Source organism: Sorangium sp. So ce321, from assembly GCF_051530195.1.
Lineage (GTDB): Bacteria > Myxococcota_A > Polyangia > Polyangiales > Polyangiaceae > Sorangium.
The window spans coordinates 11,930,349-12,044,860 of record NZ_CP150329.1 but is presented as its reverse complement, the minus strand read 5'-3'; the positions used below and the strand labels follow the sequence as shown (position 1 = coordinate 12,044,860).

Here is a 114,512-nt window from a genome sequence, read left to right as displayed (position 1 = left end):
GATGCGAGGAGCCAGGCCGTATCCCCAGTGTCGATCTTCATGGCACGGGGGTAACGTGCCCAAAGTTTCAACGAGGTTTCGCGCCCGCAGCAGGACGCATTTGACCGCGGGTAAGGAAATTTCCATTACATATCAGGAAGCTCCCGAGCGTCGGTGGAGCGCTCGGGCGCCGCGCGGCGCCGCGTCAGCCTTCGGGCTGCGGGCCGCGGATCGTCAGGACCGGGACCTTCGCCGAGCGCACCACCCGCTGCGCCACGCTGCCGACCAGCGCTCGCGCGACCGCCCCGCGCGCGTGCGTCCCGATCACGATCATGTCGGCGCCGATCTCCTCCGCGAGACGGCAGATCTCCTCGTCGGGGACGCCGGAGCGCAGCACGCCCGACATCTCGACGTCGGCCGAGGCGCGCCGGCGCTCGAGCACCTGATCGAGGCTGCGCTGCGCCGCCTCGGCGAGGCGCGCGGCGTCCTCGGCCGAGGGGATCAGCGCCGAGCCTTCCGGGAAGGTGTAGAGAGGCACGCTGTACACGTGCGTCACGACGATCTTCGCGGAGAGCTTGCGGGCGAGCTCGAGCGCCGTGTCGAGGGCGAGCTCGGACGTCTCGTCAAAGTCATGGGCCAGGAGGAGGGTCTTCATCTTGCTCCGCGGTGCTGGTGGGGTCGGGCGGCGCGGCGCCCGGCTTCTTGTTCAGCTTTCGTAGCTCCGGCGCCGGCTCCCGGGTAGTGGGCTCTTCGCCCTTGTCCGGCGGTGGCGGCGGCTCCTTCGCCGCCGGCTTCACGCGCTTGAACAGCGCCATCTTCTTCAGCCGGTCGACCTCCATGAGCTCGCCGCGCTTCACCGCCGCGTTGTGGCGCTCCAGGTCCTTGCCCTTGAGCTCCGCCTCGTCGAGCAGCACGTACTGGGCGAGCGCGGCGCGGTCCCCCGGGTAGAAATAGGCTTCCTTCCGGTTCGACACGTGCGGCCCCATCTTGCTCGTCGCGCCCACGATCGCGCCGGGCGGGATCGCCTCGACCTGCTTCGTCACCCACGCGTAGGTCGCCTCCTGGTCCGGCGTGAGCTTGCGCGCGACGCGGGAGAAGCCGCCCCTGAACGAGGCGTTCTCGATGAAGCCGCCGAACTTCCACGACACGAGCGCGCTCGCCACGAGCATCGCCGCGAGCAGCGCGCGCGACAGGCGCCGCCCGTCGAGCCCGAGGTAGGCGGCCGGCGCCGAGTCCGCGGCGCCCCTGAGCGCGATCGGCGTCAGCGCGAAGGCGATGGGGAAGAGGATCGACGAGTACTGGAAGTGGATCGAGAAGACAGCGTCGCGCGAGGCGAGCAGGCAGAACAGGAGCCCGTAGGCGAGCATCCAGCGCCCGGGCCGGGCGAAGAAGGGCAGGAAGCAGAGGGGGACGAAGAGCTGGAGCAGGAAGAGGATCTTCGGCTCCTCCAGCATGACCTTGAGGGCGAAGACGGGGTTCGTGAGGAGCGAGATGACGAGGCCGCCGAGACCGCTCCGGTTCGGCATGAGCTCCTCGTAGTAGTAGGCGAACGAGTACGCGTCCTTGCCCGACATGATGATGCCGGCCGACGTCATGAAGAACAGCTTCACGATGACGAAGTAGACGAGGCTCGTCGCGATGGTCACCCAGCCGAGGCGCGTCCTGCCCGCGCGCCGGTCGAAGATGGCGTAGAGCCCGATGAAGCACATCAGCAGGGAGACGTCCTCGCGGCAGAGCAGCAGCGCGGCGAGGGTGGTCCAGTACAGCCTGTCCCTGCCTGTCTCGTAGAAGTAGAGGAGCCAGACGACGAGCGGCGAGATCAGCGCGAGGGAGTGGAACTCGTACATGTTCGCGCCGTGCAGGGCCGGGTAAAGGGCCCAGACGGCGGCGAGCAGGAGCGCCTTGCCGCGGTGCTCGAGCTTGTCGCGCGCGAGCAGGTAGACGGGGACGACGCCGGCGCCGAGCCACACGGACTGGAGCACGAGGAGGAACTCCGCCCTCGGGTAGATGAGGTAGAGCGGCGAGAGCAGGACGAGGATCGGGTCGAAGTGCGCCGAGCCGTGGTAGCCGGCCCTGAGCCAGGAGCAGCCGAGCGGACGGCCGTGGATCGACTGGTAGAAGATGTTGTCGTAGTACCCGAGGTCCGGCGTCCGCGTGTGGAGCGCGTGGTGGTTGGTGATCGCGAGCCGGGAGAAGAAGATGCCGTAGCCCGCCCACAGGGCGGCCAGGGCGAGCGGCGCGAGCCACCGCCCGGCCCTCGCCAGCGCGGCGGAGCGATCGTCCTCGGCGCGCGCGGGGGCGTCGTCGAGCTCGCGCGCGGCGTGGGGGATCGCGCTGAGGCCCCAGGCGTAGACGCCCGCGCCCACCAGCGCGGCGGCGACGGCGGCGAAGAAGATCGCGGTCTTCGGGCTGTCCTTCTCGATGTTCGGGAGCTTGAGCGCGGCGACGAACGGGAGCGCGAGCAGGGGGACCAGGGCGCGGTTGAGGCGGCCCACGGTGTTCACGAAGGCCCACGAGCGGGTCAGGGACCGCCGCGCCAGCATCACGGCGAAGTAGGCGAGCCCGACCCCGACGATGGCGGCGCCGGCGCCGCCGGCCATCCAGCGGCGCTCCAGCTCGTTCAGCTTGTTCGTGTCAAGCGGGGCGAGGCGGCTCGGGTGGGTGAACACCCAGGCCGTCACGGCGATGCTCATGCCGTAGAGGATCGGCCACGGCGCCAGGGTCAAGGCGGCGCGCGCGAGCCGCTCGATGGCGCCGTCGAGCTTCGCGAGCGCGCTGCTCAGCCTGGTGCGGGGGGTCTCTAGCATGGGAGAGGCGGGTCCTCGGCTACTTGACCCTACCCCCCGCTGTCAAGGAACGGCGCCCCGGGCGCGGGAAGGGCAGGGCGCCGCGCGCGTGGCGCGGTAGAATGGCCCCATGTCGCACTACCGGGATCATCTCGATGCGGCTCGCGCGCGCATCGAAACCCTCGAAGCCAAGGTGAAGGAGCGGGACGCGGCGCTGGCCGCCCGGGACGCGGAGATCGCAGAGATCCGGGCCGAGGTCGAGCGGCTGCGCGGCGGATCGGGCGACGACGGCCCGTTCGATGGGCCTCACGGCCGGGGCGGCGGGCAGCGCGCCCTCCTGGTGGCGCTCGCGGTGTGCGGCTTCGCCTCCGCGACCGGCTACGCGATGGTGCGCCCCTCGCACTGCCCGCAGCGGAGCGCGGCGTATCCCGCCTCGGTCGAGGTGTCGCCGCTCGGCTACGACGGGCTCGATCCCGGGGCGAGCAGGGGCATCTCGGAGCACCTCCGCCTGGCCACGGACGCGGCCGCGGCGCTCGAGCGCGGGAGCCACCGCGCGCAGCGCTGCTGGCAGCCGGACGGCCCGAGCGGGGACGGGACCGTGACCGTGACCTTCCTGCGGAGCGGCCGCGCCGAGGTGTCGCTGGACGGCACGCCGTACGAGGGGACCGAGGTCGGCGAGTGCGTGACCGAGGCGTTCCGCGCCGCCGCCACGCGGGTGCGGCCCTTCGAGCCCATGACGATGAAGACGCTGTTCTCGATGAGCGCCGCGCGGTGACGCGCGGCCCCGGCGCCCGGGGCTGGTGGACGGTGCCGGCCGGCGCGGCCTAGGGCTGGGCGGTGCCCGCCGGCGCGGCCTCGGGGGCGCTCGGCGGGGGGGCGACCTGCCAGCTCACGAAGCCGAGCGCCACGACGACGAGGTAGATGACGGCGAAGACGAGGAGGCCGAAGCTCACGCCGTGCTCGGCGCTGAAGCCGAGCGAGGGGAACACGAGCGAGAAGAAGAGCTCCCGGACGCCGACGCCCGCGATCGAGATCGGCAGGAGGCCGAGCAGGTTTGCGATGGCGAGCAGGCAGGTGACGTCGAACAGCGACAGCGGGATGCCGAGCGCCCTCGCGATCAGGTAGCCCTGCACGAAGTTGACGACGAACGTCGCCACGGTGACCGGCAGCGTGAAGAGGAGCCCGCGCCCGACGTGGGCCCGCAGCGCCACGAGGAAGCGGCTCGCCGCGCCGGGCTCCGCGCTCTGCGCTGGCTCCTTCACGAGCCGGCGCGACACAGCGAGCAGCACCCGCTCGGCGAGCCCCGGGATGAGCACCGCGAGCGGCGCGAGGACCGTGAGCGCGATGCCGCCCCACGTCAGCCACGCGAGGCGGCCGGCGATGACCGCGCTGTAGCGGGCGACGCCGACGGCGACGAACGCGGCGAGCACGTACAGATCGCACAGCCTGTCCATCACGACGGTGGCCAGCCCCTCCGCGTAGGGCACGCCGAGGTCGTGGCGCAGGTAGCGGATCCGGAGCACGTCGCCGACCCGCCCCGGCGTCAGCATGCCGACGTAGAGCGACGTCAGGTACGCGCTCCAGGCGCGGCGGAGGGGGTAATGGATGTCGCGGGCGCGGAGCAGCGCGTCCCAGCGGACGACCTTGAGGTGGATGTTGAGGACGTTCAGCGCCGCAGCGAGCGCGAGCGGGGCGGCCGAGGCCGAGGCGACCGCGCCGAGCACCGCGTCCCGGTCGTCCATGCGCACGACGACGAGGACGAGCAGCAGCGGCCCGACCAGGCGGATGAGCGCGCGCAGGACGGTGCGGCGCATGAAGGCAGGGCCCCGCGGCGCGCTCAGCGCGGCGCGGCGGCGCAGAGGACCTGGTGGGAGAGGCGCCCGAGCGCGGGGACGTCGGGCCGAGCGGCGCAGGGCGCGGGGCTCACTCGACCTCCTCGCGGATGGGCAGCTCCTCCGCCTGGTGTCGCTGCTGCATCTGGAAGGTGAGGAACTCGCCGATGAACCCCATCGAGAAGAACTGGATGCCGAGGAGGATCATCAGCACGCCGAGGAGGAGCAGCGGGCGATCGCCGATCTTGTGGCCGAGGAACCAGAGCAAGGTCAGGTAGGCGTTGATGGTCACCCCGACCGCCGCGAACACGAGGCCGATGAGGCCGAAGAGGTGCATCGGCTTCTTCGAGTAGCGGGTCAGGAACATGACGCTGAGCAGGTCGAAGAAGCCGCGCAGGATGCGCTCCAGGCCGTAGCGGGAGCTGCCGTACTTGCGGGCGTGGTGGCGCACCGGGATCTCCGCGACGCGGAAGCCCTGCCACGCGGCGAGCGCCGGGATGAACCGGAAGAGATCGCCGTAGATCGGGATGGTGCGCAGCACCTCGCTCCGGTAGGCCTTGAAGCCGCAGTTCATGTCGTGGAGCTTCACGCCCGTGACCGAGCGGACCGTCCCGTTGAAGATGCGGGACAGGACGAGGCGGTTCTTGGGATCGAGCCGGTTGACCTTCCAGCCGACCACCACGTCGAGCCCCTCCTCGACCTTGGCGATGAAGCTCGGCAGATCGGCCGGATCGTCCTGGAGGTCGGCGTCCATGGTGACGACCACGGCGCCCTTCGCCTTGCGGAAGCCGGCCGTCAGCGCCGTCGCCTTGCCGAAGTTCTTCCGCAGCCGGATGCCCTTCACCACCGGGTTCTCCGCGCGGATCCGGGAGATGACGGCCCATGTGTCGTCGGTGCTGCCGTCGTCGACGAAGATGAGCTCGTAGGTGAAGCGCCCCCGGAGGGCCTGATCCACGCGCTGCGCGAGCTCGGCCAGGCTATCGGCCTCGTTCAGCCCCGGGACGACGACGGAGACCTGCGGCGCCGGCTGGGCGGCCGGCGCGATGGAGGGCGCCATCAGGCTCGGGCGAGGCTCGAAGGCGGAGAGCCCGAACGTGACCCGGTCCTCCGGAGCCTCGTGGGGGGCAGGTGTGGGGGGCTGGTCCACAATCACGGCGGCGGAGGATAGCAGATCGTTCCGGGAACGCGCGGTTCCCTGCCGCCCTCCGGGAGACGATAGGCGCAGGCGGGAGGTGAGGCCGGATACGCAGCCGCCAGGTCTCGCGATCCTGGCGGGGTGGCGACGCCAGCTCGCCGCGGGCGCCGGTCCTGCGCGTGGCCGCAGGAGGTGCTCGAGTCGACGAGAGCTCGCGCCGGGGCGGGCGCGGATGCGCGGCGTGCTACCCCGGAGCGACGGAAAGGGCGGCTGCCATCGAGGGCACCACCGGCGAGCATCGAGGGCACGTGGCAGACAGACGACAGGAAGCGACGGCGGGCGAGGGGGCGAGCGAGCGCGCGCCGCGCGGCGGTCACCCCGACGATGGGCAGCTGTTCGGTCCCGAGGCGGTGATCAGGCTGCGCGTCGCGCTCGAGGAGGTGACGTGGCTCCTCGGCCGCGGCTACCCGCTGCGCACCGCGATCCGGACCGTGGGCGACCATCACCAGCTGGTCGCCCGCCAGCGCCTCGCGCTGCAGCGGTCGGCCTGCTCGGAGGCGCAGCGGGCGTCGCGCCTCGCGCGCCGCGCGCCCGCGTCGTCGCTCCGGGGCGCGGAGGCGAACATCGACGGCTTCAACCTGATCATCACCCTGGAGGTGGCCCTCTCGGGCGGCCTGCTCCTGCGCGGTCCCGAGGGGGTGCTCCGCGACCTCGCGGGGCTGCGCGGCAGCTACGCGCCCATCGCGGAGACCGACGCCGCCATCGATCTGCTCGGCGGCGCGCTGTCCGCTGCCGGCGCGGCGGGCGCGCGCGTCCTCCTCGACGCCGCCGTCTCGAGCTCGGGCAAGCTGCGCGCGCGGCTCCTCGAGCGGCTCGGCGGCGCGCCGTTGTCGAGCAGCGCGCCCTTGTCGATCGAGGCGACGCTCGTCCCCGACCCCGACCGGCTCCTCGTGGGCGCGGCGGGCGTCGTCTCGTCCGACAGCGTCGTCCTCGATCGCTGCGAGCGCTGGATCAACCTCGCGGACGAGATCGTGGCCGCGCATGTCCCCGCGGCGCGCATCGTCGATCTCGCCCCCCGCGCCGAGGGCCCCGGCGCCTGAGCGCACGGCGCTCCCGCTACCGGGAGGGCGCGAGCCTCCTCTTCTGCCAGGCCACCTGGGCAGCGAGCCCCTCGCGCAGCGGGACCCGGGGCACGTACCGGAGCGCCGCCTGCGCCGCCGCTGTATCGGCCCATGTGTGCCTGACGTCCCCGGCCTGCGGCTCGCCCCGCTCCACGCGCGCGGGCCCCGCGATCTCCCCGAGCATCCCGAGCGCGTCGTTGAGGCTCACCCGCGAGCCGCCGCCGATGTTGAACACGCCGACCGCGGCGCCCTCCATGGCGGCGACGTTGGCCTGCACCGCGTCGCTCACGTAGGTGAAATCGCGCGTCTGCTCGCCGTCGCCGTGCATGCGGACCGTCTCGCCCCGCAGGATGGCCGAGATGAACCGGTGAAACGCCATGTCCGGGCGCTGCCTCGGGCCGTACACAGTGAAGTACCGGAGCGAGACCGTGGGCAGCCCGAAGTTGCGCCGGTAGAGCTCGCAGAGGTGCTCGCCGGCCAGCTTGGTCACCCCGTAGGGCGAGTGCGGCGCGGTCCGGCTGGATTCGTGCATCGGGACCTCCTCTGTGTCGCCGTACACGGAGGACGACGAGGCGTAGACGAGCTTGCGCACCTGGCCGTGCGTCCTCGCCGCCTCCAGCAGCCGCTGCGTTGCGAGCACGTTGTCGTGCAGGTAGCCCTCGAAGCTCAACCCCCAGCTCGGACGCACGCCGGCCTGCGCCGCCTGGTGGAAGATGACCTCGCGGTCCGAGAGCAGCCGACGGAGGTCGGCGGTCGCGAGATCGACGGTCGCCAGCGAAAAACGCGGCTCGCCGCGCAGCCGGTCCAGGTTCCCCTCCTTGATGTCGCGGGCGTAGTAGTCGGCGAAGCGGTCCACCCCGAGCACCTCATGCCCGAGCTCGATCAGACGCTCCGCGAGGTGTGAACCGATGAAGCCGGCCACCCCAGTCACCAGACAACGCATCCGTCTCCCGTCCTGGTCCCGCCGTGCCGCGGCCCCGCGTCCTCGTCCAACCGCCCTGAGGCCTCCCGTCCCGGTCCCGCCGCGTCGCTGCGCGGCGCGGCGATGCTAGCACCTGGAGCCTGCCCATTGGACGAACGCAGCCCGGCGCGCGAGGAGAGCGCGGCTTGCTGAGCCCGCCGCAGGACGAGCAAGAAGCGCCAGGAACGCGCTTCTTGCGAATATTGCAAATAGACCCACCGTTCCGATGCATATTTCTGAATCTGGTTGCGCCTACCCGCCCGGCAGGCGAGTCTGGTGCGCGCTCGAGCGTCCTGGATTTTCTGTCCCAGGCGACCGAGACGGGCAGAAGGCCAGCTGTCGCTTATGGGAATCGTTGTCCAGCAGCTCACGAAGCGGTTCGGTCCGAACAAGGTAGTCGACGACGTCTCGTTCGAGATCGAGAGCGGCGCCCTGGTAGCGCTGCTCGGGCCGAGCGGGGGCGGCAAGAGCACCGTCCTCCGCATCATCGCCGGGCTCGAGAGCCCCGACGCTGGCGAGGTGATCCTGAACGGCAAGAACGCGACGAACACGCGCGTACAGGACCGGAACATCGGCTTCGTGTTCCAGAGCTACGCCCTGTTCCGGCACATGACCGTGCGCCAGAACATCGGCTTCGGCCTCACCATCCGGAAGCGGCCCCGGAAGGAGGTCGACGCCACCGTCGACGAGCTCCTCAGCCTCGTGCAGCTCGGAGGGCTCGGGAGCCGGTTCCCGCACGAGCTGTCCGGCGGCCAGCGGCAGCGCGTCGCGCTGGCGCGCGCGCTCGCGCCAGGCTCGTCGCTGCTGCTGCTCGACGAGCCGTTCGGGGCGCTCGACGCCAAGGTGCGCCTCGAGCTGCGCGAGTGGATCCGCCGGCTCCACAAGGAGCGGGGGATCACGAGCGTCTTCGTGACCCACGACCAGGAAGAGGCGATGGACCTCGCCGACCGGGTCATCGTGCTGCACAAGGGCCGGGTCGAGCAGATCGGCACGCCCGAGGAGATCTACGATCGACCGGCGACCGAGTTCGTGGCGAGCTTCGTCGGGTCGATCAACGTGCTCGACGGCCAGGTGCGCGACGGCCAGGCGTCGCTCGGGACCCTCGCGGTGCACGCCCCCCCGGGGACGGACGATGGCGCGAACGTGCGCGCCTTCGTGCGGCCGCACGACATCGAGCTCCACTCCCGGGTCGACTCCTCGGACCCGCCCCGCTCCGACGACGCGAGCCTCGCGCGCGTCGAGCGGCTATCCCGGGTCGGCTGGATGGTGAAGGCGGAGCTCCGCCTCTCCGACGGCCAGCCGCTCGCCGTCGAGCTGACCAAGGACCGCGTCGCCGAGCTCGGGCTGTCCGAGGGAGACAGGGTTCTTGTAAATCTCCGTGACGCCAAGATCTTCGTGCAGGATTATTCCATCTAGCCACCGGGCCGGCGCTCCGTCTGGCCAGGCGGCCATCACGGAGGGCGGCCAGGTGGGTTCAATCTTCGACAACATCGCGGCGACGATCGGGCGCACGCCCCTCGTTCGCTTGAGCTCTGCGGGCAAGGGGCTGCGCGCCTCGCTCATCGGCAAGGTCGAGAGCCGGAACCCTGGCGGCAGCGTCAAGGATCGCATCGGCCTCGCGATGATCGAGGACGCCGAGCGGCGGGGCAAGCTGACGCGCGGGAGCGTCCTCGTCGAGCCGACGAGCGGCAACACGGGCCTCGCGCTGGCGATGATCGCCGCGGCCAAGGGCTACCGGCTGATCCTCACGATGCCCGAGTCGATGAGCCCCGAGCGGGTCGCGCTGCTCCGGGCGTTCGGGGTGGAGGTGCTGCAGACGCCCGGGTCGTTGATGGTGCAGGCGGTCGCGCGGGCGCGCCAGATCGTGGAGGAGACGCCCGGCGCGGTGATGCTCCAGCAGTTCGAGAACCCGGCGAACCCGGCCGCGCACCGCGCGACGACCGCGCGCGAGATCTGGGAGGACACGGACGGCGCGGTCGACGTCGTGGTCGCCGGCGTGGGGACCGGCGGGACGATCACCGGCGTGGGCGAGGTGCTCAAGGAGAAGAAGCCGGGGGTGAAGATGATCGCGGTCGAGCCCCGGAACGCCGCCGTGCTGAGCGGCGGCCGCGCGGGGGCGCACCTCATCCAGGGCATCGGCGCGGGCTTCATCCCGAAGATCCTCCGGCGCGAGCTCATCGACGAGGTGGTGCCCGTGTCCGAGGACGAGTCGTTCGACGCCGCGCGCCGGCTCGCCAAGACCGAGGGGATCCTCGTCGGCATCTCCGGCGGCGCGGCCATGGCGGCGGCGCTCTCGGTCGCGGCGCGCGACGAGATGCAGGGCAAGAACATCGTGGTGATCCTGCCCGACGGCGGGGAGCGGTACGTCACCTCGCCGCTGTTCAAGGAGCTCATCGGGCACGGCCGGGGGGCCGCGCCCCGCTAGCCGGCGGGCAGCCGCGCGCGGCGAGGTCGTCCTCGAGCGCCGCGAGCCGCTGCTCGTGCGCGACGCGCGCGGCCGTCTGCTCGGCCAGCGTCCGCTCGCCCTCGGGCTCGACGCGCTCGTGGTTCGCGAGGTTGGGCCGGGCGAGGTAGCTGGAGCGTGGGTGGACGGGGGGTCGGGCTGGACGGCGCAGGGGCGCCGCGGGGCATGGATGCGAAGGTCGCCGCGGCGGCGAGATCACTCGATACGGACGCCGACGAGGACCTTCATCCACACCCCTTCGGGCGGGATCGTCTTCGTCAGATCGATCTCGCCGTGCCAGTCGACATGCACCGTGTATCCGTCGTTCTCCTCGTCCGCATAGAAGAACTTCCGGATGTCGTCGTGATAGACCCGATCGAGCGGGACGATGCGCTCCCCGGCGGGCATCGGCGCCTTCCTGGCGACCACGGTGGAGACGTCGTCGACGACGGTCTCGGCGGTGATGCTCTTGATGAACGTCAGGTCGGGCACGTTGTCGTCGCGCGCCTCGAGCCGGATGAACATGAGCTTGGCGCCGTCGACGGAATTCGGATCCTGAGAGATGGAGACCTCGCTCCACCCGGAGAAGGCCGACTGCGAGGTCGGCTTCACGAGGAACTTGGTCTCTGCCTCATGTTCGCCGGCCACCGTGGCGCAGGCGCTCGCGCCGAGCGCCAGAGCCGCGGTGAGCGCCGCGCCCGTGCGCACGGACAGGCAGAGCGAGGCAAGTGCACGGCTACAGCTTCGGACAAGCATGTTCATCCGTGAAACATAGCATGGCGATGTCGAGCGCCGAGGGATCGAGCCGTGTTTCGCCGTGCGTCCGCGGCGCCCCCGGACGTTGTCCCAGGTCCGAGGGCGACCGCGTCGAGATCGTGTCTCGCCACGAGATGGTGAGTTTACGCGGCTTACGCGGCTTACGCGGCCCGCGCGGCCTCGCGGCGCGCGGCGCGGACGCCTGCCGCTCCTCGGCGCTGCCGCGCGCCGCGGCCCGATCGACGCGCGGCGCGCGGCCGGCTATGGTCGTCGCCCGAGGGCGACCAGATGGCGGCGGAATCAGGCGCAGGTGTTGACGGAGGGCAGGGCTCGGCCCCTGCCTCCTTCGAGGCGAGGCTCGAGCTCGCGCAGCAGACGAGCGCGCGGCTGCGGGAGGCGATCGGGCAGGCCGTCGTCGGTCAGGGTGACGTCATCGAGCAGACGCTCTGGGGCATCATCGCGGGAGGGCATGTCCTGCTGGAGGGGGCGCCCGGGCTGGGCAAGACGCTCCTCGTCAGGACGATCGCCGCCTGCCTCGATCTCAGGTTCTCGCGCATCCAGTTCACCCCGGATCTCATGCCGAGCGACGTGACCGGGACCAACGTGCTCGTCTCGGCCGCGGACGGCTCGCGCCACTTCTCGCTGCACCGGGGGCCGATCTTCGGGCAGGTGATCCTGGCCGACGAGATCAACCGGGCGACGCCGAAGACGCAGAGCGCGCTGCTCGAGGCGATGCAGGAGCACGCGTGCACCATCGCCGGCACCCGGTACGCGATGGAGGAGCCGTTCTTCGTGCTGGCCACCGAGAACCCGATCGAGATGGAGGGGACCTACCCGCTGCCGGAGGCGCAGCTCGATCGGTTCCTGCTCAAGGTGCTCGTGCCGAGCCCGACCGAGGACGAGCTGACCGAGATCCTCGCCCGGACCACGGGCCACGATCGCGGGCCGCCGCCGCGGGTGCTCACCCGCGACGACGTGCTCTCGCTGCGCTCGCTCTGCCGCGACGTCGCGGTCGCCGAGCCCGTCATGCGGTACGCGTCGCGGCTCACGCGGGCGAGCGACCCGGCCGCCGAGGGGGCGCCCGAGATCGTGCGCAGGGCGCTCCGGTTCGGCGCCGGGGTGCGCGGCGCGCAGTCGCTGGTGCTGGCCGCGAAGGCCGTGGCGTTGCTCCAGGGCAGGGCGCACGTCGCCTTCGCCGACGTGCAGCGGGTCGCGAAGGCGGTGCTCCGCCACCGGATGATCCGGTCCTTCGAGGGCGAGGCGGAGGGGATCACGACGGATCAGGTGGTCGCCGCGCTGCTCGCCGCGGTCGAGGCGCGTCCCGAGCCCGTGGCGCAGGCGATCCGGCGATGAGGCGCGGCGCCGAGGCGCAGGGGAGGGCAGGCCAGGCCGCTGCCCTGGCGAAGGTCGCGGCCGGCGCGGCGTGGCTCGCGGCGCTCACGGCGGCGGGGCCGGCGCTCGGGCAGGCGCCGGCGGCGTCGAGTGCGCCGGAGCTCGTCGTCGACGCGGCGCCGGTGTTCGGGACGAGCGGCGGGATGCCCTGGGGGTGGAACCAGGTCGTCGTGCGCCTCCAAAACAACGGCGGCACGGCGGCCAAGGGCGAGGTCGAGGTCTCGTCGACGCGCTACGGCGAGCACCGCGTCTTCGTCGCGTCGGCGCCTTACACGGTCGCGGCGGGCGCCTCGATCCACGTGCGGGTGCCGGTGCAGGTGTCGCCCTTCGCCGACGTGCAGGTGCGCGCGCTCGACGAGGGCGGCGCGCAGGTGTCGTCGCACGCGCTCTCGTCGACCTCGCAGCGCGCCGTGGTGCTCTTCGACGTCAGCGAGACGTCGCTCGTCCGAGCGGGGCTCCACGAGGCGCCGGTCGCGCCGCTGTACCTGCCGAGCGGCCGCGGCCCCGGGTCGTCGCCGAGCCCTGTCCTGTGGGTCGGGCAGCCGCGCTACGACGGCGCCACCGGCGACCCGCTGCTGCCGGACCGGGCGGCCCTGTACAGCGCGGCGGACGCGGTGCTCATGCGCACCGACGCGCTCTCGCGGCTGAACGGCGCCGAGCTCGAGGCGCTCGCCGGCTACGTGCTCTCCGGCGGTACGCTGGCGCTGGCCGTCGCGCGCCCCGAGGATCTGCGGCACCCGACGCTCGCGGCGTTCGTCGGCGGCGAGGTCGCGCGGGCGGGCGTCGCGCCGCCCACGCTCGAGGAGATCGTGCCGCCCGGCGCGCCCAGCGGCTTCGGCAAGCAGGGCAACGCGCTCCTGCCCGCGCCGAGCGCGAGCCCCGCGGTGGCCGAGGCGCTCTCCGGCTGGTCGGGCGGCAACCTGCGCGGGAGCCCGTACGGCAGCTCGGCCTTCTACGGGCTCGGCGAGGTGCACCTGCTCGCGTTCGATCCCACGCGCCCGCCCGCGTCCGGCGACCCCTGGGCGAAGATCCGGGTGGCCGATCTCGCGCGCCGCGCCTACGACCGCCGCTCCACGATCGCGTTCCGGCCGGGGGAAGAGGCGATGGGGCTCGATCTGGACCCGGTGCGGCGGGAGCTCGATCCGAACGAGAGCTCGCGCTGGGCGATCGGGGTCTCCGCGCTGCTGCTCTGCCTGTACGCGGTGCTCGCCGGCCCGATCAACTTCTCGCGCGCCGCGAGGCAGGGGAGGCCGCTCCGCGCGCTCCGGCACCTGCCCGTGTACGCGGCGGTCACCTTCGCGGTGATCGTCGGCGTGGGCCTGCTCGCGAAGGGGGTGCGCGGCAGGGCGCGCCACCTCACGCTGATCGAGGCGGGGGCCGGCATGGCGAAGGGGGCGGTGCGCCGGTTCCGCGGCTTCTTCGTGCCCCGCGCGGAGGAGCTCACCGTCCGCACGACCGACGCGAGCGGCGTGATCAGCACGGCGGTGCTGGCCGAGCTCGCGGAGCGGCGCGATCGGCTGCTCGTGGAGCGCGACGGGGCCCGGCTGACGAAGGTCGCCGTGCTCCCGTGGCAGACGGTGATCGTCCGCGAGGATGGCGTCGCGCCGCTCGGGGACGGCATCGCGATCATCGCCGAGCCGAGCGGCGACGTCGTCGTGAGCAACCGGAGCGGCCGCGACCTCCGGGGCGGGGTCCTGTGGTTGCCGGCGGGGGTGGCCCGCTACTTCGCTCGCATCAGGGACGGGGAGGAGGTCTCGTCGCGCGCGGGGGTCGACCTCGGGGCGCGGAGCGACGGGCAGAGCTGGCTCTCGCATGTGAGCTTCGGGCGGCGGGTCGGCGGGATCGACGTCCACGACCTCGGCGGGGGCCTGCTGGTCCCCCTGCTCGAGAACGACGCCCCCGGGCTCGGCGCCGCGTGGCTGGCCATCGAGGAGGCGGCCGGCAGCGCGGTCGACTGGTTCCCGGCCGGCGTGCCCGTCCTGCTCGGCCAGCTCGACGGCGGCGAGGGGCGCGCCAGCGACTCGGGGCTGCGGCTCGAGAGCGACCGCGTGCTCGTGCGGATCGTCGGCTACGGAGGTCGGCCGTGAGCGCCGCGCCTCCCGGCGCTCCGCCCCCCGGGCCGCGGGTCGAGCGGCCTGCGCCGACGATCCGCGTCCGCCACCTCTCGCACCGCTTCGGCTCGCTCGACGTGCTCAGGGACGTCACCTTCGACGTCGGCCCCGGCGAGATCTTCGGCTTCATCGGGCCGAACGGCGCGGGCAAGACGACGACGATCCGCGTCATGGCGACCCTGCTCGAGCCGATGGCGGGGCGGGTCGAGATCGACGGCGTCGACGTCACGATCGACCCGGCGGCGGTCCGCCGCAGCATCGGGTACATGCCGGATCACGCCGGCGTCTACGACCGGATCACGGTGCGCGAGTACCTCGAGTTCTTCGCGGACGCCTTCCGCGTGCCGTCGCTCGACGTCGTCGACGCCGTCCTGGAGCTGACCGACCTCGGCAAGATCCAGGACCGGATCGTCGCCACCATGTCGAAGGGGATGAAGCAGCGCCTCCAGCTCGGGAGGATCCTGCTGCACGACCCCAAGGTCCTCATCCTGGACGAGCCGGCGAGCGATCTCGATCCGCGCGCGCGCATCGAGATCCGCGACCTCTTGCTCGAGCTCCGGAGCCTGGGGAAGACGATCTTCCTCTCGTCGCACATCCTCACGGAGCTCTCCGACGTGTGCACGTCGATCGGGATCCTCGAGAAGGGCCGCCTCGTGGTCGCCGGCCCGATCGGGGAGATCGCGGCGCGCCTGGAGGCGGTGCGCGCCGCGCAGGCGCACGGGCACGCGCCGCCGCGCCACGCCCCCGCGCCGGCCGGGTACGCGGCGCCCGCGCACCACCCGGCGCCGCCATACGAGCCCGGCGCGCCTGCTCCCGGCGCCGCGGCCGGTCCACTGCCGGCGGGCGCTCCGCCGCCCGGCTACGGCGCGCACCCGCCCCACGCCGCCGCGCCGGCGAGCGCGGGGCAGGCGGCGGCCTACCCCGCGCTCTCGCCGCTGCTCTCCCGGCGCAAGGTGAAGGTCCGGGTCCTCGGCGAGCCCGAGGCGGCGGCCTACCTGCTCCGGGGCGGTCCGGGGATCGCCGACGTCGAGATCGTCGCGGGCGCCGTGCACGTCGGCTACATCGGCAACGACGTGAAGATCGCCGAGATCGTCCAGCACCTCGTGCGGAGCGGGATCGGCGTGATCGGGGTCGAGCCGGAGCGCAACGAGCTCGAGCGGATCTTCCTGGAGGTCACGCAAGGAGAGGTGCAGTGAGCGAGCAGACTGCCTCATCGCCGCCCGGCGGTCCGTCGCCGCAGCGGCTCGTCGATCGGGCGCGGGACCGCGCGGGGCGCCTCCTGGGCGAGCCGAACCCGATCTGGATCCGCGAGCTCAAGCAGGCGGCGCGCCTCTCCCGCACGCCGGTCATCCTCCTGGTGTTCGCCGTGCTGATGACGCTGCTCATCGCGTCGCTCGGCGGCATCGTGTCGAGGGACGTCGCGCCCGCGAAGGCGGGGGTGATCCTGTTCCAGGTCTTCTTCTCGCTCGCGTACTTCGTGGTGGCCCTGGTCGGGCCCGCGGTCGCCGCGAACAGCATCGCCTCCGAGCGCGAGGGCCGGACCTGGGAAGCGGTGCTCCTGACGGGCATCCCGCCCGGCGAGATCGCTCGCGGCAAGTTCCTCGCCGCCTACACGGCGATCTCGATGTACGTGGTGATGCTCGCGCCGGTCGGGGCGCTGCCGTTCCTGTTCGGCGGGATCACCGCGACGGAGGTGGTGATCGCGTTCCTGTTCCTGTTCCTGATCGCGCTGCTCAGCGTCGCCTTCGGCCTCGCGATCAGCTCGAAGATGGGGAGCCTGCGCGCGGCGATCCTCGTCACGCTGCTGCTCGCGTTCCCCCTGTCGATCTGCCTGTTCACGGCGGCGGGCGCCGGGCTGTCGTACGCGGCGCACATGGCCTGGCCGGAGGTGCCCGAGGGCCCGCCGATCTGGCTCCCGGTCGCCTACCAGCGCGCCCCGTTCGGCCTCGATTACGCGCTGTTCCTGGTCCTCCTGCCGATCGCGGCGATCGTCGTCCCCGCGTGGTTTTTGTACCAGGTGACCGTCGCGAACCTCACGAGCGAGAGCGACGATCGCTCCTCCGGCCTGAAGGCGTGGTTCGCGGCCTGCACGCCGGTGGTCGCGGCCGCCGCGGCGGTGCCGGCGTTCTCGGTGGACGCGCACGAGCGCATGCCCACGATCATCGCGGGCATGAGCGCGATGTTCGCGTTCCTGACGTTCTGCGTGTTCCTCTTCGCCGGCGATCCGATCGGCCCCTCGCGCCGCGTCGAGGTGCACTGGGCCCGATGCCGCGCCAGCCGGCTGCGTCGCTTCTTCGGCCCCGGCATCGTCCGATCGGCGTACCTGCTGCTCGCGGCGGGGGTCCCCGCCGTCCTCGCGCTCTGGGCGGCCGGCCACCGGCTCGTCCTCGACGCGACCATCGCGGAGCCGGAGGTCTCGGCGCGGCAGCTCGGGTATTTCGCCATGTACGCGCTCGCCTTCTACGTGTTCCTCGTCGGGCTCGGCGCGTTCCTCCGCGCGCGGACCGCCGCGCCCATGATCGCGCGCGTGCTGCTCCTGACGCTGCTCTTCGCGATCGCGGTCGGCCCGTGGATCGTCGCGGCCATCGCCGGCCTCGTCGCGGAGCTCAGCACGAGCGAGAGCGCCCTCCTCGTCGCGGCCCCGTCGCCGTTCTACGCCTTCGCGATGATCGCCAAGGCCACCCAGGGCGACCCCGGGCCCGTCGTGATCGTCGGGTACGCGGCTGCCGTCGGCTGGCTCGTCATCGGCCTCGGCCTGCTCGCCGCGGCGCGGGCGCGCTGCGCCGCGGTCATCGCGCAGCGCGACGCAGCCTTCGCCGAGACGAGCGCGCTCCTCGCTCAGGAGGACGAGGCGGCCCTCGCGGCCGAGCAGGCGGCGCTGGCGCACGCAGCCGGGTCAGAGCGCGCCGAGCCCGGGAACGTCGCGGGCACCGCCGCTTGAGCGCGCCCTCGCCCCCGCGCTGCGCTCTGAAATCGGACGTGTGCGTCAGGTTGTGTGGAAATTTGGAATTCGATGCGGGAATGCTTCAGGATGCGCTTGCGCGCGGATCTGTCGAAATCTTGAGCGCTCCGGGAGGGCGTGTGAAAAGAGCGTCCGCGCGCTCGAGGTCCTGGATCGAGACGGGATATCGATCCTCGCGTCGCGTCGCGACAGCGGCACCACCTCGGCCCGCGGAGGATGGCCTTGCCTTCGCACGACGACGGCCGGTGGGCGGCGCCCGAGCTGAGCGATACCTTGCTGTACGGCACGCCGTACCGGCCTGTGCGGCGGCTCGGGCGAGGCGGGATGGGGGAGGTGATCGAGGCCGCGCACGTGGGGCTCGACAAGCCGGTGGTGGTGAAGCTCCTGCACCGCGATCTCAACCGCGAGCCGCGGCTCGTGGAGCGGATGCGCGTGGAGGCGCAGTCGCTGGCGCGGCTCGCCCACCCCAACCTGGTGACGGTCACCGACTTCGGGAGGACGGCCGAGGGGCGGACGTTCCTCGTGATGGAGCGGCTCTACGGCCGGACGCTGCGCGAGGAGCTGGCGGCGCGCGGCGCGCTGCCGGCGCTGGAGGCGCTCGACCTGGTGACGCAGACGCTCGCCGGCCTCGCCGCGGCGCACGGCGCGGGCATCGTCCACCGCGACGTGAAGCTCGACAACCTGTTCTTGTGCGACGCGGACGCGCAGGGGCGGCGCATGGTGAAGGTGCTCGACTTCGGCATCGCCAAGGTGGTCGCCTCGGCCGGCGATGGCCGCGCGCCGGCGCCGTCGCTCTACCAGACGGAGGAGGGGGTGCTCGTCGGCACGCCTCGTTATCTCTCGCCCGAGCAGGCCTCCGGGGTGGCCGTCGACGCCCGCACCGACGTGTATGCGGCGGGCGTCGTGCTCTACACCTTGTTGGCTGGCCGCGGCCCGTTCGAGCACGTGAGGCCGCTCCACGAGCTCCTGCGCGCTCACGCGAGCGAGATCCCCGCGCCGCCGTCCCTCTACGCGCCACGGCCGGTGCCGCCGGAGCTCGACCGCGCCATCATGAGGGCGCTGGAGAAGCGCCCGGATCTCCGCTTCCCGAGCGCCCCGGCGTTCGCGGCGGAGCTGTCGCGCATCGCTGCGGCGCTGGGCGACGGCGTGGAGACCGCGGCGCACCTGCCGCCGGGATCGTGCTGGCAGCGCACGGCGCCGCTGACGGTGCCGCCGGTCCGCGCGTTCGTCGCACCCACGTTGAGCGCGACGGTGGAGGCGTTCGGCCTCACGGCGCCGGGCGGGGCGGTGCAGCCCACCGCCCGACCTGCGCTGCCGCGTCCATCGACGGCGCGCGGGGCGGGGGCGAGGCGCGCGCGCCGGCCGCCGGGAGGCGCGGCGCCGAGCCACGCCGTCATGGCGATGCTGGTGGTGAGCGTGGTGCTGTTCGGCTTCGCCCTGGCGCTGCTGGTGAGCGTCGTGGGCTGACGGGCGGCCGCGGCGTCGCCGCTGTGGTTGCCAGGAACCTCACCCGGCGCGACGAAATCGCTACCATGCCGGCTGTGGATGGACGGGCGGTGAGGCGCGCTCAACCTGGGCGGGACGCTCAACCTGGGTGCTGGCGGCGGGGCGCCACGAGCGCAGGTGGTGGCTCAACCTGGGCGGGGCTCAACCTGGGCGGGGCTCAAACTGGGCGAGGCTCAACCTGGGCGAGGCTCAACCTGGGTGCGGGCACAGGGGGAGTGCACAAAATCGAGACCGCGGCACCAGCGAATGCACGATGGCATGGCCACGGGCAGATCCCATTATTCCAGGGAAGCGGCAGGATGGTGGCCCTGGTCAACTTCGCACCCGACCGGCCGCTGGACCGACGCCTCGACTGTGGTTGCGGGCCTCGGCGGGCGTCGACCGTGGTTGCGGGCGTCGACCGTGGTTGCGGGCCTCGGGAGGCTCCTTCACGCCCACGACGGCAGAGGCCCCCGATGCCGGTGCCTCCCTGGGCCCCGCCGGTGTATCGGTGCGGGAGAGGTCGTGATGCTTGGGTGCATGGTGGCGGCGGCCGGGTGGGGTATCTTCGGGGCTATGCCGTGGCCCTGCCCCCGAGCGAGCTCCGAGGTGTCGCGCTCCGGCCAGCGCGCGTTCGACGCTGGTCCGCGGCGCCCCCGCGCTCGCCGGAGCGCTGCCGCGGCACCCACCGCGCCGTCTGCAGGGCAGCGGTCGAGGCAGATCGCCTCGGGAGCGCGCCCATGACAGGGCGGAGCCTTGGACCGGGGGCTCGATGCGCTGCCGCCCACGCGGGGCAGCAGCGCGGCTTTTGCGCGTGGCGAGAGGGGCAGGCATGACCAACAGGAACGCGAACAAGAGCTCGCCAGGGCAGCCGGCGGGTCAGGGCTCTGCGGGCGACCCCGCGCCGCAGCCGCAGCAGCCGACGCTGCCGCAGCAGCCGCCGCGCGGGTACGACGCGCCCAACTTCCTGCCGCAGGAGCACCCGTCGCTGGCGCAGCAGCGGGCCCTCTCGCAGGATCCGCGCCGCAGGCCTGACGAAGGGGCGCTGGGCCCTGCAGCGCCGCCCGCGGAGCGGGCCATGCCGTGGGGCGAGCCCAGGCCGCGTCGCCGGCAGGATCGCGAGGCGGGGCCGAGCGACAAGCAGGTGTACGTTCCTCCGGTCACCCTGCCCCCGAACCGAGAGCACCAGGCCATGGATTTGCAGAAGATCCAGGTGGCGCCGTCGCTCTTGAAAGGCGTTGACGAACGGAACCGGCCGACGATGCGCAGGATCCCTGTGCACGGCATGCCGGGCGCTCCCGAGGGGCAGGGCGGCGCGCGCCCGGGTGGCGTGCGCACGGCCCGGGTCGGCGTGGGCAGCGGCGTCTGGCCTCCGCCGGAAGAGACGTCCCGGAAACAGCGGCCGCACGCGGCGCCCGTTCCCCAGCCCGTCGCGGCCGCCCCCCGGGCGGACGTGCCGCCGCAGGCTGCGCGGCCCGATCCCGCGGCTGCCGCGGTCGCCGCCGCGCTCGCGGTGCGTCGTCGCGGGGCTCCGCTCGGGCTGTTCGCGCTGCTCGTGTTCCTGGGGAGCGCGACCGTCGCGGGCTTCTGGGTGCTCTGGCGCGCCGCCAATCCGCCGAGCCGTCAAGACGCGACGCTGGCCGGGGACGCCCGCGGGCCAGCGCCCGAGCCCGGCATCGTGACGCCCACGCCGAGTGCGCTGCCCGAGCAGCCGCCTCCAGCGGTGCCGCCTCCGGTCGCGACCGAGCAGCCACCTCCCGTCGCGGAGCCGCCGGCTCTTGCCGCGACGGGAGCCCCGTCTGCGTCCGCTACAGTGGAGCCGAGCCCTTCGTCCGCGCACCCCGGACCGGTGGCCGCTGCCCGTCCGCCCGTAGCGCGCCCTGCGCCGCAGGGGAAGCGCCCGTCCAAGCCTCCCACGACGCCGGAAGACCCCTACGAATCGACCGCGAGCAATCCGATCCCACCACAGCCCCTGCCGTCTGCACCCGCCGCGTCGCCTTCTGCGCCTCCCGGGACGACCGCACCCCCGCGTCCATTCCCCTGAGAGTTGCCTCTCTCCGGATTGCAATCGTCCCGGCAACCATCATGCGAAAGCCATTCTCGAAGTTTTCCCCTCCGTTCCTCCTGTGCGCGGCGGTCCTCCTGGCGCCCAGCGTTGCGGGCGCGACGGGCAAGGCTCGGTTGATGCCCACCTCTCCGACCGATGGCCCTCCTGCGACCTCGATCGCTGGCGAGCGCGCCGCGCAGCTCTACCGGGAGGGGAACCAGTTCTACGACGAGGCGAGATTCGTCGAGGCCGAGGCGCGATATCAGGCGGCGTGGGATCTCCAGCAGAGCTTTGACGTCGCGGGCAATCTCGGGAACGTCGAGCTCGAGGTGGGTCAGCATCGCGACGCGGCCGAGCACCTCCAGTATGCGCTCGATACCTTCCCGCTCGGCGAGAGGGCCGAGAAGAAGAGCTTCCTGGAGAAGCGGCTCGCCGAGGCCAAGTCGCAGGTCGGTACGCTCCGGATCAGCGTGAACGTCGATGACGCCGAGGTGCTCATCGACGGCAAGCTCATCGGACGGTCGCCCCTTGATGCTCAGGTGTTCGTCGACCCAGGCAAGCGCACCATCGAGGCGCGCCGCGCCGGCGCGAGGACGTCGACGTCCCTGCTCGTGGCGAGGGGCTCGGACCAGCGCATCGCGCTCAGCCTGGACACGGGCCAGAACATCCCGCTGGTGGTGGCGGGTGGAGCGGTCGGGCTGCTCGGGGTCGCGTCGGGCGTGACCTTCGCGATCCTCTCCACGGCGAAGGGGCGGTCTGCGGCGGTGGAGCCGTCCGGCAGCGCGAGGCGCCTCGACCTGCGCGACTCGCAGACCACCCTCGCCAACGTCTCGTTCTGGAGCTTCATCGGCGGCGGCGTGGTGCTCGCCGGGACCGCCGTGTACGCGCTCACCACCTCGAGCCGCACGCCAGCCCGTAACGCCGCGTTCAGCCGCTTCCACGCCGCGCCCCTCGTGACCTCCGATGCGAAGGGCTTCCTGCTCGGCGCGAGCTTCTAGCTGGCGCCGCGCGCCAGAGATCGTGCGAGTACCACCAGCGCGTTCGCCTCCTGTGGATGTGGAGGACGAGCTCCTGCTCGCCATTGCGAGCGCGCCGGTCATCGGCGCGCATTGCGCGCGCGACCTCGCGCTACCGAGCGCAGGTCAACGTGGCTGAAAGTAACGCCCTACCTGCTCGCGGTACTCTTCGGGGACGTCGCTGTGCTCGACGCCGCCGATCTCCTGGGGACCGACGACGCCGAGCGCGCCCTCTCCTTGTACATTCGCGGTCTCTCCGTCGCGCCCCGCGGTCCGGCCCATCACGAGCCCTGGCATCGGCCTGCCCGGGTTGAGCCTCGCGCTGGCGCGCGAGCGCAGCTCACCGCCGGCGATCGCGCTGGTCTGCCCTTCGTGGCTGCCCGGCCCGCTTCCCTCCGAGTGGCCTGGCTGCGCGGGCCCCTGGCTGCCGGACGCACCCGCCGACGAGCCCTGCTGTCCGCTCTGGCCGGGCTCTCCGCCGCTCGGCCCCGAGCGGCTCGACCCTCCGGCGACCGGTGCCGGGAGAGGCGTCCCCCCGAGCTGCCCCTCGGCCTCACCCGCCCCGCGCTGCGCGTCGTCGAGCGCTCGCTGGCGCTCCGCTTCTTCGCTGCTCGGGCCCCCGTCCTGGGCCAGCCGGCGCAGCTGCTCTTCCATCTGCTGCTGGCCCTCGGCCGTCGCGAGCTGCCGCGCGAGCTCGCGCAGCTGCTCTTCCGAGGCGGCCTCCCCGCGTGCGCCTCCGGGGGGCTGCGCCCTCCGCTGCCTCAATTGGTCGGCGAGCTGCCTGCGCTCGTCGGGGCTCAGCTTCTCCAGCGCCCTTTCGAGGCTATCGGCGAGCCGCCGCGCGTCGCTGTCGCTCCCGGTCCGTCCAAGGCCCTCGAGCGCGTCGCGCCCCTCATCGCCGAGCGACTCGCCGAGCGCCTCCGCCAGCTCTCTCAGCCTGTCGGCCTGCTCGCCGCGCTGGTCCAGCAGCTTGCGCTGCTCCTCGAGCGCCTTCGCCACGCCGGGGGCGCCGGCCCTCTTCGCGGTCTCGGCGGCCTCCTCGAGTGTCTTTCGGGCTCGTTCTCGATCGTCCTTTTCGAGCCTGTTCGCGAGCCGCTCCATCTCCTCGTCGAACGCCACGAGGTCGCGATCGCCGAGCGCCTTCGCGGCCCGCTTCAGTCCGGGGTCCTCTCCGAGCTTGCCGAGCGCCGACTCCATTCCCTGACGCTGCTCGCCCTCGCCGAGCGACAGCCGCTCGGCCGTGATCGCGTCGCGTAGCCTGCCGAGATCGGCCTGTGCCTCGCGGCGCTCGACGCCGCTCCTGAGCTTTTCCCGGAGGTTTCTGGCGTCCTCGGCGAGCTTCTTGAGCCGCTCGCGCTGCTCTGCGTCCCGAGCGTCGACCTCGGCGAGCTGGATCACTCGCTCCAACCCGGCGATCTCGGCGAGGCGCACCTGCTCGGCCCCCGGCGGGGGCGCGGCTGTCGCAGGGGCGGGTGGCAGCGGGAGCCAGCTGAGATAGCCGATGGCGGCCGCTGCAAGGGGCGCCCCGGCGTGCCAGGGCCGCCAGAGCGGCGCGCGGACCTGCGGCGCGGTCGCTCGGTCGAGGGCCGCCACGGCGTGCGCGAGCACCACCTCGTGCGCTGCCGAGGTGGTGTCCCGGGGCGCGCCCTCTTCGGCGTGCTCGGATGCTGTGAGCTCCACGGCCGTCGAGATCGACTCGGAGGAGCCGAGCTTGCCATCGAGGAACAGGGCTACGTTCGGGTCAGACCACCGCCGTCGCTGCGCCGCCGCGGCGCCGGCTGCTGCGCCGAGCAGCCCGCCGGCCGCCATCCAGGGGCGCAGCGCGCCGTGCCGCGTCTGCCACGCCGCAGCGGCTCCTGCCGTGCCGAGCACCATCCCCGCGGCGGCGCCGGTGAGGATCAGCTCCAGCGCCAGCCGCCGCCGGACGCGACGGGACCAGCGAGCGAACGCGGCGCTGAACCTTCGCCGGGGAGACGCATCCACCATGCTTTCGAGGTGTACCCGTGGGCAGACGCGCCGGCCAGCGCTGCCTTGGAGGAGACCTCCAGCGTCGGCGCGGCGACCAGGCAGGGCCCTGCCCGCGGCGCGCTCGCCTCGTGCGCTGCGGGGGGACCAGCAGGGGCGGCGCTGCTTTGCCCCCGAGCGCCGGCGCGCCGGGGGGGAGCGCTCGCCGCGCACACAGCGGTCCGCCCTCTCACTGGACGAAGCACCACTTCAAGTGAAATGACGCGAGCTCGAGGTGCGCTGGGACAACGTCCTGGGCACTTTCGACCAGATTCAAATCGCAGTCTGAGAAGGAGAAATCGCATTCGTGCGGCGCCAGCCGCGCCGTCCGGAGCGTGGCCGGACAAGAGCCAGAGAAAAGATCATCGTCGACGTACATTCGCATGTTCACGACAGCAGCGTCGCCGGCTTTGCGTTTGCTGCTGAGCAGATGGAGATCGAGGTAGTAGAAGCCCCTCCTGCCCTTCGACTGGTCGACCAACTCCACATTGGTTTCCCCATTAAGGAGAGAGCAGTCAACGTCCCAGCTGTCGTCCAATCTTGGGACAGGCCGCTTGCCGTCATCACCCGTGTCAAGGACCAGCTCCTCCCCGTTCACGGTGACGACCGCCTTGCCGTAGGCCTCAGGGGTTTCCGGGCTGGTAGAGCACCCGAACGGCGAGAGCGACAGCACGAGGCCTTGGGCGAGGAGGGTTCGGTGCATGGAGGTTCTCCAGCAGCATGGCGGGCGAGAGCATCGCACGAGGGCGACAACCATGAACGCGCGTAATTTGGTTGATCCATGTGCCGTGCCAGATGTCAACCGGAAACGGAGGATCCAACGTGAGGACCTTGTTGTTGGAACCCGACCCAGGTTGCCTGAAGCTCCGACCGACGTTGGGTCTGCCTGAAGCTCCGACCGACGTTGGGTCCAAATTGGGTCCAAATCGCGGTGTGATTCGACGGTGGCCGCCGTCACGACCTGCCTTCCCTGAAAACGCCTATCCGATGAGCGGGGGATCGAGCGTACCGTGAGGGTATTGCTCGTGCGGTACCGGCGCTGCAGAGGGGACTCGCCTGGCGCTGGCGGCCGCCAGCGGAAAGTGGCGGCCGCCAGCTCGATGAGGAAGCTAACTCATCGAAATCATTCACGACCAGCCCCGGCACACACCTGGCATGGCCGGCGGGTATGAGCCAGCCTCGCGCCATCGTCGCCGGTGCCACGTATCTCCTCACGCGACGCGCGCTCCGTCGGCATCTCCTCTTTCGTCCGGATGCCGCCATTACACAATTGATCGTCTACGTGCTCGCTGTCTCGGCGAATCGTTACGGCATTCGTGTGCACGCGTTATGCGCCATGTCCACGCACCTGCACATCGTCGTCACGGACGTCGACGGCGTGCTTCCGCGATTTCTGCAGTACTTTCACCGCCTCGTCGCGCTGGGCACCAAGGCCCTCCGGGCCTGGGACGGCCCGGTATGGGGCCACGAGGCAACGAGCGTGGTGCGGCTTGTGACACGAGCCGCGGTCGTGGAGAAGATCTCCTATACGCTCGCGAATCCGGTGGGGGCGGGGCTCGTGAAACGTGCGCGGCAGTGGCCAGGAGCGAAGGTCCTCGTCGGCGAGCTCGGTCGTGGCGTGCTGCGGGCGAGGCGTCCCGACGTCTACTTCGACCCGAGCAACCCAGCATGGCCCGAGGAAGCCGCCATTGCGCTCACGCTCCCGCCCACCGTCGCGGAGCATGGCGCGGACGACTTCCGACGCGAGGTGGCTGCGGAGCTCGGACGACAGGAAGCGGAGGCCCGCTCCACGATTCATCGGAAAGGCTACCGCTTCCTTGGCCCCGAGCGAGTGTGCATGGTCTCGCCTGGCGAGCGTGCAACCAGCTTCGAGCCGTCAGGTCGCATCAATCCAACCTTCGCGGTGGGTAGAGGGAACGCAGATGCGCGGAGAGCCGCGGCTGCGGCTGTACGTGCGTTTCGCACGGCGTACCGCGACGCGCTCGAACGATGGCGTGCGGGGCTGCGTGGCGTCTTATTCCCGGTGGAAACGTGGTGGATGCGCGTGTTCCACCACGTGGACGTCAACGACGCGGCGCGCGTGCTCTAGGGCGGTCCAGCTGGCGCGCGGAGAGCCGAGCGAAGACCACCGCGGCCGGACAGCGACGCCTCGATAATCAGGCGGCGGTTCGCGGCGCAGCTCACTCCGCTCGCGAGTCTATGCTCCCGCCGAGCATTCACGGCTTGAGCACGACCTTCACGCAGCCTTCTTTCTTCGCGTTGAAGATGTCGTACCCCCGAGCTGCCTCGGCGAGCGGCAGCCGATGCGTGATGATGTCGTCGGCGCGGAGCTTGCCCTCCTTGATCCACCCGAAGAGCTTGTCCACGTGCTTGTGGACCGGAGCCTGGCCGAAGCGCACCGTCACGCCTTTGTCGAAGAGCTGCCCGAGCGGAAAGTTGTCGTACGGCATTCCGTACACGCCGACGACGCTGACGACCCCGCCGCGGCGAACTGCGCTCACCGCCAGCTTGAACGCCACGAAAGAGCCGATCTGACCGTGAACCATGTTGGAGATCTTCTCGAGCGGCGTCCGGTGCGCCTCCATCCCGACTGCATCGATGCAGATGTCGGCGCCGCGGCCGTTCGTCGCCGACCGGATGAACTCGAGCGCGACGCCTGATTCCACGTTGACGGTCTCGGCCGAGGCGACCTCACGCGCTTTTTCCAGCCTGTACTCCTCCCGGTCGACGCCGATCACGCGCGCTGCGCCGCGGAGCCAGGCGCACTTCATGGCCATGATCCCCACCGGACCGCAGCCGATGACGGCCACCGTCTCCCCGCCCTGCATGCCAGCCCAGTCAATCGCGGTGTAGCCGGTAGGAAGGATATCCGTCAAGAACAGGACCTGCTCGTCGGTCACGTCGGCGTCGACCTTGCGCGGCCCCACGTCCGCGAACGGTACGCGAACATACTCTGCCTGTCCGCCAGCGTATCCGCCGTAAAGGTCGGTATACCCGAAGAGCCCACCCCCCTTCGAGCTGATGACGTTCCCTTCCGGGCCGTAGTGTCCCGGGTTCGAGCGCTCGCAGTGTCCAGGCAGGTCCCGCTCGCAGAAAAAGCAGCTCCCGCACGCGATGGCGAAGGGCACGAACACCCGATCCCCCGGGCGGAGCTTCCTCACGTCGCTCCCCACCTCCTCGACGATGCCCATGAACTCGTGCCCGAGGACCAGCGGCTTTCCCTGCGGAACAAGCCCGTTGTAGATATGCAGATCCGAACCGCAGATGGCCGTGCTCGTCACCCGCACGATCGCGTCGGTCGCCCGAACCAGGGTCGGGCTGTCGACGGTGTCCACGCTGACATGCTTCGGGCTGTGAAATACCAGAGCCTTCATTCGCCCTCCTGACCTACGCGCCGTGGGACCGGGGCGAGATGTTTGCAACCTGTATGCCCCTATGCGGCGTCAGCCGACGCAGTGGCTGGCGGTGTGCCCGATCGCAGGTGCCCGGAGCGCACAACCAGGACGAACGCTCGCCGGCTTACAGGAGCTCGCCGTGGTCGGGGAGAGCGGAGCTCGGGACGGGCCAACCTGGTGGCTCGACGGCTGCCCGCCTGGTGCAGGCGGGCGCGCTCAGGGGAACAGCGGCGTGCAGAGCGGATAGAACGCGGAGAAGTCAGGCCGCTGCAGAAACACCGTGACGACCTCGTCGTAGCGGGTCGCCTTGGACTTGATCGACGTGGTGCTCGAGGGGGCCTCGCAGGCCGCATAACCTTCGAGCGAGACGTTCTTGCACACGCTGGTCGTCGAGCCCGAAAGGTCGCGACACGCGCCCAGGAAGCGGAGGCTGCAGTCGGTGCGGGAGGCGCACGTGCGCTCCGGCACGAAGGCGCTCTCGTTGTCAGCACACGACATCTGGAGCAAGGAGCCGCCGCACGAGTACATTCGCGAGCCGACGTCGCCGAGCTCATCACGCTTCTCGAGCGGCTGGAACACATTGCCAAAGAAGGAGATCTCCTCCTGCTGGTAGGTGCGGAGCTCCGCGCTGTCCGCAGCCAGCGCTGGATTACGGCCGCGCAGTGAGATGGCCACCTCGATGCCATACCCGTTCACATGCGCGAGCAGGCACGCCGTCACCCAGCGCTGGGATCTCTCGGTGAGCGCGCCGCGAAGCCAGTCGGGCGCGAGGCCGATCCGGCCATCGAACCGGTACGTCGTCGAGTCCACAGTGCCGACGAGGGACTGCCCCTCGGGAAGCGCGCACCCGACGGTGTAGCGAAGGAGCTCACGGCCGTCCGCGTCCAGCAGCAGGTCTGTCGTGGCCAGCTTGCGTCCGTCCACCGACAGGCGGTTCATCGAGAGGCCGTTCATGGAGAGACGGTTCATCGAGAGGCGGTTCATCGAGAGGCGGTTCGACGAGACAACCGCCTCCTCCGAGGTGCCCACGGGCTCCTCGGAGCTCGGATCCGCGCTGGAAGCACAGCCGAACAATGCAAGGCAGGGAATCGCAAGGACGGTCCGGAGCGCGTTGGATGTCATGGGTCGCCTCTCTTTTCGAGTGCCGTGGGGTTTCCCATGATTCTTGCAATCGTCGGGCCACGCCTGACTACGCCCGCCTCAGCTCAGGCCCAACCGCACCGAGGTTGAACTGGCCCAACCGCACCGAGGTTGAACTCGAGCCCGCACCGAGGTTGAGCTCGGCCGAGCTCCGCCCAAAGCCGCCCGGCCGGCCGCCGCTGCGCGCCGCACCGCCGTGGACCCTCACCCGGTACCAGGTTGAGCCTGACCCGGTACCAGGTTGAGCTCGAGCTGAGATCGAGCTCGGCCGTACACAGGTTGAGCTCGGCAGGGCTGAGGCAAAATGCTACGCCCCGACGGCCCCTCGATTCAACCCCCAGTACATTGCGTGATTCTCTCGAAAATTCTCATTCGCGAGCGTCCCATCGAGGCTCAAGCACCGCGACACGCTCTCGCCACGCTGAGGCGATTTGCACCGGGGCCCAGGTGCGCACCCCAGCGCAGTTTTCGCTACTCTCGCTGCATCTGACCGCCACCCAGCGCACCGTCGTCCGGGGGCTCGGAAGGCAGGGGCAGGAACGCCGCGAGCGCCTCGAAGCGAGGCTGCCACATGCGGCAGGCGGCCAGCACGGGCCTCGCTTTGTCGAGCACCGCCAGCGCATCCTTGTGACGCCCGGCGGAGGCGGCCAGGCGCGCGCGGAAGTAGAGCACCTCGAGCAGCTCCTCCACCGGCAGGCTGCGCTCCGCGAAGTCCGTGAGCGCTTCCCAGCTGTCCTCCTGGTCCCCCCCGTCCGAGGCGGGCCCGAGGCCCTCCGCCGCGAGCACCAGCTTCAGCATGCGGAACAGCGCGTACAACGCCGGCGCGGAGGCGTCGGGGCTGCACTCGTCGGCGACCCAGGCGACGAGGCGCGCCGCCTCCCGGAGCTCCCCGCGCGCCGCCTGGATGCGCGCGATGAGGAGCGCGTCGTCGGGCGCCGCGCGCTCGCCGAAGCGCTCGTCGAGCACGCGCGAGCGGCGCGCGAGCGCGAGCGCCTCGTCCTCGCGACCGCACCAGTGCAGCAGCTCGGCGAGGTTGTGCGTCGCCACATGCTCGGGCCCAGGGTTGCCGATCTCGCGCGCGAGCTCCACGGCGCGGCTCAGGTCCTGGAGCCCGCGCTCGGGCGCGCTCAGGGCAGCCCACAGGTAGGCGCGGTTCGCGTACGCCGAGCAGAGGTGCAGCCGATCCTTCATCTCCTTGGAGAGCGCGATCACCTCGCAGAAGCGCGCCTCCGCTTCGTCGAGCCGGCCCGCGATCACCAGCGCCATCGCCAGGAGCAACAGCGCGATGACCCGCGTCTCCTGGTCGCCCTCCGCCGCCGCCCCGGCCGAGGCGCGGTCCAGCAGCTCGATCGCCTCCGCCACCCGCTGCTGCCGCCAGCACGAGCGGCCGAGCGCCATGAGCAGGCGGTTCTCCAGCGTCCGGTCCCCGAGGCGCTCGACGATCGCTCTGGCCTCGAGCGCGCGCCTCGCCGACTCAGCGTAGTCGGTCGCGTGATCGAGCGCCGTCGCCTCCTCGAACAGGAGCTCGGCGGTGAGCCGGCCGTCGCCGAGCTCGCGCGCGAGCCCCCGCGCGAGCGCGAGATCCGCGAGGGCCTCGAGGATCCGGTGCAGGCAGTAGCGCGCCTTGCCGCGGCCGGCGAGCGCGTGGGCGCGCCGGCGCGCGTCGCCCTCGTCGAGCAGCGCGAGCGCGGCCGTGTACCGCTGATCGGCCTCGACGTTGTCGTGGCGCGCCGCCGCCCGGTCGCCCAGCGCGAGGTGGGCCGCGGCCGCCTCCGCGCGCTCGCCGCACGCGGTCGCGTGCCGCGCCAGGTGCTCGAGCCCCCGCCGGTCCGGGGCGCGAGGATCCACGCGCGCTCGCCACCACGCGAACGCGTGCGCGTGGATCTTCTGGCGCTGCGCGGGCGCGAGCGCGTCGTAGACCGCATCCCGGAACGTCGCGCTCTCGAACGCGTAGATCCCGCGCTCGCCGCGCACGAGCAGGCCCAGCCCGCACAGCGCGCCCAGGCCGACCCCGGCGTCCATCGGCGTGCTCGCGCCGCCCGTCCGCTCGATCGCGTCCTGGATCTCCTCCACCTCCTCGCGCGTGACGTCGGGCCCGAGCACGACGCAGAGCCTCACGCAGGCCGAGAGCTCGGGTGAGAGCGTGTCGAGCCGGCGCGCGGCCAGCCACTGCCACACCGGCAGCGGCGGGAGCTGGTCGAGCGCGGCGGTCGCCACGTAGAAGGTCCCGGTCGGGCGCTTCTGGACCGCGCCCGCGCGCTTCAGCGCACGGACGATCTCGGTGAGGCAGGAGGGGTTGTACCCGGACCAGCCCGCGAGCTGCCGGAGCGCGGCCTCGGGCGGGTATTCCGCCGGCAGGAGGAGCTCGGCGGCGAGCCGCATCGCGTCCTGCTCCGAGAGCCGCCCGAGCGCCGCGCGATCGTGCCGCTCGGCGCGCGCGCCCCAGCTCCGGCGCATGTCCTCGAACCTCGGGTGCGCCGCCACGAGCACCCAGAGCGGGCAGCCCGGCGCGTCGAGCGTCGCGAACTCGAGCGCGTCGAGCGCCGCGTCGTCGGCCCAGTGCGCGTCGTCGAGGATGACCGCGACCGGCGCCTCGCGCGCGCGGCGCCGGAGCGCCTCGGCGATCGCGCGCATCGTGCTCTGCCGCAGCGACCAGGGCGACGCGCCGGCCTGCTCCGGCGGCATCCACCCGAGCGCCGCGGCCACCGCCCTCCACACCTCCTCGGCGAGCTCCTCGCCGAGCCGCGCCGCGCAGAACGCCCGCGGATCGTCGGGCGGAGCGCCGCCCTCCACCTCGAGCGCGCGCGCGAGGAGCTCGCTCGACGCGCGCGCGCCCGCGAGCGGCTGCGCCGCGCGCAGCGCGATGACCTGCGCCCGCTCCTGCATGCGCAGCACGAGCAGGGCCGCCTCGTCCGCGAGGCGCGACTTGCCGAGGCCCTCCTCGCCGATCAGCGTGAACAGGCCGGGGCTCGCGCTCGACAGGCTCGCCTCCATGCTCACCGCGAGCGCGCCGAGGATCTCGTCGCGCCCGACGAGCGGCACGGCGCTCACGGGGGTCGGGGGGTGATGCGAGCGCGGCGGGAGCCGGTAAAACGCCGCGCCGGGCGCGTGCGAGAGCGCGGGATCGCGCGAGACGCCGCGGAGCTCGCTCTCCGGCAGGGCGCGCACGAGGTCCGCGGTGAGCGCGACGCCGCCCCAGTCCCCAGGGGGCATCCAGGCGTCCGGCTGCTCCACCGGCGCGCCGTAGACCGCGGGCGGCCCCTGCTCCTTGCGGCGCACGATCAGCCCGGCGACGTGCACGGCCGCGCGCCCCGCGTACCGCTCCTCGATCTCCCGGGCGACCGCGATCGCGGCGCTCACCGGGTCGTCCGCGTCGACGCCAGAGAACACGCACACGAGCCGGCCCCCGCGCTGCCTCGCCACGAAGCCCTTGCGCGCGGCCACGGCGCTCATCACGACCGCGGACGCGCTCCTCGCCTCTGCGACGAGCACGACCGCGGGCTGCCGGCCCTCGGCGAGCAGCGCGCCGCGCGCGGGCTGCGCGTCCGGCGCGCGCTGCGCGTCGAGCGGGCAAGCCCGGACGAGCGCGCCCCGCAGCGCGGCGACGTCGGGCGGGCGGCGCTCGGGCTCCTTCGCGAGGCAGGCGAGGACGAGCTTCTCCAGCTCCTCGGGCACCGCGGCGAACTCGCGGGGGCGAGGCGGGCGGAGCGCGAGGTGCCCGTGCTCGATGTCGCCCCGGTCGCCGGCGAACGGGAGCCGCAGCGTCAGGAGCTCGTAGAGGAGCACGCCGAACGCGTAGATGTCCGTGCGCTCGTCCTGGATCGGATCGCCGCGGATCTGCTCCGGGGCCATGTACTCCGGGGTGCCGACGACCGTCCCGCGGGGCGTGATGCCCTCGTCCTCCTGCGCGCGCGCGTGCTTCGTCAGGCCGAAGTCGAGGAGCGCGAGCCGCTGGCCCCCCTCCGCGACGAGGAGGTTCTCCGGCTTGAGATCGCGGTGGATCACGCTCTTCGCGTGCGCCGCCGCGAGCGCGTCGAGGATGGCGGCGCCCGTCGCCACGGCGTCGGCGGGGGCCGGCGGGGCCTCGAGCTCCGCGAGCACGTCGGCGAGCGTCCTGCCGCGGATGAGCTCCATGGCGATGAAGGGCCGCCCATCGTCGAGCGTCCCGCGCTCGTGCAGCCGGGGCACGTGCGGCGGCCCCACCTGCTCGAGCGCCTCCGCGTCGCGCCGGAACCGCTCCACCATGAGCGGGCTCGCCCACCGCCCCACCTTGAGCGCGACGGGCTCGCCGCCGCCCGCGCGCGCCGCTTCCCACACCGTCGCGAAGCCGCCCGCGCCGATCTGCCGCAAGGGCGTCAACCCGGGCAGCGATGGGGCGGGATCCAGCGTCGCGTCGGGGGGGCGGTTCGGCGGGAGCCAGGCGTCGCGAGGGCAGGGCTTCGCGCCGGCGACGCGGCGATGGCAGACCGGACAGCGGGGCAAGCTGCCTCCTTGAGCGAGAGCTTAGCCCGTCCGACGCCCCGGACGAGGACCTCATCCACCTGATCGACCGCGATGGAACGGGGTGTGCTTATTCCGCAAGGGTGTGGCAAGAGACCGTTCGCTCAGTGGTCCTGACGCAAGGCGATGCGCCTCCGCGAGCCTTGTCGGATAGGAGCGCCGCGCTCGGCACCGCGTGCGACGACACCGCCGCTGGGGAGCTCCTCTACGTGGACACGTGCGGGTCGCCCGCTTCTTCGGGTCGCCCGCAGACGCTCCCCGTGGGCAGCCGGGTGGGCGACTACGTCGTCGAGCAGAGCATCGCTCACGGGAGCTTCGGCGTCGTCTACCGCGCCGTGCACGCCGAGAGCGGCGAGCCCGCGGCGATCAAGGTGCTCCACCCGGAGCTCGTGTTCACGCGCGAGGCGGTCGTGCGCTTCGAGCGCGAGATCCAGGCGATCCGGCGGATCGACCATCCCAACGTGATCCGCATCCTCGATTTCGGCGAGAGCGACGGGGGCCGGCCGTTCTTCGCGATGGAGCTCCTCGGCGGGGTCGATCTCCAGTCGTATATCATCTCCCACGGACGGCTCTCCCCGGAGGAAGCGCTCGACATCCTGGAGCCCGTCTGCGAGGCGCTGTCGGCGGTCCACAAGAGCTCGATCGTGCACCGCGATATCAAGGCATCCAACGTGTTCATCGCCGACGGGGGCTGTCGTCCGCGCGTGGTCCTCCTCGATTTCGGCGTGGCCAAGGTCCTCGACGACGCGGGGCCGGGCATCACGACGCCCACTCACCTGCTCGGCACGCCGGCGTGCATGGCGCCCGAGCAGATCCGGGGGCAGCAGGCGGACGCGAGGACGGACGTGTATGCCCTCGGCGCGCTCGCCTATTACATGCTGACAGGCAAGCTCCCGTTCCTCGACTCGACGCTCGCGACGCTCCTGCACATGCACCTCTGGGTACACCCGCCGAGCCCGAGCCGCGAGGCGCCCGTCGGCCCCGAGCTCGACGGCGTGGTGCTCCGCGCGATGGCGAAAGATCCCGCCGCGCGGTACCAGACCGCGGGGGAGTTCATCGAGGGGCTCCGCGCCGCCGTTGCCGCGGCGCGCAGGAGCTCCGCGCCGCCGCCCGGGAGCCCGGAGGAGCGCCGGGTCGGCGCGATCCACGTCGAGGTGTACGCGGACTGCGGCGCGATGGAGGACCCTGACGACGCGCTGCTCGCCGACATGGACGAAGTCCTGCCGCTCGCGTCGCGCTTCCTGTCGGCGAGGGGCTTCGGCGCGGCGATGGAGACGGGCAATACCCTGCTCTTCTTCCGGGAGCTCGCCGCCGCGGTGCCGTCGGAGCGGGCGGCGCGACGGGAGATCGTGGAGGTCGCCCTGCTGCTCGAGCGCGAGCTCTGCCAGCGCAAGGGGCGCGACGCGCGGGTGCACGTGAACCTTTGCCTGCACGCGGGCCGGGTGCTGACGCGCTCGGCGGAGGTCGTCGGCGGAGAGCTGATGAGCGTCGAGGCGTGGGTGCCGGACGTCAAGCTGCCCGGCGTCACCGCGACGGAGGCAATGCTCGACGGCCTCGATGTCGAGGCGGATCTGCTGGAGTGCGCGCCGGCGGTCCGGCGCGTGGCGCGCCTCGCGGAGGGGGCGCGCTCGCGTTAGAGCGGGCCCGAAGGGCAGGCCGCGCCGCTATTCCGGCAGGGGCAGCGCGATATATGGCTCGGTGATCCTGCCGACGACGATATCGCGCACCTGCTTCGCGTAATAGGTCGATCCCGGTTGCGTGCTCCAGGTGTGTCCTACGAGCGAGCCGTTGATGTTTGCATAGAGGCGCATGACGCCCCTCCCGACGCCCGGGTGCCAGGTGCCGTCCGCTTTGCGCCGGGTGTCCACCACCCCGTGTCCCGTCGTGCTCGAGTCGAGGACGGGGAGATCGTACTGGATCGTCCCCGCGATGAGCGGGTAGGTCGCCGCGCGCGGCACCGCGGCGCCCGCCGCGATGGCGACGTGCCCGGTGGCCGTGCTCCCCGCCGGGTACTCGATCGCGAGGATATCGCCTGCCTCGATCTGGGGCACCGCGAGGATCTGCTCGAAGCCGACCTCCTCGATGATCCTGTCGTGGTACAGGATGGCGTTGGGGCTCATGCTGCCGAACCACGTGTTGATGTCGTACGCGGAGAGCTGATAGGCCTGCCGGAGGACGTACGTGACGAACGACGTACAGAAGCTGCGGCTACGGTAGGCCGTGGCCCCTCCGATGCCGGCCCAGTAAACATAGCTCGTGCCGCTGCCGTATTCGTTGTCCTCCGGTGCGATGTGGTTCACGAGGGTATCGGCCCAGTAGAGATGGTTGGGCTCCTCTGATGACTGAGCCTGTGCTGAGCGCGGCGCGAGCAGGCCTATCCCCGCCAGTACGACGGCCGGGAGCGCGTGAACAACGGATCGTGGGCTCATGCGCTTCATTGCATTCATGGTTTCCTCCCGTATGGATTCGATGGCTCCGCGTGGGCTGGTCACATCCAATGCCGGCGGCTCCGCGTGCGTCTCGGCGGAGCTCCGGTGAAGCGAAGTCGCGCACCAAGCTACCGAACATACGCCGGTCGCACGGCCTCTACAATGACCGACGCGAGAGCAGCACACGGTCTCGGCGCGGTCCCGACGATTCCGCTCAGCTCCGCTCAGCTCTACTCAGCTCCAGTCGGTTCCGCTCGATTCTCATCGAACATCATTCCCTGCATTTCCACAGTCTGTCTCCGCCGGGTGACCTCCGACTCACGTCTTCGTAGAGCCGCGCGCCGTCGCCCACGGGGGGCGCGCGGCGCGGCGCGGCGGCGACCGCGGCGATCACGGCCGGTGAGGCCGCGGAGCAGCTGTCCAGAGTGACGTCGTGCCCTGGCGTCGACGGGGGGTGCGTCGATGTGGTACGTTCTTGCAATGTCGGAAGAACGCGGTCGGCAAAAGCTCCAGGCGCTCGCGAAGACACTTCAGGAGAAGATCACCCCCTCGGGGGAGGCGCTCCTGAACCGCCAGGGCTTGAAGATGATCGAGCGGCTGGCGCGCGATCTCACCGGCGAGAACGCGATGCCCGGCCTCCGTGTGTGGCGCGACAGCGCCGGGAAGTTCCGCCTGCAGCGCCCGCCGCGCAACGCCGAGATCGCGGTCGAGTGGCAGCGCGACATCGGCGCGATGGTGATGACCGCGGAGAAGCACGGCCAGCCCCCCACGACCGTGCGCTACGTGTACGACCAGGCAGAGGACCACTTCCGGAGGATGGAAGGAGAGGGCGAGCTCTATGAGGACCTCGCCGAGTCCCTCGTCGAGCACCTCTACCCGGAGGGCAGGGGGTAGCGAGCGCCCGCGCCGCTGCGGCGCCCCGCCAGCGCTCCGCCGCACGGGTCGCCGATCTCCGCCGTTTTGTTGACAGATCCGCGCAATTCGATTGGATGGCCGCGTGCCCCTCGCGAAGTGCGCATCGACCGACCTCCGCCCCGTCCTGACGCTCGGCGACTCGCTGGATCACTATGCCTCCTGGCCGAGGCCCACGGTGATTGTCTCCGACGGCGCCTATGGCGTCGCCGGGTTTCCCGGCGATCCGCCGACACACGAGGGGCTCGACGCGTGGTATGCGCCCCACGTCGCCGCCTGGTCGGAGCGCGCCTTGCCGTCGGCGACCCTCTGGTTCTGGGGGACGGAGATCGGCTGGGCGACCGTGCACCCGCTCCTCGTGCAGCACGGCTGGGACTACCGGAGCTGCCATGTCTGGGACAAGGGGATCGCCCACGTCGCGGGAAACGCGAACACCCGGACGCTGCGCAAGTTCCCGGTGGTGAGCGAGGTGTGCGTGCAGTATGTGCGCAAGGTCCTGCTGCAGGCCGGCGGCGCGCGGCTGCCCCTCAAGGAATGGCTGCGGCACGAGTGGGAGCGCTCCGGGCTGCCGCTGCGCCACACGAACGAGGCGTGCGGCGTGAAGAACGCCGCCACGCGGAAGTATTTCACGCGCTGCCATCTCTGGTATTACCCGCCGGCCTCGGCGTTCGAGCAGATCGTCGCGTTCGCGAACACGCACGGCCGCCCCGAGGGGCGACCCTACTTCTCGATCGACGGCAAGCGGCCGCTGACCGGCCATGAATGGTCCTGCCTGCGGGCGAAGTTCCATTGCGAGATCGGGGTGACCAACGTGTGGCAGGAGCCTGCGGTGCGCGGCCCCGAGCGCTTCAAGGAGGCGACCCGCTCGGTCCACGGCAACCAGAAGCCGCTCAAGCTGCTCGATCGCATCATCCGGGCGTCGTCCGATCCGGGCGACGTCGTCTGGGAGCCGTTCGGCGGGCTCTGCTCGGTGGCGGTGGCGGCCTTCGCCGCGGGCAGGCGCTGCTACAGCGCCGAGATCGCGCCGGCCTACCACGCGGTCGCTTCGAGCCGCCTCGCGAAGTGCGTGCCGCGCCCGCGCGTCGAGATCTCGGCGGCGTGACGGCCGGCGTCGGCCGCGCTCGTCATGGTACCCTGCTCCACCATGGCGACGCCGAAGATCGTGACCGTGGGAGGGGGGACGGGCCATTACACGCTCCTCACGGGCCTGCGCGACCTGAGCGCCCAGATCACCGCGATCGTGACCATGATGGACTCGGGCGGGAGCTCCGGCAGGCTCCGGGACGAGTACGGGCTCTTGCCCCCGGGCGACTTCACGCGTTGCCTCGTCGCGCTGTCCGAGCACCCGGAGGCGCTGAAGGAGCTGCTCAGCCACCGCTTCCGCTCGGGGAGCCTCGGCGGGCACACGCTGCGCAACCTCATCTTCACCGCGGTGCAGGAGATCACGGGCTCGCTGCCCCTCACGGTCGAGCGCCTGCACGAGATCTTCTCGGTCAAGAACCGCGTCCTCCCGGTCACGATGGACCATGTCGATCTGGTGATGCACCTCGAGAACGACCGGACCATCCGCGGGGAAGCGTCGATTGACAACCTCTCCGACATGCTCGATGCGCCCGTGCTGTCGGTCTATCTGGACCCCGAGGCGCAGGCCTATCCGGCGGCGCTCGAGGCGATCGCGGACGCCGATCTCATCATCCTCGGGCCGGGCGATCTCTACACGAGCCTCGTGCCGAACCTCCTCGTCAAAGGGGTGCGCGAGGCCATCGCGGCGAGCCGCGCCCGCGCGCTGTACGTGTGCAACCTGATGACGAAGGCGAACGAGACGCCCGGCTACACGGTCGAGGATTTCGTGGGGACCATCGCGATGTACCTCGGGGAGGCGCGGCTCGACGCGGTGCTGTTCAACGATGTGTGGCCCTCGGCCAGCCTCCGGGAGTACGCCTCCACCGGTTCCGAGCCGGTCGTGACCTCGCCGGACAGGCCGCTCCCGTCCGACCTGCTCGTCCCTGCGGATCTGCTGTTCGGGGGCAAGCTCATCCGGCATGACCCGCACAAGCTCTCGGCCGCGATCGTCTCGCTCGCCAGGGAGCGGTCGTGGTGGTGAGACGCTGAGGGCACGCGAGCCGAGCCCTGCGACCCGCCACGGCGGCTGACGCCGCCGCGTGCAGGAGAGCGACGCGTGGGTCGGTGCCGGCGCCGCCGGTGTGCCTGCCGGAGCAGGATTGCGGCGCCGCGCCGCGCACCGTGGTTGGCGCCTGCGGCGCACCGAGGTTGAGGCGGCGGCGCCGCCGGTGTGCCTGCCGGAGCAGGATTGCGGCGCCGCGCCGCGCACCGTGGTTGGCGCCTGCGGCGCACCGAGGTTGAGGCGGCGGGGCGCACCGAGGTTGAGGCCGGCGTCGCGGCGCACCGAGGTTGGGGCTCGGGTCGGTGGTGGGCTCCACCTCACCGAGGTTGAGTCGGCGGCGTCGGCGGCTCCGCCTCACCGAGGTTGAGCCTCGACGGCGCCGCCTCGACGGCGCCGCCTCACCGAGGTTGAGCCTCGACGGCGCTGCCTCGACGGCGCCGCCTCACCGAGGTTGAGCCTGGCGCCGCCTCACCGAGGTCGAGCCTCGGCGGAGGTTCAGCCTCAGCGGCGCAGCGTTCAGCTTAAATTGACCCAAATGACTATATGAGTCATATAAGTTCCGTGGCCCACGAACCCCCTCCCCTCCGCCCCCGCGTCGCGCCGCGCGACCCGACGCGCCGCCGTCGCATCCTCGACGCCGCGAAGCGGCACTTCACCGACCGCGGCTTCAAGGGCACGCGGCTCGACGCGATCGCGGCCGAGGTCGGCTGCGCGAAGGGCGCGCTCTACCTCGAGTTCGAGAACAAGGAGATCCTCCTTCGCGAGGTCGTCGCCGAGCTCTTCGGCTCGATCCGCGCCCGCTACGAGGCCGAGATCGCCCGGATCGACTCACCCCTCGCGCGCCTCGAGGCGACGCTCCGCTTCGCCTACCGGTACATGGCGCAGGAGCCGCTCTTCGCGCGCCTCCTCCGCGACGATCCCGAGCTCCGCGCGCTCCGCCCGACCCAGGACGCCGTAGCCGAGGAGCGCGCCGCGCGCGCCGAGGTCGATCGACTCCTCGGGTGGGTCGACGAGGGCATCGCGCGCGGCGAGATCCGCGCCGACGTCGATCGCGACGCCGTGCCCTTCGTCCTCTCGGCGCTCCGCTTCGTCCCGCTGCAGCTCGGCCTCGCGACCGCGGGCATGTTCCCCGGCGAGCGCGTGCTCGACGCGGTCGTCGACGTCTTCGCCGCGGGCCTCGCCGCGCGCGGCGCCCCGGGCGCGTCCCGCCCCGAGCAGGGCGAACAACCAGCGAGCACGGCGGCTGCCCGCCAGCACCAGCAGAAGCAGTCCTGAGGAGGTCATCCATGACAGCGATCGAGGTGACAGGTCTCTCCAAGCGGTTCGGCCCCGTCGAGGCGGCCTCCGATATCCGCTTCACCGTGGAGCCCGGCGAGATCTTCGGGCTCATGGGTCACAATGGCGCCGGCAAGACCACCCTCCTGCGCATGCTCCTCGGGCTCACGCGCCCCACGGCCGGGAGCGCGCGCGTGCTCGGGCACGACGTCACGCGCGACACCCTCGCCGTGCGCCGCGCCGCGGGCTTCCTCCCCGCGAGCTACGCGCTGCCGCCGGACATGACGCCGCGCCAGCTCCTCGAGTACGTCGCCGCCATGTTCTCGCTGCCGCGCGACGTGTCGCGCGCCCGCGTCGAGGCGCTCCTCCGCAAGTTCGACCTCGCCGCCGCCGCGGATCGCAAGCTCCGGGGCTTCTCGACCGGGATGACCCAGAAGGTCGGGCTCGCGCAGGCGCTCGTGAACGACCCCCAGGTCCTCTTCCTCGACGAGCCCACCTCCGGCCTCGACCCGCTCGGCCGCCACGAGCTCCTCGAGCTGCTCCGCGGGCTCGCCCGCGAGCGCGGCGTCACGATCCTCTTCTCGTCGCACATCCTCTCCGACGTCGAGACCCTCTGCCGCCGCGTCGCCGTGCTCCACCGCGGCCGGCTCATCGCCTGCGACGCCCTCGACGCGCTCCGGCGGGCGCACGGCGCCGCCACGATGGACGAGCTCTACCTCGCGCTCGTGCGCCGGGAGGCCGCGTGATCCGCTTCGCCTTCCTCGACTACCTCGCCTCGCTTCGCGAGCGGAAGGTGTGGCTCGTCGCCGCCATGTTCGCTTACGCCGTGCTGTGCGTGCCGCTCCTGTTCGCGCGCCCGCCCGCGCACATGAGCGAGGCCATGTCGGCCTGGTTCGGCGTGGAGGACCGCTTCGCCCTGTTCCTCTACCTCTGGCTCGACCTGTCGATGAACAAGCTCATCGCGGTCGTCCCCGTCGTCCTCGCCGGCGGCATCGTCGTGCGCGAGCGCGACACCGGCGTGCTCCCCGTGCTCGCCGCCAAGCCGCTCTCGCTCCCCCGGTACTTCGTCGTCCGGGCGCTCTCGGCGTGCGCGGTGATGGCCACGCTCCACGTCGCCGCGCAGCTCCTCGGCGCCCTCTACTTCACCTGGCAGGTCGAGGGCTTCCGCCCGGGCGTGTTCCTCGCCGCCATGTCCGTCCACCTCTTCGCGGCGATCTTCGCCACGGCCCTGTCGGCCGCGATCGCCGTCTGGGTCGGCCGCCGCGGGCTCGGCGCGCTGGTCGCGCTCCTCGCGCTCTTCGTGCTGGTCGGCACGGCGCTCCTCGGCTTCTACAACCCGGCCTGGCGCCTCGCCTCCCTCGTGAACCCCATCGCCCTCGGCGCCCAGGCGCTCGCGCACCTCGACGCGCTGAGGCCCGAGCATCTCCTGCTCCCCATGCTCGCCCTGAGCGCCCTCTCGGCGCTCACGATCGCCGCCGGCTCCCTCGCGGTCCGGCGCATGGAGGTGTGATCCGTGAAAGACATCCCCCTGCCCGCAAGCCCCCTGGTGCCCACCTCGACCGCCTCGCTCCGCGACTACCGGCTCCTGGAGGCCCGACACGCGCCGCGCCGCGGCCCGCTCCTCGCCACCGCCGTCGGCGTCGCGCTCGTCGCCGGCACCCACGCGCTCCTGCCCCGGATGCCGCGCCAGGCGATCGCGCTGATGGAGCGCGCCTTCCATCTCGAGGACATGGGCGGCGTCCTCCTCGCGAATGACTACCTGGCGGTCTCGCTCATCGCCTTCCTGGCCGGCGTCTCCGGCCTGCTCGGCGCGATCGTCGGGCCGCGCGAGGAGCGCCAGCTCGCTCTCCTCCTCAGCAAGCCGGTGCCCGCGTCCGACTTCCTGGCGGCGCGCGTCTGGCCGGTCCTCCTTTCGGCCGTGGTCGCCGGCGCCGTCATGGCGATCGCCTGCGCGCTGGCCGTCGCCCCGCACGCCGGCGATGGCGCGAGCGTCACCGTCGGCGGCGCCATCGGCGCGAGCCTCGCCCTGACCGCGCTCTCGGTCGTCCAGCTCGCGCTTTTGACCCCGGTCTTCGTCCGCGTCGCCGACTCGTTCCACGCCCTGCTCATCGCCTTCGTTGTGTGGTTCGCCCCGCTCCTGCCGACGGCCGCGTTCCTCTATCGCCCCGACCTCTTCGAGGGCCGCCACGCCATGACCTCGCTCACGGTCATGACGAGCCTCATATGGCACGACCGCGCCATGACCTGGCTCGGTCCGCTCGCCCTCGTCGCCGCGCTCGCGGTCGCCGCGCTCTCCGTCCGCCTCGCCGGTGTCCTCCTCGAGCGCGCCGACAGCGCGTGAACGCTCGCGTAGTGTCATTCGTCCCGCGCCCCCAGGTGGGCCCAGCGGCGCCGCCGCGCACGACCGTCAGGCAGTCTTTGGCGTGTCGTACAGATAGAAGGGCGTGTTGACGATCACGACGCTCTTCCCGCCCCGGAACAGCAGGAGCCATTTGAGGATCGACGCCGTGTGGTTGTGGAGGAGGTAATGGTACCAGCGTGACTCGACCACCTCCGGCACGACGACCGCCACCTGCCGCTCGGGGTGCGCGCGCGCAATGGTGGTGATGAAGCGGAGCAGCGGCCTGAAGAGCCGCCGGTAGCGCGATCGCACCACCACCAGCCGAGGCGCCGGGACGCCCTTCGCCTTTGCAGGCTCCTCCACGAGATCGTGCCACTCGCCGCTCAGGTCCTCGACGCGAGGATCATCGAGGATCACCTGGAGCGCGTAGACCTCGGGCGAGAGCTGGAGCGCGAAGCGGAGCCCCTTCTGCGCCACGAGGTCCCAGCGCCGGACCGGGACCACCACGATCGGCGGCGGCGGCGGCGTCAGGTCGAGCGGCTCGTGAGCGCGCACGGCGTCGTCGAGCTGCTCGTAGTGCCTGTTCACGCCGCGGAAGACGAGGAAGGCAGCGATCACGAGCAGGGTCGAGACCCACGCGCCCTCGGTGAATTTCGAGAGGATGATGACGACGAGCGTGGCGGCCGTGGCCGTGGCGCCGGTGGCGTTGATCGCGAGATGAAGCCGGGAGCGCGGGCCGCGGACCCTGTTCCAGTGCGCGACCATCCCCGCCTGCGACATCGTGAAGGCGAGGAAGGCGCCCACCGCGAAGAGCGGGATGAGGGCGTCCGTGATGCCCTGGAAGACGATGAGCAGGAGCGCCGAGAGGCCGGCGAGGACGGCGATGCCGTAGGAGAAGGCGAGCCGCCTGCCGCGGTGAATGAAGGGCTCGGGCAGGAAGCGGTCGATCGCGAGGAGCTGACAGAGGCGCGGGAAGTCGGCGAAGCTGGTGTTCGCAGAGAGCATGAGCACCGCGACGACGGCGCTCAGGGTGACGTAATAGAACGGGCCGCGCCCCACGACCGCGCCCACCACCTGAGAGATGATGCTCTGGTAGCCGCTCTTGCCGGGCTCGGTGGCGGTGACACCGTAGGCCTGCGCGAGGATCGCGATCCCGGCGAGCAGGATGCCCAGCGAAGCGACGATGTACGAGAGCGTCCGGCGGGCCTGCAGGCTGCTCGGCTTGCGAAACGCGGGGACGCCGTTGCTCACCGCCTCGACGCCGGTCATCGCGGTGCACCCGCTCGCGAAGGCATGGCAGAGCAGCGCGATGCTCGCGGTCCCGAGCGAGGTCGGGAGCGAGGGCGGCGCGACGACGGGCGCGGGGTGCCCTCCCTGGAGGACCATCTTCCCGATGCCGATCGCGATCACCGCGAAAAGGCATCCAAGGAACGCGTACGTCGGCGCCATGAACACGAGCCCCGCGGTGCGGAGCCCGCGCAGGTTGGCCGCGGTGAGCAGGACGAGGACGCCGAGACACAGGCCCAGGGTGTGGGGCAGGAGCGCGGGCACCGCGGAGACGAGCGCGCCCACCCCCGCCGAGACCGCGACCGCGACGTTGAGCACGTAATCGAGGAGCAGCGCCGCCGCCGCGACGAGGCCCGCGTTGGTGCCGAGGTTCTCCTTCGCGACGATGTACGAGCCGCCGCCGCTCGGGTAAGCGACGATCGTCTGGCGGTACGAGACGTAGACGATTACGAGCAGCGCGATCACCAGAGCGCTGAGCGGCACGATGTAGCGGAGGCCGAGCGCGCCGAGGGGAATGAGCACCGTGAGCGCAGCCTCGGGCCCGTACGACGCAGAGGCCAGCGCGTCCAGGCCGAGGACCGGAATCCCGGAGAGCGGACCTATCTGCTCCTTCTCCTCCTCATCCGATGCCAGCCGCCGACCGAACAGGATCGTCCTCAGAGACATGCGCGTCGGGGGAGAGCAAGGCATATGCCGGGGTGAGCTCCCTCGAGCGCGCTCGCAAGACGCGCGGCGTGCATGGAGCGATCACATCTCGCGCCGAGAAATCCTGCGTCGCTGGCGTAAAGGTGGTCGGGCAAGGGCGCTGCCGCGTGCGGACGACCGGCACCAGCCGAGCCGGGACCATGCTGACGACACTGCTTCCAAGAGCTCTGCGACCCGAGGCGATCGCACCCACGGAGCGCTCGGATCCAGAGGCCCGAGCGAGCTCGAATCGAAGGCGCGCGTGGCAGCGTCTGCGACGTCTCGAGATGGTCCACCGAGGCGGGGACGATCGCCCGCGACCCTCGAGCGCGCCGCGGGCGTGCTCCCCATCGTGCTGCTCGCTGTCATGGCCCGGCTCCTCCGACCCCCACATCCCTCCTCCGCAGCAATGATCTGGTTGAAGACCGAGAGGGCGTGGGCTCGCTCACCCGGCACGGTGAGCCTGCTCCTGGTACGGCCGTGCGCTTCCCGGACATCGCGTCGTCGCGATCACCCTCGCGGACGCCGCGCTCCCCGTCCGGCCTCGCCGTACCCTCCTCGCGCGCTGCAACGGGGAGCGCGCGCTTGAGGCGTGATCATTTGCCACGCGTGGCCAAGTTGCCCCATGGGCGGCGGGGCGCCCGGGCACGCGCTCGCCCCTGCCGCTGGAGCGAGCGGCCCGGGATGAGGCCGTTGCTTCGCTCCTGCCGCTGCGGGTTCTCCAGATGGTATGTGCTTCGCATAGAGCCGGGAGCTATCGCCATCTCAGAGGCTGATCCTTTCAGGACGAGGTAGAGCGCTATGACCACCATCGGTAACGACCAGTACACTTCGGGCGGGTACAAGAACGGGATCTACGAGGGCGGCTCGCAGGAGTCCGGCTCGCAGGAGTCCGGCTCGCAGCAGGCGCAGGGCGGCGACGGCGGGATGAGCCTCGACTCGCTGCTGAAGTTCGCGAAGGACATCCAGGGCAAGGTCAAGGACGTCCCCTACATCGTCCCGATCGCGATCGGCGGAGCGGCGTTCGCGATCGGCGTGCTCGCGAGCTCGAGAATCCTGCGCCAGCTCACCCTCCTCGCCGGCGGTTACGTGGTCAAGTACGCGATCCAGAACGCCCCCAAGGAGCAGATCATCGACTTCGCGAAGAAGGTCGTGACCGACTCGTTCCGGGCGTCGTCGAAGGCCTGAGCACGGCACAGACGGCGCGCACGCAGGAGCGCTTGCCCGGAGCCGAGCCGCTCCGGGCGAGGGCAGCCTGACCCGGCCTCCGCCGCGCCGACGCCGCACGCGCCTCCGTCCTCTGGTATGCCAGAGACGGGCGCGCGCGCGCCGCCAGCATACGGGTCAGGAGGACGCCATGAACATCTCGGAGAGCATCGAAGTCCGCTGGTTCTTGCCCGCCGACGACGCTCGCGCGCAGCGGCTCACGTCGTGGTTCTCGCGCGCGTCCTCGGAGGTCCCACGCGTGGACCGCTACCTGCGCGTCCAGCGCGCCGACCTCGGGGTCAAGGAGCGCGGCGGCAGCGGGGCGACCAGCCTGGAGACCAAGTTCCGGGTCTGCGCCTTCGGCCCCGTCCACTTCTCTCCCACGATCCTGGGCGAGCTGGAGCGGTGGACGAAGCTATGTCATGGGTCCACGGACGCCGACGACGGCGGGCGCGGGTGGACGACCCTCAGAAAAGAGCGCCAGGTGAGGGTGTTCGGGCTTGTCAGCGGCCGCGTCGTCGAGGTGACGGGCGGGCGACATCCCGGGGCCGGGTGCGCCGTGGAGCTGACCCGCGTCGCTCTCGTGGACCGCAACGGGAAGGCCGCGCCGGCGGTGTGGACGCTGGGGCTCGAAGCGTTCGGTCCAGCCGAGACGCTCCTCGAGGCGCTGTACGGGGTGGGGCGGGCGGTCTTCGCGGAGCAACCCGACCTCAGGCTGGAGGCCGCCGACTCGAAGGGGTACCCGGCGTGGCTCGCCGAGCGGTCGGCGGCGCTGTGAGCGGAAGCGGCGCGCCCTGAGGCAACCGCGGAGGGCAACCACGGTGGGCGCCGCCGCGGTGGGCGCCGCCGCGGGTGCGGCTCATCCGGGCGCTCCAGCGGAGACGGGGACGGGGGAGAGCCGGCGGGCCGCCGCGCCAGCGACCCACGAGGCGGCGCCGCAGGCCGCCATGATGGCTGCCATCGGCCGCATGGAGCCGTCGTTCAGGACGCCGACGAGCGACGAGGCGCCGGCCGCGATCGCGAACTGGATCGAGCCGAGCGCCGCCGAGGCGAGCCCCGCCCGCGCGCCCTGGCCATCCATCGCGAGCGCCGTCGCGTTGGAGCCGATGAAGCCGATGCTCGCGACGAACGCGAACAGCGTCCCGATCACGGCGGCGATCCCCCCCCAGCCGCTCATCGCCACGGCGAGGAGGACCGCGCCCACCGCGGTGGTCGCCGCCGTGGCCCGCGCGAGCAGCCACGCCGGCGAGCGACGCGCGAGCAGCCGGTGGTTCACCTGGGCGCTCGCGATGAGGCCGAACGCGTTCGCGCCGAAGATCCAGCCGTAGTGCTGGGGCGAGACGTGGAACAGCTCGATGAGCACGAACGGCGAGCCCGAGATGTACGCGAACATGCCCGCCTGACCGAAGGCGCCCGTGAGCGTGTACGCGACGAAGGCGTGGTCCCGCGCGAGCTCGCGCAGGTGCGCGCCGATCACGCGGATGTCGAGCCGCTGTGTCCGCTCCACCGCTGTCTCGGGGAGCGCGGCGGCCATCAGCGCCAGGCAGCCGAGCCCCAGCGCCGCGAGCACCGCGAAGATGACCCGCCAGCCGGCGACGAGGAGCAACCAGCCGCCGAGGGTGGGCGCCAGGATGGGAGCGGCCCCCATGACGAGCATGAGCAGCGAGAGCAGCCGCGCGGCGGCGGCACCGCCGTAGAGGTCGCGGACCACGGCGCGCGTCACGACCTGCCCCGCGGCGCCGCCCACGGCCTGCAGGAAGCGGAGCGCGATGAGCGCCTGCACGTTCGGCGCGAGCGCGCACCCGATCGACGCGAGCACGTAGAGCGCGAGACCGACGTACAGGGGTCGCTTGCGGCCGAACCGGTCGGTCAGCGGGCCGTAGGCGAGCTGCCCCAGCCCGAGGCCCGCGAAGTACACCGCGAGCGTGAGCTGCACCGCGGACGCGGTGGTGCCGAGGTCCCGCTGCAACGCGGGCAGGCTCGGCAGATACATGTCGATCGAGAGGGGACCGAGCGCGGTGAGCGCGCCGAGGATCAGGGCGAGGAAGCCAGGGCTCTTGCGCGTGACGGGCGGGCTCGGCGTCATGTCAGGCGGTCCTGTGGGGCCCGCGGCGTCGCTCGACCAGTGACGCGCGGCGCTCTCGCGGCCGAGCGCCGACTACCACGTCGAGCGCGGCGGCGCCCGCTGTAGATGGCGTGCCGGGCGACGAGCCCGCTCTCGTCCACGTCGACGAAGCCGGCCAGCGCCGCGCGAGGGCCGCCGGAGTCGCCGACGCTGCGCGTGCACACGGCGCGGGCGACGGTCGCGATCGTGCCGAGCGTCTATCTGCGCAGCAGGCGCCCCTGCCGCGTCTTGCTCGTCAGCGCGCCGTCCCGCGCCACCACCTCGCCCGTGATCAGGACAGCCCGGATCCCCGAAGGCGGCGCTTCAGCCCGCCCCGGCGTCGTGTTGTCCGCCACCGTGGCCGGATCGAACACGACGAGATCCGCCCAGTGTCCAGGCACGATGCGCCCGACGTCGCGGAGCCCGATCCGCTCGGCCGGCAGCGACGTCATCCGGCGCACGGCCTCCTCGAGCCGGAACAGGCCGAGATCCCGGCTGTAATGCCCGAGCACCCGCGGGAACGTGCCGAACGACGCGGGGTTGTGCCGGCCGCGCCGGGTGAGGATCGCGTCCGTCTCGAAGGCGCAGAGCGGGTGAGACAGCACGGCCCGGAGCGGCTCGTCCTGCGCGTCGACGCCGGAGTAGGTGTTCAGGAGGATCCGCGCCTTCCCGTCGCTGGCGCGGGCGACGTGCACGTAGGCGTCGAACTCGCTCCTGCGGAGGCGCCCCGCGATCTCCCTGAAATCGAGCCCTTCGAGCGCCTCGAGCTCCGGCGCCCCGCCCCAGAGGAGCCTGATGTCGGCGTAATCGAGCCCGAGGAGCAGGCGGAACATCGCGAACTCTCGCCGGAGCCGGCGAAGCACGGATGGATCGTCGAGGCGGGCGCGGAAGTCATCGAGCACCCAGGCAGGGAAGAGGGCGTTCACCGTGGTGTTGCCGACCGTGTAGGGGAAGGCGTCGAACGCGGCGTCGACCCCGCTGTCCACGGCCTGCTCGATCGCGCGGAGCACCGAGGGAGCCGTGGGCCACGTGCGCCGGCCGATGAAGATCTGGTGCGAGAGCTGGATCCTCGCGCGGCTCTCCTCGGCGAGGCCGAGCAGCTCGCGGACGGAGCGGAGGTTGTGCGGCGGGCCGAAGAGCAGCGGCTTGTAGAAGGGCGACACCCACGTGTAGGCGCGGCCATGGACCGTGAAGACGCCGCCCTCGTCAGCCACCGTCCGCAGCAGGGTCAGGAGCTCGTCCTTGCGCGAGAAGACGCCGGGCGTATAGGCCAGTCCGGCCGAGAGCCCGAACGCTCCCTCGCGGAGCGATGCGCGCGCCAGCGAGCAGAGCTCCTGCAGCTGCCTCGGGCTCGGGGCGGCGGCGCGGTTGCCCATCACGGCCTGGCGGAGCGTGCCGTGGCCGACCAGGAGCGCCGCGTTCACGAGCAGGCCGCCGCCCTCGAGCGCGCTCAGGAGCTCGCCCATCGATCGCCACGGATAGGCGAGATCTCCGTCCTTCAGGATCTCCGCCGCGTGTTCCACCAGCGGGATGGACGCGTCGGTGACCGGGGCAGGGGAGTGCCCGCAATTGCCCGCCACGACGGTCGTGATGCCCTGGGCGACCATCGGCGCAAGGACTTCCTCGTGATCCGGCAGCGAGAGGAGCCAGTCGACGTGCGAGTGGATATCGATGAAGCCGGGCGCGACAGCGAGGCCGCCGGCGTCGAGCGTCCGCCCGCCCTCGAGCGCGCCTGGCCCGGCGATCGCCGCGATCTTGCCATTCTGGATCCCCACGTCCGCCACGTAACGAGGTTGGCCGCTGCCATCGAGGACCGTCCCCCGTGAAACGACGAGATCGAATTCCATAGGGCTCCTGAACAGGCGAGGACGGAGCCCCAGGATGGGCCCGTGCGCTCGGAGAGCGCGCCAGGAGGCGCACCGTCAATGCCCGCACCGCGACGTCATGAGCAGCCTGCTCTCGACGATCGTCGAGAAGCAAGCGCGGTACGCCATCTCGGTGCTGCCTGGCGCGCGCGCGGCGAGAGCGCTAGTCGGTCCTCGTGCGCAAGCGAATCGAGCACCTCGTCGAGGGCGGCTGGTTCGCGCTCCTCGATCCATGGCTCCCGCGCGAGGGGGCGGACGCGCTGTTCGAGGCGCTGCGGGACGGGGTCGCGTGGCGGCAGGACAAGATCAAGCTCTTCGGCAACGAGCACCTCCAGCCGCGGCTGTCGGCGTGGTACGGCGACCCCGGCGCGGTCTACACCTACTCGGGGCTGACGCTGGCGCCCGAGCCCTGGTCGCCGCCGCTCGCCGAGCTCAGGGCGCGCGTGGAGGCCGCGTGCGCGGAGCTCCCCGGGGTCGAGCCGTCGCGCGCGCCGAGCCCCACGTTCAACAGCGTCCTCTTGAACTATTACCGCAGCGGCGCCGACTCGATGGGCTTCCACGCCGACGCGGAGAAGGAGCTCGGGCCGAACCCGGTGATCGCCTCCGTGTCGCTCGGCGCGCCGCGCCGCTTCATCCTCAAGCCCGCCGGCAAGTGGAAGGACGCGCCCGCGATCGATCTGGAGCTCGGCGGCGGGAGCCTGCTCGTGATGGGCGGGACCACCCAGCACCACCACCGGCACGGCGTGCCGAAGCAGCGCGGCGTGGGGCCCCGCATCAACCTGACCTTCCGGCGCATCCACGGGCCCGGCCTGCGCGCCGGGGCGGGAGCGTAGCGCGGGCACCGCGCCGGACTGCGCGCGCAGCGCTCCCGAGGGCCGCGCCGCGCGCGCAGGCCGGCGCGTCGCTCGTCACACGAGGTCGCCCCCGCAGATCAGCGCGGCGAGCTCCCCGGCCCGCTCCGGCATCGCCAGGTCGTGGGCAGCGACCGTGATCGCGCGGATCTCCTCCGCTCTCCAGCCGCCCTGGCCGGGGGCGGCCGCGATCCGGACGCGCAGGAGCTCTCCGGACGCCACGACGGCGAGCTCCACGCCCCCGCCGCCCGGACCTCCCTCGTCGCGCGAGACGGGCACCACGACGGCGCCGCGCGCCTCGAGCGCCCGCGCGAGCCGCGCCTCCGGGGCGACGGCCGCGCCGAGCGGGCCCGGTGCCGCGCCGCCCGCGCCGCCCGCGTGGCGCGCCGAGCCGAGCGGGTGGAGCGCCGCGGCGAGCTCCACGGACGCGACCGCCTCGGCGGCGCGCGTGCCGGCGCTGCGCACGGCGCGCCGCAGCCGCTCCGCGCGCTCGCCGTCGCGGTCGAGCGCGGCGAGGTCCGCCGGGTCGAGTCGCACCACGCAGCGGACCAGCGCCACCCCGCCGCCGCTCGGGACCTGCGCTGCCTCGAGCCTGGCGCGGCGGAGCATCGCCGCGCCAGGCGCGTCGCCCGACGCCTCGAGCAGCGCCGCCGCGCCGCCCAGGACCGCATCGGGGTGCGGCCGCTCCGGCGCGTCCGACAGCGCGGCCTCCCGGTACACCTGGTTCCACCCGCGCCCGACGCCGGGCAGGCGCAGCAGCAGCGACAGGTCGGCGAGCTCGGTCTCCGGCGTGCGGACCGCGCTCGCGAACGCCTCCCTCACCGCCGCGAGGCGGGACGCGTCCCCCGTGAGCGCCGCGAACGCCGGCGCGTCCACGGCCAGCGAGAGGCGCGACGCGCTCACCGCGCGCGACCCCAGGGTCCACCGCTCGGGCGGCCCGGCCAGCGCGAGCTCGGCGCCGCCGACCAGGGCGGCGAGCCCGCGATCGCCGCGCGCCTCGAGCAGCGCCGCGGCCGCCGCCTTCAGCGCGGTCAGCGCCGGGATCACGCCCCGCCCATGCGCCCGCGCCGCGCGGTCCGCTGCTCCTCGAGCGCGGCGTCCGCCTCGAGCGCGGCCTCGGCCTCGCGCTGCGCCTCGGCGTCGACCGCGCGCTGCCCCTCCACGACGCGCGCGGGCCTCGCCTCCGTGACGGCCGCCTCGGCCATCGCCACCGCCGCGTGCCGCACGTCGTCGTACGGCTTCGCGAGGTCGAAGATCACCTTGGTGTTGCCCTGGCTCAGGTTCGCCAGCGCCTCGAAGCGCCGGAGCTCCATCGCCCCTGGCGAGCGCGCGAGGATGCTCGCCGCCTCGGCGAAGTTCTTCGCGCTCTCCACGTCGGCCTCGCTCTTGATGACCACGTAGCGCCGGTCGCGCTCGGCGATGGCCCCCTTCGCGAGCACCTCCTGCATCTGCGGCGGCAGCGCGATGTCCTGGAGCCCGATCATCTCCACGTGCAGCCCCCACGCCGCCGCCACCGCCTCGACCTGCGCGCGCACCTTGGCGGCGACCTCCTCGCGGTGCGCGAGCAGCTCGTCGAGCCGCGTCTCGCCCACCACGTCGCGCAGCACGACCTTCGCGCGGTCCTTCATCGCCGTCTCGTAGTTCTCGACGGCCAGCGTGGCCTTCTCCGGGTCGACGACGCGGTAGTAGACGACCGCATCGACCATCGTGGTCACGTTGTCGCGCGTGATCACCATCTGCTGGAGGAGATCGCGGTTCTTCATCCGCGTGTCGATGCGCCGGAGCTCCTGCAGCCCAGGGAGGAACAGCGTCACGCCGGGCGTGACGCGGCCGGTCAGCTTGCCGAGCGTGAAGCGCAGCGCGGCCTCCCACTGGTTGATCTGACGCAGCCCCGACAGGACGTAGGTGACCGCGAGCGCCGCGACGAGGACGAGGACCAGGGACATCGCGAGGGACTCTAGCAGAGCGCCCTGCGACGGCGCGCTCGTCCAGCCGCGCGCGCCCGGACGAGCGCGCCTGGACAGGCCCGCGCCCCCGCGGCTTCGCGCTGGTGTCGCTGCTCGGGCGGTGTACCCTCGGTCGGCGATGGGTGCCGAGCCGAGCCAGGCGTTGCGCGACGGGCGCTACGTGATCACGCGCGCCCTGGGCGAAGGGGCTCAGGGGCACACGCTCGAGGCGGTCGACAAGCGGCTCGGCAAGCTCGTCGCGATCAAGCGGTTCCAGGTCCGCGGCGCCGCGAGCTGGAAGGGCGTGGAGCTCGCCGAGCGCGAGGCGCGGGTGCTCGCCTCGCTCTCGCACCCCAGCCTGCCTGCCTACCTCGATCATTTCGAGGAGGACGGAGCGCTCTTCCTCGTGATGGATAAGATCGACGGCGAGAGCCTGGGCGCGATGCGTCGCCGTCGCGCGGTGCTCGGCCGGGACGAGATCCTCCGCTTCCTGCGGGACGCCTCGGGCGTGCTCGACTACCTGCACGGGCGCGCGCCGCCGGTCATCCACCGCGACATCAAGCCGAACAACGTGATCCGCCGTCCGGACGGCTCCTTCGCGATCGTCGATTTCGGAGCGGTCCGCGATCGCATGCGCCCCGAGGGCGGGAGCACCGTGGTCGGCACGTTCGGGTACATGGCGCCGGAGCAGTTCCAGGGCCGCGCGCTGCCCGCGTCGGACGTCTACGCGGTCGGCGCGACAGCGCTCTGCCTGCTGACCGGCGAGGAGCCGGAGAACCTGCCGCACCGGGGGCTCGCGATCGACGTGCCCGCGGCCCTCGGCGGCCGCGCGGATACGCGGCTCGTCCAGGCCCTGTCCGCGATGCTGGAGCCCGATCCGGACCGCCGCGCCGCGCGCATCGCGCCGCTCCTCGCGGGGCTCGACGCGCGCGGGGCGCCTCCCGAGCGGCCGCGCGCCGGCCCCGCCGCGGAGCGCGACGCGCGCAAGGCGTACAGCGACGCCCGCAAGGCGGAGCGCGACGCGCGCAAGGTGTACCGCGACGCGCGCAGGGCGGAGCGGCGTGCCCGCAAGGCGGAGAAGCGCGCGCGCAGGCAGGAGGGGCACGGGGAGCCCTGGCGCGGCCTGGACGGCCTGCCGCTGGTGGGCGCGCTGTTCGGCCTCACCGTCGCGCGGATCGCCGTCGGCCTCGCGCTCGGCGTGGTCGTTCCGACGGTGCTGACGCTGCTGTCGCTGGTGTTCGGCCGGGTGCTGCGCGAAGAGGCCGCGCCGAACGTGCGCAGGGCCGGCCGCGCGGCCCAGCTCGCGCTGCTCCGCGCGACCCGCGCCGTCCGCGGGCGCCCCGCGCCGGAAGGCGCCGCCCAGCACGGCCACGGAGCGCCGGCGCGCGTGCGCGTCGACGAGCAGGAGGCCGCCGGGCGAGCGCGCATCCACGACGACCTCGACGACGAGTTCGACGACCTCGAGGCCGACGAGGAAGCCGGGTCGGACGCCGCGTCGCGGCCGCCGCGCGCGGCGAAGCGCTGAGCGCCGCGCGCGCCTGGGCGCATCTGCGCGGTGCGCGGACGTCGCGCGCCGCTCAGATGCGCCCGAGCTCGGCGTCGATGCGCAGGCGGAAGACCTCGACGATCGCCTCGGCGAAGATCCTCCGGCTCATCTTCGAGTGGCCTGCGCGGCGGTCGACGAACACGATCGGCACCTCGACCACGCGGAGCCCTTTGCGGAGCGCCCGGTAGGTCGTCTCGATCTGGAAGGCGTAGCCGTTCGAGCGCACGCTGCCGAGGTCGAGCGAGAGGAGCGCGCGCCGGGTGAACGCCTTGTAGCCGGTCGTCAGGTCGCGGACGCCGACGCCGAGGATCGTCCGCGCGTAGAGCGAGCCGCCCTTCGAGAGCACGTGCCGCCCCAGGCCCCAGCCCTCCACGCCGCCCCCAGGCATGTTGCGCGAGCCGAGGACCACGTCGGCGCCCCGCGCGATCGCGTCGAGGAAGGCGGGCAGGTATCCCGGGTCGTGCGAGAGGTCCGCGTCCATCTCGAGCGCGACGTCGTAGCCGCCGTCGAGCGCGCGCTGGAAGCCCTCCAGGTAAGCCGTGCCGAGCCCGAGCTTGGCCGGGCGGTGGAGCACGCGGACGCGCCCGTCGCGCGCGGCGAGCTCGTCGCCGAGGGCGCCGGTCCCGTCCGGCGACGCGTCGTCGACGACGAGCACGTGCGCGTCCGGGACCGCCGCGAGGACGGAGCTCACGAACTCGGCGAGGTTGTCCCGCTCGTTGTACGTCGGCGTGATGACGAGGGTTCGGGGGGCCATGCTGGCTCGGCTCGGCGCGGGCAGACGCGGGGACGCGCGGTCGCGCGCATCGTGCGGCGTCGCGCGCCGCGCCCGCGGGCTCTGCGCTCAGCCCTCCGCTTCGTCGGCCGGCACCGGCACCGGCTTCATCGAGAGCACCGCCGGCACATAGACCGCGACCGCCTCGTCGGGCTCGCGCCCCTGGCGGCCGGTGAGGCCGTGCACCCGGTGGAGGATGTACGGCCGCGCCAGCCGCTGCTTCCTGGAGGGGAGGACCTTGCCGAGCAGGTGGCCATACAGGCTCTTCAGATCGTCGAGGCCGCGCGGCGTGATCGCGGCGAGGTGCAGCCCGCCCTCGACGCGCGCGACCGTCACGTCGCCCTCCGGCCTGGCCGCGCCGCGGACCGGGAGCACCGCCTCGTAGTCCCACCGGTCCGGCGGAGCCTCGCCGGGGTCGCCCCTCAGGCCGAACAGCGGCTCCTCGACGAGCGCCAGCTGCTGCCGCTCGGCCACCTCGGTCAGCCGGGCGCAGGCGGCGCGCAGCGCGGCGAGCGTCAAGGCGCACCCGACCGGCACCACGAGCCCTCGGACCGTCTGCCGCCAGGTCTCCTCGACGTCGTGGCCGCCGGTCGCCGTCGCGGGAGCGCCGCGGGCCCGCAGGCGCCGCAGGTGCTTCGGGGTGATCTCGTCCGACGACATCCGGGCCGAGCGATCTACCAAAACGAGCGCGCGGGCGGAAGGCACCGCGGGGCGCGCACCCGGCTCCTTGCGGTTGCCGGAGGCGTGCGCGCCAGTTACTTTCCCTTCCCGACAGGGCGTTCGCTCTGCATCGGGCCGACCGGCTGGAGCAGCCTCGGTCACTCGTGGGGTAGCGCCCGGCACACGAGCGCTACCCCGAACCTGAACAGCGCGGCACCGACGGAGACAGACATGGCGAGCCAGAACGTTCACACCCTCACCGACCAGAATTTCGAGTCCGAGGTCCTGCAATCCTCCGTCCCCGTCCTCGTGGATTTCACGGCCACCTGGTGCGGGCCCTGCAGGGCGCTCGCCCCGATCGTCGACAAGATCGCGGACGATTTCCAGGGCAGGGTGAAGGTCGCCAAGCTCGACATCGACAACGCTCCGGATACCACCCGCAAGTACGGGGTGCGGAGCGTTCCGACGGTGATGGTGTTCGAGCGCGGCGAGAAGAAGGGGGTACAGGTCGGCCTCGCGAGCCGCGAAACGCTCGTCAAGCTCCTCGGCCTCTGAGCCGAGCGCCGCCTCGCACCGAGGCCGCGCGACGGAGCGCGAGCGCGCGCGAACGCCCACCGAGCCCTCTTCCCTCCGAGCGCTCCCCACCCCACACCTCCTTCGGCCAGCCGGTCGCGGCGCCGCCAGTGCGGCTCCCCGAGAACGCTCGTCTTGCGTGCGCGGAGAGCTTTGCTTGACCGTCGCGCGCGAGGTGACTACGTATCGCGACCGGCCACTTTCCCAGGAGTTCGTGATGGCGACGAAGATCGCAATTAACGGTTTTGGACGCATCGGACGCTGCATTGTCCGCGCGCTCGTCGAGCGCGGCGTGAAGGATATCGAGCTGGTCGCCATCAACGACCTGACGGATCCGAAGACCCTCGCCCACCTCTTCCAGTACGACTCGATCCACCGCGAGTTCAAGGCGGCGAAGGTCGGCTCCGGCGACAAGCACATCAGCATCGGCGACCAGAAGATCGAGGTCCTCGCGCTGAAGGACCCGGCCGAGCTCCCGTGGAAGAGCCTCGGCGTCGACATCGTCCTCGAGTGCACGGGCCTCTTCACGGACAAGGCGAAGGCCGCCGGCCACATCAACGCGGGCGCCAAGCGCGTGATCATCAGCGCGCCGGCCAAGGGCCACGACCTCACGGTCGTCATGGGCGTGAACGACGAGCTCTACGACGCGCAGAAGCACACGGTGATCTCGTGCGGCTCCTGCACGACGAACTGCCTCGCCCCCATCGCCAAGGTGATGCTGGACAACTTCGGCATCGTCCGCGGCCTGATGACGACGGTCCACTCGTACACGAACGACCAGCACCTGCTCGACATCCCGCACCGCAAGGGCGACCTGCGCCGCGCCCGCGCCGCCGCGGTCAACATGATCCCCTCGAGCACCGGCGCCGCGAAGGCGCTCTCCGAGGTCATCCCGTCGCTCAAGGGCAAGTTCGACGGCCTCGCGATCCGCGTCCCCACGGTCGACGTCTCGCTCGTGGACCTCACCCTCGAGACCGAGAAGCCGATCACGAAGGAGAGCATCCACGCCGCGATGAAGCAGGCCGCCGACCAGGGTCCGATGAAGGACATCCTCAACTACACCGAGCGGGAGCTCGTCTCGGGCGACTTCATCGGCTCGCCCGCGTCCAGCACGTTCGACGCCACCATGACGTCGGTCCTCGGCGACCGCTTCGCGAAGATCTTCTCGTGGTACGACAACGAGTGGGGCTTCTCGAACCGCATGATCGACCTCGCGCAGCTCGTGGCGAAGAAGGGCGTGTAGCGCCGTGAAGCTCACCGGAATCCGCTCCATCGAGGACCTCGCCGCGGCCGGCGACGCCGCCGGCCTCAGCGGCAAGCGCGTCTTCATCCGCGTCGACTTCAACGTCCCGCTCGACAAGAAGACGGGCAAGATCACGGACGACTCGCGCATCCGCGAGGCGATCCCGACGATCAAGCTCGCCGTGGAGGCGGGCGCGAAGGTGATCCTCGCGTCGCACCTCGGCCGCCCGAAGCCGGGCAAGACCGAGGGGCTCTCGCTGGAGCCGTGCGGGGGGCGGCTCAGTGAGCTCACGGGCTACGAGGTCCACCTGCCGGACGACTGTATCGGCGACTCGCCCAAGAAGGTCATCTACGACCTCCGGGCGGGCCAGATCTGCCTCCTCGAGAACCTCCGCTTCCACCCGGAGGAGGAGAAGGACGACGAGGGCTTCGCGCGCCAGCTCGCCGAGCTCTGCGACGTCTACGTCGACGACGCCTTCGGCGCCGTGCACCGCGCTCACGCGTCGGTGCACGCGCTGCCGCGCCTCGTGCGCGAGCGCGCCGCCGGCCTCCTCCTGCTGAAGGAGCTCAAGGCCCTGAGCCGGCTCATCGATCGCCCGGAGAAGCCGTACGTCGCCGTCCTCGGCGGCGCCAAGGTCTCCGACAAGATCGACGTCGTCGAGGCGCTCCTCAACGTGGTCGACACCCTGTGCATCGGCGGCGCGATGGCGAACACCTTCCTCGCCGCGCAGGGCAAGAACGTGCAGAAGAGCCGGATCGAGGAGGACAAGCTCCCGCTCGCGCGCACGATCATGAGCAAGGCGCGCGATCGCGGCATCCAGCTCCTCTTGCCCGTCGACGTGGTCGTCGCCTCCGGCATCGACGCGACGGAGGGCGAGCCCGCGTCGGTCGACTCCATCCCCGAGGGCACGATGGCGCTCGACATCGGGCGCCGCTCGGTCGAGCTCTTCGGCAACGCGATCGAGAAGGCCAAGACGGTGTTCTGGAACGGCCCCATGGGCCTCTTCGAGACGCCGGCCTTCTCCAGGGGCACGTTCGACGTCGCGCGCATCATGAGCAGCGCGTCCGGCTTCACGGTGGTCGGCGGCGGCGACAGCGCGGCGGCGGTCAAGGTGGCCGGCGAGCAGATCGCCCAGGGCTTCAACCACATCTCGACCGGCGGCGGCGCTTCGCTCGAGCTCATCGAGGGCAAGAAGCTGCCGGGCGTCGAGGCCCTCCGGTCGGTCGAGGTGAGCGAGTGAAGCCCGTCAACGATGGGGGGACGCCCGGCGACACGGGCGCCGCCCCGCGGCGTCCGCTCATCGCCGGCAACTGGAAGATGAACGCCGGGGGGCAGGACGCCTGCCCGCTGGCGGCGGCCGTCGCCAAGGCGACCCGCGAGCTCACCCGGGCCGAGGTGGTGGTCGCCCCGCCGTTCACCGCGATCGCCGCCGTGGCCCACGAGCTCGCGGAGGCGAAGAGCGAGGTCGGCATCGCCGCGCAGAACATGAGCGCCGAGGTCTCCGGGGCGTTCACCGGCGAGATCGCCTCGGGCATGCTCAAGGACGCGGGCGCGACCTGGGTCATCCTCGGCCACAGCGAGCGGCGGCAGCTGTTCGCCGAGACCGACGAGTCCGTCGCCCGGAAGGTCGCCTCGGCGATCGCCGCCGAGCTGCGCCCCATCGTCTGCGTCGGCGAGACGCTCGAGCAGCGCGAGGCGGGCGAGACGCTCGCCGTTGTCGAGCGCCAGGTCCGCGCCTTCCTCGACGAGCTCGCGAAGCAGCCCGGCTTCGGCGTCATCGCCTACGAGCCGGTCTGGGCGATCGGGACGGGCAAGGTCGCGCGCGCCGAGGACGCCCAGGAGGTCCACGCGTTCATCCGCGGGCTGCTCGCGAAGGCGTCGGAGGACCTCGCTTCCGTCACGCGCGTCCTCTACGGCGGCAGCGTCAAGGCCGACAACGCCGAGGCGCTGCTCGCCCAGGACGACATCGACGGCGCGCTCGTCGGCGGGGCCTCGCTCGACGCCGCCGGCTTCGCCAAGATCGTCGAGGCCGCGCACCGACTGGCGGAGCGCGCGGAACAGGGGTAGATCGCGGGCCGCTCTCGCCTCACCGCGGGAGCGCCGGCCTGCCCTCACCCGGGTTGCCCCCCCGCGCAGGCCAGAATCTCCCAGCAGAAAGACGCCGATGCTTCACACGCTCCTCAACATCGTGCACGTGTTCGTCTGCCTGTTCTTGATCCTCGTCGTGCTCCTCCAGCAGGGGCGCGGGGGCGGGATGGGCTCGGCCATGGGCGGCGCCACGGCGCAGGTGTTCGGCGGCCGTGGCGCGGGCAACTTCATGACCCGCCTCACGGCCATCTGCGCCGCCGTCTTCATGGCCACGAGCGTGTCGCTCGCCTACCTCTCGTCGGCGGGCGATCGCGAGCTGCGCGAGTTCGAGCGATCCCAGGAGAAGTAGGCCCGCGTGCTACGGCCCGCTCCCGCGCCGGGGAGGGAGGCGGGCGGGGCGCGCGGTGCGGGGTCGCCTGAGGGAGGGGCAACGGCCTCCGCCGCCCCCTTCGCGCGCGACCTTGCCCTCGTCGTCCTCGCCAAGGCGGCTGTCTCCGCGCTGGTCCTCGCGCTCGGCTTCCGGGCGGTGAGCGATGACGACTTCGCGCGCGTGGTCCTCGCGCAGGCGTGGGCCCACGCGCCCCGGCTCGACCCGACCGGGACGAGCTGGCTGCCGGTCCCTTTCTGGCTCAACGGCGCGCTCTTCTGCGTTTTGGGGCGCGTCTTCGCGCCGACCCTCGAGGTCGCCCGCGCCGTCGCCTTCGCGCTCGGCCTCGCGTCGGCGGCGCTCGTCCACGTCTCCGCCCGCTGGATCACGGGCGACCGCCGCGCCGCGCTCGCCGGCGCGCTGCTCGCCGGCGCCTTTCCCTGGAGCGCCTGCCTCGGCGTGGCGACGGTCCCCGAGCTGCCGACCGCGGCCCTCTCGCTGTTCGCCGTCGCGTCGCTCGTCACGCCGCCGGCCGGGCCCGCGCCGCCGGCCGGGCGCGCCCTCCTCGGCGCGCTCGCGCTCGTCATCGCGACGCTCTCCCGGTACGAGCCCTGGCCCGTCGCCGTCGTCTTCGCGGCGATGGCGCTGCTCGCCGCCGCGCGCCTCGGCCAGGGCCGCGCCGCGCAGGCGAAGCTCTCGCTCGCGGCGGTCGTCGCCCTCGCCGGTCCCGTGGCGTGGGTCGTGTGGAACCGCGTCGCCCACGGCGACGCGCTGCACTTCCTGGCCCGCGTCGCCTCCTACCGCAACGCGGTCAGCCCCGGCGGCGGCGACGGCACCCTGCTGCGGCTCTTCGCGTACCCCGCCGCGATGGTCCGCGAGGAGCCGGAGCTCTTCCTGAGCCCCGTTGCCCTCGCCCTCATCGCCTGGCGCGCGCGCCGCGGCGCCGCGCGCCAGGCCATGAGGCCGGCCCGCCCGTTCCCGCCGCTCCTCCGCGCCGCTCGCCCGTACGCGCTCCCCGGCGCGGTCGCGGCCCTCCAGATCGCGGCGCTCTCGCTCGCCCTCGTGCGTGACGGCGCCCCCACGCACCACCCCGAGCGCGCGACCCTCCTCGCCCTGCTCCTGCTCGCGCTCGCCGTGGGGGATCTCTCCGCGCGTGCCTTCCGCGGCGCTTCCCCGGGGGCGCGGCGGGCGCTCGGCGGCGCGCTGCTGGTGGTGCTCTTCCTCGGCGTCTTCTTCCGGCCCCACCTGCGCCGCGAGCACTTCAACCCGCGCACCGACGAGGTCGCCATCGGCCGCGCCGCCGCGGAGCTCACGCCGCCCTCCGCGCCCCTGCTCGTCGAGGTCGTCGACTACGGCCACCTCGCGACGCTCGCCGCCCTGGGCCGCCCCGGGAGCGCGCACCCGGACCGCTCGATCGACCCGCGCGACCCCCCGGTCCCCTCGAGCTTCGACGACCCTGCGTCGCTCGCCCGCCGCGCCGCCGACGTCGGCGCGGCGTACCTCCTCGGGCGCGTCAGGCCGTCCGTGATCGACCTCGCCGGCCCGCCGCTCGCGACGCGCGGCGCCTGGGGGCTCTGGGCCGCGCCGGCGGGCAGCGCCTCGGGCGCGGCGGAGGCGACGCCATGAGCCAGCCCGGGAGGCGGTTCTTCGCGCACCCGTCCGCGTGCATCGACGAGCCCTGCGACATCGGCGACGGGACGAAGGTATGGCACTTCTGCCATGTCTCGGCGGGCGCGCGCATCGGCCGCGCCTGCGTCCTCGGGCAGAACGTCTTCGTCGCGGGCAGCGCCGTCATCGGCGATGGCGTCCGGATCCAGAACAACGTGTCGGTCTATGACGGCACCCTCGTCGAGGACGACGTGTTCCTCGGCCCGTCCGCGGTCCTCACCAACGTCATCAACCCGCGCGCCCAGGTCGACCGCCGCGCCTTCCTCGACGCGACGCGCATCCGCCGCGGCGCCACGGTGGGCGCCAACGCCACCGTCGTCTGCGGCGTCACGATCGGCCGCCACGCCTTCATCGGCGCCGGCGCCGTGGTCACCCGCGACGTCCCCGATTACGCGCTCGTCACCGGCGTGCCGGCCCGGCGTACCGGCTGGATGAGCCGTCACGGCCACAAGCTCGTCGCCGCGCCCGACGGCCTGATGCGCTGCCCCGAGAGCGGCTACCTCTACGAGCGCCGCGGCGACACTGTCCGCTGCCTCGACCTCGACGAGGACGCGCCGCTCCCTGCGCCCCGCGCCGCGGCCGCGCGTCGCTACCGCGAACTCGCCGCGCCAGAGGACACCGAGGAATGACGCCGCCGCCCGTTCCCTTCTTCGACCGCGCCCGCGGCGATCTCGCCATGCAGGACGAGCTCACCGCCGTGTTCCAGTCGGTCGTGCGCAGCGGCCACTACATCCTCGGCCCGGAGGTCGACGCCTTCGAATCGGCGTGCGCCGCGTACCTCGGCGTGCGGCACGCCGTGGGCGTCTCGTCCGGCACCGACGCGTTGCTCGTCGCGCTGATGGCGCTCGGCGTCGGCGCGGGCGACGAGGTCGTGTGCCCCGCGTACACGTTCTTCGCGACCGCGGGCGCCATCCATCGCACCGGCGCGCGGCCCGTCTTCGCGGACGTGCTCCCCGGCTCGCTCAACCTGGATCCCGCCTCCCTGGCGCGCGCCCTGACCGCGCGCACGCGGGCGGTCGTCGCGGTCCACCTCTTCGGCGACTGCGCCCCGATGGACGAGCTCCTCGCCGTCGCGGGCAGCCGTGGCCTGCCGATCATCGAGGACGCGGCCCAGGCCTTCGGCGCCGAGCGCGCCGGACGCCGCGCGGGCGCGCTCGGGCTGCTGGGGTGCTTCTCGTTCTTCCCGACCAAGAACCTCGGCGGCTTCGGCGACGGCGGGCTCGTGACAACGGATCGCGACGACCTGGCCGAGCGCGTCCGGGCGCTGCGCGCCCAGGGGGCTCGCAAGAAGCATCAGCACACACTGGTCGGCGGCAACTTCCGGCTCGACGCGCTCCAGGCGGCGCTCCTCCGGCGCAAGCTCCCGCACGTCGGCGCGCTCCTCGAGCGGCGCCGCGGGCATGCCGCGCGGTACGCGGCGCTCCTCGGCGGGGCGGGCCTGCCCATCTCGTTGCCTGACGCCGGTGCCGCCGGGCACACGTTCAACCAGTACGTCATCCGCCTGGACGACGCGTCCCTGCGCGATCCGCTGCGGAGCTTCCTCGCCGAGCGGGGCGTTGGCACCGAGGTCTATTACCCGGTGCCGCTCCACCTCCAGCCCTGCTTCGCGCCGCTCGGCCCGCCCGCCGGCGCTCTCCCGGTCGCGGAGGCCGCCGCGCGCGAGACGCTCGCGCTCCCGATCTTCCCCGAGCTCACGGGCGAGGAGATCGACCGTGTGGCGACCGGCATCCGCGCGTTCTTCGGGTGACGGGCGGCGGCTACGCGCGCTTCGGCGGGATCGGATACAGCTCGGCCAGGTCCTCGTTCCGCCGGAACCCGAGCGCCTCCCGGTGCACGCGCAGCTCCCAGAGCGCCTGGGCGGCCGCCTCGCGCTGCCGGTTGAAGGCCGCGACCCTCGCCGCCCGCTCCCCCGGGGCCGCGCCCTGGGCGAGCGCGTCGAGCGCCCTGCCTTGCAGCTCGAGCTCCAGCAGCGCGACGTTGACCTTGTCCTCGGACCTCCCGAGCGCCGAGGCCATCTCCCGGAGGATCTCGCCGGCGATGTCCGAGGGGCCCGAGGCGGGCAGGCGCTGCCGGAGGCGATCGAGGTAAGGGCTCCTGTGCCCTTCGTTTTTCAGCTGGTCGACGAGCTTCTTCCACGTGGGCTCGGCCATGTCGCTGGAGCGTAGCAGCGCTGCTCGAACGCACCGCCTCGGCCGTGCGCGCAGCCGCGAGGCCGCGCGGGTCACGCGGGCCGCAGCCACATGGCCGCGCGGGTCACCCGGGCTCAGCCGGGCCTGCCTGCTTCGACCGTCGGCACTCGCGGACGGGTCGGCGGCCCTTGCGGCCAGCGCGGCGGCCCTCGCGGTCAGCCCCACCCCTCCAGCACCAGCTTTCCGATCGCCTGCCCGGACTCGATGTGCGCGTGCGCGGCGCGCAGGTTCGCCGCGTTGATCTGGCCGAGGTGCTGGCCACGCGTCGTGCGGAGCCGCCCCTCGTCCACCCACGCCGCCACGCGCGTGAGGATCTCCTGCTGCATGGCCATGTCCGGGGTCCCGTGGAGGGACCGCGTGAACATCAGCTCCCACGCGAAGCTCACGCTCTTCGACATGAGCTTCCCGAGGTCGATCGGCCCCTTGGTCTCGACGATCCCCACGATGCGCCCGAGCGGCGCCACGACGTCCACCATCGTGTCCCACCACGCGTCGGTGCTCTGCGTGTTGAAGATCAGCTCCACGTGCCGCAGCCCCGCGGCCTCGAGCTGCGGGCGGAGCGGCGCGCGGTGATCGACGACGAGGTCCGCGCCGAGCGCGCGGGCCCACGCCTGGCTCTCCTTGCGCGACGCGGTGGCCACGACGCGCAGCCCGGCAACCTTGGCGAGCTGCACCACCATCGAGCCCACGCCGCCGGCGCCGCCGATGACGAGCACCGTGCGCCCGGCGTCGCGCCCGTCGCGATCGACGCCGAGGCGCTCGAAGAGCCCTTCCCACGCCGTCAGCGCGGTGAGGGGCAACGCCGCCGCGTCGGCGAACCCGAGCGACTGCGGCATCCGCGCCGCGATGCGCTCGTCGACGAGGTGCACCTCGGCGTTGCTGCCCGACCGCGCGATGCTCCCGGCGTAGTAGACCTGGTCGCCTGGCCGGAAGGCGCTGACCTCGGCGCCGACCGCCTCGACGACGCCGGCGGCGTCCCAGCCGAGGACGCGCGGCGGGTTCTCGACCTGGGACTTCGGCGCCCGGACCTTCACGTCGACCGGGTTCACGGCCACCGCGCGCACCCGCACGCGCAGGTCGTGCGGTCCGGGCGTCGGCTCCGGGAGCTCGAGGTCGAGCAGGCTCTCGGGGTGATCGATGGGCAGGTAACGGTGGAATCCGACGGCGCGCATGGCGTTCTCCTCTCCGGGACCGGCAGGAGGTCCCGTTGCGCATGGAGAGGTGCACCCGGACGCTGCGGTACACAATCCGGGCTCGTGGACGAGGATCTGTGAACTGAGTTCATCAATCGACCGGGCTGACGCCGCGCAGGCGCCGAGGCTCCTGGGGGGCTCCTGGTCGCGCCCACGGATCGGGTCCCATCGACCGCCGCTCAGACCGGCTGCCGCGCCGCCGTCGGCTCGGGCGCGTCGGCGGGCGGCGCGACCGCGTCTCGGAGCATGGCGATCACGCCGTCGCGACCGCCGGAGATCTCTCGAGGATGCGCTGCCAGGGGGTCGGGCCGCGCGACCCTGCCTGTGCTAGACGTGCGCGCCATGAGCGTCGAGGTCGGCATCGTCGGACTGCCCAACGTGGGCAAGAGCACCCTGTTCAACGCGCTGACGGCCGCCAAGGCCGAGGCGCAGAACTACCCGTTCTGCACCATCGAGCCGAACGTCGGCGCCGTCCCTGTCCCTGACGACCGGCTCACCACGCTCGCGAAGTACATCAAGACCGAGAAGATCATCCCCGCCATGGTGCGGGTGGTCGACATCGCCGGGCTCGTGCGCGGCGCGAGCACGGGCGAGGGCCTCGGGAACAAATTCCTGAGCCACATCCGCGAGGTGGACGCGATCCTCCACGTGGTCCGCTGCTTCACGGTCGCCGACGTCGTGCACGTCGACGGCGGCGTCGACCCGCTCCGCGACATCGACACGATCGAGACGGAGCTCATGCTGGCCGATCTCGGCTCGCTCGAGGGAATGCTGGAGCGCACGCGGAAGCAGGCGAAGGGCGACAAGGAGCTCCTCCCGAAGATCGCGCTCATGGAGCGGTGTCTCGAGGCGCTCCAGGCCGGCAAGCCTGTCCGCGGGCTCTCCTTCGACGAGGAGCAGCGGAAGGTCGTGAAGACGTTCGGCCTGATCACGGCGAAGAAGGTCCTCTACGTGGCGAACGTCGACGAGGCCGACGTCTCCGGTACGGGCCCACTCGCGGCGAAGGTGCGGGAGCGCGCGGCCTCCGAAGGCAGCGGCGTCGTGCCGGTCTGCAGCAAGCTCGAGTCGGAGCTGAACGAGCTCGCGCCCGACGAGCGGCAGGAGATGCTCGAGAGCCTCGGCATGAAGGAGCCGGCGCTCGCGACGCTCGCGCGAGAGGCCTACCGGCTCCTCGGGCTCCAGAGCTATTACACGGCGGGCCCCAAGGAGATCCGCGCCTGGACGATCCCGATCGGGTGCACGGCGCCGCAGGCCGCCGGGGTCATCCACAGCGATTTCGAGAAGGGCTTCATCCGGGCAGAGGTTTACCAGGTCGACGATCTCGTCGAGCACCGGACCGAGGCGGCCATCCGCGCCGCCGGCAAGCTGCGCGTCGAGGGCAAGACCTACGTCTTCCAGGACGGCGACGTCACGCACTTCCTCTTCAACGTCTGAGCTGTCCGCCGCTCGAGAGCGCGCGCTGCACCCCGGTGGCGCAGGCGCGGCGGCACCGCCGTTGCTCCTCTTAGACACCCTGGCAAGCTCGGCGCGCCGGCCGTGACCGCCGGAGCGTCCCGCTGCCTTGCGGACGGAGGCTGGGTGGTGCCCAGGGCGATCTGCGGCGGGTTGTCTGTGCTGGTTCTTCTCTCCTCGGCGCTGGGCGCGCCGGGCTGCGACGCCGCGCCGACCGAGGTTGAGCCCGAGGAGCCGACCGAGGTTGAGCCCGAGGAGCCGACCGAGGTTGAGCCTGAGGAGCCGACCGAGGTTGAGCCTGAGGAGCCGACCGAGGTTGAGCCCGAGGAGCCGACCGAGGTTGAGCCTGAGGAGCCGACCCAGGTTGAGCCCGAGGAGCCGACTGAGGTTGAGCCCGAGGAGCCGACCGAGGTTGAGCCCCAGGAGGCCGGCGCTCCCCGTCCCGGCGGCGCGGCCTCGACCCCAGGCCACGCCTCGCCCGCGCCGTGCGCGTTGCCGCGCGGGTTCTCGGAAGGCGCGCCGCGCCGATTCCCCGGCTTCCCCGCGACACCCGCGCCAGCCATCGGCCACAGGCTCTCCGGTACGCCCGACAGCGACGCCTTCGGTCGATTCCTGCGGTCCACCGTCGTGTTCTGCGGGCCCGACGACCAGCCGTATTTCCTCCGCTATCGCTACTACCTCACGGGTCCGCTCTCGGGCCGCTGGCTGCGCCCGCCGCTCGCGCAGCCGCTCTGACGGCGCCGGCGGCGGCCGCGACCCCCCCGCCGCGGCCGCGACGAGGAGCCCCGTCCGGTTTTTTGACCCCCCGGATCCGCTCGGCTACCTCCGTGCCCTCACGAGACGAAAGGACGATCATTTGGGCGCACTCAAAGGATCCATCTCATTCTCGAAGTTCTACGTGCGCGGCGACCTCCCGGACGGGTTCCGGGACAGGTTCGTCGAGCGCATCCAGCTCCGGGCGTTCCGGCCGCTCACCGTCGAGGAGGACGCGGAGCAGCGCGCCGGGTGGTGTTCCATCGAGAACCCGCTCGATTGCGAGCTCGATCACGGCAAGCTCTTCTTCAACTCGTACCTGAACCTCGGCCTCAGGACCGATCGCTGGCAGGTGCCCTCGGCGCTCTTCAAGGCGCACTTCGCCGAGGCGGAGCGCGAGCACCTCGCGAAGCGCGGGCGCGAGAAGCTCGGGCGGCGCGAGAAGGAGGAGCTCCGCACCGTCGTGTCGAGGAAGCTCCGCGCGCAGCTCATGCCGGTGATGAAGGTCGTCGACCTCTCCTGGAACCTCGAGGCCGGCGTCGTGCGGTTCTGGAACCAGTCGCCGCGCGCGCACGAGGGGCTCGCCGAGCTCTTCGAGCAGACGTTCGAGCTCGATCTGGTGCCCGAGAGCCCCTACACGGCTGCCCGCGAGCTCGGCCTGACGGCCGAGCAGCAGACCGCCTTCGAGCTCCTCAAGCCCACTGTCTTTCACGCAGAATCCACCGCTGGAGGTGCCCTGTGGGTCTCGCCGAGCTGATCGAGCAGCGCCGCTTCGTCGGCCGTGAATTCCTGGTCTGGCTCTGGTTCGAGAGCGAGCTCTTCGAGGGCCGCTTCTCCCTCGACGCCCTCGGCGTCTGCGAGCTCTGGCTCGAGGGGCAGATCACGCTCGTCCAGGAGAAGGAGCAGAGCCGGCTCAAGGGCGCGGCGCCGAGCAGCGCCCCCGAGGCCCACGAGGCGCTGCGCCAGGGCAAGCTCCCCTCGCAGGCGCGCGTCCGCGTCACCCGCGGGGAGCTCGAGTACGCCTTCCTGTTCAACGCCGACGCGTTCGCGCTCTCGGGCGTCAAGATCCCGAGCGTCGTCAAGGACGCCGCGGACGAGCAGTTCTACGAGCGCATGTACCTCATCGAGGAGCTCGAGACGCTCTTCACCGCCCTCTACGGCGAGTTCCTCGCCCTGCGCCTCTCGACGTCCTGGGAGCCCGCGGTGGTGCCGTTCATCCGCGCCTGGGTCCGGGGCGAGCCGGTCGACGTGGCCGCTTACCAGAAGCTCCGGGGCAGGCTCGCGCCGGTCCGCGGCGCGGCGAGGTCGAAAACGACCCCGCCGCCCGCGCAGGCGCCCGAGCGCGCCGTGCGCGTGGTCGCCTGAGCCCGTCAGCGGCCGGCTGCTGGCCGCGCGCACCGCGACGCGCGGCACGCGGCAGACGCCCTCGCGCCGCTACTTCCCCTTCACCTTGCCGTTGATCTGCCTCGCCAGCGCGAGGTGCTCCCGGAGCTTCGGGAGCGTCGCGGCGGCGAAGCCCTTCAGATCCGCGTCCTTCACCTCCTTCGCGGCCTCCTCGAACTCCTCGACGTCGTCCTCGTGGTCGTCGACCATGTCGCTCATGTAGGCCCGGTCGAACTCGGCCCCCGTCTTCTTGGACAGCTTGTCGACCTTCTCGCGGTGCTTCTGGTCGAGCTCCTGCGGCACGAGCACGCCCTTGCGCTGAGCGAGCTCCGCGAGCCGCTTGTTGACGGCCCCGTGGTCGTCGATCATGCGCTGCCCGAAGCTCTTCACGTCCGGGCTCGAGGCCCGCTGCTGCGCGAGCTGCCCGAGCCGCACCTCCAGGAGCCCTCCGAGCGCGGCCTTCTCGACGAACTCGCGATCGGACTTGCTCAGCGAGGGCTGGCCTGCCTGGCCTTGCTGCCCCGCTGCGCCTTGTGCCCCGCTCGTCGCCGGCAGCGCCGCGGTCGACAGGCCGGCTGCCAGCATCATGGCGATGAGTGAACCAGGTTTGAACATCGCAGCTCCCCCTCTCTTCCTCGTCGCGACGCCTCGCAGGGCCCGGCCCGCCCGGGCTCCGCTGCTCGGCGTCGACCGACGAGGTTCCGTGCGTTTTTGTCGTGAGCCCCGGGCGCCACGGCAAGGGGCGGATGCGCGTGGGGCCGCCCGGCTGCCGAGAAGTGGGCCCCCCGCGCGCGCGCCGTCTAGCCTTGGCCTTCTGTGGTCGGCGACTTCTTCAAGCGCCTCGTCAACGGCGTCGTGTTCCTCCTCGCCGCCCTGACCTTCTTCCTCGTCCCTGTAGGCAGGAAGACCGCCGCACAGCACGCCGTCGCGATCTTCTCGACGCCGCCCGCCAGGGAGGCCGCCTCGGCGTTCGCCCACATCGCGCGCCGCATCACCACCGAGGCGCGCACCGAGCTCGACAAGCTCCGCAACCCGCCGCCCCCGCCGCGCGAGCCGAAGGCGCCAGCGGCGAAGGCGCGACCGCCGTCCTAGCCCAGGCCGGCAGCGAGGGCCGACCGCCGGCCTGGAGCTGGGTCGCGCGCGCGGCTCAGCCCTTGCGCGGGTCCTTCACGTTCGGGTGCTCGTTGTAGAACGCGTCGAGGCTCTCCCGGGAGATCTCCGCCTCGATCTCGCCGTCTCTCAGGATCTTCGCCTGACAGCCGAGGCGGCTCACCGACCGCACGTCGAACGCCTTGTCGAGGATGTCCTCCTCGTCCTCCTCGGCCTCGCCGAGGAGCTCGCGCCCCTTGGTCACGTAGATGTGGCAGGTGGAGCACGCGCACACGCCGCCGCACGCGTCACCCTCCGGGGCGCCCACGGCCTTCGAGGCCTGGAGGACGGTCGAGCCCACCGGCACCTCGGTCTCCCACGCGCGGCCGTGCGCCAGAAAGCGTACCTTGGCCATCAGCTCCTCCTCGCTTCGGCGCCGGTCGACGCCGCGCTCGCGCCGCCCGCCTCGGCCGGCGCGTTCCCTGCGTGCTCGGCCAGGTGCGCGTCCACGCCCCTCGCCGCCGCCACCGTCGCCTCGACGTCCTCGACCTGCTTGCCCGCGATCGCCCTGGCCACGGCGCGGTCCATCCGCCGCCCCGCCCACGCGCGCGTCGCCTCGTCGAGCGCCTCCGTGCGCGCCTGGATCAGCCCCGGCTTGTCCCCGCGGATCGCCGCGTCGAGCGCGCTCAGCGCGCCCTCGACCCCCTCGCGCTCGCCCGGCCCGAGCAGGTCGGCGTCCGCGGAGAGCGCCTTGCGCGTCGCCATCGCCACGCGCTCGCCCTCGACGCGCGCCTCGACGAGCCGCCGCCTGACGAGGTCCTCCTCGCCGTGGTCCAGCGCCGCGAGGAGCATGCTCTCCACCTCCTCGTCGGTCAGCCCGTAGCTCGGCTTGACCTCGACCTTCTGCTCGACCCCGGTCGTCAGCTCGCGCGCGGTCACGCCGAGCAGGCCGTCCGCATCGACGCGGAACGTCACCTCGAGCCGCGCCATGCCCGCGGGCATCGGCGGGATCCCCTTCAGCACGAAGCGCGCGAGCGACCGGCAGTCGGCCGCGAGCTCCCGCTCGCCCTGCACGATGTGCAGGTCGAACCCGGTCTGGTTGTCCGCGTAGGTCGTGAAGACCTGCCGCGCCCCCGCCGGGATCGTCGTGTTCCGCGGCAAGATCTTCTCGGCGACGCCGCCCATCGTCTCGATGCCGAGCGACAGCGGCAGCACGTCGAGCAGCAGCACCTCGTCCGCGCGGTCCATCGAGCCGGCCAGGATGTCGGCCTGGATGGCCGCGCCCAGCGCGACGACCTCCTCCGGATCGATGTCCTTGAGCGGCTCCTTGCCGAAGAGCTTCGCCACGTACTCCCGCACGTAGGGCACGCGCGTCGCGCCCCCCACGAGGATCACGCCGTCGAGCTCCCGGGCCTCCACGCCGGCGTCGCGCAGGGCGCGGCGGCAGGCCACGCCCGTGCGCTCCAGGAGCGGCGCGATGAGCGCGTTGAGCTCGGCGCGCGTGACGGTGACGAGCCTCGACGCCGGGCCGCCCGCGGGCCCGTCCGCCTCGCCGCCCGCCTGCACCGGCAGCTCGATCTCGACCTGCTCCGCGTCGGTCAGCGCGTGCTTGATGCTGCGGGCGGTGTCGAGCGCGAGCCGCACCACCTCGGGCGTGCGCCGGGTCGCGCGCATCTCGTCGAGCAGCCGCTCCGCGAGCGCCCGGTCCATGTCGTCGCCGCCGAGCGCGCTGTCGCCCCCGGTCGACTTCACCTGGAACACCCCGTTGTCGAGCAGCAGGACGGTGATGTCGAACGTCCCGCCGCCGAGGTCGTAGACGACGAACAGGCCGTTCTGCTGCTTGTCGAGCCCGTACGCGAGCGCCGCGGCCGTCGGCTCGTTGAGCAGGCGCAGCACCTCCAGCCCGGCAAGCCGGCCGGCGTCCTTCGTCGCCTGCCGCTGGGCGTCGTCGAAGTAGGCGGGCACCGTGATCACCGCGCCGCCCACCGACCGGAGCTCTCGCTCGGCCGAGGTGCGGAGCTCCTTCAAGATCTCCGCCGACACCTCGACGGGCGTCACGACGCGGTCCCGCACCTTGAAGCGCACGCTCTTCGCGTCCTCGGGGCCCTTCGGCTCCACGAACTCGTACGGCCCGAGCCGCCGCGTCTCCGGGTCGCTCGCGCCGCGGCCCATGAAGCGCTTCACGCTGACGATCGTCTCGCGCGGGCTGCTCTGCGCGAGCCGCCGCGCGCTCTGGCCCACGACGGCGTTGCCGCGCTCGTCGTAGTGAACCACCGACGGCACGAGGCGCTCCCCGTTGCAGTCGTCGATGACCACGGGGCGGCCGTCGCGCACGCGGGCGACGAGCGAGTTCGTCGTCCCGAGATCGATGCCGATCGGGCTGGGCCTGGCCTTGGGGTCGAAAATCTCGAGGAGGGTCATTTCTGGTCCGTGAGTTCTTCTTCGATCGCGCTCACCTCATCGAGGAAGCGCCGGATGTAGCGGAGCTCGCTCAGCGTGGCGAGCACGCCCTTCAGCTGCCCCGGGTCCCCCGCCGCGGCGGCGAAGGCGGCCTGAATCGCGGCGAGGCTCGCCTGCTCGCGCGCCCGCATCGCCTCGCCGAGGCGCGTGATCCGCGCGCCGTCGCTCCGCTTCGCGGCGTCGGAGAGCTCCTCGCGCGACTCCATCATCTCCATGAGCAGGGCAGGGGAGGCCTTCTGCCCGCCCTCCTCGCCCTGCGCGAGCCCCGCGCGCCGGAGCAGCGCCTCGGCCCGGCGGATCGGGTCCCTGAGGACGCGCAGGGCGTCGTTCGCCTCGATCGCGCGGCCGAGCGCGAGCCGCCGCTCGGCCGCGGGCGCCCCGGCGTAGCGGTCCGGGTGGAGCGCGCGCGAGAGGTCGCGGTGGCGCTGCTCCAGCGCGCGCAGGTCGAGGTCAAACCGGGGCTCGACGCCCAGGGTATCGAAGGGATCGGTCATGACGTGCTCGGGAGAGGCGCCTCGGCGGCGAGGGCGGGCGCGAGCGGCGGCGGCCTCAGGCCACCGTGAACGAGTGCCCGCAGCCGCAGCGCGTCGCCTCTTGCGGGTTCTTGAACTTGAAGCCCTGGTACATGAGCGTCTTCTCCCAGTCGAGCACCGAGCCGCCGAGGTAGATGATGCTCTTCTTGTCGCAGAGGACGCGCACCGTGGCCTGGCCCGGCTCCGCGAACTCCAGGACGAGGTCGCCGGACCGGGGCGCCTTGTCGTCGAACTCGATGACGTAGGAGAACCCGGAGCAGCCACCGCCGCGGATCCCGACCCGGATGGCGCCCTCGGGCGTGCCGCGCTTGGCGAGCTGAGCCCGGATCGCCTGGACCGCGGCGTCGCTCACCGCGAGCGTCCGCTTCGCCTTGGCCTCCGCCGGCGCGCGCTCGTCGTGTGCGTGCGCGCGCGCGGCGTCCGCCGTCGCGGCGGGCGCGGGGTAGGCCCCGGCGGGGTCCGCCGCCGGGGTCGTGGTCGTCTCCTCGCTGCTCTGCATGGCGTTGCTCCTTGCTCCGGCTCCGGTGCTGTGGGCCGACCCCGACCGGAGGATCGGCGCTCTTACTCCGCGTCCGCCGCCGCGGTGTTCTCGGCGGTGCTCGCGTTTCCTGCGCTTGCAGGCGCCGTGCCGGCGAGCGCCTGCCTCGCCTGCTGCTTGGCCCTGAAGTCGGCGATCGCGCTCTTGATCGCGTCCTCGGCGAGGACCGAGCAGTGGATCTTCACCGGCGGCAGGTGGAGCTCCTCGGCGATCATGCTGTTCTTGATCGTCTCCGCCTCGTCGATCGTCTTGCCCTTCAGCCACTCGGTGGCGAGCGACGACGACGCGATGGCCGACCCGCAGCCGAACGTCTTGAACTTCGCGTCCTCGATGACGCCGCCGTCGCCGACCTTGATCTGCAAGCGCATGACGTCGCCGCAGGCCGGCGCGCCGACGAGCCCGGTTCCGACGTGGTCGTCGTTCTTATCGAGCGTCCCGACGTTCTGGGGGTTCTCGTAGTGCTCGATGACCTTGTTGCTATATGCCATGGCTCTCTCCTGGACCGTTCCTTCTTCTCTTGAGTCTTGATCTGGCGGATCGGCGTCCCCCGGCGCCGCTCCTCAGTGGGCCGCCCACTGCACGCTGTTGAGGTCGATCCCCTCTTTGTGCATCTCGTAGAGCGGCGACATGTCGCGCAGCTTGTTCACCTTGCGGATCACGAGGTCAGCCACGTGGTCGACCTCCTCCTCGGTGGTGAAGCGCCCGAGCCCGAAGCGGATGGACGAGTGGGCGAGGTCGTCGCCGATGCCCATCGCGTGGAGGACGTACGAGGGCTCCAGGCTGGCGCTCGTGCACGCCGAGCCGCTGGAGACCGCCACGTCCTTGATCGCCATCATCATGGCCTCGCCCTCGACGAAGCTGAACGACACGTTGAGGTTGCCCGGCAGCCGCCGGTCGGGCGAGCCGTTCAGCTGGATGGCGTCGAGCTCGTTCCAGAGCCGGGTCCGGAGCCGCTCGCGCAGCGAAAGGATGCGCGCCGACTCCGCCTCACCCTCCTGGATGAGGATCTCGGCCGCCTTGGCGAACCCGACGATGCCGGGCACGTTGAGGGTGCCCGACCGCATGCCGAACTCGTGGCCGCCGCCGTCCATCTGCGCGGTGATGCGGACGCGCGGCTTCGACCTGCGCACGTACAGGCAGCCGATGCCCTTCGGGCCGTAGATCTTGTGGGCCGTCACCGACGCGAGGTCGACCCCCATCTGCTCGACGTTGAAGGGGATCTTGCCGACCCCCTGCACCGCGTCGCTGTGGAGGAGGATGCCCTTCGACTTCGTGATCTTGCCGATCTCGGCGATGGGCTGGATCGTGCCGACCTCGTTGTTGGCGAGCATGATCGAGACGAGGATCGTCTTGTCGGTGATCGCCCTGGCGACGTCGTCCGGGTCGACCATCCCGTACTTGTCGACCTTGAGGTAGGTGACCTCGTAGCCCTGCTTCTCGAGCCGCTTGCAGGTGTCGAGCACCGCCTTGTGCTCGATCACGCTCGTGATGATGTGGTTGCCCTTGTCCTTGTAGAACTCGGCGACCCCCTTGATGGCGATGTTGTCGCTCTCGGTCGCGCCGGAGGTGAAGACGATCTCCTTCGGGTTCGACGCGCCGATGAACCTGGCGAGCGTCTCGCGAGCGTGGCCGACGGCCTCCTCGGCCGTCCAGCCGAAGACGTGGCTCCGGCTGGCGGCGTTGCCGAACTTGCCGTTGAAATACGGCAGCATGGCGTCAAGCACACGCTGATCGACCGGCGTCGTCGCGTGATAGTCCATGTAGATCGGAAGCTGGATGCCCATGGTGTTCTCGCTCAGCGGTGGTTCGAGCCCTGGCGGCAGTGCCCGTTGCCGCCTCGGATCCCGGCGACGAGCTCAGGCTCGGCCTGGCTCTTGTCGTGAAGGTTGCAGTGGGTACATGCGGCCACGAGCTCTGCCGGGTCGCACGTCTCGCATGTGTCGAGGTAGGCGAGGCTCGCGATGAGCTCGTGCTCGAGCGTCTCCAGGTGCGCGATCTGCTCCCGCACCTCCTCGAGCTTCTGCTGGTAGACGTCCCGGATCCGCGACATGGCGCCGGGGGCTGACGAGGACGACTCCCAGGTCGAGACGATCTGCTGGATCTGGCTCAGCGACAGGCCGAGGTCGTGGAGCTTGCCGATCCACCGCACCCGGGTGAGGGCCGCGTGGTCGTAGAGCCGGTAGCGTCCCTTGGAGCGGGCGTGCGGCCTGAGCAGCCCGACCTCCTCGTAGTGGTGGATGGCCCGCACCGTCTTCCCGGTCGCCTTGGCGATGTCCCCTACCTGGAGGAGACGCTCTTCCTCCCCATCGACACCGTCGGGGGCCTCCGCGCGTGCGTCCGCCCGGGACGTGCTGGACGCGAAGGGCCCGCCGATGCTTTGCTCGTGGGCGACAGGAAGGTGATGCCGGGTGTTCATCTTGAGGACCCTGACCCTTACGTGTGCGTTAGGGTTGCCGACCTTGTAGGGCGCCGCGCCAACCCTGTCAACCGGGTCGTACGGGAGTCTGCGTGACACAGCGCAAAGAGGCGGAATCAGGCGCCATTCGACATCCTGGAAGACCCCTGCCCGGAGCGGGGAGCGGCGAGCGAGCGCAGGGGCTGCTCTGGGAGCGGGAGAGCGGCATGGCCGACCCTGATGCATCGCGTCGATCCTGGCGGGCTGCGTCAGTCTAGGCGCTGTCTGTCGGGTACTGTAGCGGCCTCAGCGGTGCGGCGCCGTGTAGCCACCTCGCACCGCGGCGCAGGCGCCCAGGAACTGCCGGAGCGAGCTCTGCTTTACCGGGAGCGCACGCTCCCTGCAGGCGTCGATGGCGCCGGCCCATGATTCCGCATGCGCTCCGGCATCGTGGTGTGCGGACGATCGGGCGGTGTGCGGTGTGCGATGTCGAAGCGCGCAGCGGTGGTGGCCACGCCGCCGGCCTGCTAAACAGAGCCGCCTACGTATGTTATCGCTGCTGAAACGATAGAGATCAGATGGCAGACAAGAAACGAATCCTCTTCGTCGGCTCGTTCATTCCCCCGGCTGACGGGAGGATAGGCGGGCAGTACTTTGCTTGTCGTTCTCTGATCGAGAGCGATCTGAAAGATCATTTTGATTTTCTGCTCGTCGACTCCACCCTCGACTCCATCCGCGTGCCGTCGGTGCTCCTCAGGCTGCACAAGATCGCGCTGCGGGTGTTCCGGTGCGTCAGGGAGCTGACGCTCTCGGACGTGGACGCCGTCCTGCTGTTCTCGAGCTCGGGGTTGAGCTTCGTCGAGAAGGGTTCCATCGGGCTGCTGGGCAAGCTGCTCGGCAAGAAGGTCGCCATCTTCCCCCGCTCGGGGCCCATCATGGATGATGTCGCCAGGAGCAAGCTGTACAGATCGTACATGAGCGCGGTCGTGAGCTCCTGCGACGCTGTGATATGCCAGAGCGACTACTGGCGCAGCTTCTTCTTGCGCCTCGTGCCCGAGGTGAACCAGGACAAGCTCGTCGTCATAGAGAACTGGCTCCCTGACTCCTCCTTCATCGAGGGCGGGCAGAAGGTCTATCCTCAGGTCATGGACAGGCCGCTGCGGCTGCTCTATTTCAACCGCATCGAGAAGCGGAAGGGGATCTACGACTTCCTCGAGGCCATGCGCCTCTTGCAGCGCGAGAATGCCTGGGTCGAGGCCAAGATATACGGGGACGGGAGCGAGCGCGATAACGTGAAGCGGCTCATCGCCGAGAATCAGCTCACGAACACCGAGTACGTGGGCTGGCTCTCCGCCGACAAGCGGACCGTGATCTCGTCGTTCGATCTGTGCCTGTTCACGTCGCACAGCGAGGGGTTCCCGAACGCGCTGCTCGAGGTGATGGCGCTGGGCGTCCCGGTCGTGTCCAGCAGGGTGGGCGCCGTGAACGACCTCATCGTCTCTGGAAAGAACGGCTTCCTGGTGGACGTCGGCAGCCCGGACCAGATCGCGCAGGCGGTCCAGGCGGTGCTCCGCGAGCCGTCGCTGCTGCAGGAGTTCTCGCGGCGCTCGGTCGAGCGGGTACGGCAGTCCAACAGGCTGGAGGATGCCATCACCAAGTTCAGGTCGCTCCTTTCAACGCTATGAAGAACCCTTCCGTGCTCCTGTACCGGATAGGAAATTTTTTCTACCGGAACAAGCTGCCCTTCGTCGCCACGCTCATCACCTGGCTGAACAGGTTCCTGTTCTCGGTCTTCCTCCCTTCCTCGGCCACGATCGGGGCGAATTTCAAGCTGGGTTACTGGGGGCTCGGGGTGGTGATCCATGCGAGGGCAGTCATCGGCGACAACTGCCTTGTCAGCCAGAACGTCACGATAGGGAGGAACTTCGGCAGCCAGGGGGTCCCCCGGCTGGGCAACGACGTCTATGTCGGGGCGGGGAGCGCCGTCTTCGGCGACATCACCATCGGAGACAACGTGATCATCGGCGCCAACAGCGTCGTGAACAAGGACGTTCCATCCAACACCGTCGTCGTGGGCAATCCGTTCAGGATCATCGCGTCCGGCAGGACGCAGAGATACTACGAGCTGGACGACCCGAGCGCCTGATCCACGCGGCCCGGACCCCTGCCCGCGGGACGGGGGCGTCTGCTCGCCCGCTCGGCGCTACAGCGCGCCCGGCCGGCACGGGCGCGCTGTAGCGCGACGCCTCGACGTTCCCCGGGTGAGCATGATCCTCGCTCCCCTACCTCGCCCGGACCCCGCGACCGGATCCTGTCACGTCCTTGTGCGTTTCATTGTTGGTGGAAAAATGTAGTGTCTCGGTTTCGGCACGCCACGGAGCCCCCCGGTCCACAGGTCCGCACCTGCGGAGAGCGGCAGGACAACGTCACCGGGCCGACCCGTGACGCTCACAATCTCAGGTTAAATATACAGTATGGCTGTATAAAACGACGGGCGATGGCGACAGGCTCGACTTGCCTAGTGACGTCCCTGACATTGCCCTCGGGTTGTCCGGTGGTCCGACTTGGAGTACTAGGGACGGCATCAACGACGGGCTGTCCGGCATGATGACGAGCTATGAATGTCGCGCGCCGCGCCGCACCTTAGCCAGGGTGCGGGATTCCCAGAGGAGGAAGAGCGAGCGATGGTAAGTACGCTCACGGCAGTTATTCTTGCACTGGTGTTCTCGTGGGCGGCGACGCCACTCGTGCGCCGTCTGGCGGTGACGGTGGGCGCCGTGGACGAGCCGACCGCACGGCGCGTACACACGCGGCGTATCCCGCGCCTCGGCGGGCTCGCGATCGTCGCCGGATTCGTGCTGCCGCTGTTCATCCTGGTCGCGATGGGTACGCAGATCGGGCTGATGTGGTTCTCGCAGCACTCGCTGGTGGTGGGGCTGCTGGCCGGCGGGCTGACGATCGCGGCTGCTGGCGCCTGGGACGACACGAAGGGAATGCGCGCGCGGCACAAGCTGCTTGCGCAGATCCTCGCCGCGTCGATCGCCTGGGCCTGCGGGCTCCGCCTCGAGTGCGTGACGCTGCCGTACTTCGGGCACGTGTCCTTTTACCCGCTCTCCTTCCTGGTCACGATCCCGTGGTTCGTCGCGATCATCAACGCGGTCAACCTGATCGACGGGCTCGACGGGCTCGCGGCGGGCGTGGGCTTCTTCGCCTGCGTCGCCAATTTCATCACCGCATACCTCGGCGGCTACCCCGGCAACCTGGTGATCTGCCTGCTCGCGGCGACGCTCGCCGGCGCGATCGTGGGGTTCCTGTTCCACAACTTCCACCCTGCGACGATCTTCATGGGCGACACCGGGAGCATGTTCCTCGGGTTCATGCTCGCCGCGATCCCCCTCTTCGGCGTGGGCACGCACAAAGGCGGCACCGCGCTCGCGGTCCTCGTGCCGCTGCTCGCGCTCGGCCTGCCGATCTTCGACATGATCTCGGCGATGGTCCGGCGCTTCGTCGCCCGCCGGCCGATCTTCGCCGCCGATCGCTCGCACATCCACCACAAGCTGCTCGACAAGGGCCACTCGCATCGCAGCGCGGTGCTGATCCTGTACGGGCTCAGCCTCCTGTTCACCGTGGTCGCGCTGGTCGCTTATGTCGGCCGCTCGCTCGAGATCGGCTTCGCGCTCGCGGCCTGCAGCGTGGTGCTCTTCATCGTGGTGCGCGCGGTGGGCTCCTTCCCGTCCTTCGGGGCGAAGCCGAAGGACGCCCGGCGCGCGCGCGAGGCCACCGTGGAGGCGCTGCGCCGCGCTGTGCCGCGCGCCCTGCTCGAGATCGAGACCGCGAGCGGGACGGAGAAGCTGCGCGCGGTCCTCGAGCGCTTCGCGCCGGAGGCGAAGCTCATCGCCCTGGAGGTGACCTCCGCGGGCGCCAACGGCAGCGCGCGCGTGAAGTCGTGGAGCTGGACGCAGGAGGCGGCGACGCCGCAGCAGATCCGCGAGTCGGTGGCCGCGGCGTTCACGATCCAGCTCGCGGGCGAGTCCGTCGAGCTGCGCTTCCGCTGGGACAGCGAGGAGTGCTCGGTCAATCCGCAGGCGGAGATGCTGCTGCAGCTCGTCGTGGACTCCGCCGAGCGCATGCTGCTGCGCCGGCCGTCGACGTTCACGCTCGAGCGGCGCTCCCAGGGGCGCCTCTCGGTGGTGTGAAGCCTTCATCCCGCAGCTGACGCGCTCGCGCCGCTGGACGTGACCGAGGAGACATCGTGGAACTTGCCCGCCGGATCGTTGGTTTCAACAAGAAGACAAACGAGTGGTATTACCGCTTCAGCGACCACGCGCATTACTGGAAGGTCTACCAGGGCGTCGTGGACGAGGCGGTCGCGCCGGCGAAGGACATCATCCACCTCGGCTGCGGACCCCTGTGGTTCGGCAAGGTCGCGACGGTGCCGCTCGACGGCAAGACCATCTACGCGGTCGACCCGGACGAGGAGGCGCTCGCGCGCAACCCGGCGCAGCAGCATATCTGCGCGTACGGCGAGTCGATCCCGCTGCCGGACGGCTGCGCGGACGTGATCGCCGCGGACCACCTGCTCGAGCACCTCGAGAAGCCCGAGGCGGTGCTGCGTGAGGCGCATAGGCTGCTGCGCCCGGGCGGACGATTCGTGTTCACAGCGCCGAATCTGCTCTCGTATTCAGGGATCGCGACGCACCTGACGCCGCACTGGTTTCACACGTTCTACATGGGCCTGCTGCGCGCCACGTCCGGCAGCAGGAACGCCAAGCCGTACCCGACCTACTTCCGCATGAACACCATCTGGACCGTGGAGCGCATCGCCAAGGAGACGGGCTTCCGCGTGGACAAGCTCCACACCGGCGTGGACCACCCGTCCTACACGGTGCTCTTTCCGGGGGTCCACCAGGCGCTCATGGCGGTGCACCTGGTGCTCGACAAGGTCGAGGCGCTCGCGCCTTTCCGTATCACGCTCACCGGCAGCCTCGTTCGCGAGTAGGGCACCAGGGCGCTCAGGGGCGCCGAGGCGCTCCTGCGTGCGCCCGGTCCTATGGGCGCGGTCAGCCGGTCGCCGCGACGAGGGCCTACCACCGGAGGCGAAAGCCGCCGCGCCAGCCGTCTCGGACCTCGCCACGACCGGAGAACACGACCGCCGCGCGCGGCTGCCGGAAGCAGGGATGCCACACCCCCGGGCTCCGCTCCGGCGTGAGCTGAACGCCCTCGAGCGCAATCGACCGGCGCTGCAGGGCCGCCTCATCGAGCCGGAGCCGCGAGCAGGCGCTCGTCGTGCCCCCCACGATCTCGTCGCGGATCACGAGCTCCCGCTCGGAGAGCTCGAGCGCTCGTCGGTGCACAGGGGCCCCCGGGAGGAAGCGATACCCGTCGTGCTCGGCCTCCACCGCGAGGTGCGAGGGAGCACGGTCGAGCCGGCGCACCTGGGCGCGAGCCCGGCGTCCCACGCGGAAGGCGCTCCACACCTCGCTCGAGTCCGCGCCGCCGAGCTCGACCGTGTTGTGCGCGCGGGTGGCCCGGGTCTCCTCCCGGTCCCGGTCCGCGATGTAGCTGGACACGCCGTAATCGACGACAGCGCGCTCGCCCTCGAGCCATAGCTCGAACGTGAGCGCGTCTGCGTGCACGTGCCCGGGCTGGTACGCGGCGCCATCCATCCCCGCGTCGAACGCGAGCCAGGCGCGCTCGCCGGACCGGAGGATCACCCAGCCGGTCGCGGCGAGGTGCAGGAGAGCCGGCCCGTCGTCCGGCGATGCGCCGGACGCCCCCGCGGCGCTGTGGAGGCCGAGCGCGGCGCCGAGGGCGAGGACGCTGTCGATCTCGGGCGCGGAGTCGAGGGCAGCATCGTTGAAGAGCGGGTAGGTCCCGTCCGGGGCGCGGACGGCGGCGGCCCAGGCAAGGGCCTTCTGGACCGTGACCCGCCAGAGCGCGGGCACCTCGCGCCCCGCCGCCTGCGAGAGCTCGATGGCCTCGAGCAGCCCGGCGGTCAGCGCGAGGTGGTACGAAGCGGAGAGCTCGAAATGCCCGCCATCATCGAGGAATTGCTCCGGAAGCTGCCAGGACAGGAGCCTCGAGCCGAGCCGCCACCAGGCCTCGGCCTCGGGGCCGCGCGCCACCGCGCCGCCGCACACGAGCCCGATCGCGTTCTCGAGGAGGTGGTTGGCCAGGAGGTGCAGCTCGAGCCCGAGCGCGACGGCCCGACACGCGCGCGCCAGCTCGGCGGAGAGCCCTGGGCGCCCGAGGCGCGCCGCCACCGCGAGCCTGCGGGCACGCACCGAGGCCGGGAACGGATGCGACGCGACCGGGCCGTCCCACGCGCCCGGGGCAGGGACGGTCGGGTCGGCCCCGAGCTCGTAGCCATAGGCGCGCTCGTACGCGTGAAGGAGCGAGCCCTCGGGAATGGCGGCCAGGCGCGCGCGCCCGCGCACCCGCTCGGACTCGGCGAAGGCCACGAACGGCGCGTTCGGCGGGGCGAAGCCGGGCCGGAGGCGCGGCGCGAGCGCCGCTGTCGGACCTCGACCGAGCGCGCGCCCGCCCAGGGCGACGGGACGGGCAAGCACCTGCACCGGGTGGAGCTGCGCCAGCGTGCGCGCGACCCGCGGCAGGTTCATCTCGCGCTGTCCCCGCGTTCCCCGCGGGACCCCGCGCGGCGCACCACGCGCTCCAGCACCTCGACGTAGTCACGCGCGAGCGTGTCGCGGTCGAACGAGCGCGTGACATACGCCCGCCCTGCCTCCGCCATGCGCCTCCGCCGGTCCGGATCGGAGGCGAGATCGAGGATCGCGCGCGTCATGGCCGCCACGTCCTCGGGGGGAGCGAACAGGCCGGCCTGCGCCTCTTCGATGATCGATCGCGCCTCGCCGTCGACCGAGATCACGATCGGCCGCTCCATGGCGAGGATCTCGAAGATCTTGGACGGGATGACGGTCTGAAAGAGCTCGGTCTTGCGCAGTGGAACGAGGCAGATGTCGGCGGTGGCGTACACCTCGTTCATCGCGTCGCGCGGGCGCGCGCCGAGGAATGTCACGCTGGAGAGCCCGAGCTCCCGCGCGCGCGCCTCCAGGCTCGCCCGCTCTGCTCCGTCGCCGACGAACAAGAAGCGGATGTCGTCGCGATCGCGGAGCCCGTGCGCCACGTCGAGCACCGCGGAGAGGCCGTGCGCCATCCCGTGCGTACCGACGTAGGCCACCACGAGGCGATCCCCGAAGCCGAGCTCCGCGCGCAGCGGCGTGGCGCGCGAGGACGGCGTGAAACGGCCGAGATCGACGCCGTTGCGGATGACGTCGATCTTGTCGGCGGGCACTCCCCGCGCCACGAGCCGCTCGCGGAAGCTCCGCGTGACGACGACGATCTCGTCGGCCGCGCGGTAGAGGTGCTCCTCGACGAGCGTGAGACCTCGCACCAGCGCGTGCGCCTCGGGCAGCGCGCCCACCGCCACGATCGACTCGGGCCAGAGATCGCGCACCTCGAACACGAACGGCAGCCCGCGGAGCTTCGCGATACCGTAGCCGGCCACGGCCGTGAGGAACTGGGGGCTCGTCGCGATGAGCACGTCGGCCCGAGGCAACTCGTGCTGCGCGAGCGTGAGCGCGGAGAGGGCGAACGACCCGTACGCGAGCGAGCGACGCACCTTGCCTCGGTTGGCGGCGGCGTAGATCCAGGTGCGGAGGACCCGTACCCCGTGAAAGTCCTCTTCGATGCGGAGCCGACCCCGGTACTCGGGCGGGATCACCCCCGTCGGGTGGTTCGGCATGCCCGTGAGGACGGTGACCTCGTGTCCAGCGCGTCGCCACGCTCGGGAGAGCTCCGAAACGCGCGCGGCGGGAGCCCCTGCCTCGGGGGGGAAATAGGGAGAGACGTAGAGGATGCGCATGGGCCGCGTGGATGGCGAGGGGTGGAGCTCGCCGGGAGAATGGCTGGCTCGCATGCTCGACGTCAACTACTTTCTCCCACCGGCAATAAGGACACTTCCCAGTCGAGCGATCGTGATGGCTTCCACGCATATCCGCCTCTCGTTTTGACATCTGGAGCTCTTTTCTCCTTCGAGGAGCTCGCCCGTCGCCGCGATACCGGCGCACCCTGAGCTGATGTGAGGCAGTCCCGGACGCTGAATCGGACCCCGCGGCGCCGGCGATCCTGGTAGCTTCCCGCGCGACGCCGAGAATCCCTGCGTCGCAGCGCCCGAGCTCTTCATCCAGAGGCCGGCGCTGCTCCGCTCACCGCATCCCGCCGCCGAGAGCCTCGCCTGAGCTGTCCACATGCGCTTCCTCGCGAAACACGGGCCGTTCGTCGGCCTGTTTGCCGCCCTGCAGCTCCCCGCCTTGCAGCCCCTGGTCAAGTTCGCTCCGGCGCCAGGGATCGCTGTTCCAGCCTTTCTGCTGGCCGCGTTCATCGGCCTGTGGCTGCTGCTCGACCCTCCCGAGCACATGAAACGTTGGCTGGAGACCCCGTGGCCCAGCGCCTCTCTGGCGGCCACCTTGGCGCTCGTGGCAGCGTTCGTTTATCCTCGCGCGGACGGTCTCAAGGCGCGTGGCGCCGGCTCCGACGCCGACGACGCCATGATCCTGGCGGGGCGAGCGCTGGTCGAGCTGCACAACCCCTATGAGTCGACGACGTACCTGGGGAACCCGTTCAGCCCCGGTCCCGGGTGGGCGGCGCTCTGGGCGCCCCTCGCGGCGCTCGGCGCCTATGCGCTGATCACCGCGCTGGCCCTCTCGACCACCGTCCTCGCGCTGCGGTTCACCCGGCACAGCTGGTCTCACACCAACGCCTTCGCGCTCGCCGTGTTCAGCTGCGTGCTGCTCTGGGAGCTCGCAGCGGTAGGCAGCGATCTGCCGGCCTGGGGCCTGCTCGTGCTCTGCGCGGTCCTGGTGCTGGAGCGGCCCCGCTTGCCTCGGGCGGGCCTCGTCGCGCTCTCCGCGCTGCTCGGTTGCCTGGCCACGGCACGGATCTCCTTCTCCTACCTGCCGCTCCTGGTCGGTTTCAGCCTGCTCTCGGTCCAGCCGCGCCGCGCCTTGACCGTGGCTGTCGGGGGGTCGGCGGCGGCCTTGCTCCTGCACGCCGTCTTCTGGCAGCTCAATCCGCTGTTCTACCCGCCTCTGCACCTGGTGAGCCGGGCGCAGGGGCTGCTCTCTGGCGCGTCCCTTTACATGGCGCTGGGCTTCCTGGGCGTCGTGGCGGCGTGGATGCTTCACCGCTGGCGCTCCTGGCCTCCGCCGGTGCATCTGGCCTGGGGACTCGGGGCGCCCATGCTGGTGATGGCGGTGGCCGAGCTGGGCGAGCACGGGAGCCTGGCGCGCTGGAAGGGGGCTACCTACCTGGTGACGAGCCTGCCGGCCGCAGCGTATGCGCTGCTGGCGCGCATCAGGCGGGACGATCTGTGGCCGGCGCCGGCTACGGCCGGCGCGGCGCCTGAAGGCCCGGTCGCGCCGCCGGGTCGACGAGACGCGCGGCGTGCAGGCCCCGCTGAGGTCCCCCATGCGCCGGCTGCAGGGCAAAGAGCGACTGGCGAAGGAGCTTGATCAACGAGGTGAGCAGGACGACCGCGAGCACGGCGAACCCCAGGGAGACGGTGATCTTGAGCACCGCGGTGAACTCGCCCCGGAACTGGTTGTAGGCGAACGAGGAGAGGGTCGCGCAGGACGCGCGCACGAGCATGGTCGAGTCCCGGGCGCCCGCCACGAGGAGCGGCAGCATGAAGAAGAGCCCGCTCATGACCGCGATCTGGATGCCCGCGCCGAGGAGGCCGAGGTTCAGGAAACCTTCGGCGGCGGCGCTCATGGCGAAGCCGCCGCCGTGGCGCGCGATGTCGGGGGCCATCCACACGGCATAACGTTGTCCCAGGCCGAGCGGCCGCTCGTCCCAGAGCGGCTTGGGCACCAGGATGAGGAACGCGTTGATCCAGCTCTCGCCGGCGTAGGTGACGATGGGCGGCCTCTCGTTCACGATGTTGACGAGATTGGCGTGGACCATCTCGAGCTCGCCGATCTCCCACGGGTTCTCGGTCCGCTCGAGGTGCGTCAACGCCGACGTGACCTGCGCGTCGAACCCGCTGCCCTGGACGGCCCGAGCGCCCTCGATGGCGATACCGTAGATGACGACGGCCACCATGCCGACGGCCAGCCACACGCGCCGGAGCTGGACCCCGTAGGTGTGCAGGGCGAGCCCGATGGCGAGGACGGTCCAGACGAGGGGCCCCCGCCGCCCCGTGATCGTGTTGAGGAGGATGGTCGCGAGGAAGCATGACCCTGCGACGAGGAGCACCTTCGGGACGGGCAAACCGGCCTTGCGGACCGAAGCGAACCTGAGAAAGCAGTAGGCGATCGCGAGCTTGATCAGAAACCAACCCGAGGTCAGCAGCCCCTTGCCCTCCTCCTCGAGGTGGTTGGCGGCGTAGCTCATCGTGAAGAACTTCCCCACGCCGATCGAGGCGATCCACGCCCCGATGAGCCCGACCCCGAGCAAGCCGACGAGGATCGTCGCCCAGTCCCGGTCCAGCATCACCTTCGGCCTGAGCATCGGGACCAGCCGCTCCGTGTCCGGGCTCTCCGGCGGGCGGCTCAGCGCTGTGCACGCGAGCGCGCAGCCGATCGCGCCGGCATAGGCCACCTCCATGGCTGCCGCGTCACGGCTCGGCAAGCGGAAGCCGTAGGACGTCAGCAGGTTCATGAGAGGGGCATAGCCGACGCTGAGGAAGTAGGTGGCCGGTACGTAGGTCTCCGGATCCAGCGGATGGAAGCGGGGGCCGCCGGCGCGGGCGAGCGACGGGGCGGCGAGCAGCAGCAGGAGGCCGAACGTCAACCCGCGTCCATCGCCCATCGACCCCTCCAGGATGGGGCCGACCGCGGCCAGCGCGGCGACGAGGAGCATCGCGATGAGACGGCCCGGAGACCGCCTCGTCCTCGTCGGGGCCGACTCGGCGGCGCGCGGGGCGCCGCTCGCGCGGGGGAGTCTCGGGGACAGCAACGGCGGTGCTCCTCAGTTCGGCAGGGGAGGCGGTGGGGCGTCCGCGTCGTCGGGCGGCGCGGGCTCGGCAGGCTCGGCAGTCTGCCGGTAGTAGCCGTCCTTCTTGTCGCCATAATAGCGATACGCGCCGTACTCCCGGCGGTTCAGGTCGGCGGCGTTCAGCACGACGCCCACGGTCTTGCCGCCGACGTCGAGCAACGCCCGGATCCCGTGGCGCGCGAAGTCGTGCGTCGTGGACGAGGCGCGCACGACGAGCACGGTGCCGTCCACCAGCGTCGACAGCACGGCGCCGTCGGTGACGGCGCCGATCGGCGGGCTGTCGATGATCACCCGGTCGAAGCGGCCCTGGAGCTTGCGGAGCAGCGCCCTGAAGCGATCGCTGTGCAAGAGCTCCGCCGGGTTCGGCGGGATGGGCCCGGCGGGGATGACATAGAGGTTCTCCACCTCGGTCCTGAGCGCGTCCTCGTCGTCCACCACGGAGTCGTCGAGCAGCGCGCTCGTCACGCCGCGCTCCGGGCCCTTGTCGAAGATGGCGTGGAGGCGCGGCCTGCGGAGGTCGCAGTCGATGAGGACGACCCGCTGCCCGGCCTGCGCCATCGCGACGGCGATGCAGCAGCAAACGGTCGTCTTGCCCTCGGCGGGGCCGGCGCTCGCGATGAGGAGCGTCTTGTAGGGCTGGTCAGGCGACATGAAGAGCAGGTTCGTCCGGATGGCCCGGGCCGCCTCGGCGATCCCGCTCTTCGGCTGATCGTGGACGATGAGCTCGGGCCGGCCCGACTGGGACGCGAGCTTGCCCCGGCGACGCACCTTGCGGGTGACGGCTCCACCCCCGTTCCGCCGGTCGAACTCCGGGAGGAGGCCCAGGAACGGCAGGCCGAGCTCCCGCTCGACCTCGTCCGGCGTCTTCAGCGTGCGATCGAGCATCGCCCGCGCCATCGCCGCGCCGATCCCGAGGAGCAGCCCGGCGAGGATGCCGACCGCGATGTTGATCCCGACGCGGGGCCGGATCGCCATGATCGGGAGGTTGGGCCTGTCGAGGACGCGGATGTTGTTCACCCGCATCATGCGCTGGAGATCGCTCTCCTTCGTGCGCTCCAGGACGAGCTGATAGAGCTTCTCCGTGTTCTCCTTCGTCCTGCGGAGGCGGTCGTACTCGATCTTGAGGGAGTTCAGCTCGAAGGCCTGCCTCTTGGCGCCCTCGAGCAGCCCGGCGAGGCCCGACTCCTGGCGCTTCACGATGGCGAGATCGCGGTTCACCGCGCCCTGAACATTCTTGATCTCGGAGACCAGCGCGTTCAGGTTGGCGGCCAGCTGCTCGGTCGCGGCGCGGACCTCCGGGTGGTTCTCGCCCTTGCCGGAGCCGATGAGCGAGTCGCGCTGGCGGACGCACTCCTCGTGGCGAGCGCGCAGCATCTGGAGCACGGGGCTCTGGATGAGCTCGGAGGCGGGGAGATCGAGCGGGCTGTTCGGGTCGACCTTCGACAGCTCGTGGCTGCGCGCCGCGAACTCCTCGCGCCGCGTGCGCACCGACGTGAGCGCGTCGCTGATCTGCTTCATCTCCTCGCGAAGCAGGTTGGTCTTGTCCTCGAAATCGATGTCGAGGATGTTGTTGCTCTTCTTGTATTCGTGGAGCGACGTCTCGCTCGTCTCGAGATCGTTCTTCAGCTTGTCGAGCTGCGTCCGGAGCCAGTCGACCGCCGAGTTCGTCGAGGTGAGCGCGTCATCGAGGTTCTGCTCGATGTAGACGTCCATCAGCATGGACAGGATGCGCTGCGCCCGCTCGCGATCTGCGTCGTTGTAGCGGACGATGGCGAGCCGGCTGTCCTTCACCGGCTCGATCGCGAGCCGCTCGCGGATCAGCTCGGCCGCCTCCTCCGGGCTCACGCTCATCGGCTCGGGAGCGGCCGCGTCGCGCGGCAAGTCCTTCAGGAAGTACGCGTCGTTCTGGAGGTTGAGCTGGGCGACGACCGCCAGCGCCACCCGCATCGACCGCATGACCTTGTACTGCGTCTCGTAGTACTCGCGGTTGTTCCAGTACGAGCCGGCGCCCATGTCGACAACGGCCTCGACGCCCCGGCCGAGGGGCCGGGGGGGGTTCGGGTCGAACTGCAAGGTCGCCGTCGACTGGTAGATCTTCTTCTGCCCGAGCGTGTAGAACGTGACGCTGAGGGCAACGAAGATCAGCGTCGTCAGCGCGATGGCCCAGTGCTTGCTGACCGTACGCCAGGCGGCGACGAGGTCGATGGTGCGCTCGCCAGGGGCATCATTACGGGTGGCGGTCGTGGGAGGGGCTCTGAATTCGTCAGCCATAAGTCATGCGCTCGAGGCGCTACCATCCAGCTAGAGGTCCGGCGGAGGGCTAAGGTGCTCTCCGGGTCCCCAAAATTCAAGCTGGCGCGCGGAACGAGGGGATGATGTGGCATGGTGTGCGCCGTCGGGGTGGCCGCTTACAATGCCGCCAGGTGCAGCCCGGGGGGCGCGGTGCTACCTCCGTGGCGATCGCGTACGCTGCCGCCGAGCGGCTGACATTGGCGGGCGCATCCAGAAGAGCAGCATGGAACGATTGTCCTCCCTGGCGCGCCGCGCGGTAGCGAGCGCGGTATGCTCCGCGCTCCTGCTCGATGGCGCCGTGGCCGCCGGCGACTGGGCTTCTGCCCGTCACGATCCGCAGCGCACGGGCGCCACGTCCTCCACGAGCAACATCATGAAGCCGGCGCCCTACTGGCGGGCGTACCTCGGCGGCGTGCTCTCGACGGGCAAGGTGCTCGCCGGCGACGCGAACCAGGATGGCGAGCTCGACCTGCTCTTCGTGTCCGGCGGCCGCGTGCTGCTGTCCGATCCGCAGGGGTTCATCCACTGGAGCACCCCTTCCATGGGTTTCCGGACGCTGCACGCCCTCGATGATCTCGACGGCGACGGGCTGCTCGAAGCGGTCGTGCTGAGCGGGGCGGGAGCGGCCGTCGTCGCCGGCGCCAGCGGGGCCATCCTCTGGGCCGAAGACAGCACGGAGCTCGGGGAGCTCGGCGCCGCGCGCCTCGCCGATCTCGACGGCGACGGCCACCTCGATCTCTTCCTCGACGAGTGCGGCTGCTGCGCCGTACGCACGGACAGCCCCGGCGTGATCTACAGCTTCGCGCGCGGGTTCGACGCCGTGGAGAAGCTGCCCGCTCCCCCGCGGCGCACGCATTGCAGCGCCACGGTCAACACGGTGGGCGACTGGGATGGCAACGGGACGGCCGACCTCCTCGTCTCCTCCCATGATCGGCTGTTCTTCGTCGCGGGAACGGGGACCGTGTTCGCAGAGTCGGCGAGCATCGGCGCGTACCTCGGCGGCTCGGCGTGCGAGGCCGTGACCCTGGGCGACCCATCCGCGCCGCGCGAGCACGCGCTCTGCTTTCAGAACCGCGTCGTCGGCCAGCAGGGCGCGCGCGAGGTCACCCTGCTCGCGTACAGGCCGGGCGAGAGCCCCTCGCTCGCCGTCGTGTGGCGCAAGACGCTCGCCCCGAATGACGGCGGCGACGCCCGCGCCCCGACGCAGCTCGCGTGGGATCTCGACGGCGACGGCGCGCTCGAGGTGGTGGTGAGCGGCAGCACGGGGGGCTCATGGACATCCTTCGTGCTCGACGCGGCCACGGGCGACGAGCTCGCCGTCATCCCCGACGAGATAGCGCGAGGCGCGGTCCCGGGAGGCTCCGGCGCCGAGCAGTGGATCCTCACGTCGCGCGAGGAGCGCGTGTCGGCCTTCCGGTTCAGCCGCGGGCGCGCTGAGCGGGTCGAGCGGCTCTGGTCGCTCGACGGCGAGCGGGTACGCACGCGCATGGACTGGTCGAGGTCGCGCAGGACAGGCAACATCTTTTCGCTGGTCACCACGGATCTCACCGGCGACGGGCGCGGTGAGCTCGTGCTCGAGGCGACCTCGGAGCCCGCGGCGCTCACCGCGTACGAGGTGCTCGAGGGAGGGGCGTCGCCCGCCGCTGTTTATGCCGTCGAGCGCGGCGTCGACATCGCGGCGCTCGATGTGCTGGCGGTGACGTCTCCGGCGTCGCCGCGGCTCGTCGTCTCCCGCGACGACGGGTTCGTCACGCTGCTCGACGCCTCGCTCGCGCCGACGAACCTGGTGCAGGAGGGGCGCGACATCCTGCCCGGGCTGCGCGTCGGCGGCTACAGCACTGGTCCGGGCGCCTACGTCGACTTCGGCCGCGCCCCGCTCGCGGCGAAGCTCTCTCCCGGCGACACGGCCGACAGCGTGGTCGTGGTCGACAGCCGGGGTGACCTCGTCCGGATCGTGTCCGAGGGGGCGAGCAACGTCGCTCCGGCCAAGGCCGCCTGGCGCGTGATGGACGCGTTCGGGGCCTCCATCGCGCCCGCCGAGGGCAGCGCGCCGGCGACCCTCGCGTGCTTCAGGCGGCGGCACCCGATCACCGATCCGGCGAGGTACTCCGTCGCGGTGCTCGACGCCGGCGGCGTGCAGACGCGCGAGGTCCCGCTGGAGAAGCCGCCGGCGTGGGACGTGCTGCACGGAGACCTCGACGGAGACGGCGCTCCCGAGCTCGTGGCGCTCACGGTCGACCATGACCTCCACACCGACGTCCTCGCGATCGAGCAGAGCGGCGCGGTGCGCTGGAATCAGCGTATCGCCGCGTCGGCCGGAACCCAGGCCGCGGCGATCGCGGACTGGAACGGAGATGGGGCGCAGGACGTCGCCCTGGCGATCAACACCGCCCGGGTGTTCTCGGGCCGGGACGGCAGCTCCCTCGGCGAGAGCGCCGAGTCGCTCTCCTACTTCATGCCGACCCTCGCCGACGTGTCGGGGGATTCGCAGCTCGAGATGACGCTGCACGGCGGGCGCTTCCCTGCGCGGACGCTGGCGCACGACCTCAGCGCCGCTCTCTGGAAAGGCACGGAGGACAGCCGCCCGTATCCCCACGGCGCGATCGCGACCTGCGAGGGCAGGTCGCTCCTCGTCGAGGGCTCGTTCAGGATGCCGGCGCGCCTCACGTTTACAGAGCTCGACGCCTCCGCTGCCGGGCGGACGAGCTCCATCGTCCTCGCCGGCGAGGCTGCGTTCGCCGACGAGCAAGCCGCGCGGCAGGCGAGCGCCGTCATGGGCCAGCTCGGCGACGTGGCGATCTCGCGGAACCTCACGGGCGGCGCGTCCGAAGGCGGCACCGTCGTGGTCGGCTCCACGAACGGCTTCCTCTACGCGGTCGACGCGTGCTCGAAGCGTCTCCTCTGGTCCTATCCTTTCGGCAACCCAGTCGGCTCGCCGATCCTCGCGGACACGGACGGCGACGGCCATGACGACATCGTGGTGAGCGTCGCAGATGGCTATCTCTACAACCTGCGGCACGAGATCCTGCCGGCGCCCGAGCTTGTCTGGGACGTCGATCCGAGCAGCCCCGATGCGGGCGAGGACGTCGACGAGATCACCACGAGAGATACTCTCCACGTGAGATGGTCGAAGGTCGCCGCGGCGACCTCCTATCAGGTGGCGGTCGTGGGCGGCCAGGGAGATTACATCGACTCGCCGGCGTGGCGGGATGTCGGCGACGTGTCCGAGGCCTCGATCCCCGGGCTGCCGCTGCTCGACGGGGCGAAGTATTATGTCGGCGTACGCGCGGTCTCTGCCGCCGGGCTCTCCCCGGACCGCGGGTCGGACGGCGTCATCGTGAGGATGCCGCAAGGCGAAGGGGACGGCGGGGCTGGCGGGGCTGGCGAAGGGGGCGGCGGGGCCGGCGGCTCGGGCGGCGGGGCTGGCGGCTCGGGCGGCGCGGCTGGTGGTGGTGGTGCCGGCGGCGCAGCTGGGCCGGACGACACGCTCCTTTACGGTCGTGGGTGCGCTTGCTCCGAAGCGCCGGGGCGGCTCGGGGCCTCCTGGACGGCCGGCCTCGGCGGTCTCGCCGCCGCGCTCCTCGCCCTCGCGCGGGCCCGCGCCACGGCGACCGCCCGGTCGAGCCTCCCGCGGCGAAGCGGCGGCCAGAGACCGGGCAGGATCGCCGGCGCGCGGAGCTAGAAGCCCACGCCCCGCCCCAGCGCCAGCGCCAGCGCGAAGGCCGAGACCAGCAAGAGCAGCGCTCCCTGCGCGTACCGCCGCACGGGCGCGTCGATCAGGAAGGCGAGCCGCGCCACGCCGACGAGCACGGACGGGCCGAACACCCCGAAATGGCGGACCAAGGGCTCGGGCGCGAGCAGCAGAAGCGCGGCGACGCTCGCGCTGCTCAGCACGCTGCCGACCGAGAGCGCGCGGCGCGACCGCGGGCCGCAGAAGTAAACGCACATGGAGTCGGTGATGAGCGGACCCATCCCCGAGACAAGCATCGTCAGCGTCATCGCGTCGCGCGCCGCGCCGGAGAACGGCAACCAGGGGATCGGAACAGCGAAGAGCGTGTAGATGATCGCAGCGCCGACGCAGAGCGCCGCCGCCGCGGGCAGCCATGCGCGCATGGCGCGCGCATGCCAGTCCGACTCGCCCCCCGACCCGAGCGCGCCCGTGACCGCGCGCGCGGCGAACGCCTGCGACGCCTGCGAGAGGGCCACAGAGAACGACCAGTAGAGCACCTGCTGCCCGACGCGATGATCGTCGATGAGCGACTGGTTGGCGCTGAGCGAGAGCGGATAAACGGCGACCGTCGAGAAGTTCGCGATCGAATAGGGGAACGCGTGCCGGACGACGAGCATCGCGTAACGCGCAGCGCGCCGGATCCGGGTGCGGTGCAGGAGGAGCAGCGCGGGCGTGGCGCCGGCGAGCCCGATCGCGACCGACACCGCCGCGGGGCTGCCCGCCAGCGCCGCCACCATGGAGGCGCAGGGCGAGAAGACGATGACCAGCGCGAGCGACTGCAGGAAGCGCCCCTGGAGCTGCCAGATGGGCAAGATGCCCTTCGAGGCGGCGGCGAAGAGCGAGCACGCGCTGAAGAGCGCGGTGACCACCCCCGCCGTGACGCCCAGCCCGGACATCATCTCGTGGGTGAGCGTGACGCTGAAGCAGATGGCGGCGATGATCGCGAGCGCGCCGCCGGCGAGCGCGCGCCCGGCCCGGGTCGCCATCGCGCGCGTCCTGCGCGTCAGGGTCGGCGCGAGGCCCGCGGCGACCAGCGCCACGACGACCATCCCCCTCGACGTGTAGTTGGCGAGGGCGGCGAGCTCCGCCGGCCCCCCCGTGAACGCGAGCACCCACTGGGCCGCGAGGGAGGCGGCGCGCGGCAGCAGCACGGCGAACGCGACCCCCGTACCTCCGTGCGTCAAGGCGCGCAGCAACGACGACAGCTTCACGAATCGCTTCGCTCGAGGGAACTGGACGCGCGCGCGGGCACGAGAGGGCGCACTCTACCTACGGCTCCAACTCAGGCGCCAGCGCCTTCGCCTTCTCGTCGAGGATCCGCTTGCGCAGCTCGGGGTCGTGGCCCCCCCGCCGCTGCAGGAGGCGCTCCAGCGCGCTCGACGCCTCCACGTGCGCGCCCGCCTGGCTCGCGGTGTTGGCCAGCTTGAGGAGGCGCTCCTCGGTGGGCTCGTCCTGCGCTGCCCGCGCGTAGTAGGTCACGGCCGACTGGTAGTCCTTCCGCGCCACGAGCAGGTCGCCGGCCCATGTCGCCGTCGCCGCGCACGCCGCGAGCGAGCTGCACGACGCGGAGAGCAGCTCGCGGATCGCAGGGGCAAACCGCTCGGAAGAGGCCATCTGCGCCGCCGCCTGGACCCGCAAGCGAAGACAGCCCACCCGGTTGTCCAGCCGCTCGCAGCTCCCCGCCAGCATCTGCTCCGCCTCTGCGCTCTTCTTGAGCAGCAGGAGGAGCCGCGCCCGCAGCTGGACCGCGAAGAACGCGTTCTCCTGCTGCGCCTGGATCGCCGCCGCGTGCTCCTCGATCTGCCGCTCGCACGCGGCGCGCCGCCCCTCTCCGTCCTCGAGGCCGCCGCAGCGGGGAGAGCTCGGCTCCTCCAGCATCGCGAGCAGCACGTCGCCCGCGGCCCAGCGGGCGACGACGCGGGCGGGAGCGCGCGCGATCGCCTCCTCTGCGCAGCGCAGCCGCAGCTCCAGCGCGTCCCGGCGGTCCCCCGCGGTGGCCAGCCGCTCGAGCATCTCCGCCCCGGCCTCGCCGTCCGGCACGGCGCGCACGAGCTCGTCGAAGCGGGACGCCCACTGCCGGGCGAGGCTCGCCGCCGCGCTGGTCACGCCGGGGTCGTCCTCCACCGCGAGCCGGAGGCTCAGGAGCGCCTGCTCCCTGGCGCCGCGCGAGGCCAGCACCTCCGCGAGCAGGAGGTGGCCGCGCCCGTGGCGGCGCGAGCGCTCCAGCGTCCGTTGCAGCCACGGGATCGGGCTCTCGCTCCGGCCCTGCAGCGCGACGACCGCGCCGAGCAGCGGGAAATAGGGCTCGGCCGGGTGGCGCAGCATCGCCGCGCGGAGCTCGCCGCGGAAGCGCGGCCAGCCGGCGCCGCTCGCCGCGCCGCCCTCGCTCATCGCGCGCAGCGCCCGGCGGTCGTGGTCGACGTCGCGCCAGCCGAAGCGCAGCATCAGGGCGACGAGCGCGAGCCCGGACGCAGCGGCGCACGCCGCCGTCCGCCACGCGCGGCGCCGCTCCGCCTCGGGCTCGTCCGCCGGCGCCTCGTGCAGCGGCCGCTCGTGGTAGGCCTCGCCCCACAGCGAGCCGAGCGTCGCCGCGAGCGCGATCGAGACGCCGGGCACCTCGAGCCCGAGGTCGAACAGGTTCTGGGCGAGGAGCACCACGCAGCCGACCCAGGCGCCGACCGCCGCCGTGCTCCCCTTCAGGGCGATCTTGCCGGGGCGAAACGCGAGCCCGAGCGCGATGAGCGCGGCCGCGGCGACCGGGATACCCCACTCCGCCGCCCACTGGATCGCGAAGTTCTCCGCGTGTGTGAACACGATGTTCCCCGGCGACTGGCGGTAAGCAGGGAACACCGTCTCGAACGCGCCGCGCCCGACGCCGAGCAGCCAGTGGTCCGCGAGCAGCGGGAGCGTCGAGTAGAACAGCGACAGCTTGTCGAGGTTGTCGTCCGCGAACTCCGAGAGCGTGCGGTTCGTGGCGGCGAGCGCGGCGAGCAGCGCGCCGCCGGCGATCGCGACGCTGAGCAGCAAGGCCGTCGGGCCCTGGCTGCGGCTGCCCGGGCGGTGCTTGCCGCGCCGCCGCCGCGAGAGCAGCGCGAAGAGGGCGAGCCCGAGCGGCAGCACGAGCAGCCCTCCGCGGGACGACGCGATGATGCCGACGCCCACGATCGTCGTGAGCCCGACCCCGGTGACCCAGGCCGGCAGGAGCGGCCTGCTCGTGACGAGCAGCCCGACGCCCGAGAGGATCCCGAGGTTCAGGTAGCCGGCGAGGTTGTTCGGGTTGAGCAGCGGCCCGACGTGCCAGGCCGCCACCGAGAACCGCGGCTGGTACAGGCCGAAGACCTCCTTCGCGCCGAGCAGCCCGTGGGCGATCGTCGTGAGGGCGGCGAGGAACGCGCTGCTGAAGACGAGGGTGATCCCGAGCCGCGCGCCGTGCCGCGCCCCGACGAAGGCGGCTGTGACGAAAACGCCGGCATACGTGAGCCATTTCGTCGCCTCGACCAGCGTGGCCCCGGGGTCGAGCGAGACGCTGGCGTAGCGCGGAGGAGCCTCGCCGAGCGGCATCAGGGCGCGCGACCAGACGTCGGCGCTCGCCGGCGAGAGGAGCTCGAGCCACGCGAGCGGCAGCGGCGCGGCCTGCAGCAGCGTGTACGCCGCCAAGCCGAGCAACGTGAGCGCCGGCAGCGACCTCGCATGAGACTGCCGGTCAGCGCGCGCGCTGGCGCGCAGGGAGAGCGCCGCGGCGACCGCTGTGATCGATGACACCAGCGCCAGCGTGGGCGTATGGACCGCGCCGATGGCCAGCACGGATCCGGCGATCGTCACCGCGAGCAGCCATGGGATCACGCGCTCCGGGAGCGGCGCGGCGCCGCCTGCACGGCCCCGCGCCGCCGCGCCGCCGACGACTGAGCGCCTGCGCTCGCCCGGCGACCTCGGCTTCAGGCGTGTGTAGTCCCGCTCCACCGCGCGCCAGGGTAGTCGATCTTCGTCGCTCAGCGACGAGATTGCTCACGGCTCGTGAGGTTCTACCGGCGCACTCCCGGCATTGACAGTGAGAGTGTGGGAGGACAAACATCCGGCGATGAGAGCAGCCGCTCACCGTTGCGCATCAACGGGGCTTCCGTTGGTGATCCTCGCGACGAGCGCGGCGCTCACATGCACGCTCGATCTGCAGGGCACGGGCGGACAGAGCGGGGCGGGCGCGGCTCCCACGTCGTCGGGGGACGGCGGGGCTGGCGGTGGCGGGGCTGGCGGTGGCGGGGCTGGCGGTGAAGGGGGCGCTGACGGCCTGCCGAACGGGATGCTCTACCGGTGGGCCGCCAGCGCCCCGGAGCAGCCGGGGATCTACGAGCTTCCGCTCTGGCTGACGCTGGAGAGCCCAAGTCCGGACAAGACCGTGCAGATCGGCGAGAGCTCCATCGTGAGCGGGCTCCCGGCGAACGTGGCCCGGGCGCGCCGGATCGGTGAGGACAGCCCCTGGGGGCTCAGCCTCGAGAGCGCGCGCGAGAACCGGATTCCGCTCTCGACGCCGTCGCAGCGGCCCTGGCGCCTGTTCCACGGCGCGAGCCTCGCGGAAGCGCGCGGGCCGGACGGCGAGACGTCCGCAGGGCGGGTCTCCGACGAGGACGCGGAGCACGCGTCGGCCGCCTACGTCCCGGTCGACCACAGCGACGGGGCGACCTCGACCATCTCGGGCTGGGTGGGCGACGTCGACGGGGAAGAAGAGGGCGATTACGCGTGGATACGCGCCTTCTCGTTCGACGACGCCACGCAGGGCGCCCCGCCGACGCGGGTGCCGGCGCCGGCGCGCGCGTGGCGCCGCGTCGACTTCACGGGCGTCGAGACCGGGCGCGCCGGGCAGATCTGGGTGTATCCCGCGGCGGGCGAGGCAGGCCGGCTGGGCGCCGCGAGCTTCGCGTTCATGAACCTCGAGTCGGCGAGATACCCGTCCTCGGCCATCGCTACCTCGGACAGCGCGCGGCGGCGGGAGGCCGACGCGCTGTACGCGAACAACGCCGAGTGGTTGATCTGGAAGGGGTGGCTCAAGGTGTCGCTCGAGTTCGCGCCCAACTACGCCTCTGGCGAGCAGCTCGCCGATCACGACCTCCTCTACATCGACTCTGGAAGCCGTGTGTTCCTGCGCGCCTCGGACGGCGCGATCGTGATGACCGTGACGGGCTCTCGCGGCGCTGCCACCGTGGAGACGGAGGGCCTCTCGTGGGAGCGCGAGCAGGCATTCCAGGTCGAGATAACGAGCTCGTCCGCCGGGCTGTCGCTGCATGTCACCACCGAAGGGGCGGAGGACGTCTCGGTCGATGATCCGACGGACGTCGGCGCCATCGCGATCCCCGAGTCGGGGCACATTCACATCCTGGGAGACCCCGACGGCAGCCAGGAATGCGCCGATCTGCGCCGCGTCGAGTTCTACGAGGTCCATTGAGACAGAGCGGCTGTCCGTCGCGCGGCGCTGCGCCGGCCCCAGGCGCCCGCCCCGGCGGCGCACCGGCGCCGCGCCCTGCTCGCCAGGTCCCCCGAGGACGCCGGCCGCGCAGCCTGCCGGTGGTGTAGAGTGCGCGCGTGCTCACGATCTCAGCGCATCCGTTGCTCGACCCCGCCGCCTTCGTCACGACCTTCCCCGCGCCGCTCGGCGAGCTGCCGGTGAGCGATGCGCTCCGCGGCCTCCTGTCCGACAAGGCCTCGGCCCCGTTCCGCTCGGACGACGCGGTGCGCTCGGCGGTCCGCGACCTCCTCCGGCACGGCGGCTACAAGCCTACCGGCCGGGGCAAGCCGGCCTCCGAGTACCTCATCCGCGCGGCCGAGGGCGGCTCGCTCGCGCCCATCAACGCGGCCGTGGACGCGTGCAACGCCGTGTCGCTGCACACCGGGCTGCCCATCAGCGTGATCGACCTCGACCGCGCGACCCCGCCGCTCCGCATCGGCGTCGCGCCCGCCGGCTCCCGCTACGTCTTCAACGCCTCGGGGCAGGAGATCGACCTCGAAGGGCTCCTCTGCGTCTTCGACGCGGAGGGCCCGTGCGCGAACGCGGTCAAGGACTCGCAGCGGACGAAGACGCACGCGGGGACGACGCGCACGCTCTCGGTCCTCTGGGGCAGCCGCGCGCTGCCGGGCCGGGCCGCGGAGGCAGCGGCCTGGTACAAGGAGCTGCTCGCCGGCATCGGCGCGGCGACCTCGGACGCGCCGACCTCGGCCTGAGCCGCGCGTCGCGCGCCCCGCGACGCTGCCCGCTCGCCCCCGCGCGCCGCCGGCGTGGAGCGGCCCTGCTCCTCGTCAGAGCTCGGGCCGATCGCCCAGCGTGACCACCTTCACGTCCTCGTCGGTGAGCCACCGCCAGTTGTCGACGAGCCCGGTCGAGTCGAGCAGGTGATCGCCGGCGTCGTACGCGCCCCACCGGATCTTGATCTCCTGGTTCGGCTCCACGGGCGCCGAGGTGACGAGCCAGCTCGTCCCGGCGCGGCCCTCGAACCCCGTCCCGAGCAGCTCTCGAGTCCCGCGGGGGCACGCGTACATCAGGCCGTCGAGGTTGCAGGGCGGGCCGCCCTCGCAGGTACAGACTTCGATGAACTTGTTGTTGATGCTCATCGCGTTGCTCGCGCCGTCGAACAGGATGTGTCCATCGATGAGATCCGTCGGCCGCGGCGAGAGGAAGGCGATGAAGTAATCGTTGAAGTCGGTACAGGCGTACGGCCAATCGTAGGTGACGTAATTGACGTTGAACGAGAAGCCGTGGACGTTCGACGGGACCCGGATCGCAATCTCGATTGCGGTCGGGTCGGATGGCTTCGCGGGCACGAGGTCGCCGCAGTCGCGCGGGTCCTTCGGGAAGCCGTCGGGGAAATCGCCTTCGTACCGCTTGTCGAAGCCCGACGGGCTCTCGAACCCTTCGTCGTCCTGCTGCCGCGCCGTGCCGCTCGACAGGGCGAGCAGGCGCGCGCCGCCCTTCGGCGTCACGTTGGGCCCGAACCCGGGCAGGAGGCCGTGCCCGAGGTGGAAGCTGGCGAGCTGCTCCGCCTGCGCGGGGGGCGGCGAGCCGTCGACCATGACCCACGCCGCCGAGACCACGCCCCAGTCGCCGGGCCCGGACGCCATCTTGCACAGCTCGACCGCCCTCGCGGCGTTGAGCGGGTCGGCGTCGTCGAGAGAGAGCCCGTCGTCGCACGGCCCGGGCACGTTGTCGGGGATGCCGTCGCAGTCGTCGTCGACCGGCTCCGGGGCAGCGCCCCCGTCACCGCCGACCGTCACGAGCTCGAGCGCGTTCGGGTTGACCAGCGCGTTGCAGTCGTCGCAGTCGCCCTGGAGCTCGGTGAAGCCGTCACCGTCCGTGTCGTCCTCCGGCAACCCGCCGCAGCCCACGCTCCCGGTGACCCCGGACGTGGTGATGGTCGCGTCCGCCGTCGTCGGCGGGTCGTCGCCGCCGGTGCCCGAGGTGCTGCCCGCGCCGCCATCCCCGGCAGCGAGGCCAATCACCGGTCCGATGTTCCCGGTGCAGGCCATGCCGAGGCACCCCGCAGCAGTCATGAAGCTCAAGAAATTCAACCAAGGTCTCATCGGTGCTCCTCGAGGTCGCACGGAACCAGGGCGATTCGGGGTCGATCCGCGATACGGGAGTCGTCGATGATTTTATCAGCAGAAGCGGCTGCAACAGTCAGCCCATCCCGGCGAAGGGCGGTGCTTTTTTGTGAGTCCGGTGCCCACATCCGGCGCCGGCTTCCCGCTTCATATGTCAGCGTCCAGACCGTTCGAGTAGCAGCGAGCTGCGTCGACAAAGCACAGAGCGCCGGCGCTTCCACAGCGCCGGCGCTCTTGGCCCCCTCGACGGGGGAATGGCGGGCCTCGTCGTTCCGCCCCTGTCGATGCAGCGGGGCGTTCTGGACGATCAGGCCTCGGCGCCCACTTCCTTCTTGCCCTTGCGCTTCGGCTCCTTCTTGCCCGAGCCGTTCACGGTGGCGGGCACCGCGGCGAGCGTCGGGCGCAGCAGGTCCTCGGCCATCTTGGCCGCGCGGTTCGTCTTCTCCCAGCTGAACTCGTCGCGACCGAAGTGGCCGTACGCGGCCGTCTTGCGGTAGATGGGCTTCAGCAGGTCGAGCTGCTCGATGATCGCCTTCGGCCGCATGTCGAAGTTCTGCATGATGTACTTCTCGAGCACCTCGTCACCTACGCGGCCCGTGCCGAAGGTGTTGACGTGCACGCCGACCGGCTGCGCGACGCCGATGGCGTACGCGATCTGCACCTCGCAGCGCGCGGCGAGCTTCGACGCGACGACGTTCTTCGCGACGTAGCGCGCGTAGTAGCAGGCGGAGCGATCGACCTTCGTGGGGTCCTTGCCGCTGAAGGCGCCGCCGCCGTGCCGGCCCATGCCGCCGTAGGTGTCGACGATGATCTTGCGGCCGGTGAGGCCGGCGTCGCCGAAGGGGCCGCCGACGACGAAGCGGCCGGTGGGGTTCACGTAGACCTTCGTGTTCCGGTCCATCAGCTTCGCCGGGATGGACTTCTCGATGATCAGGCTCCGCACCGCGTCGACGATCGTCTTGTGCTTGACCTCGGGGCCATGCTGCGTCGACACGACGACCGCGCTCACGCGGATGGGCGTGTGCTCCTCGTACTCGATCGTCACCTGGGTCTTGCCGTCGGGGCGCAGCCAATCGAGCTTCTTGTTCTTGCGGAGCTCGGCGAGCTTGCGCGCGAGGCGGTGGGCGAAGCTGATCGGGGCGGGCATCAGCTCTGGCGTCTCGTCCGTCGCGAAGCCGAACATGAGCCCCTGGTCGCCGGCGCCCTGCTCCTTGAAGAGGCCCTCGCCCTCGGTGACGCCGCGGGAGATATCGGGCGACTGCTTCTCGATCGCCGTGAGCACCGCGCATGTCTCGTAGTCGAAGCCCATCGAGGCGTCGACGTAGCCGATGTCCTTGATCGTGTTGCGCACCACGACCGGCATGTCGACCCACGCCGAGGTCGTGATCTCGCCGGCCACGACGGCCATGCCCGTCTTCACCAGGGTCTCGCAGGCGACGCGGGCCGTCGGGTCCTTCTCGATGATCCCATCGAGGATCGCGTCGGAGATCTGGTCGCACACCTTGTCGGGGTGTCCTTCGGTGACGGACTCGGAAGTGAACTGATAACGGCGCATGAATCGCTCCTTCGGCGTACTCGAAAAACGGCCCCTACGCATAGTTCGAGCGCGGGGCACCGTCAACGCAGGCCGCGGCCTGTCGTGGACAAAAGCGCCGGCCGGACGAGCTGCCGGTCATCAGCCATCAGCCATCAGCCATCAGCTATCGGCCATCGGCGCGCGCGGCTCGTCCGCCGGCGCGCCGGGCCCCCCGCCGTGGCGCCCGCGGGGCCGGGCGATCGCGGCGCTCCGGCCTCCCGGCCCGGCGCACTCACGGAAGCGCTCCGTCCGCGGCTATGATGCCTCGCCATGACGTTCGACGAGATCAAGACCTGCCTCGAGCGCGAGGGCTGGGCCGTGGAGGTCGTATCCAACGACACGATGCGCAGCGACTTCCAGGGGGCTGAGCGGCTGTTCCCCCTGTTCGTGCGGCTGTCGCCTCCCTTCGTCGTGTTCGCGGTGATCCCGTTCGTACGGCTCCCGGTAGAACACGAGGAGGGCGACGCGATCGTGCGGCGCCTCCTCCAGCTGAACCGCGAGATCAACATGGCCAAGCTCTCGGCCGACGAGGATGGCGACGTGATCCTGAGTGTCGAGTACCGCCTTCAGGACCTCGACCCGAGCGAGGTGCGCGACGCCGTCGACGTGCTGTCGTTCTATGCGAACAAGCACTATGCCGAGCTCCAGGCGCTCGCCACGCCGTGACGAGCGCCGCTCCGGCCGGCGGTCACGGCACGATCTGCTCCTCTCTGGGCTTGAGCCCCTCGTGCGGCTTCAGCGCGCCGCGCACGACCCGGACGCGCCGCACGTCGCTCCCGCGGACGACCGTGAGCTCGACGGCGCTCCCGGGCGGGCCGCGGAGCCGCTCGCGCACCTGGGTCGAGGTGAGATCCCGGACGTAGACGCCATCGATCATCACGATCTCGTCGCCCGGGATCAGCCCGGCACGCTCGGCGGCGAGGCCTTCCGGCACGTCGCGCACGTAGAGCGTCTCCGACTCGTTGTCTCTCCCCAGGACGGCCCCGATGGAGCCCACGCTGGCGCTGCAACCGGCGACCATGAGCAGGAGCGCCGCGCTCCAGGACCTGCTTGCCACGGCGACACCATAGCGCCCCGGGCGCCTCCCGTGCGCGGCATTCCCGGCGGGCGCCCTCGGAGCGCGCCCGCCAAGCGACGGCAGCCACGTCGACCGGCGCCAGAGGACGCTCGCCGTCTCCAGCGCGCCCGGCGCGAAGGTGGATGATTCCAGGAAGGGGAGTACCGCGCGAGCATGCCTGTTGTGCACGATCGCCGGAGTGCGAAACGCCGTTCTCAGCGGGCTGCCGGAGCGCAGTCGACGACGCAGCTGCGCGCCGGGCGACAGGACGCGCTTGCGCGCCGCGCGGCGCCGGACTCGAACTTGCACCGCGCCACCACGCCGCCGCCGGGGCCCCCCGCGCGCTCACGATCCAGTTGGTCTCCCGGTGCGGCTGCTCTAGAGTCCGGGCCGGAATCGCCGATGTCTGCACCGTGCGCTGCTACCGAGAGCTCGACGCCTGCCGCTCAGTCCGGCGGTGTGCCTGGCGGCTGGAAGATGCGCATGGAAGACCCCTTCAATCGCTACTACCGGTACCCGGTCGCGCGCTGGATCGTGCGGGCGCTGATGAGGACGCCCGTGACACCCAACCAGGTGACGCTGGTTCAGCCGCTCTTCGCCGCGCTCGCCGGGTACCTGGTGACGTCCGACGATCCGCGCGCGCTCGTCGCCGGCGCGCTCGTGTTCGAGGTCCGCTCCATCCTGGACTGCGTGGACGGCGCGCTGGCGCGGGCGAAGCAGCTGGTGAGCCCCGCCGGACACGCCATTGATGGCGTGGCGGACTGGCTCGGTGTCACCTTCCTCTACGCCGGCATCTTCTGGCATTTTCACCTCCACCCGCCGCCCGGGGGCCCCTGGAGCGCCTTCCTGTCCACGAACGGGATCCTGCTGCTCGCGCTGGCGCAGGCGGCGCTGCGCTCGTTCTCCGCGGACTACTTCAAGCTCAAGTACTGCTCGATCTTCGAGCGGGGCGCCGACGAGACGGTGGAGGCGCTGCGCCGCAAGATCCAGGCGCTCGGCCCCTCGTCCTCGTTCTTTGCGCATTTCGATGTCTTCATCGGGCGCATGGGGCACCTCGCGTTCGAACACGAGTGGTTCGACCCGGAGCGGACCCAGTCGTCGACCGGCGAGGAGCAGGTAAAGCAGCTGATCCGGGAGGAGTCGTCGCCGCTCACGCGCCTCATCGGCGTGCTCTGGGGGATGTCGAACGGGGACGCGTTCCTGTCGATGGTGGTGCTGACGCTCCTCGTGAACCAGCTGTGGCTCGGTCAGGTCTTCTTCGCGACAGGCGGGGTCGTCTGGATCGTCGCGGTCATCTTCCTGAACGGCTGGTTCATCCGCAGCGCGTCCCGGCGCGCGAGGCTGGCCGTGGCCTGAGCTCGTCCATGCGGCCGAGCTCAGGCCTGCGCGGCGCGCGCCAGCTGGCGGGCCTTCTCGATGTCCTCCTCGAAATCGATCTCGGTCCAGGGCAGGTCGTCGACGCGCTCGACGCCGAACGGCACCTCCTGGAAGGCGCGGTCCATCGCGGCCTCGTACTCCTGATCGAGGCGGCCGGCCGAGACCTCTTCCTCCAGGAGCCGCTGCATCACGCGGCCGCCCTCCGGGCCGACCTTGGCGAAGCCGACGGTCTCGCCCGCGACGTCCCAGTCCCTGCCGACGCGGCGCGCGATCTTGAGGACGCGGCCGGCGCGGACGCCGACCATCATCTCCTCGCCGGTCTCCTCCGAGCTCGCGTCGACGAGCAGACAGTTCTCCTGCGGCGAGGTCACGAGGCGCCGCAGCAGCGCGGCGGGGTAGAGCACGTCGGCGTCCATCCACAGCCCGCCCTGCGATAGCCGCTCGGCGGCCGTGTGGAGCGAGACGATGCTCCCGTGAACGAACCGCGGGTTGTGGATGAGCTCGACCTTCAGCCGCGGGCGGAGCGCCCCGAGGGCCTCCTCGATCATCTCGCGCCGGAAGCCGACGACGATCGTGAGGTCGGTGACGCCGCTCTCGGCGAGGTTCACGAGGTGCCGCTCGAGCAGCGTCTTGCCGTCGATCGAGACGAGGCACTTGGGCGCGTCGCGGCCCAGGCGCCGGCCGCGGCCCGCGGCGAGCAGGATCGCCCTCATCGGCGCGCCTCCGCCGCGAAGCGCGACGCGAGCTCCGGCGGGGTCTCGGCGACGCGGCCGATGCCCTTCACGGTACCGCCCTCGACGAGCGCGAGGACCATGACCGGACCGGGCTGCACGAGCGCGGCGCGCAGCGACGCGTCGAACGACTCGACCGAGTCGGCGCGGTGGGTTGCGCGGTAGCCGACCGCGCTGGCCACCGACTCGAGCTTCACGTCGCCCGAGATCGTCCGCTGGCCGCCCGTCGAGGCGTGGGACCGGTTGTCGAGGACGACGTGCAGGAGGTTCGCCGGCCGCTCGCTCCCGACGCTGGCGAGGGCGTTCATGCCCATGAGGACGTTGCCGTCGCCGTCGAGCACGAAGACCCGCTTGCGCGGCTGCGCGAGCGCGAGGCCGAGCCCGATCGACAGGCCGAGCCCCATCGAGCCGATCATGTAGAAGTTCGAGGGCCGGTCCTGCGTCGTGTAGAGCTCGCGGCCGATCATCCCGTTGCAGCAGACCACGAGGTCGTCCTTTCGGACCGCCGCCGTGAACACCTTGAGCGCTTCGAGCTTGTTCATTCGAGCACCCCCGCGGGGACGATGAGCGCCGCCGGCTGCCTGGTGGAGAGCATGACGTCCTTCGCCCAGCCCACCTGCGGCCCCATCGGCTCGCCGGCGCGGAGGACGCGGTGGGGGATCTTCATGAGATCGAGGATGGGGATCATGATCTCGCCCATCATGATGTGCTCCGGCGCGTCGTTGCCCCCCTCGCCGCGCCAGGAGATGACGAGCAGCGTGGGCACCTCGTACATCGTGCTCAGCGAGGCGAGCGCGTTGACGGAGACGCCGAGCCCGGAGTTCTGCATCAGGACCATCGGCAGCTTGCCGCCGAGCCAGGCGCCGACGGCCATCCCGATCGCGCTGTCCTCGCGCGTCGCGGAGATGTAGCGGGCGCTCTCGTCGCCATCGAGCAGCGAGACAAGGCCCCTCAGGAGGGAGCAGGGCACGCCGGCGAAGAAGTCGAACCCCGCGTCCTTGAGCGCGGCGACGAACTCGGGCGCGTACGATTTGCCTGAACCGTGGGACATCGGCTCACTCCTTGATCAGCGCCCAGGCGCGACGGTAATCCTCGAACGTGTCGATCTCGAGCCACCCCTTGTAGACGTCGATCGCCTGCACGTCCGCGCCGCGATCGATGAGCTCCTGGAGCAGGTCGGTGAAGGACGCGACGCGGAGCGACTCGGCCTCGTGGAAGCGGCCCTTCGCGCGGGTCTCCTGCAGCTGGTGGTAGCAGTCGGTGAGCAGGCGCGCGCCCTTCGCGGTGAACATCGCCATGCCGACGAACTCGCCGTGCGCCTCGCGCTCGGAGATCGCGCGGCCGACGCGCGCCACCCGGTGCGGCGCGTCGGCGCCCACGAAGCGGTAGCCCGCCTCCTGGGCGTCCTTCAGGACCACGAGGTCGGGCACGCCGCGGGCGTCCTTCGGCCGCTGGCCCTCGGCGTGGGCGCGGTCGACGACGATCGAGATGTCGGCCGGGCTCTTGAGGAGCTTCTCGAGGTGGCCGCGCTCGAACACGATGTCGCCGTAGAGGAAGACGAAGGGCCCGCTCAGCTCCTTCGAGGCGCTGAAGAGCGAGACGACCTCGTTCGTCGTCGCGTACTCGTCGTTGTCGTAGGTGCGGGCGTTCGGCAGCTTGATCGCCTCCTTCTTGTACCCGCGCACGACGGCGACGTCCTTCACGCCGCACGCGTTGAGCACGTCGATCTGCCGCTCGAGGATGCTCTTGCCCTTCAGGTCGAGCATCGGCTTCGGCAGCTCCTCCGTGAGCGGCAGGAGCCCCTGGCTCTGGCCCGCGGCGAGGATGACCGCGGTGATGCCCGGGCTGCCGGAGGGCAAGAAGCTCGACTCCTCCTGCTTCATCTTGTCGACGCCCACGAGCTGGTAAACGCGCTCGAGGGGCACGACCTTGTCGTCGACGCTGCCGGTGTACATCTCGCGCTTCAGCGTCTGGAGCGTCTCCGTCATCGCCTTGATGGAGGAGCGGATCGCGTGGTTCGCAAAGATGATCAGCTTGAAGCCGGCCTTGTGCAGGGTGTCGACGCTGGTCGTCCGGTAGATCGTCGGCACGCAGACGAGCGGCGTGCCCGGGCGATCCCACGCGCGGGCGAAGGAGAGCACCTCGTCCGGGTCCTTGCTCTTCGAGTGGATGAGCACCATGTCGGCGCCCGCGTCCGCGTAAGCGCGCCCGCGGCGGAGCGCCTCCTCCATCCCCCAGCCGGCGATGAGCGCCTCGGTCCGCGCGATCACCACGAAGTCGCGGTCCCGCTGCGCCGCCTTCGCCGCGCGGACCTTGAGCGCGTGCTCCTCGACCTCGGCGAGCTCGCGCTTCACGCCCGCGTAGAAGCTGCAGCGCTTCGGGAAGATGTTGTCTTCCATGCAGATGGCCGCGATGCCCGCGGCCTCGTACTCCTCGACGCAGCGGATGACGTTGACGGCGTTGCCATAGCCGTTGTCGCAGTCCGCGACGACGGGGAGCGAGGTGTTGTTCATCATCCTGGCGGCGTGGAGGTTCTCCGCCATCGTGAGGATGTTCGCGTCCGGCACCGCGTAGCTCGCGGAGATCTCGAAGCCGGAGGCCCAGAGCCCGTCGAACCCTGCCTCTTCACCGATCTTCGCGGAGAGCCCGTTGTGCGCGCCGATGATGACGATCGGGCCGGGGCGGGCCATGAGTTCGCGCAGCTTCCTGGCTTTCGTCATGTCTTCTCCACTCCTCCGCGCGGTCTTGACCGTGGCCCGGCGAGCGGCCGCCCCGCGCGCGGTGAGGGCGGATCGCGGTACAGCGGTCGGCGCTCCGCCCTCACCGCGCGCGGGCAGCTCCGGGGGCGCCAGGTCTCGCGTTCCTCGAGGGAGCCGAGCCTCAGGACGGGCGTGCATTAACACCGTTCTCCAGCTCCGCCAATGCCGGGAGATGCCGGGCGCAGGGCGTCGCGCCGCGCCGGGTCGTGCGCGCCGCGCCGGGTCCTGCGCGCCACGGCGCCGCCTGCGCGTGAGCGTCGATCGACGCGCGTAGCTCGCCGCTCACGGCGGCATCAGCCCTCGGGGCCGGTGACGCCGCGCAACCGGACCAGCCCTGGTCCGGCGCGGAGCACCGCCTGGCACGCGAGGCGGAGGCGCGGCGGGGCGCCGAGGCGCTCGAGCAGATCGAGCTCGCCGCGCGCGGGCGGCTCGAGGAGCTGCTCCCCCTCGACGACCTCGACGCGGCAGGTGGCGCAGCGCGCGTCGCGGCACGAGAACACGATCGGCGCGCGCGCGTCGTCGCAGACATCGATGAGCCTGCCAGCGCCGGCCTCTGCCGAGACGGCGGGGCCGAGCGCGCTGGCCTCGAACACGATCGTGGGCATCGCCGCTTCCTCCTGCGTCCCCGGGCGCGGCGAGGGCCCCCGCCCGGACGGCGGGGGCGCGTCGGCCCGCCGACCCTCGCGCCGGGAGCGCATTTTCTCGAGCGTCCTCACGCATTATACGACGGGCTCATGACAGATCGCTGGGACGCAATCATCCTCGGCGGAGGGCCGGGGGGCTCGACGCTCGCCGCCTCGCTCGCCAGGCTCGGTCGCCGGGCCCTCGTGCTCGAGCGCGAGAGGTTCCCTCGCTTTCACATCGGCGAGTCGCTGCTGCCGCGCTCCCGCGAGGTCTTCGAGCGGCTCGGGCTCGACGAGAAGCTGGACGCGCTCTTCCTCCGGAAATACGGCGCGCGGTTCCTGTGCTCGTCGACGGGGCGAGCGCGGACCTACAGCTTCGCCGACGCGTTCGACCCGAGGTTCGAGTTCGCGTACCAGGTGCAGCGCGACGCGTTCGACCAGCTGCTGCTCCGGCACGCGGCGGAGCTCGGGGCGGAGGTGCGCGAGTCGTGGGAGGCCGTCGAGGTGGTGTTCGAGGGCTCCCGCGCGGTCGGCGTGCGCGCGCGGCCCCGCGCCCGGTCCGGCGACGCCGCGCCGGAGGAGGCCGCGGCCGCGCGCCGCGACGCGAGCGATGTCGTCGAGCTCCGGGCGCCGGTGATCGTGGACGCGACGGGGCGGGACACGCTGCTCGCGTCGAGGATGCGGCGCAAGGCGCAGCTGGCCGAGCTCGACAAGACCGCGCTCTTCACCCACTACGAGGGCGCCGCCCGCGAGGACGGGATCCACGAGGGCAACATCCAGATCGTCATCTTCGAGCACGGATGGTTCTGGTTCATCCCGTTCCGCGGCGCGCTGACGAGCGTCGGCGCGGTCGTCTCGTCGAGCTGGATCCGGAGCCGGAGGAAGGGCGAGAGCCTGGACGAGCTCTTCGATCGCACGGTCGCCCAGAGCAGCTGGGCGCGGGAGTTCCTCGCGAACGCGCGGCGCACAAGGCCGGTGGGGGCGCTCGCCGACTTCTCGTACCGGATCGACCAGCTCGCCGGAGACGGCTGGCTCTTCGTGGGCGACGCCGGCGGGTTCCTCGACCCGCTCTTCTCGACGGGCGCGCACGTCGCCATCAAGGGCGCCGATCTCGCGGCCGCGGCCATCCACCGCGCGCTCGAGGCCGGGGACACCTCGCGCGCCGCGTTCGCGGGCTACGAGGCGGAGGTGCGCTACGCCGTCGACCTCTTCCTCGGCGTCGTGCAGGGCTTCTACAAGGGCCACTTCCGCGAGACCCTGTTCGAGCCGAACCAGCGGCCCACGATGCGCAAGCTCATCACCAGCATGCTCGCGGGCGACGCGTTCCACGCCGAGCGGCGGCCGCAGTGGGCGTCGTTCCTCCGGCAGCACTACCCGCCGGACCTGCCCGCCTTCAGGTGAAGCGCGGCCGCGCGCGTCTCCGGTCGATCAGCGTCGATCAGCGGCGGCACGCGGCGCGGTCCAGGACCGCGTCGCCCATCTGCTTGCAGGCGGCCTCGAGGGCGCCGCGCGCCTCCGCCCGCGCGTCGCCCGCGAGCGACGCGTCGTCGGCCTCCGCCCTGGCCTCGAGCGCGTCGCGCGCGATGCGGATCGCGGCCTCCTGGCCCTTCCTGGTCTCCGCCGGCAGCTCGCCGGCGCAGGTGAGCATCGCGGACAGGTAGCTGTCGCACGCGTCGACGCCGGTGCTGTCGAGATCTGTCTTCCCCGGGCCGCCGCCTGCCTTGCCGCAGCCGAGGACGGAGGCGCCGCACAGAAGGAGTGAAAGGAGAGCTCTCGCCATCGTCGCGCGCCCGGGGCGCCGCCGGCGGCAGCCGCCGGCCGTCTCGCGCCCTGATCGAGGCCGGGCACCCTGCCACACGCCCGCGCCTCGGGGCAATTTCCGGCGGGTCAGCCGCGGATCAGCAGGATGGCGTGCTCGTGGCGCGGGCGGCGCTGGAACGCGCGCGCGGTGGGGCGGTGGAAGTGGGGGCGCGGCTGCGACGCGACCGCGCGGACCGCGAAGCGCGCGCCGGACGCCGCGGCCCGGACCACGTCGACCGCGTAGACCGGCGCGCCGGCGACCACGCTGTCGGCGAGCAGCAGCACGAGCGGCGCGCCGCTCCGGAGGACACGCGCGAGCGCGAGGAGCACGCCGCCGAGCTCCTCGCGCCAGCGCGCGCGGCCGGCCTCGGGGCCGAGCGGATCGAGGTGCCTGCGGGCGCCGATCTCGTCCTGCTCGAAGCGGGCGCTCCGGAGCCGGAGCCAGCGCAGCCGCGCCTCGTGGTGGGCGAGGTAATCGTAGACGCCCGGGTAGGGCGGCGAGGTGATGGCGAGGTGGACCGAGCCGGGCTCGACGCCGCGGAGCACGCGCGCGTCGCCCTCCTCGACGACCGCGGGCGGGCTCGCGGACAGCGGCGCGGCGACGTCGGCGAGGCGCTGCGCGAGCTCCTCGGCCTTGCGGACGAAGAGGCGCGCCGGATAGCCGGCGGCGATCCGCCGCGGCAGCTCGTGCTCCGACGTGTCGGACGTGCGGCGGCTCAGCTTCGTGAGGATGGCCGAGAGGACGAGCTCGAGATCCTCGCGCAGCGCCTCGGCGCCGTGGCCCGCGAGGCGATCGAGGCCGACGCGGAGCCCGTCGAGCTCGAGCAGCACGTGCGGCTCGAACAGCGCGACGTCCTCGGGGCCGTACCGGCGGCTCGGGCCGGAGCGCGCCTTGCGGCGCTCGTCCGCCGCGGCCGCGACCTCGCGGGCGGCGGCGACGAGCCGCTCGCGTTCGCCCGGGGTGCTGCCCTGCACCTTGAGCCGGGCCAGGCGCACGGCGAGGGGGTTCGCGTCGACGCCGAGCGCCGCGCGGCGCGCGAGCCGGGCCTCGACGAGGACGGTGCCGCTGCCGCAGAAGGGGTCGAGCACGCGCTCGCCCGGCCGCGAGAGCCCCTCGATGAGCCGGCGGGCCGTGTCCGGGTGCATCCGGGCCGGGTAGCTGTGGAACCCGTGCACGTGGGCGCGCGCCGCTTCCTCCGCGGCGCTCGAGCTGGCCACGTCGAGCGCGTGGGCGAGCATCGCGGCGTCGGTCGGGTCGCCCTCGAGCAGCGTCGCGCCGCCGACGTTGGTCAGGGCGCGGCGCTCCGGCGGCGCGGGCCGGGCCGGGCGGGCCTGCTTCTGTCGCGGGGGGCCTGGCTTCGGCTTGGGATCAGCGCTTCGTGGGGTCGACATGGGCGGTCCGTTGGGCCAGGGGCTCGGCGGCGCGCCCGGCGGCGAAGGCTTCCTCCTCGGCGGCGAGCGCGTGGGCCTCGGCCTCGCCCGCCGGCGCCGCGCCGACGCGCAGCTTCGGCGCGTAGCCGAACTCGCCCGCGGGGCTCACCGCGCCGCGCACGACGTCGTTCACCTCGAGCAGCGCGAGCAGCTCCTCGGCCTGGGACTCGCCGATGCGGAGGGTCGAGGCGAGCCCGCTGGCGGTGAGCGGGCGCTCGGTCTGGCGGGCGACGTCGGACGCGACGGAGACCCACGCGGCGTCGAGCGCGGGCGCGATGTCCTGGCCTCGCGACCTGGCCCGCCGGAACGCCCAGAGGGCGAAGAGGGCGACGGGCGCCATGGTCAGGATGCCCGCGGCGAAGAGCCCGAAGCTCGCGCTGAGGACGAGCAGCAGCACGGCGAACAGGAGCACCTCGAAGCCGAACAGCGCGCTCGCGGCGATGCCCGCCGCGCGCCAGACCGAGCGCGCGGAGGCCGCGGCGCGCGCCTTCTGGAGCAGCGGCACCTCGCGGCCCGACCGCTCGACGCGCGCGTCGGTGACGGGGACGCGCGGGCCGCCGCAGACGTCGCACCGGAAGCGCAGCTCGGCGTGCGCGGAGACGCCGGCCACGCCGCCGCAGTGCGGGCACGCCTCGGCGCCCTGGTCCGCGCCGCACTGCGGGCAGCGAGCGCTCCCCGGCGCGAGCGCCGCGGCGCACACGCGGCAGCGGGCGGCGCCGGACGAAGCCTGGCTCACGGCGCGCTCGCGGCGGCGGACGCCGGGCGGGAGCCGCTCACGCTGCGCAGCACGGCGTCGAACAGGGCACGCCCGTCCGCGCAGCCCTGGAAGGGCTGGCTCATCCGCTCGGGGTGGGGCATCAGCCCGAGCACGTTGCGGCGGGGCCCGCCGTAGATGCCGGCGATATCCATGGCCGATCCGTTGGGGTTCGCGTCGCCGCCGACCACCCCCTCACGGTCGCAGTACTGGAGCGCGATGGCGCGATCCTCGGCGAGCTTGCGGAGCGTCGCCGGATCCGCCTGGTAGCGCCCCTCGGCGTGGGCGATCGGCAGGCGGAGCACCCGAGGCAGGCCGCTCGTGAACGGCCCCTCCGCGCGCGGCGTCACGAAGATGTCGCGGCACTCGAAGCGGAGGTGCGCGTTGCGGGTGAGGGCCCCGGGGAGCAGCCCCGCCTCGGTGAGGATCTGGAAGCCGTTGCAGACGCCGAGCACCAGGCCGCCGCGCTCCGCGTGCCGCCGGATGGCGGGGACGATCTGGCTCGTGCGCGCGATGGCGCCGCAGCGCAGGTAGTCGCCGTACGAGAACCCGCCGGGGATCGCGACGAGGTCGGTGCCTGCGGGGAGCTCGGCGTCGCGGTGCCAGGCGGTCGACGTGCGCACCTGCAGCACGTCGCGGAGGGTATGGATCATTTCGGCATCGGCGTTGGAGCCCGGGAAGATGACCACGGTCGCGTGCATGGCCGTCCACGTAGTCCGGTTGCCGGCGCTCGGCCAGGGGTCCTGACGGCGCGCGCCGCTTCACCGGGTTCCGGGGGCGTGCCATGATGGGACATGGCTTCGCGACGATGGGCGCGGACCGGCCGGACCGACGCGACGCTGCGGGTCGCGTCCGGCTACCTCGTCCTCGCGGCTCTGGCGATCTCGCTGGCGCTGGTGCTCCGGGATGGATGGCCGTGGATCCACCCGAGCCCCTGGCTCTCCCTGCGCCCGCTGGCCGCGCTGCTGGTGAGCGCCGCGCTCGGCCTCACGCTCGCGGCCGGGGTCGTCGTGATGACCCGCGTCGCCGTGGCCCGGTTCGTCTGGGCGCGGCGCCTGCACGCCGACCTCCGCCCGGTCGCGCGGGAGCTCTCGCTCGGCCAGATCCTGCTGCTCGCGGGCCTCTCGAGCCTCGGCGAGGAGCTGCTCTTCCGCGGGCTGCTGACGCCGCTCCTCGGTGTGCTGCTGAGCGCGCTCGTCTTCGGCCTGGTGCACCAGATGCGCGGTCCGAGCCGCTGGGTGTGGGTGGGCTGGGCCGTGGGCGTGGGCGCGGGCCTCGGCGCCATCTTCGCCGCGACGGGCTCGCTCGTCGGGCCGCTCCTCTCGCACGCCGTCGTGAACGCCGTGAACCTGAGCTACCTGCGCGACCACGACCCGGACCACGTGGAAGCCTGACGGCGCGCCGCGCGCCGGTCCTCAGCGCTTCTTCGAGTCTGGCCGCGGCGGCCTGGGCGGCACCGGCCGCGGCGGCTGGGGGACGGCGCTCGCCCGGGGCGGGGCGTGGAGGCTCGCCCGCTGGGTCGCCGGGGGGGCGAGGGTCGCGTGGGGATGCGCGTCCATCTCTGCCCACTCCAGCTCGTCCTCGTCCTCGCCGCTCGGCGATGGCGGCGGCGCGGCCGACCGGCGCGACGGCGGTCGCGAGGCGGAGGTGCGGCCCTGGCCGCGCGGCAGCGTGGGCGGCTCGCTCTCCGCCTCCGCGCCGCGCCGGCTCGACGGCGGCTTCGCCATGCGGGCCAGCGAGCGCAGCGTCGGGGGCGTCCCTGCGGGCGCGGGCTCGAGCTCGAAGTTCAGATCGAGCGACGGCGGCGCGTGCGGCGCCTCAGAGATGGACACCGCGCTGTCGGGCCCCTTGCGCGGCGTGACGCCGGGGCCGAGGCGCAGGCGCTCCTCGATCGCCGCGCTGTCGTTCAAGCGCGGCGCGCGCGACGAGGGCGGCGCCACGTCTTCCAGCAGGGACGACGGCCCGCCGAGCGCTGTCGTCGCGAACCGGGGCTCCGGGCGGCGGCGCGACGGCGGGATCTCCAGCTCGACGCGGGTGCTCTCGTCTTCCAGCCGGGTCGCCTCGAGCAGGTAGGCGGCGATGGACTTTCGCTCCGACGGCACGGGGCGGCTGCCCGGGATGAACGCGAACCGCCCGACCTTCCAGCCCAGCATGGTGCGGAGGGCGGCGAGCGCCGACACGCGCGTGCCTCCCACGGTGCCCTGGACGATGCACCCTTCGGCGATGTCGAGCTGAGCGCGCCGCTTCTTGCTGGTCACCTCGAAGACGCCCGACCGCCGCTCCATCTCGAGGACGGTGAGGACGGTCGCGATCGACATATGGCTGAGGTCGCCCTCGATCGCCGTCTGATCGACGGAGGCCGGGATGGACATCAGGCTGTCCCGCCGCAGGCGCAGGCGCGACGCCATCTGCACGAGCGCGCCGATCTGGGCGACGACCTCGCTGACCCGGAACGGCTTGGTCATGTAGACGTCGGCCCCCACGTGGAAGCCTTCGAGGCGCGACTGCTGGTCGTCGAGCGCGGAGAGGAACAGGAAGGGGGTGACGGACACCCGCGACGGCTGGGTGCGGACGTTGCGCGCGACCCAGTAGCCGTCGTGGTCCGGCAGGCCGATGTCGCAGACGATGCACTCGGGCTCCAGGGTGCAGGCGGTCGAGAGCCCGGCCTCCGCGGTGGCGCAGAAGATGACCTCGTAGCCCGCCTCGCGGATCGCGGTGGCGAGCAGGTCCGCGACATACTCTTCGTCCTCGATCACGAGCACGACCCCGCTCGGCATCTGGCAGACGGTACAC

Annotated in this window: 97 protein-coding genes (1 of these 97 only partly in view); 48 read left to right on the top strand and 49 right to left on the bottom strand. The window is 71.9% G+C overall.

Annotation, left to right across the window (positions count from 1 at the left end):
- The 3 genes from WME89_RS44715 to WME89_RS44705 form a co-directional block, all read right to left on the bottom strand.
- Positions 1-41: the 5' end (the start) of an ammonium transporter gene (locus WME89_RS44715; protein ID WP_438005669.1), read on the bottom strand. It extends 1,174 nt beyond the left edge of the window; 41 of the gene's 1,215 nt are visible here — the first part of the coding sequence; its start codon is at positions 39-41; its stop codon lies beyond the left edge, outside the window.
- Between the two features lie 143 nt (positions 42-184).
- Entirely contained in the window at positions 185-634 is a 450-nt protein-coding gene (locus WME89_RS44710; RefSeq protein WP_438005668.1) for a universal stress protein, read from the bottom strand.
- A complete protein-coding gene (locus WME89_RS44705; RefSeq protein WP_438005667.1) occupies positions 609-2,786 on the bottom strand; it encodes a DUF2079 domain-containing protein in 2,178 nt (725 codons plus the stop codon). Before WME89_RS44705 ends, WME89_RS44710 begins: the two co-directional genes overlap by 26 nt.
- A gap of 109 nt (positions 2,787-2,895) precedes the next feature.
- On the opposite strand from WME89_RS44705, the gene WME89_RS44700 reads away from it, so the two are divergent.
- A complete protein-coding gene (locus WME89_RS44700; protein WP_438005666.1) occupies positions 2,896-3,540 on the top strand; it encodes a hypothetical protein in 645 nt (214 codons plus the stop codon).
- Between the two features lie 49 nt (positions 3,541-3,589).
- Here WME89_RS44700 and WME89_RS44695 read toward each other — a convergent pair whose 3' ends face one another.
- Both WME89_RS44695 and WME89_RS44690 read right to left on the bottom strand, forming a co-directional pair.
- The gene (locus tag WME89_RS44695; RefSeq protein ID WP_438005665.1) at positions 3,590-4,579 is read right to left on the bottom strand and encodes a lysylphosphatidylglycerol synthase transmembrane domain-containing protein; all 990 of its coding nucleotides are present in this window, start codon (positions 4,577-4,579) and stop codon (positions 3,590-3,592) included.
- 109 nt (positions 4,580-4,688) lie between these two features.
- Complete coding sequence (locus WME89_RS44690) at positions 4,689-5,750, bottom strand: glycosyltransferase family 2 protein (protein WP_437620932.1); 1,062 nt, start codon at positions 5,748-5,750, stop codon at positions 4,689-4,691.
- Positions 5,751-6,040: 290 nt separating this feature from the next.
- Here WME89_RS44690 and WME89_RS44685 point away from each other — a divergent pair, with 290 nt between their 5' ends.
- On the top strand, positions 6,041-6,832 hold the full coding sequence (locus WME89_RS44685; RefSeq protein WP_438005664.1) for a DUF434 domain-containing protein: 792 nt from the start codon (positions 6,041-6,043) through the stop codon (positions 6,830-6,832).
- 16 nt (positions 6,833-6,848) lie between these two features.
- Here WME89_RS44685 and WME89_RS44680 read toward each other — a convergent pair whose 3' ends face one another.
- Positions 6,849-7,796, bottom strand: coding sequence for an NAD-dependent epimerase/dehydratase family protein (locus WME89_RS44680; protein ID WP_438005663.1), 948 nt, complete (start codon positions 7,794-7,796; stop codon positions 6,849-6,851).
- Between the two features lie 363 nt (positions 7,797-8,159).
- Here WME89_RS44680 and WME89_RS44675 point away from each other — a divergent pair, with 363 nt between their 5' ends.
- Together WME89_RS44675 and cysK are read left to right on the top strand one after the other, a co-directional pair.
- Complete coding sequence (locus WME89_RS44675; protein ID WP_438005662.1) at positions 8,160-9,230, top strand: sulfate/molybdate ABC transporter ATP-binding protein; 1,071 nt, start codon at positions 8,160-8,162, stop codon at positions 9,228-9,230.
- Positions 9,231-9,282: 52 nt separating this feature from the next.
- The gene (gene cysK / locus WME89_RS44670; RefSeq protein WP_438005661.1) at positions 9,283-10,239 is read left to right on the top strand and encodes a cysteine synthase A; all 957 of its coding nucleotides are present in this window, start codon (positions 9,283-9,285) and stop codon (positions 10,237-10,239) included.
- Between the two features lie 234 nt (positions 10,240-10,473).
- Here cysK and WME89_RS44665 read toward each other — a convergent pair whose 3' ends face one another.
- Complete coding sequence (locus tag WME89_RS44665; protein ID WP_437658033.1) at positions 10,474-11,019, bottom strand: hypothetical protein; 546 nt, start codon at positions 11,017-11,019, stop codon at positions 10,474-10,476.
- 282 nt (positions 11,020-11,301) lie between these two features.
- Between WME89_RS44665 and WME89_RS44660 the strand changes: the two genes are divergently transcribed.
- The 7 genes from WME89_RS44660 to WME89_RS44630 all read left to right on the top strand — a co-directional run bounded on the left by WME89_RS44660 (position 11,302) and on the right by WME89_RS44630 (position 22,008).
- Positions 11,302-12,366, top strand: coding sequence for an AAA family ATPase (locus WME89_RS44660; protein ID WP_438005660.1), 1,065 nt, complete (start codon positions 11,302-11,304; stop codon positions 12,364-12,366).
- A complete protein-coding gene (locus WME89_RS44655; RefSeq protein WP_438005659.1) occupies positions 12,363-14,492 on the top strand; it encodes a hypothetical protein in 2,130 nt (709 codons plus the stop codon). Before WME89_RS44660 ends, WME89_RS44655 begins: the two co-directional genes overlap by 4 nt.
- On the top strand, positions 14,489-15,712 hold the full coding sequence (locus WME89_RS44650; RefSeq protein WP_438005658.1) for an ABC transporter ATP-binding protein: 1,224 nt from the start codon (positions 14,489-14,491) through the stop codon (positions 15,710-15,712). Before WME89_RS44655 ends, WME89_RS44650 begins: the two co-directional genes overlap by 4 nt.
- Positions 15,709-17,457, top strand: a complete 1,749-nt coding sequence (locus WME89_RS44645; protein ID WP_438005657.1) for an ABC transporter permease — start codon at positions 15,709-15,711, stop codon at positions 17,455-17,457. Before WME89_RS44650 ends, WME89_RS44645 begins: the two co-directional genes overlap by 4 nt.
- A 237-nt stretch (positions 17,458-17,694) precedes the next feature.
- Entirely contained in the window at positions 17,695-18,945 is a 1,251-nt protein-coding gene (locus tag WME89_RS44640) for a serine/threonine-protein kinase (protein ID WP_438005656.1), read from the top strand.
- An 850-nt stretch (positions 18,946-19,795) separates the two neighbouring features.
- The gene (locus tag WME89_RS44635) at positions 19,796-21,007 is read left to right on the top strand and encodes a hypothetical protein (RefSeq protein WP_438005655.1); all 1,212 of its coding nucleotides are present in this window, start codon (positions 19,796-19,798) and stop codon (positions 21,005-21,007) included.
- A 140-nt stretch (positions 21,008-21,147) separates the two neighbouring features.
- Positions 21,148-22,008 (top strand): hypothetical protein, encoded by an 861-nt coding sequence (locus WME89_RS44630; protein WP_438005654.1) that lies wholly within the window; start codon positions 21,148-21,150, stop codon positions 22,006-22,008.
- A gap of 144 nt (positions 22,009-22,152) precedes the next feature.
- Here WME89_RS44630 and WME89_RS44625 read toward each other — a convergent pair whose 3' ends face one another.
- Together WME89_RS44625 and WME89_RS44620 are read right to left on the bottom strand one after the other, a co-directional pair.
- Positions 22,153-24,012, bottom strand: coding sequence for a hypothetical protein (locus WME89_RS44625; RefSeq protein WP_438005653.1), 1,860 nt, complete (start codon positions 24,010-24,012; stop codon positions 22,153-22,155).
- A gap of 208 nt (positions 24,013-24,220) precedes the next feature.
- Positions 24,221-24,733: a hypothetical protein gene (locus tag WME89_RS44620; RefSeq protein ID WP_437620903.1), complete on the bottom strand. Its 513-nt coding sequence runs from the start codon at positions 24,731-24,733 to the stop codon at positions 24,221-24,223.
- A gap of 465 nt (positions 24,734-25,198) precedes the next feature.
- On the opposite strand from WME89_RS44620, the gene WME89_RS44615 reads away from it, so the two are divergent.
- A complete protein-coding gene (locus tag WME89_RS44615) occupies positions 25,199-26,119 on the top strand; it encodes a transposase (RefSeq protein WP_438005652.1) in 921 nt (306 codons plus the stop codon).
- Between the two features lie 127 nt (positions 26,120-26,246).
- Here WME89_RS44615 and WME89_RS44610 read toward each other — a convergent pair whose 3' ends face one another.
- From WME89_RS44610 to WME89_RS44600, 3 genes are all read right to left on the bottom strand, one after another.
- Positions 26,247-27,404 carry an alcohol dehydrogenase catalytic domain-containing protein gene (locus tag WME89_RS44610; RefSeq protein WP_438005651.1) on the bottom strand — a complete coding sequence of 386 codons (1,158 nt, stop codon included), beginning with the start codon at positions 27,402-27,404 and terminating at the stop codon, positions 26,247-26,249.
- A gap of 237 nt (positions 27,405-27,641) precedes the next feature.
- Positions 27,642-28,547: a hypothetical protein gene (locus tag WME89_RS44605; RefSeq protein WP_438005650.1), complete on the bottom strand. Its 906-nt coding sequence runs from the start codon at positions 28,545-28,547 to the stop codon at positions 27,642-27,644.
- A 489-nt stretch (positions 28,548-29,036) separates the two neighbouring features.
- Positions 29,037-33,047, bottom strand: coding sequence for a protein kinase domain-containing protein (locus tag WME89_RS44600; protein ID WP_438005649.1), 4,011 nt, complete (start codon positions 33,045-33,047; stop codon positions 29,037-29,039).
- A 161-nt stretch (positions 33,048-33,208) separates the two neighbouring features.
- Between WME89_RS44600 and WME89_RS44595 the strand changes: the two genes are divergently transcribed.
- On the top strand, positions 33,209-34,702 hold the full coding sequence (locus WME89_RS44595; RefSeq protein WP_438005648.1) for a serine/threonine-protein kinase: 1,494 nt from the start codon (positions 33,209-33,211) through the stop codon (positions 34,700-34,702).
- 27 nt (positions 34,703-34,729) lie between these two features.
- Here WME89_RS44595 and WME89_RS44590 read toward each other — a convergent pair whose 3' ends face one another.
- Positions 34,730-35,365: a hypothetical protein gene (locus WME89_RS44590; RefSeq protein ID WP_438005647.1), complete on the bottom strand. Its 636-nt coding sequence runs from the start codon at positions 35,363-35,365 to the stop codon at positions 34,730-34,732.
- A gap of 609 nt (positions 35,366-35,974) precedes the next feature.
- Here WME89_RS44590 and WME89_RS44585 point away from each other — a divergent pair.
- From WME89_RS44585 to WME89_RS44555, 7 genes are all read left to right on the top strand, one after another.
- Positions 35,975-36,388: a hypothetical protein gene (locus tag WME89_RS44585; protein WP_438005646.1), complete on the top strand. Its 414-nt coding sequence runs from the start codon at positions 35,975-35,977 to the stop codon at positions 36,386-36,388.
- Between the two features lie 361 nt (positions 36,389-36,749).
- Complete coding sequence (locus WME89_RS44580) at positions 36,750-37,508, top strand: DNA methyltransferase (protein ID WP_438012051.1); 759 nt, start codon at positions 36,750-36,752, stop codon at positions 37,506-37,508.
- A gap of 42 nt (positions 37,509-37,550) precedes the next feature.
- Positions 37,551-38,510 carry a gluconeogenesis factor YvcK family protein gene (locus tag WME89_RS44575; RefSeq protein WP_437620895.1) on the top strand — a complete coding sequence of 320 codons (960 nt, stop codon included), beginning with the start codon at positions 37,551-37,553 and terminating at the stop codon, positions 38,508-38,510.
- 582 nt (positions 38,511-39,092) lie between these two features.
- Positions 39,093-39,806, top strand: a complete 714-nt coding sequence (locus WME89_RS44570) for a TetR/AcrR family transcriptional regulator (RefSeq protein ID WP_438005645.1) — start codon at positions 39,093-39,095, stop codon at positions 39,804-39,806.
- An 11-nt stretch (positions 39,807-39,817) separates the two neighbouring features.
- Complete coding sequence (locus tag WME89_RS44565) at positions 39,818-40,552, top strand: ABC transporter ATP-binding protein (protein ID WP_438005644.1); 735 nt, start codon at positions 39,818-39,820, stop codon at positions 40,550-40,552.
- On the top strand, positions 40,549-41,316 hold the full coding sequence (locus tag WME89_RS44560; protein ID WP_438005643.1) for a hypothetical protein: 768 nt from the start codon (positions 40,549-40,551) through the stop codon (positions 41,314-41,316). Before WME89_RS44565 ends, WME89_RS44560 begins: the two co-directional genes overlap by 4 nt.
- A 3-nt stretch (positions 41,317-41,319) precedes the next feature.
- Positions 41,320-42,147, top strand: a complete 828-nt coding sequence (locus WME89_RS44555) for a hypothetical protein (RefSeq protein WP_438005642.1) — start codon at positions 41,320-41,322, stop codon at positions 42,145-42,147.
- A gap of 66 nt (positions 42,148-42,213) precedes the next feature.
- On the opposite strand, the gene WME89_RS44550 is transcribed toward WME89_RS44555, so the two are convergent.
- Positions 42,214-44,100, bottom strand: a complete 1,887-nt coding sequence (locus WME89_RS44550) for an APC family permease (protein WP_438005641.1) — start codon at positions 44,098-44,100, stop codon at positions 42,214-42,216.
- An 819-nt stretch (positions 44,101-44,919) separates the two neighbouring features.
- Between WME89_RS44550 and WME89_RS44545 the strand changes: the two genes are divergently transcribed.
- Together WME89_RS44545 and WME89_RS44540 are read left to right on the top strand one after the other, a co-directional pair.
- Positions 44,920-45,306: a hypothetical protein gene (locus WME89_RS44545; protein WP_437620889.1), complete on the top strand. Its 387-nt coding sequence runs from the start codon at positions 44,920-44,922 to the stop codon at positions 45,304-45,306.
- Between the two features lie 169 nt (positions 45,307-45,475).
- Complete coding sequence (locus WME89_RS44540) at positions 45,476-46,102, top strand: hypothetical protein (protein WP_438005640.1); 627 nt, start codon at positions 45,476-45,478, stop codon at positions 46,100-46,102.
- 81 nt (positions 46,103-46,183) lie between these two features.
- On the opposite strand, the gene WME89_RS44535 is transcribed toward WME89_RS44540, so the two are convergent.
- Positions 46,184-47,410, bottom strand: a complete 1,227-nt coding sequence (locus tag WME89_RS44535; RefSeq protein WP_438005639.1) for a Bcr/CflA family multidrug efflux MFS transporter — start codon at positions 47,408-47,410, stop codon at positions 46,184-46,186.
- Positions 47,411-47,646: 236 nt separating this feature from the next.
- A complete protein-coding gene (locus WME89_RS44530; protein WP_438005638.1) occupies positions 47,647-49,275 on the bottom strand; it encodes an N-acyl-D-amino-acid deacylase family protein in 1,629 nt (542 codons plus the stop codon).
- Between the two features lie 194 nt (positions 49,276-49,469).
- Here WME89_RS44530 and WME89_RS44525 point away from each other — a divergent pair, with 194 nt between their 5' ends.
- On the top strand, positions 49,470-50,126 hold the full coding sequence (locus WME89_RS44525) for an alpha-ketoglutarate-dependent dioxygenase AlkB family protein (protein ID WP_438005637.1): 657 nt from the start codon (positions 49,470-49,472) through the stop codon (positions 50,124-50,126).
- Positions 50,127-50,201: 75 nt separating this feature from the next.
- Here the strand turns inward: WME89_RS44525 and WME89_RS44520 are convergent, their stop codons facing one another.
- Positions 50,202-51,191, bottom strand: coding sequence for a hypothetical protein (locus tag WME89_RS44520; protein ID WP_438005636.1), 990 nt, complete (start codon positions 51,189-51,191; stop codon positions 50,202-50,204).
- On the bottom strand, positions 51,188-52,090 hold the full coding sequence (locus WME89_RS44515) for an SPFH domain-containing protein (protein WP_438005635.1): 903 nt from the start codon (positions 52,088-52,090) through the stop codon (positions 51,188-51,190). Before WME89_RS44515 ends, WME89_RS44520 begins: the two co-directional genes overlap by 4 nt.
- A 139-nt stretch (positions 52,091-52,229) precedes the next feature.
- Between WME89_RS44515 and WME89_RS44510 the strand changes: the two genes are divergently transcribed.
- A complete protein-coding gene (locus WME89_RS44510) occupies positions 52,230-53,615 on the top strand; it encodes a serine/threonine protein kinase (protein ID WP_438005634.1) in 1,386 nt (461 codons plus the stop codon).
- 52 nt (positions 53,616-53,667) lie between these two features.
- Here the strand turns inward: WME89_RS44510 and WME89_RS44505 are convergent, their stop codons facing one another.
- Positions 53,668-54,390 (bottom strand): polyprenol monophosphomannose synthase, encoded by a 723-nt coding sequence (locus WME89_RS44505; protein ID WP_438005633.1) that lies wholly within the window; start codon positions 54,388-54,390, stop codon positions 53,668-53,670.
- A gap of 87 nt (positions 54,391-54,477) precedes the next feature.
- Entirely contained in the window at positions 54,478-55,068 is a 591-nt protein-coding gene (locus WME89_RS44500) for a hypothetical protein (protein WP_438005632.1), read from the bottom strand.
- A 231-nt stretch (positions 55,069-55,299) separates the two neighbouring features.
- Between WME89_RS44500 and trxA the strand changes: the two genes are divergently transcribed.
- The 8 genes from trxA to WME89_RS44460 all read left to right on the top strand — a co-directional run bounded on the left by trxA (position 55,300) and on the right by WME89_RS44460 (position 62,754).
- The gene (gene trxA, locus WME89_RS44495; RefSeq protein WP_438005631.1) at positions 55,300-55,623 is read left to right on the top strand and encodes a thioredoxin; all 324 of its coding nucleotides are present in this window, start codon (positions 55,300-55,302) and stop codon (positions 55,621-55,623) included.
- Positions 55,624-55,858: 235 nt separating this feature from the next.
- Positions 55,859-56,884: a type I glyceraldehyde-3-phosphate dehydrogenase gene (gene gap, locus WME89_RS44490; protein ID WP_438005630.1), complete on the top strand. Its 1,026-nt coding sequence runs from the start codon at positions 55,859-55,861 to the stop codon at positions 56,882-56,884.
- Between the two features lie 4 nt (positions 56,885-56,888).
- A complete protein-coding gene (locus WME89_RS44485; protein WP_438005629.1) occupies positions 56,889-58,124 on the top strand; it encodes a phosphoglycerate kinase in 1,236 nt (411 codons plus the stop codon).
- On the top strand, positions 58,121-58,951 hold the full coding sequence (tpiA, locus tag WME89_RS44480) for a triose-phosphate isomerase (protein WP_437830205.1): 831 nt from the start codon (positions 58,121-58,123) through the stop codon (positions 58,949-58,951). The genes WME89_RS44485 and tpiA overlap by 4 nt, the downstream gene beginning before the upstream one ends.
- 97 nt (positions 58,952-59,048) lie before the next feature.
- Entirely contained in the window at positions 59,049-59,321 is a 273-nt protein-coding gene (secG, locus tag WME89_RS44475; protein ID WP_433929726.1) for a preprotein translocase subunit SecG, read from the top strand.
- A 6-nt stretch (positions 59,322-59,327) separates the two neighbouring features.
- The gene (locus WME89_RS44470) at positions 59,328-60,965 is read left to right on the top strand and encodes a hypothetical protein (RefSeq protein WP_438005628.1); all 1,638 of its coding nucleotides are present in this window, start codon (positions 59,328-59,330) and stop codon (positions 60,963-60,965) included.
- A complete protein-coding gene (locus tag WME89_RS44465) occupies positions 60,962-61,636 on the top strand; it encodes an acyltransferase (protein WP_438005627.1) in 675 nt (224 codons plus the stop codon). Before WME89_RS44470 ends, WME89_RS44465 begins: the two co-directional genes overlap by 4 nt.
- The gene (locus WME89_RS44460) at positions 61,633-62,754 is read left to right on the top strand and encodes a DegT/DnrJ/EryC1/StrS family aminotransferase (protein WP_438005626.1); all 1,122 of its coding nucleotides are present in this window, start codon (positions 61,633-61,635) and stop codon (positions 62,752-62,754) included. The genes WME89_RS44465 and WME89_RS44460 overlap by 4 nt, the downstream gene beginning before the upstream one ends.
- Positions 62,755-62,764: 10 nt before the next feature.
- Here WME89_RS44460 and WME89_RS44455 read toward each other — a convergent pair whose 3' ends face one another.
- Complete coding sequence (locus tag WME89_RS44455; protein WP_438005625.1) at positions 62,765-63,157, bottom strand: DUF6665 family protein; 393 nt, start codon at positions 63,155-63,157, stop codon at positions 62,765-62,767.
- 194 nt (positions 63,158-63,351) lie between these two features.
- Complete coding sequence (locus tag WME89_RS44450; RefSeq protein ID WP_438005624.1) at positions 63,352-64,368, bottom strand: zinc-binding alcohol dehydrogenase family protein; 1,017 nt, start codon at positions 64,366-64,368, stop codon at positions 63,352-63,354.
- A 363-nt stretch (positions 64,369-64,731) separates the two neighbouring features.
- Between WME89_RS44450 and ychF the strand changes: the two genes are divergently transcribed.
- The 4 genes from ychF to WME89_RS44430 all read left to right on the top strand — a co-directional run bounded on the left by ychF (position 64,732) and on the right by WME89_RS44430 (position 67,959).
- Positions 64,732-65,823: a redox-regulated ATPase YchF gene (gene ychF / locus WME89_RS44445; RefSeq protein WP_438005623.1), complete on the top strand. Its 1,092-nt coding sequence runs from the start codon at positions 64,732-64,734 to the stop codon at positions 65,821-65,823.
- A 147-nt stretch (positions 65,824-65,970) separates the two neighbouring features.
- A complete protein-coding gene (locus WME89_RS44440; protein WP_438005622.1) occupies positions 65,971-66,576 on the top strand; it encodes a hypothetical protein in 606 nt (201 codons plus the stop codon).
- 121 nt (positions 66,577-66,697) lie between these two features.
- Positions 66,698-67,351: a hypothetical protein gene (locus WME89_RS44435; protein ID WP_438005621.1), complete on the top strand. Its 654-nt coding sequence runs from the start codon at positions 66,698-66,700 to the stop codon at positions 67,349-67,351.
- Complete coding sequence (locus WME89_RS44430) at positions 67,333-67,959, top strand: hypothetical protein (protein WP_438005620.1); 627 nt, start codon at positions 67,333-67,335, stop codon at positions 67,957-67,959. Before WME89_RS44435 ends, WME89_RS44430 begins: the two co-directional genes overlap by 19 nt.
- Positions 67,960-68,028: 69 nt before the next feature.
- On the opposite strand, the gene WME89_RS44425 is transcribed toward WME89_RS44430, so the two are convergent.
- Complete coding sequence (locus tag WME89_RS44425) at positions 68,029-68,592, bottom strand: DUF4142 domain-containing protein (protein WP_436620544.1); 564 nt, start codon at positions 68,590-68,592, stop codon at positions 68,029-68,031.
- Positions 68,593-68,793: 201 nt separating this feature from the next.
- Between WME89_RS44425 and WME89_RS44420 the strand changes: the two genes are divergently transcribed.
- The gene (locus WME89_RS44420) at positions 68,794-69,069 is read left to right on the top strand and encodes a hypothetical protein (RefSeq protein ID WP_438005619.1); all 276 of its coding nucleotides are present in this window, start codon (positions 68,794-68,796) and stop codon (positions 69,067-69,069) included.
- 55 nt (positions 69,070-69,124) lie between these two features.
- Here the strand turns inward: WME89_RS44420 and WME89_RS44415 are convergent, their stop codons facing one another.
- From WME89_RS44415 to WME89_RS44385, 7 genes are all read right to left on the bottom strand, one after another.
- On the bottom strand, positions 69,125-69,481 hold the full coding sequence (locus WME89_RS44415; RefSeq protein ID WP_438005618.1) for a 2Fe-2S iron-sulfur cluster-binding protein: 357 nt from the start codon (positions 69,479-69,481) through the stop codon (positions 69,125-69,127).
- On the bottom strand, positions 69,481-71,487 hold the full coding sequence (hscA, locus tag WME89_RS44410) for a Fe-S protein assembly chaperone HscA (protein WP_438005617.1): 2,007 nt from the start codon (positions 71,485-71,487) through the stop codon (positions 69,481-69,483). The genes WME89_RS44415 and hscA overlap by 1 nt, the downstream gene beginning before the upstream one ends.
- The gene (gene hscB / locus WME89_RS44405) at positions 71,484-72,020 is read right to left on the bottom strand and encodes a Fe-S protein assembly co-chaperone HscB (RefSeq protein WP_438005616.1); all 537 of its coding nucleotides are present in this window, start codon (positions 72,018-72,020) and stop codon (positions 71,484-71,486) included. Before hscB ends, hscA begins: the two co-directional genes overlap by 4 nt.
- 55 nt (positions 72,021-72,075) lie before the next feature.
- Entirely contained in the window at positions 72,076-72,558 is a 483-nt protein-coding gene (locus tag WME89_RS44400; protein ID WP_438005615.1) for a HesB/IscA family protein, read from the bottom strand.
- A 62-nt stretch (positions 72,559-72,620) separates the two neighbouring features.
- A complete protein-coding gene (iscU, locus tag WME89_RS44395; protein ID WP_438005614.1) occupies positions 72,621-73,085 on the bottom strand; it encodes a Fe-S cluster assembly scaffold IscU in 465 nt (154 codons plus the stop codon).
- Between the two features lie 72 nt (positions 73,086-73,157).
- Positions 73,158-74,375 (bottom strand): IscS subfamily cysteine desulfurase, encoded by a 1,218-nt coding sequence (locus WME89_RS44390; protein WP_438012050.1) that lies wholly within the window; start codon positions 74,373-74,375, stop codon positions 73,158-73,160.
- A gap of 17 nt (positions 74,376-74,392) precedes the next feature.
- The gene (locus WME89_RS44385) at positions 74,393-75,013 is read right to left on the bottom strand and encodes a MerR family transcriptional regulator (RefSeq protein ID WP_438005613.1); all 621 of its coding nucleotides are present in this window, start codon (positions 75,011-75,013) and stop codon (positions 74,393-74,395) included.
- A gap of 557 nt (positions 75,014-75,570) precedes the next feature.
- Here WME89_RS44385 and WME89_RS44380 point away from each other — a divergent pair.
- The 4 genes from WME89_RS44380 to WME89_RS44365 all read left to right on the top strand — a co-directional run bounded on the left by WME89_RS44380 (position 75,571) and on the right by WME89_RS44365 (position 79,991).
- Complete coding sequence (locus WME89_RS44380) at positions 75,571-76,677, top strand: glycosyltransferase family 4 protein (protein WP_438005612.1); 1,107 nt, start codon at positions 75,571-75,573, stop codon at positions 76,675-76,677.
- Entirely contained in the window at positions 76,674-77,138 is a 465-nt protein-coding gene (locus WME89_RS44375) for a serine O-acetyltransferase (RefSeq protein ID WP_438005611.1), read from the top strand. The genes WME89_RS44380 and WME89_RS44375 overlap by 4 nt, the downstream gene beginning before the upstream one ends.
- Positions 77,139-77,676: 538 nt before the next feature.
- Positions 77,677-79,188, top strand: coding sequence for a glycosyltransferase family 4 protein (locus WME89_RS44370; protein WP_438005610.1), 1,512 nt, complete (start codon positions 77,677-77,679; stop codon positions 79,186-79,188).
- A gap of 56 nt (positions 79,189-79,244) precedes the next feature.
- Positions 79,245-79,991: a class I SAM-dependent methyltransferase gene (locus WME89_RS44365; RefSeq protein ID WP_437658134.1), complete on the top strand. Its 747-nt coding sequence runs from the start codon at positions 79,245-79,247 to the stop codon at positions 79,989-79,991.
- 85 nt (positions 79,992-80,076) lie between these two features.
- On the opposite strand, the gene WME89_RS44360 is transcribed toward WME89_RS44365, so the two are convergent.
- The 4 genes from WME89_RS44360 to WME89_RS44345 all read right to left on the bottom strand — a co-directional run bounded on the left by WME89_RS44360 (position 80,077) and on the right by WME89_RS44345 (position 88,276).
- Positions 80,077-81,612 (bottom strand): heparinase II/III domain-containing protein, encoded by a 1,536-nt coding sequence (locus tag WME89_RS44360; protein WP_438005609.1) that lies wholly within the window; start codon positions 81,610-81,612, stop codon positions 80,077-80,079.
- A complete protein-coding gene (locus WME89_RS44355) occupies positions 81,609-82,874 on the bottom strand; it encodes a glycosyltransferase family 4 protein (protein WP_438005608.1) in 1,266 nt (421 codons plus the stop codon). The genes WME89_RS44360 and WME89_RS44355 overlap by 4 nt, the downstream gene beginning before the upstream one ends.
- Before the next feature lie 1,520 nt (positions 82,875-84,394).
- Entirely contained in the window at positions 84,395-85,966 is a 1,572-nt protein-coding gene (gene wzy, locus WME89_RS44350; protein ID WP_438005607.1) for an O-antigen polysaccharide polymerase Wzy, read from the bottom strand.
- 12 nt (positions 85,967-85,978) lie between these two features.
- Positions 85,979-88,276 (bottom strand): GumC family protein, encoded by a 2,298-nt coding sequence (locus WME89_RS44345; protein WP_438005606.1) that lies wholly within the window; start codon positions 88,274-88,276, stop codon positions 85,979-85,981.
- Positions 88,277-88,520: 244 nt separating this feature from the next.
- Here WME89_RS44345 and WME89_RS44340 point away from each other — a divergent pair, with 244 nt between their 5' ends.
- Complete coding sequence (locus WME89_RS44340; protein ID WP_438005605.1) at positions 88,521-91,979, top strand: FG-GAP-like repeat-containing protein; 3,459 nt, start codon at positions 88,521-88,523, stop codon at positions 91,977-91,979.
- On the opposite strand, the gene WME89_RS44335 is transcribed toward WME89_RS44340, so the two are convergent.
- Complete coding sequence (locus WME89_RS44335) at positions 91,976-93,238, bottom strand: hypothetical protein (protein ID WP_438005604.1); 1,263 nt, start codon at positions 93,236-93,238, stop codon at positions 91,976-91,978. The genes WME89_RS44340 and WME89_RS44335 overlap by 4 nt on opposite strands.
- Positions 93,239-93,296: 58 nt before the next feature.
- Positions 93,297-95,849 (bottom strand): O-antigen ligase family protein, encoded by a 2,553-nt coding sequence (locus WME89_RS44330; RefSeq protein WP_438005603.1) that lies wholly within the window; start codon positions 95,847-95,849, stop codon positions 93,297-93,299.
- Positions 95,850-96,150: 301 nt separating this feature from the next.
- On the opposite strand from WME89_RS44330, the gene WME89_RS44325 reads away from it, so the two are divergent.
- On the top strand, positions 96,151-97,464 hold the full coding sequence (locus tag WME89_RS44325) for a phage head spike fiber domain-containing protein (protein WP_438012049.1): 1,314 nt from the start codon (positions 96,151-96,153) through the stop codon (positions 97,462-97,464).
- A gap of 137 nt (positions 97,465-97,601) precedes the next feature.
- The gene (locus tag WME89_RS44320; protein ID WP_438005602.1) at positions 97,602-98,237 is read left to right on the top strand and encodes a phenylalanine--tRNA ligase beta subunit-related protein; all 636 of its coding nucleotides are present in this window, start codon (positions 97,602-97,604) and stop codon (positions 98,235-98,237) included.
- 75 nt (positions 98,238-98,312) lie between these two features.
- On the opposite strand, the gene WME89_RS44315 is transcribed toward WME89_RS44320, so the two are convergent.
- A complete protein-coding gene (locus WME89_RS44315) occupies positions 98,313-99,590 on the bottom strand; it encodes a hypothetical protein (RefSeq protein WP_438005601.1) in 1,278 nt (425 codons plus the stop codon).
- A gap of 328 nt (positions 99,591-99,918) precedes the next feature.
- Positions 99,919-101,166 carry a methionine adenosyltransferase gene (gene metK / locus WME89_RS44310; protein WP_436620572.1) on the bottom strand — a complete coding sequence of 416 codons (1,248 nt, stop codon included), beginning with the start codon at positions 101,164-101,166 and terminating at the stop codon, positions 99,919-99,921.
- A gap of 291 nt (positions 101,167-101,457) precedes the next feature.
- Between metK and WME89_RS44305 the strand changes: the two genes are divergently transcribed.
- Positions 101,458-101,853, top strand: a complete 396-nt coding sequence (locus tag WME89_RS44305; protein WP_438005600.1) for a YbjN domain-containing protein — start codon at positions 101,458-101,460, stop codon at positions 101,851-101,853.
- 22 nt (positions 101,854-101,875) lie between these two features.
- On the opposite strand, the gene WME89_RS44300 is transcribed toward WME89_RS44305, so the two are convergent.
- Positions 101,876-102,244, bottom strand: a complete 369-nt coding sequence (locus WME89_RS44300) for a PDZ domain-containing protein (RefSeq protein WP_438005599.1) — start codon at positions 102,242-102,244, stop codon at positions 101,876-101,878.
- Positions 102,245-102,727: 483 nt separating this feature from the next.
- Between WME89_RS44300 and WME89_RS44295 the strand changes: the two genes are divergently transcribed.
- Positions 102,728-103,600: a CDP-alcohol phosphatidyltransferase family protein gene (locus WME89_RS44295; protein ID WP_438005598.1), complete on the top strand. Its 873-nt coding sequence runs from the start codon at positions 102,728-102,730 to the stop codon at positions 103,598-103,600.
- A gap of 20 nt (positions 103,601-103,620) precedes the next feature.
- Here WME89_RS44295 and WME89_RS44290 read toward each other — a convergent pair whose 3' ends face one another.
- From WME89_RS44290 to WME89_RS44270, 5 genes are all read right to left on the bottom strand, one after another.
- Positions 103,621-104,334, bottom strand: coding sequence for an NTP transferase domain-containing protein (locus tag WME89_RS44290; RefSeq protein ID WP_438005597.1), 714 nt, complete (start codon positions 104,332-104,334; stop codon positions 103,621-103,623).
- Positions 104,331-104,894 carry a thiamine pyrophosphate-dependent enzyme gene (locus WME89_RS44285; protein WP_438005596.1) on the bottom strand — a complete coding sequence of 188 codons (564 nt, stop codon included), beginning with the start codon at positions 104,892-104,894 and terminating at the stop codon, positions 104,331-104,333. The genes WME89_RS44290 and WME89_RS44285 overlap by 4 nt, the downstream gene beginning before the upstream one ends.
- Positions 104,891-105,403: a thiamine pyrophosphate-binding protein gene (locus tag WME89_RS44280; RefSeq protein WP_438005595.1), complete on the bottom strand. Its 513-nt coding sequence runs from the start codon at positions 105,401-105,403 to the stop codon at positions 104,891-104,893. Before WME89_RS44280 ends, WME89_RS44285 begins: the two co-directional genes overlap by 4 nt.
- 4 nt (positions 105,404-105,407) lie before the next feature.
- Positions 105,408-107,072 (bottom strand): isocitrate lyase/phosphoenolpyruvate mutase family protein, encoded by a 1,665-nt coding sequence (locus tag WME89_RS44275; protein WP_438005594.1) that lies wholly within the window; start codon positions 107,070-107,072, stop codon positions 105,408-105,410.
- 332 nt (positions 107,073-107,404) lie between these two features.
- Positions 107,405-107,716, bottom strand: coding sequence for a 2Fe-2S iron-sulfur cluster-binding protein (locus tag WME89_RS44270; RefSeq protein ID WP_436620580.1), 312 nt, complete (start codon positions 107,714-107,716; stop codon positions 107,405-107,407).
- Positions 107,717-107,845: 129 nt separating this feature from the next.
- Here WME89_RS44270 and WME89_RS44265 point away from each other — a divergent pair, with 129 nt between their 5' ends.
- Positions 107,846-109,135 carry an NAD(P)/FAD-dependent oxidoreductase gene (locus WME89_RS44265; RefSeq protein WP_438005593.1) on the top strand — a complete coding sequence of 430 codons (1,290 nt, stop codon included), beginning with the start codon at positions 107,846-107,848 and terminating at the stop codon, positions 109,133-109,135.
- A gap of 37 nt (positions 109,136-109,172) precedes the next feature.
- Here WME89_RS44265 and WME89_RS44260 read toward each other — a convergent pair whose 3' ends face one another.
- The 4 genes from WME89_RS44260 to purQ form a co-directional block, all read right to left on the bottom strand.
- Entirely contained in the window at positions 109,173-109,514 is a 342-nt protein-coding gene (locus WME89_RS44260) for a hypothetical protein (protein WP_438005592.1), read from the bottom strand.
- A 107-nt stretch (positions 109,515-109,621) separates the two neighbouring features.
- On the bottom strand, positions 109,622-110,926 hold the full coding sequence (locus WME89_RS44255; RefSeq protein ID WP_438005591.1) for a DNA methyltransferase: 1,305 nt from the start codon (positions 110,924-110,926) through the stop codon (positions 109,622-109,624).
- Positions 110,904-111,701, bottom strand: coding sequence for a zinc ribbon domain-containing protein (locus WME89_RS44250; protein WP_438005590.1), 798 nt, complete (start codon positions 111,699-111,701; stop codon positions 110,904-110,906). The genes WME89_RS44255 and WME89_RS44250 overlap by 23 nt, the downstream gene beginning before the upstream one ends.
- Entirely contained in the window at positions 111,698-112,420 is a 723-nt protein-coding gene (gene purQ / locus WME89_RS44245) for a phosphoribosylformylglycinamidine synthase subunit PurQ (protein WP_438005589.1), read from the bottom strand. The genes WME89_RS44250 and purQ overlap by 4 nt, the downstream gene beginning before the upstream one ends.
- Before the next feature lie 93 nt (positions 112,421-112,513).
- Here purQ and WME89_RS44240 point away from each other — a divergent pair, with 93 nt between their 5' ends.
- A complete protein-coding gene (locus WME89_RS44240) occupies positions 112,514-113,113 on the top strand; it encodes a CPBP family intramembrane glutamic endopeptidase (protein ID WP_437620826.1) in 600 nt (199 codons plus the stop codon).
- Between the two features lie 21 nt (positions 113,114-113,134).
- Here the strand turns inward: WME89_RS44240 and WME89_RS44235 are convergent, their stop codons facing one another.
- Positions 113,135-114,496 carry a response regulator gene (locus WME89_RS44235; protein WP_438005588.1) on the bottom strand — a complete coding sequence of 454 codons (1,362 nt, stop codon included), beginning with the start codon at positions 114,494-114,496 and terminating at the stop codon, positions 113,135-113,137.
- Positions 114,497-114,512 lie beyond the last annotated feature (16 nt).

Excerpts from the sequence above, each read along its gene's own strand:
- WME89_RS44710 (WP_438005668.1), bottom strand. The coding sequence starts at position 634 with ATGAAGACCCTCCTCCTGGCCCATGACTTTGACGAGACGTCCGAGCTC.
- WME89_RS44705 (WP_438005667.1), bottom strand. The coding sequence starts at position 2,786 with ATGCTAGAGACCCCCCGCACCAGGCTGAGCAGCGCGCTCGCGAAGCTC.
- WME89_RS44700 (WP_438005666.1), top strand. The coding sequence starts at position 2,896 with ATGTCGCACTACCGGGATCATCTCGATGCGGCTCGCGCGCGCATCGAA.
- WME89_RS44695 (WP_438005665.1), bottom strand. The coding sequence starts at position 4,579 with ATGCGCCGCACCGTCCTGCGCGCGCTCATCCGCCTGGTCGGGCCGCTG.
- WME89_RS44680 (WP_438005663.1), bottom strand. The coding sequence starts at position 7,796 with ATGCGTTGTCTGGTGACTGGGGTGGCCGGCTTCATCGGTTCACACCTC.
- WME89_RS44675 (WP_438005662.1), top strand. The coding sequence starts at position 8,160 with ATGGGAATCGTTGTCCAGCAGCTCACGAAGCGGTTCGGTCCGAACAAG.
- WME89_RS44665 (WP_437658033.1), bottom strand. The coding sequence starts at position 11,019 with ATGAACATGCTTGTCCGAAGCTGTAGCCGTGCACTTGCCTCGCTCTGC.
- WME89_RS44660 (WP_438005660.1), top strand. The coding sequence starts at position 11,302 with ATGGCGGCGGAATCAGGCGCAGGTGTTGACGGAGGGCAGGGCTCGGCC.
- WME89_RS44655 (WP_438005659.1), top strand. The coding sequence starts at position 12,363 with ATGAGGCGCGGCGCCGAGGCGCAGGGGAGGGCAGGCCAGGCCGCTGCC.
- WME89_RS44640 (WP_438005656.1), top strand. The coding sequence starts at position 17,695 with ATGGCCTTGCCTTCGCACGACGACGGCCGGTGGGCGGCGCCCGAGCTG.
- WME89_RS44635 (WP_438005655.1), top strand. The coding sequence starts at position 19,796 with ATGACCAACAGGAACGCGAACAAGAGCTCGCCAGGGCAGCCGGCGGGT.
- WME89_RS44630 (WP_438005654.1), top strand. The coding sequence starts at position 21,148 with ATGCCCACCTCTCCGACCGATGGCCCTCCTGCGACCTCGATCGCTGGC.
- WME89_RS44625 (WP_438005653.1), bottom strand. The coding sequence starts at position 24,012 with ATGGTGGATGCGTCTCCCCGGCGAAGGTTCAGCGCCGCGTTCGCTCGC.
- WME89_RS44620 (WP_437620903.1), bottom strand. The coding sequence starts at position 24,733 with ATGCACCGAACCCTCCTCGCCCAAGGCCTCGTGCTGTCGCTCTCGCCG.
- WME89_RS44615 (WP_438005652.1), top strand. The coding sequence starts at position 25,199 with ATGAGCCAGCCTCGCGCCATCGTCGCCGGTGCCACGTATCTCCTCACG.
- WME89_RS44610 (WP_438005651.1), bottom strand. The coding sequence starts at position 27,404 with ATGAAGGCTCTGGTATTTCACAGCCCGAAGCATGTCAGCGTGGACACC.
- WME89_RS44605 (WP_438005650.1), bottom strand. The coding sequence starts at position 28,547 with ATGACATCCAACGCGCTCCGGACCGTCCTTGCGATTCCCTGCCTTGCA.
- WME89_RS44585 (WP_438005646.1), top strand. The coding sequence starts at position 35,975 with ATGTCGGAAGAACGCGGTCGGCAAAAGCTCCAGGCGCTCGCGAAGACA.
- WME89_RS44575 (WP_437620895.1), top strand. The coding sequence starts at position 37,551 with ATGGCGACGCCGAAGATCGTGACCGTGGGAGGGGGGACGGGCCATTAC.
- WME89_RS44565 (WP_438005644.1), top strand. The coding sequence starts at position 39,818 with ATGACAGCGATCGAGGTGACAGGTCTCTCCAAGCGGTTCGGCCCCGTC.
- WME89_RS44550 (WP_438005641.1), bottom strand. The coding sequence starts at position 44,100 with ATGTCTCTGAGGACGATCCTGTTCGGTCGGCGGCTGGCATCGGATGAG.
- WME89_RS44545 (WP_437620889.1), top strand. The coding sequence starts at position 44,920 with ATGACCACCATCGGTAACGACCAGTACACTTCGGGCGGGTACAAGAAC.
- WME89_RS44540 (WP_438005640.1), top strand. The coding sequence starts at position 45,476 with ATGAACATCTCGGAGAGCATCGAAGTCCGCTGGTTCTTGCCCGCCGAC.
- WME89_RS44535 (WP_438005639.1), bottom strand. The coding sequence starts at position 47,410 with ATGACGCCGAGCCCGCCCGTCACGCGCAAGAGCCCTGGCTTCCTCGCC.
- WME89_RS44530 (WP_438005638.1), bottom strand. The coding sequence starts at position 49,275 with ATGGAATTCGATCTCGTCGTTTCACGGGGGACGGTCCTCGATGGCAGC.
- WME89_RS44515 (WP_438005635.1), bottom strand. The coding sequence starts at position 52,090 with ATGTCCCTGGTCCTCGTCCTCGTCGCGGCGCTCGCGGTCACCTACGTC.
- WME89_RS44510 (WP_438005634.1), top strand. The coding sequence starts at position 52,230 with ATGGGTGCCGAGCCGAGCCAGGCGTTGCGCGACGGGCGCTACGTGATC.
- WME89_RS44505 (WP_438005633.1), bottom strand. The coding sequence starts at position 54,390 with ATGGCCCCCCGAACCCTCGTCATCACGCCGACGTACAACGAGCGGGAC.
- WME89_RS44500 (WP_438005632.1), bottom strand. The coding sequence starts at position 55,068 with ATGTCGTCGGACGAGATCACCCCGAAGCACCTGCGGCGCCTGCGGGCC.
- trxA (WP_438005631.1), top strand. The coding sequence starts at position 55,300 with ATGGCGAGCCAGAACGTTCACACCCTCACCGACCAGAATTTCGAGTCC.
- gap (WP_438005630.1), top strand. The coding sequence starts at position 55,859 with ATGGCGACGAAGATCGCAATTAACGGTTTTGGACGCATCGGACGCTGC.
- secG (WP_433929726.1), top strand. The coding sequence starts at position 59,049 with ATGCTTCACACGCTCCTCAACATCGTGCACGTGTTCGTCTGCCTGTTC.
- WME89_RS44465 (WP_438005627.1), top strand. The coding sequence starts at position 60,962 with ATGAGCCAGCCCGGGAGGCGGTTCTTCGCGCACCCGTCCGCGTGCATC.
- WME89_RS44460 (WP_438005626.1), top strand. The coding sequence starts at position 61,633 with ATGACGCCGCCGCCCGTTCCCTTCTTCGACCGCGCCCGCGGCGATCTC.
- WME89_RS44455 (WP_438005625.1), bottom strand. The coding sequence starts at position 63,157 with ATGGCCGAGCCCACGTGGAAGAAGCTCGTCGACCAGCTGAAAAACGAA.
- WME89_RS44450 (WP_438005624.1), bottom strand. The coding sequence starts at position 64,368 with ATGCGCGCCGTCGGATTCCACCGTTACCTGCCCATCGATCACCCCGAG.
- ychF (WP_438005623.1), top strand. The coding sequence starts at position 64,732 with ATGAGCGTCGAGGTCGGCATCGTCGGACTGCCCAACGTGGGCAAGAGC.
- WME89_RS44425 (WP_436620544.1), bottom strand. The coding sequence starts at position 68,592 with ATGTTCAAACCTGGTTCACTCATCGCCATGATGCTGGCAGCCGGCCTG.
- WME89_RS44415 (WP_438005618.1), bottom strand. The coding sequence starts at position 69,481 with ATGGCCAAGGTACGCTTTCTGGCGCACGGCCGCGCGTGGGAGACCGAG.
- hscA (WP_438005617.1), bottom strand. The coding sequence starts at position 71,487 with ATGACCCTCCTCGAGATTTTCGACCCCAAGGCCAGGCCCAGCCCGATC.
- hscB (WP_438005616.1), bottom strand. The coding sequence starts at position 72,020 with ATGACCGATCCCTTCGATACCCTGGGCGTCGAGCCCCGGTTTGACCTC.
- WME89_RS44400 (WP_438005615.1), bottom strand. The coding sequence starts at position 72,558 with ATGCAGAGCAGCGAGGAGACGACCACGACCCCGGCGGCGGACCCCGCC.
- iscU (WP_438005614.1), bottom strand. The coding sequence starts at position 73,085 with ATGGCATATAGCAACAAGGTCATCGAGCACTACGAGAACCCCCAGAAC.
- WME89_RS44385 (WP_438005613.1), bottom strand. The coding sequence starts at position 75,013 with ATGAACACCCGGCATCACCTTCCTGTCGCCCACGAGCAAAGCATCGGC.
- WME89_RS44380 (WP_438005612.1), top strand. The coding sequence starts at position 75,571 with ATGGCAGACAAGAAACGAATCCTCTTCGTCGGCTCGTTCATTCCCCCG.
- WME89_RS44375 (WP_438005611.1), top strand. The coding sequence starts at position 76,674 with ATGAAGAACCCTTCCGTGCTCCTGTACCGGATAGGAAATTTTTTCTAC.
- WME89_RS44370 (WP_438005610.1), top strand. The coding sequence starts at position 77,677 with ATGGTAAGTACGCTCACGGCAGTTATTCTTGCACTGGTGTTCTCGTGG.
- WME89_RS44360 (WP_438005609.1), bottom strand. The coding sequence starts at position 81,612 with ATGAACCTGCCGCGGGTCGCGCGCACGCTGGCGCAGCTCCACCCGGTG.
- WME89_RS44355 (WP_438005608.1), bottom strand. The coding sequence starts at position 82,874 with ATGCGCATCCTCTACGTCTCTCCCTATTTCCCCCCCGAGGCAGGGGCT.
- WME89_RS44345 (WP_438005606.1), bottom strand. The coding sequence starts at position 88,276 with ATGGCTGACGAATTCAGAGCCCCTCCCACGACCGCCACCCGTAATGAT.
- WME89_RS44340 (WP_438005605.1), top strand. The coding sequence starts at position 88,521 with ATGGAACGATTGTCCTCCCTGGCGCGCCGCGCGGTAGCGAGCGCGGTA.
- WME89_RS44315 (WP_438005601.1), bottom strand. The coding sequence starts at position 99,590 with ATGAGACCTTGGTTGAATTTCTTGAGCTTCATGACTGCTGCGGGGTGC.
- metK (WP_436620572.1), bottom strand. The coding sequence starts at position 101,166 with ATGCGCCGTTATCAGTTCACTTCCGAGTCCGTCACCGAAGGACACCCC.
- WME89_RS44305 (WP_438005600.1), top strand. The coding sequence starts at position 101,458 with ATGACGTTCGACGAGATCAAGACCTGCCTCGAGCGCGAGGGCTGGGCC.
- WME89_RS44295 (WP_438005598.1), top strand. The coding sequence starts at position 102,728 with ATGGAAGACCCCTTCAATCGCTACTACCGGTACCCGGTCGCGCGCTGG.
- WME89_RS44290 (WP_438005597.1), bottom strand. The coding sequence starts at position 104,334 with ATGAGGGCGATCCTGCTCGCCGCGGGCCGCGGCCGGCGCCTGGGCCGC.
- WME89_RS44285 (WP_438005596.1), bottom strand. The coding sequence starts at position 104,894 with ATGAACAAGCTCGAAGCGCTCAAGGTGTTCACGGCGGCGGTCCGAAAG.
- WME89_RS44280 (WP_438005595.1), bottom strand. The coding sequence starts at position 105,403 with ATGTCCCACGGTTCAGGCAAATCGTACGCGCCCGAGTTCGTCGCCGCG.
- WME89_RS44275 (WP_438005594.1), bottom strand. The coding sequence starts at position 107,072 with ATGACGAAAGCCAGGAAGCTGCGCGAACTCATGGCCCGCCCCGGCCCG.
- WME89_RS44270 (WP_436620580.1), bottom strand. The coding sequence starts at position 107,716 with ATGCCCACGATCGTGTTCGAGGCCAGCGCGCTCGGCCCCGCCGTCTCG.
- WME89_RS44265 (WP_438005593.1), top strand. The coding sequence starts at position 107,846 with ATGACAGATCGCTGGGACGCAATCATCCTCGGCGGAGGGCCGGGGGGC.
- WME89_RS44260 (WP_438005592.1), bottom strand. The coding sequence starts at position 109,514 with ATGGCGAGAGCTCTCCTTTCACTCCTTCTGTGCGGCGCCTCCGTCCTC.
- WME89_RS44255 (WP_438005591.1), bottom strand. The coding sequence starts at position 110,926 with ATGTCGACCCCACGAAGCGCTGATCCCAAGCCGAAGCCAGGCCCCCCG.
- purQ (WP_438005589.1), bottom strand. The coding sequence starts at position 112,420 with ATGCACGCGACCGTGGTCATCTTCCCGGGCTCCAACGCCGATGCCGAA.
- WME89_RS44240 (WP_437620826.1), top strand. The coding sequence starts at position 112,514 with ATGGCTTCGCGACGATGGGCGCGGACCGGCCGGACCGACGCGACGCTG.
- WME89_RS44235 (WP_438005588.1), bottom strand. The coding sequence starts at position 114,496 with ATGCCGAGCGGGGTCGTGCTCGTGATCGAGGACGAAGAGTATGTCGCG.